The 96,677-nt window shown below is 70.5% G+C and carries 78 protein-coding genes, 7 tRNA genes and 2 pseudogenes; 23 read left to right on the top strand and 64 right to left on the bottom strand.

The genetic code is table 11. The annotated features are described in order from the left end of the window. Window positions 1–263: 263 nt before the first annotated feature. The 9 genes from AC07DI_RS34610 to AC07DI_RS34570 form a co-directional block, all read right to left on the bottom strand. Entirely contained in the window at window positions 264–1,094 is an 831-nt protein-coding gene (locus AC07DI_RS34610; protein ID WP_478908616.1) for a shikimate dehydrogenase, read from the bottom strand. Then, window positions 1,091–2,839: an endolytic transglycosylase MltG gene (gene mltG, locus AC07DI_RS34605; RefSeq protein WP_478908614.1), complete on the bottom strand. Its 1,749-nt coding sequence runs from the start codon at window positions 2,837–2,839 to the stop codon at window positions 1,091–1,093. The genes AC07DI_RS34610 and mltG overlap by 4 nt, the downstream gene beginning before the upstream one ends. 124 nt (window positions 2,840–2,963) lie before the next feature. After that, window positions 2,964–3,428: a Holliday junction resolvase RuvX gene (ruvX, locus tag AC07DI_RS34600; protein WP_384263691.1), complete on the bottom strand. Its 465-nt coding sequence runs from the start codon at window positions 3,426–3,428 to the stop codon at window positions 2,964–2,966. Between the two features lie 20 nt (window positions 3,429–3,448). Next, complete coding sequence (gene alaS, locus AC07DI_RS34595; RefSeq protein ID WP_478908612.1) at window positions 3,449–6,118, bottom strand: alanine--tRNA ligase; 2,670 nt, start codon at window positions 6,116–6,118, stop codon at window positions 3,449–3,451. Next, window positions 6,118–6,450, bottom strand: coding sequence for a DUF6167 family protein (locus tag AC07DI_RS34590; protein ID WP_384263682.1), 333 nt, complete (start codon window positions 6,448–6,450; stop codon window positions 6,118–6,120). The genes alaS and AC07DI_RS34590 overlap by 1 nt, the downstream gene beginning before the upstream one ends. Window positions 6,451–6,457: 7 nt before the next feature. Continuing rightward, on the bottom strand, window positions 6,458–6,916 hold the full coding sequence (locus AC07DI_RS34585; protein ID WP_384263685.1) for a DUF948 domain-containing protein: 459 nt from the start codon (window positions 6,914–6,916) through the stop codon (window positions 6,458–6,460). A gap of 413 nt (window positions 6,917–7,329) precedes the next feature. After that, window positions 7,330–7,944, bottom strand: a complete 615-nt coding sequence (gene rpsD, locus AC07DI_RS34580) for a 30S ribosomal protein S4 (protein ID WP_055563995.1) — start codon at window positions 7,942–7,944, stop codon at window positions 7,330–7,332. Between the two features lie 374 nt (window positions 7,945–8,318). After that, window positions 8,319–9,680, bottom strand: coding sequence for a replication-associated recombination protein A (locus AC07DI_RS34575; RefSeq protein ID WP_478908609.1), 1,362 nt, complete (start codon window positions 9,678–9,680; stop codon window positions 8,319–8,321). 47 nt (window positions 9,681–9,727) lie between these two features. Continuing rightward, window positions 9,728–10,357 (bottom strand): vitamin K epoxide reductase family protein, encoded by a 630-nt coding sequence (locus AC07DI_RS34570; RefSeq protein WP_478908607.1) that lies wholly within the window; start codon window positions 10,355–10,357, stop codon window positions 9,728–9,730. A 148-nt stretch (window positions 10,358–10,505) separates the two neighbouring features. Here AC07DI_RS34570 and AC07DI_RS34565 point away from each other — a divergent pair, with 148 nt between their 5' ends. After that, entirely contained in the window at window positions 10,506–11,714 is a 1,209-nt protein-coding gene (locus tag AC07DI_RS34565) for a sensor histidine kinase (protein ID WP_478908605.1), read from the top strand. Next, window positions 11,711–12,334 carry a response regulator gene (locus AC07DI_RS34560; RefSeq protein ID WP_478908603.1) on the top strand — a complete coding sequence of 208 codons (624 nt, stop codon included), beginning with the start codon at window positions 11,711–11,713 and terminating at the stop codon, window positions 12,332–12,334. Before AC07DI_RS34565 ends, AC07DI_RS34560 begins: the two co-directional genes overlap by 4 nt. Before the next feature lie 70 nt (window positions 12,335–12,404). Here AC07DI_RS34560 and hisS read toward each other — a convergent pair whose 3' ends face one another. Both hisS and AC07DI_RS34550 read right to left on the bottom strand, forming a co-directional pair. Next, on the bottom strand, window positions 12,405–13,670 hold the full coding sequence (gene hisS / locus AC07DI_RS34555; RefSeq protein ID WP_478908601.1) for a histidine--tRNA ligase: 1,266 nt from the start codon (window positions 13,668–13,670) through the stop codon (window positions 12,405–12,407). 11 nt (window positions 13,671–13,681) lie between these two features. After that, window positions 13,682–14,404 (bottom strand): MBL fold metallo-hydrolase, encoded by a 723-nt coding sequence (locus AC07DI_RS34550; protein ID WP_478908599.1) that lies wholly within the window; start codon window positions 14,402–14,404, stop codon window positions 13,682–13,684. A gap of 167 nt (window positions 14,405–14,571) precedes the next feature. Here AC07DI_RS34550 and AC07DI_RS34545 point away from each other — a divergent pair, with 167 nt between their 5' ends. Both AC07DI_RS34545 and AC07DI_RS34540 read left to right on the top strand, forming a co-directional pair. Next, window positions 14,572–15,396, top strand: a complete 825-nt coding sequence (locus tag AC07DI_RS34545; protein ID WP_478908597.1) for a peptidylprolyl isomerase — start codon at window positions 14,572–14,574, stop codon at window positions 15,394–15,396. Window positions 15,397–15,530: 134 nt separating this feature from the next. Then, window positions 15,531–16,763, top strand: coding sequence for a DUF349 domain-containing protein (locus AC07DI_RS34540; RefSeq protein WP_478908595.1), 1,233 nt, complete (start codon window positions 15,531–15,533; stop codon window positions 16,761–16,763). A gap of 76 nt (window positions 16,764–16,839) precedes the next feature. Here AC07DI_RS34540 and AC07DI_RS34535 read toward each other — a convergent pair whose 3' ends face one another. The 15 genes from AC07DI_RS34535 to pgsA form a co-directional block, all read right to left on the bottom strand. Continuing rightward, on the bottom strand, window positions 16,840–19,380 hold the full coding sequence (locus AC07DI_RS34535; RefSeq protein ID WP_384262149.1) for a RelA/SpoT family protein: 2,541 nt from the start codon (window positions 19,378–19,380) through the stop codon (window positions 16,840–16,842). Window positions 19,381–19,675: 295 nt separating this feature from the next. Continuing rightward, complete coding sequence (locus tag AC07DI_RS34530; RefSeq protein WP_478908592.1) at window positions 19,676–20,224, bottom strand: adenine phosphoribosyltransferase; 549 nt, start codon at window positions 20,222–20,224, stop codon at window positions 19,676–19,678. Then, complete coding sequence (gene secF / locus AC07DI_RS34525; RefSeq protein WP_384262155.1) at window positions 20,221–21,345, bottom strand: protein translocase subunit SecF; 1,125 nt, start codon at window positions 21,343–21,345, stop codon at window positions 20,221–20,223. The genes AC07DI_RS34530 and secF overlap by 4 nt, the downstream gene beginning before the upstream one ends. A gap of 1 nt (window position 21,346) precedes the next feature. Then, entirely contained in the window at window positions 21,347–23,128 is a 1,782-nt protein-coding gene (gene secD, locus AC07DI_RS34520; RefSeq protein ID WP_478908590.1) for a protein translocase subunit SecD, read from the bottom strand. A gap of 165 nt (window positions 23,129–23,293) precedes the next feature. Beyond that, a complete protein-coding gene (yajC, locus tag AC07DI_RS34515; protein WP_384262161.1) occupies window positions 23,294–23,755 on the bottom strand; it encodes a preprotein translocase subunit YajC in 462 nt (153 codons plus the stop codon). Between the two features lie 198 nt (window positions 23,756–23,953). Continuing rightward, window positions 23,954–25,051, bottom strand: a complete 1,098-nt coding sequence (gene ruvB, locus AC07DI_RS34510) for a Holliday junction branch migration DNA helicase RuvB (RefSeq protein ID WP_384262163.1) — start codon at window positions 25,049–25,051, stop codon at window positions 23,954–23,956. Window positions 25,052–25,113: 62 nt separating this feature from the next. Beyond that, complete coding sequence (gene ruvA, locus AC07DI_RS34505; RefSeq protein WP_384262165.1) at window positions 25,114–25,725, bottom strand: Holliday junction branch migration protein RuvA; 612 nt, start codon at window positions 25,723–25,725, stop codon at window positions 25,114–25,116. After that, window positions 25,722–26,297 carry a crossover junction endodeoxyribonuclease RuvC gene (gene ruvC, locus AC07DI_RS34500; RefSeq protein ID WP_478908589.1) on the bottom strand — a complete coding sequence of 192 codons (576 nt, stop codon included), beginning with the start codon at window positions 26,295–26,297 and terminating at the stop codon, window positions 25,722–25,724. Before ruvC ends, ruvA begins: the two co-directional genes overlap by 4 nt. A 123-nt stretch (window positions 26,298–26,420) precedes the next feature. Then, window positions 26,421–27,173, bottom strand: coding sequence for a YebC/PmpR family DNA-binding transcriptional regulator (locus AC07DI_RS34495; RefSeq protein WP_478908587.1), 753 nt, complete (start codon window positions 27,171–27,173; stop codon window positions 26,421–26,423). A gap of 83 nt (window positions 27,174–27,256) precedes the next feature. Continuing rightward, entirely contained in the window at window positions 27,257–27,859 is a 603-nt protein-coding gene (pdxT, locus tag AC07DI_RS34490; protein ID WP_478908585.1) for a pyridoxal 5'-phosphate synthase glutaminase subunit PdxT, read from the bottom strand. Beyond that, window positions 27,859–28,773: a pyridoxal 5'-phosphate synthase lyase subunit PdxS gene (pdxS, locus tag AC07DI_RS34485; protein WP_384262175.1), complete on the bottom strand. Its 915-nt coding sequence runs from the start codon at window positions 28,771–28,773 to the stop codon at window positions 27,859–27,861. The genes pdxT and pdxS overlap by 1 nt, the downstream gene beginning before the upstream one ends. Before the next feature lie 145 nt (window positions 28,774–28,918). Continuing rightward, window positions 28,919–29,464: a LemA family protein gene (locus AC07DI_RS34480; protein WP_384262176.1), complete on the bottom strand. Its 546-nt coding sequence runs from the start codon at window positions 29,462–29,464 to the stop codon at window positions 28,919–28,921. Between the two features lie 463 nt (window positions 29,465–29,927). Then, window positions 29,928–31,091, bottom strand: coding sequence for a glycosyltransferase family 4 protein (locus AC07DI_RS34475; RefSeq protein WP_478908582.1), 1,164 nt, complete (start codon window positions 31,089–31,091; stop codon window positions 29,928–29,930). After that, on the bottom strand, window positions 31,088–32,008 hold the full coding sequence (locus AC07DI_RS34470; protein WP_478908580.1) for a phosphatidylinositol mannoside acyltransferase: 921 nt from the start codon (window positions 32,006–32,008) through the stop codon (window positions 31,088–31,090). Before AC07DI_RS34470 ends, AC07DI_RS34475 begins: the two co-directional genes overlap by 4 nt. Continuing rightward, window positions 32,005–32,676, bottom strand: a complete 672-nt coding sequence (pgsA, locus tag AC07DI_RS34465; protein WP_478908579.1) for a phosphatidylinositol phosphate synthase — start codon at window positions 32,674–32,676, stop codon at window positions 32,005–32,007. The genes AC07DI_RS34470 and pgsA overlap by 4 nt, the downstream gene beginning before the upstream one ends. A gap of 261 nt (window positions 32,677–32,937) precedes the next feature. Here pgsA and AC07DI_RS34460 point away from each other — a divergent pair, with 261 nt between their 5' ends. Both AC07DI_RS34460 and AC07DI_RS34455 read left to right on the top strand, forming a co-directional pair. After that, entirely contained in the window at window positions 32,938–35,136 is a 2,199-nt protein-coding gene (locus tag AC07DI_RS34460) for an elongation factor G-like protein EF-G2 (protein WP_384262185.1), read from the top strand. Window positions 35,137–35,319: 183 nt separating this feature from the next. Then, complete coding sequence (locus tag AC07DI_RS34455; RefSeq protein ID WP_478908577.1) at window positions 35,320–36,987, top strand: hypothetical protein; 1,668 nt, start codon at window positions 35,320–35,322, stop codon at window positions 36,985–36,987. A gap of 87 nt (window positions 36,988–37,074) precedes the next feature. Here the strand turns inward: AC07DI_RS34455 and AC07DI_RS34450 are convergent, their stop codons facing one another. The 6 genes from AC07DI_RS34450 to AC07DI_RS34425 form a co-directional block, all read right to left on the bottom strand. Next, a complete protein-coding gene (locus tag AC07DI_RS34450; RefSeq protein ID WP_478908575.1) occupies window positions 37,075–40,263 on the bottom strand; it encodes a M20/M25/M40 family metallo-hydrolase in 3,189 nt (1,062 codons plus the stop codon). A gap of 231 nt (window positions 40,264–40,494) precedes the next feature. Next, on the bottom strand, window positions 40,495–41,907 hold the full coding sequence (locus AC07DI_RS34445) for a helix-turn-helix domain-containing protein (RefSeq protein ID WP_478908573.1): 1,413 nt from the start codon (window positions 41,905–41,907) through the stop codon (window positions 40,495–40,497). Window positions 41,908–42,020: 113 nt separating this feature from the next. Further along, complete coding sequence (locus tag AC07DI_RS34440) at window positions 42,021–42,584, bottom strand: HIT family protein (protein WP_384262196.1); 564 nt, start codon at window positions 42,582–42,584, stop codon at window positions 42,021–42,023. A 139-nt stretch (window positions 42,585–42,723) separates the two neighbouring features. After that, entirely contained in the window at window positions 42,724–44,703 is a 1,980-nt protein-coding gene (thrS, locus tag AC07DI_RS34435; RefSeq protein ID WP_478908571.1) for a threonine--tRNA ligase, read from the bottom strand. A 146-nt stretch (window positions 44,704–44,849) separates the two neighbouring features. After that, the gene (locus AC07DI_RS34430; RefSeq protein WP_478908619.1) at window positions 44,850–46,106 is read right to left on the bottom strand and encodes a hypothetical protein; all 1,257 of its coding nucleotides are present in this window, start codon (window positions 46,104–46,106) and stop codon (window positions 44,850–44,852) included. Then, window positions 46,103–46,669: a DUF4365 domain-containing protein gene (locus AC07DI_RS34425; protein WP_384262202.1), complete on the bottom strand. Its 567-nt coding sequence runs from the start codon at window positions 46,667–46,669 to the stop codon at window positions 46,103–46,105. Before AC07DI_RS34425 ends, AC07DI_RS34430 begins: the two co-directional genes overlap by 4 nt. 168 nt (window positions 46,670–46,837) lie before the next feature. Between AC07DI_RS34425 and AC07DI_RS34420 the strand changes: the two genes are divergently transcribed. Beyond that, window positions 46,838–47,563, top strand: coding sequence for an exonuclease domain-containing protein (locus AC07DI_RS34420; protein WP_478908568.1), 726 nt, complete (start codon window positions 46,838–46,840; stop codon window positions 47,561–47,563). A gap of 127 nt (window positions 47,564–47,690) precedes the next feature. Here AC07DI_RS34420 and AC07DI_RS34415 read toward each other — a convergent pair. The 4 genes from AC07DI_RS34415 to AC07DI_RS34400 all read right to left on the bottom strand — a co-directional run bounded on the left by AC07DI_RS34415 (window position 47,691) and on the right by AC07DI_RS34400 (window position 49,074). Beyond that, a tRNA-Val gene (locus tag AC07DI_RS34415) sits at window positions 47,691–47,762 on the bottom strand. A 62-nt stretch (window positions 47,763–47,824) separates the two neighbouring features. After that, on the bottom strand, window positions 47,825–48,271 hold the full coding sequence (locus AC07DI_RS34410) for an SRPBCC family protein (RefSeq protein ID WP_384262206.1): 447 nt from the start codon (window positions 48,269–48,271) through the stop codon (window positions 47,825–47,827). 230 nt (window positions 48,272–48,501) lie between these two features. Continuing rightward, window positions 48,502–48,573, bottom strand: a tRNA-Val gene (locus AC07DI_RS34405). 66 nt (window positions 48,574–48,639) lie between these two features. Further along, entirely contained in the window at window positions 48,640–49,074 is a 435-nt protein-coding gene (locus AC07DI_RS34400) for a TIGR02611 family protein (protein ID WP_478908566.1), read from the bottom strand. Between the two features lie 191 nt (window positions 49,075–49,265). Here AC07DI_RS34400 and AC07DI_RS34395 point away from each other — a divergent pair, with 191 nt between their 5' ends. After that, window positions 49,266–49,679 carry an SsgA family sporulation/cell division regulator gene (locus AC07DI_RS34395; protein ID WP_003959770.1) on the top strand — a complete coding sequence of 138 codons (414 nt, stop codon included), beginning with the start codon at window positions 49,266–49,268 and terminating at the stop codon, window positions 49,677–49,679. A gap of 247 nt (window positions 49,680–49,926) precedes the next feature. Beyond that, window positions 49,927–50,520: a CGNR zinc finger domain-containing protein gene (locus AC07DI_RS34390; protein WP_478908564.1), complete on the top strand. Its 594-nt coding sequence runs from the start codon at window positions 49,927–49,929 to the stop codon at window positions 50,518–50,520. Here AC07DI_RS34390 and AC07DI_RS34385 read toward each other — a convergent pair. Together AC07DI_RS34385 and AC07DI_RS34380 are read right to left on the bottom strand one after the other, a co-directional pair. Beyond that, window positions 50,517–50,810 (bottom strand): hypothetical protein, encoded by a 294-nt coding sequence (locus AC07DI_RS34385; protein WP_478908620.1) that lies wholly within the window; start codon window positions 50,808–50,810, stop codon window positions 50,517–50,519. The two genes, AC07DI_RS34390 and AC07DI_RS34385, sit on opposite strands and share 4 nt — an antisense overlap. Window positions 50,811–51,066: 256 nt before the next feature. After that, window positions 51,067–51,513, bottom strand: a complete 447-nt coding sequence (locus AC07DI_RS34380) for a hypothetical protein (RefSeq protein WP_478908562.1) — start codon at window positions 51,511–51,513, stop codon at window positions 51,067–51,069. Window positions 51,514–51,722: 209 nt separating this feature from the next. Here AC07DI_RS34380 and AC07DI_RS34375 point away from each other — a divergent pair, with 209 nt between their 5' ends. After that, a complete protein-coding gene (locus AC07DI_RS34375; protein WP_384262649.1) occupies window positions 51,723–52,250 on the top strand; it encodes a DsbA family protein in 528 nt (175 codons plus the stop codon). A gap of 21 nt (window positions 52,251–52,271) precedes the next feature. On the opposite strand, the gene AC07DI_RS34370 is transcribed toward AC07DI_RS34375, so the two are convergent. The 3 genes from AC07DI_RS34370 to AC07DI_RS34360 form a co-directional block, all read right to left on the bottom strand. Further along, complete coding sequence (locus AC07DI_RS34370) at window positions 52,272–53,096, bottom strand: GNAT family N-acetyltransferase (protein WP_478908560.1); 825 nt, start codon at window positions 53,094–53,096, stop codon at window positions 52,272–52,274. Window positions 53,097–53,172: 76 nt separating this feature from the next. After that, window positions 53,173–53,994, bottom strand: coding sequence for an aminotransferase class IV (locus AC07DI_RS34365; protein WP_478908558.1), 822 nt, complete (start codon window positions 53,992–53,994; stop codon window positions 53,173–53,175). After that, window positions 53,991–55,016, bottom strand: a complete 1,026-nt coding sequence (locus tag AC07DI_RS34360) for a chorismate-binding protein (protein WP_478908617.1) — start codon at window positions 55,014–55,016, stop codon at window positions 53,991–53,993. Before AC07DI_RS34360 ends, AC07DI_RS34365 begins: the two co-directional genes overlap by 4 nt. 186 nt (window positions 55,017–55,202) lie before the next feature. Between AC07DI_RS34360 and AC07DI_RS34355 the strand changes: the two genes are divergently transcribed. From AC07DI_RS34355 to AC07DI_RS34335, 5 genes are all read left to right on the top strand, one after another. Continuing rightward, window positions 55,203–55,275 (top strand) — tRNA-Gly (locus AC07DI_RS34355). Window positions 55,276–55,315: 40 nt separating this feature from the next. Continuing rightward, window positions 55,316–55,389: transfer RNA gene (locus AC07DI_RS34350), tRNA-Cys, on the top strand. A gap of 1 nt (window position 55,390) precedes the next feature. Further along, a tRNA-Val gene (locus tag AC07DI_RS34345) sits at window positions 55,391–55,462 on the top strand. A gap of 49 nt (window positions 55,463–55,511) precedes the next feature. Beyond that, a tRNA-Val gene (locus tag AC07DI_RS34340) sits at window positions 55,512–55,583 on the top strand. Between the two features lie 29 nt (window positions 55,584–55,612). After that, window positions 55,613–55,684, top strand: a tRNA-Val gene (locus AC07DI_RS34335). Window positions 55,685–55,745: 61 nt separating this feature from the next. On the opposite strand, the gene AC07DI_RS34330 is transcribed toward AC07DI_RS34335, so the two are convergent. The 4 genes from AC07DI_RS34330 to AC07DI_RS34315 all read right to left on the bottom strand — a co-directional run bounded on the left by AC07DI_RS34330 (window position 55,746) and on the right by AC07DI_RS34315 (window position 57,857). Continuing rightward, complete coding sequence (locus tag AC07DI_RS34330) at window positions 55,746–56,084, bottom strand: TFIIB-type zinc ribbon-containing protein (protein WP_478908556.1); 339 nt, start codon at window positions 56,082–56,084, stop codon at window positions 55,746–55,748. Between the two features lie 69 nt (window positions 56,085–56,153). Next, window positions 56,154–57,110, bottom strand: a complete 957-nt coding sequence (locus AC07DI_RS34325; protein ID WP_478908554.1) for a phosphotransferase family protein — start codon at window positions 57,108–57,110, stop codon at window positions 56,154–56,156. A gap of 81 nt (window positions 57,111–57,191) precedes the next feature. After that, the gene (locus AC07DI_RS34320) at window positions 57,192–57,461 is read right to left on the bottom strand and encodes a hypothetical protein (protein WP_478908552.1); all 270 of its coding nucleotides are present in this window, start codon (window positions 57,459–57,461) and stop codon (window positions 57,192–57,194) included. A gap of 192 nt (window positions 57,462–57,653) precedes the next feature. Further along, a complete protein-coding gene (locus AC07DI_RS34315) occupies window positions 57,654–57,857 on the bottom strand; it encodes a hypothetical protein (RefSeq protein WP_055697491.1) in 204 nt (67 codons plus the stop codon). A 601-nt stretch (window positions 57,858–58,458) separates the two neighbouring features. Between AC07DI_RS34315 and AC07DI_RS34310 the strand changes: the two genes are divergently transcribed. Continuing rightward, entirely contained in the window at window positions 58,459–59,784 is a 1,326-nt protein-coding gene (locus AC07DI_RS34310; RefSeq protein WP_384262661.1) for a serine/threonine-protein kinase, read from the top strand. Between the two features lie 38 nt (window positions 59,785–59,822). Here the strand turns inward: AC07DI_RS34310 and AC07DI_RS34305 are convergent, their stop codons facing one another. The 9 genes from AC07DI_RS34305 to AC07DI_RS34265 all read right to left on the bottom strand — a co-directional run bounded on the left by AC07DI_RS34305 (window position 59,823) and on the right by AC07DI_RS34265 (window position 72,727). Then, window positions 59,823–60,641, bottom strand: coding sequence for a TrmH family RNA methyltransferase (locus AC07DI_RS34305; protein ID WP_478908550.1), 819 nt, complete (start codon window positions 60,639–60,641; stop codon window positions 59,823–59,825). Window positions 60,642–60,728: 87 nt separating this feature from the next. Further along, window positions 60,729–61,961 carry a uroporphyrinogen-III C-methyltransferase gene (gene cobA / locus AC07DI_RS34300; protein WP_478908548.1) on the bottom strand — a complete coding sequence of 411 codons (1,233 nt, stop codon included), beginning with the start codon at window positions 61,959–61,961 and terminating at the stop codon, window positions 60,729–60,731. Between the two features lie 161 nt (window positions 61,962–62,122). Continuing rightward, window positions 62,123–66,322, bottom strand: a complete 4,200-nt coding sequence (gene cobT, locus AC07DI_RS34295) for a nicotinate-nucleotide--dimethylbenzimidazole phosphoribosyltransferase (RefSeq protein WP_478908546.1) — start codon at window positions 66,320–66,322, stop codon at window positions 62,123–62,125. 355 nt (window positions 66,323–66,677) lie between these two features. Further along, window positions 66,678–67,889, bottom strand: a complete 1,212-nt coding sequence (gene cbiE / locus AC07DI_RS34290) for a precorrin-6y C5,15-methyltransferase (decarboxylating) subunit CbiE (RefSeq protein ID WP_478908544.1) — start codon at window positions 67,887–67,889, stop codon at window positions 66,678–66,680. A 174-nt stretch (window positions 67,890–68,063) separates the two neighbouring features. Further along, window positions 68,064–68,747, bottom strand: coding sequence for a GNAT family N-acetyltransferase (locus AC07DI_RS34285; RefSeq protein WP_384262659.1), 684 nt, complete (start codon window positions 68,745–68,747; stop codon window positions 68,064–68,066). Between the two features lie 180 nt (window positions 68,748–68,927). Further along, window positions 68,928–69,767 carry a MetQ/NlpA family ABC transporter substrate-binding protein gene (locus AC07DI_RS34280; protein ID WP_478908543.1) on the bottom strand — a complete coding sequence of 280 codons (840 nt, stop codon included), beginning with the start codon at window positions 69,765–69,767 and terminating at the stop codon, window positions 68,928–68,930. Window positions 69,768–69,869: 102 nt separating this feature from the next. Beyond that, window positions 69,870–70,616, bottom strand: coding sequence for a methionine ABC transporter permease (locus AC07DI_RS34275; RefSeq protein ID WP_384262625.1), 747 nt, complete (start codon window positions 70,614–70,616; stop codon window positions 69,870–69,872). Beyond that, the gene (locus tag AC07DI_RS34270) at window positions 70,613–71,671 is read right to left on the bottom strand and encodes a methionine ABC transporter ATP-binding protein (RefSeq protein WP_384262623.1); all 1,059 of its coding nucleotides are present in this window, start codon (window positions 71,669–71,671) and stop codon (window positions 70,613–70,615) included. The genes AC07DI_RS34275 and AC07DI_RS34270 overlap by 4 nt, the downstream gene beginning before the upstream one ends. Window positions 71,672–72,079: 408 nt before the next feature. Further along, window positions 72,080–72,727, bottom strand: a complete 648-nt coding sequence (locus AC07DI_RS34265) for an HAD family hydrolase (protein ID WP_478908541.1) — start codon at window positions 72,725–72,727, stop codon at window positions 72,080–72,082. Between the two features lie 235 nt (window positions 72,728–72,962). Here AC07DI_RS34265 and AC07DI_RS34260 point away from each other — a divergent pair, with 235 nt between their 5' ends. Next, window positions 72,963–73,322, top strand: a complete 360-nt coding sequence (locus AC07DI_RS34260; RefSeq protein WP_384262618.1) for a hypothetical protein — start codon at window positions 72,963–72,965, stop codon at window positions 73,320–73,322. Window position 73,323: 1 nt separating this feature from the next. Continuing rightward, entirely contained in the window at window positions 73,324–73,776 is a 453-nt protein-coding gene (locus tag AC07DI_RS34255; protein ID WP_384262616.1) for a hypothetical protein, read from the top strand. 255 nt (window positions 73,777–74,031) lie between these two features. Here the strand turns inward: AC07DI_RS34255 and AC07DI_RS34250 are convergent, their stop codons facing one another. The 3 genes from AC07DI_RS34250 to AC07DI_RS34240 form a co-directional block, all read right to left on the bottom strand. Beyond that, complete coding sequence (locus tag AC07DI_RS34250; protein ID WP_478908538.1) at window positions 74,032–74,286, bottom strand: hypothetical protein; 255 nt, start codon at window positions 74,284–74,286, stop codon at window positions 74,032–74,034. 485 nt (window positions 74,287–74,771) lie between these two features. Then, the gene (locus tag AC07DI_RS34245; protein WP_478908536.1) at window positions 74,772–75,059 is read right to left on the bottom strand and encodes a DUF7848 domain-containing protein; all 288 of its coding nucleotides are present in this window, start codon (window positions 75,057–75,059) and stop codon (window positions 74,772–74,774) included. Further along, a complete protein-coding gene (locus tag AC07DI_RS34240) occupies window positions 75,052–75,363 on the bottom strand; it encodes a hypothetical protein (protein WP_478908535.1) in 312 nt (103 codons plus the stop codon). The genes AC07DI_RS34245 and AC07DI_RS34240 overlap by 8 nt, the downstream gene beginning before the upstream one ends. Window positions 75,364–75,507: 144 nt before the next feature. Between AC07DI_RS34240 and AC07DI_RS34235 the strand changes: the two genes are divergently transcribed. From AC07DI_RS34235 to AC07DI_RS34220, 4 genes and pseudogenes are all read left to right on the top strand, one after another. After that, window positions 75,508–76,710, top strand: a complete 1,203-nt coding sequence (locus AC07DI_RS34235; protein WP_478908534.1) for a helix-turn-helix domain-containing protein — start codon at window positions 75,508–75,510, stop codon at window positions 76,708–76,710. 134 nt (window positions 76,711–76,844) lie between these two features. Further along, window positions 76,845–77,228, top strand: a complete 384-nt coding sequence (locus AC07DI_RS34230; protein ID WP_478908533.1) for a hypothetical protein — start codon at window positions 76,845–76,847, stop codon at window positions 77,226–77,228. A gap of 150 nt (window positions 77,229–77,378) precedes the next feature. After that, a pseudogene (locus tag AC07DI_RS34225) lies at window positions 77,379–78,434 on the top strand (replication initiator); the annotation flags it as partial. Continuing rightward, window positions 78,435–79,409 (top strand): annotated as a pseudogene (locus AC07DI_RS34220) (tyrosine-type recombinase/integrase); the annotation flags it as partial. 116 nt (window positions 79,410–79,525) lie between these two features. Here AC07DI_RS34220 and AC07DI_RS34215 read toward each other — a convergent pair. The 7 genes from AC07DI_RS34215 to AC07DI_RS34185 all read right to left on the bottom strand — a co-directional run bounded on the left by AC07DI_RS34215 (window position 79,526) and on the right by AC07DI_RS34185 (window position 95,219). Beyond that, window positions 79,526–80,035, bottom strand: coding sequence for an SUKH-3 domain-containing protein (locus tag AC07DI_RS34215; RefSeq protein WP_478908531.1), 510 nt, complete (start codon window positions 80,033–80,035; stop codon window positions 79,526–79,528). After that, window positions 80,035–86,919 (bottom strand): polymorphic toxin-type HINT domain-containing protein, encoded by a 6,885-nt coding sequence (locus AC07DI_RS34210; protein ID WP_478908529.1) that lies wholly within the window; start codon window positions 86,917–86,919, stop codon window positions 80,035–80,037. The genes AC07DI_RS34215 and AC07DI_RS34210 overlap by 1 nt, the downstream gene beginning before the upstream one ends. Window positions 86,920–87,005: 86 nt before the next feature. Next, window positions 87,006–90,605, bottom strand: a complete 3,600-nt coding sequence (locus AC07DI_RS34205) for a LamG-like jellyroll fold domain-containing protein (protein ID WP_478908527.1) — start codon at window positions 90,603–90,605, stop codon at window positions 87,006–87,008. A 158-nt stretch (window positions 90,606–90,763) separates the two neighbouring features. Beyond that, window positions 90,764–92,323, bottom strand: a complete 1,560-nt coding sequence (locus AC07DI_RS34200) for a VCBS repeat-containing protein (protein ID WP_478908525.1) — start codon at window positions 92,321–92,323, stop codon at window positions 90,764–90,766. A gap of 501 nt (window positions 92,324–92,824) precedes the next feature. Continuing rightward, complete coding sequence (locus AC07DI_RS34195) at window positions 92,825–93,337, bottom strand: GNAT family N-acetyltransferase (protein ID WP_384262857.1); 513 nt, start codon at window positions 93,335–93,337, stop codon at window positions 92,825–92,827. Between the two features lie 37 nt (window positions 93,338–93,374). Continuing rightward, window positions 93,375–93,902, bottom strand: a complete 528-nt coding sequence (locus AC07DI_RS34190; RefSeq protein WP_384262854.1) for a sigma-70 family RNA polymerase sigma factor — start codon at window positions 93,900–93,902, stop codon at window positions 93,375–93,377. A 132-nt stretch (window positions 93,903–94,034) separates the two neighbouring features. Further along, window positions 94,035–95,219, bottom strand: a complete 1,185-nt coding sequence (locus AC07DI_RS34185) for a glycerophosphodiester phosphodiesterase (protein WP_478908522.1) — start codon at window positions 95,217–95,219, stop codon at window positions 94,035–94,037. Between the two features lie 449 nt (window positions 95,220–95,668). Here AC07DI_RS34185 and AC07DI_RS34180 point away from each other — a divergent pair, with 449 nt between their 5' ends. After that, window positions 95,669–96,289, top strand: coding sequence for a lysophospholipid acyltransferase family protein (locus tag AC07DI_RS34180; protein ID WP_384262849.1), 621 nt, complete (start codon window positions 95,669–95,671; stop codon window positions 96,287–96,289). The last annotated feature ends 388 nt before the right edge of the window (window positions 96,290–96,677 follow it).

Here is a 96,677-nt window from a genome sequence, read left to right as displayed (position 1 = left end):
CACGCCGGCGGGAAGCCCCTCCAACGTCGCGACAAGCGCGGGTCCGTGCGACTCCCCCGCGGTCAGCCAACGCAACCTGCTCAACGGATGCTCCTCATGCTCGCGCCTCGAACTGCGGTCTTCGACGGCGCGGCCGGGTGCGCGGCCCTGGCCCGCCACCCTGATCCTCCCATGTCCCGGGACGGGAACCCGCGTCCGGTCCATCTGGCGGACGGGCCTCGACCACGGCGCGACCGGGGCGCGGGCCGGGCACGACCACGGGCCTACCGTGCGGCGAGCGCGTGCTCCCCGGCCTTGCGCATCGCGGCAAGCGGCGCGGGAGCGCGTCCCGTCATCTGCTCGACCTGGAGCACCGCCTGGTGCACGAGCAGGTCGAGTCCGCTGACGACCGCTCCGCCGTACGCCGACCAGCGGGCCGCGAGAGCGGTGGGCCACGGGTCGTACAGCACGTCGAAGAGGGTGGCAGGGCGCTCGGGTACGAGGGGCGAAAGGACGTCCGTGGTGCCCGCCGGGGTCGTGGCGATCACCAGCGGCGAGCTCAGCGCCTCGCGCGCGTCCTCCCAGGGCTCGGTCCGCACGTCCACTTCGAGCCGTTCGCCCCACTGCCTCATCTCGGTGGCGCGGGCGTCACTGCGTACGTACGCGACGACCTCGCCCGTGCAGATCCGCGCCAGGGCGGCGAGCGCCGACGACGCGGTGGCGCCGGCGCCCAGGATCGCGGCGGACTCGACCTGCTCGATGCCGTGTTCGCGCAGGGCGGCGACCATGCCGGGGACATCGGTGTTGTCGCCGACCTTGCGGCCGTCCTCCGTGAACACCACCGTATTGACGGCCTCGACGGACGCGGCCGTCCCGCTGATCTCGTCGAGCAGCGGAATGATCGCCCGCTTCAACGGCATCGTCAGCGAAAGTCCGGCCCATTCCGGGCCGAGCTCACCGATAAATGCGGGCAGCGCCGCCTCATCGATCTCGAAACGGTCGTAGGACCAGTCACTCAGCCCCAGCTCCTCATATGCCGCGCGATGCAGCACCGGGGAGAGGGAATGGGCGATCGGGGAGCCGAGAACTGCGGCTCGTCGCTTCTGCGCGCTCATTGCCCCTTCAGGTATTTGTCGCGGTTCCGGTTCTGCTCTTCGTTGGTCTCGGCGAAGAGCGTCTTGTCCTCGCTGACGGAGACGAAGTAGTACCAATTGCCCTTGGCGGGATGCAGCGCCGACTTCAGCGCGACTTCACCCGGGTTTCCGATCGGCCCGGGCGGCAGGCCCTTGATCTTGTAGGTGTTGTACGGGTCGTCGATCCTGCGGAGCGCGTCGACCGTCCCGGTCCCGAGCTTCGACTCGCCACGGAGGTAGTTCACCGTCGAGTCGAAGTCCAACAGACCGTACGTTTCGGTGTTGTTGAGCTTCAGGCGGTTGTAGACGACGGTGGCGACCTTCTCGAAGTCGTGCTTGTACTTGCCTTCGGCCTGGACGAGGCTCGCCACGGTGAGGACCTGCAACGGGTCCTTCAGGTGCAGCTCCTTGGCCTTCGCCTGGAGGCCGAGTTCGTCGTACTTCTCGCCGGCCTGGGCGACCATCTTCTTGAGGACGTCCTCGGGCTTCTGGCCCTTGGCGACGGGATAGCTGGAGGGGTAGAGGAATCCCTCCAACGGGTCCTTGATGTCCTTGTTGGTATTCGCCCAGGAAGGAAGTCCGAGGCTCTGCCAGTCCTTCTTGGCGACCTTTTCGGTGGTGCCCTTCGCCAGTTTCAGGCGCGTGTCGATCTGTTGGTAGACCCACGCGTTCCGCCTGCCCTCGGGAATGATGAGGTTGTTGCGGCTCTTGGGGCTGAGCATCAATTCGACGGCGCTCACCGCGGACATGTGCTTCTTGAGGGCATAGACGCCCGGCTGAATGGACTGGCCCTTCGGATGCTTGCCCTGGGCGGAGACGAAGGCGTCGACGCTTCTGACGACACCGGCAGCCTTGAGCTTCTGCCCGATCACATAGCCGCCGGCGTCGTTGGGAATGTCGACGGTGACCGACCCGGAACCCTCGCCCGCGTAGTCCGGCGCCGTGCCGAAACGATCCTGATAGAACTGGTAGCCGAAGTAGCCGACCCCGCCGAGGCCACCGGCGAAGACCACCGTGACGACCAGGCAGGCGCAGCCGCTGCGGCGCTTCTTGCCCTTCTTGCCGCCCCGGCCGCCGCGCCGGTCACCGCGGCCACCGGGCCGCCCGGCATCCTCGTCGTGCTCGTCGTCGTCCCCGCCACCCGCGAAGAACGCGTGTTCGCCCTGGTCGGGTCCGGGATCCCAGTCGGTCTTCTCGGAACCGGGCTCGGGCACCGTGACACGGCGGGCCGGCGGCTCCGGCGGGGCGTAGGCATCGGGGGTCGAGTAGTAGTCGTGGCTCTCAGCGCCGTACCCGGCCTCCTGGCCGCCGTAGGGGTCCATCGGATCACCGCCGTAGGGGACCTGCCCCTGCTGGCCGGCGCCCCAGTCACCCTGATGGCCGTGGTCGGGCCCGCCGCCGTACCCCTGGCCGGGGCTCCCGGCGTACTCCTGGCCCGGGCCACCGTGGTACTGCTGCCCGGGGTTCCCGTTGTACGCCTGGCCGGGCTCACCGTTGTACTGCTGCTGGCCGCCGTAGGACTGCTGCTGACCGGTGCTCCAGTCTCCCCCGTACTGGGACTGGTGCGGCTGCTGATGCTGATGCGGCTGCTCCGGGTGGTACTGCCCCTGGCCGCCGTAGGTGGACGTGCCGCTCGCGGGCGCCTGTCCTCCCCATCCGCTGTCCCCGTACAACGGGTCCTCCGGATGCCACGGTTCGGAGCCTGGGCCCCGGCCATACTCAGTCATCGATCCCCTACATGCCGCGAGGCGGGGCCGCCGTCGGGATGGCCGGGCAACCGTTCCGCCTCTTGATGCTGTGCGGCAGCTGTTCGAACACCGCCGCATCGCGCGGAACGTTACCGTATCGCGATCAGATGACCACTTCGACGCCCTCGCCGGGAGCTTTGCCTGACGCCCGTTCGGACTCCAGAGCCTGTTGGAGAATGATGACCGCAGCAGCCTGATCGATAACAGATCTGCCCTTTTTGGACTTCACGCCCGAGGCGCGCAGGCCCTGACTGGCCGTCACTGTGGTCATCCTCTCGTCCACCAGCCTCACCGAAATGGGGGCGACCATGCGGGCGAGGTCCTGGGTGAACAGGCGGATCTTGGCAGCCGCCGGGCCCTCGCCCCCGTTGAGGGAGCGAGGGAGGCCGACGACGATCTCGATCGGCTCGTACTCCTCGACGAGCTGCTTGAGCCGACGCTGCGCGGCCGGGACGTCACGTCCGGGCACCGTCTCCACCGGCGTGGCGAGGATCCCGTCGGGGTCGCACGAGGCGACCCCGATCCGGGCGTCCCCGACGTCGATCGCGAGGCGTCGGCCCCGGCGCATGCCCTCAGCAGCCTCGGCCATCAGGCCGTCTCGGTGACGAGGCGCTCGACCGCGGCGATGGCGTCCGGCACGGCGGCCGCGTTCTGGCCGCCGCCCTGGGCGACGTCCGGCTTGCCGCCGCCACCGCCGCCGAGCGTCTTGGCGGCGGTGCGGACCAGGTCACCGGCCTTGAGGCCGCGCTCACGCGCCGCTTCGTTGGTGGCGATGACCGTCAGTGGACGGCCGTTGCCCACGGCGAAGAGGGCCACGACGGCCGGGCGGTCGCCCTGGATGCGGCCGCGCACGTCGAGGACCAGCTTGCGCAGGTCGTCGGCGCCGGTGCCGTCCGGCACCTGACCGGTGACGAGGGCTACACCGCGGACGTCCTTGGCGGACTCGACGAGACCGGCGGCGGCCTGGAGGACCTTCTCCGCGCGGAACTTCTCGATCTCCTTCTCGGCGTCCTTCAGCTTGGCGAGCATGCCGGAGATCTTCTCGGGCAGCTCCTCGGAGCGGCCCTTGACCAGCTCCTGGAGCTGGGCGACGACCGTGTGCTCCTTGGCGAGGAAGTTGTACGCGTCCACGCCGACCAGCGCCTCGATGCGGCGCACACCGGAGCCGATGGAGGACTCGCCGAGCAGCTTGACCAGACCGAGCTGGGCGGTGTTGTGGACGTGCGTACCGCCGCACAGCTCCTTGGAGAAGTCGCCGATGGTGACGACGCGCACGCGCTCGCCGTACTTCTCGCCGAACTCGGCGATGGCGCCCTGCTTCTTCGCCTCGTCGATCGACATGACCTCGGCCTGCACGTCCAGCTCGTGGGCGAGGACCTCGTTGATCTTCTGCTCCACGTCCGTCATCACGGCCGTGGGCACGGCGGACGGCGAACCGAAGTCGAAGCGGAAGCGGCCGGGCTGGTTCTCGGAACCGGCCTGTGCGGCCGTCGGGCCGAGCGCGTCGCGCAGCGCCTGGTGCGTGAGGTGCGTCGCGGAGTGGGCGCGGGCGATGGCGCGGCGGCGGTGGGCGTCGATCGAGGCCCACACCGGGGCGCCGACCGTGATCTCGCCGACCTGCACGACGCCCTTGTGGACGTGCACACCGGGGACCGGCTTCTGCACGTCGCGGATCTCGACGATCGCACCGCTGTCCAGGCGGATGCGTCCGGTGTCGCCGATCTGGCCGCCGCCCTCGGCGTAGAACGGGGTGCGGTCCAGGACGATCTCGACGTCGTCGCCCTCGGTGGCCGCGGGCGAGGGGACGCCGTTGACGAGGAGGCCGACGATCTGTGCCTCGTTCTCCGTGAGGGAGTAGCCGGTGAAGTCGGTGGCGCCGGAGGCGTCGGCGATCTCGCGGTAGGCGTGCAGGTCGGCGTGGCCGGTCTTCTTGGCCTTGGCGTCGGCCTTGGCGCGCTCCCGCTGCTCCTTCATCAGACGGCGGAAACCGTCCTCGTCCACGGTCAGGCCCTGCTCGGCGGCCATCTCCAGGGTGAGGTCGATGGGGAAGCCCCACGTGTCGTGCAGCAGGAACGCCTTGTCACCGGAGAGGACCTTGCCGCCTGCGGCCTTGGTCTCGGTGACGGCGGTGTCGAGGATGTTCGTGCCGCCCTTGAGTGCCTTGAGGAAGGCGGCCTCTTCGGCGAGCGCGACGGTCTCGATGCGCTTGCGGTCGGTGACGAGCTCCGGGTACTGCAGGCCCATCGTGTCGATCACGACGTCGACGAGGTCCTTGACGACCGGTCCGGTGGCGCCCATCAGACGCATGTTGCGGATGGCGCGGCGCATGATGCGGCGCAGGACGTACCCGCGGCCCTCGTTGCCGGGCGTGACGCCGTCGCCGATGAGCATCGTCGACGTACGGATGTGGTCGGCGACGACGCGCAGGGAGACGTCCGAGCCGTGCTCGGCGCCGTAGCGCACGCCGGTCAGCTCGGTGGCCTTGTCCATGACGACGCGCAGGGTGTCCGTCTCGTACATGTTCTGTACGCCCTGCAGGATCATGGCGAGACGTTCGAGGCCGAGACCCGTGTCGATGTTCTTCGACGGCAGCTCGCCGAGGATCGGGAAGTCCTCCTTGCCGTCGCCCGCGCCGCGCTCGTACTGCATGAAGACCAGGTTCCAGATCTCCACGTAGCGCTCGTCGTTGACGGCGGGGCCGCCCTCCTCGCCGAACTCGGGACCGCGGTCGTAGTTGATCTCGGAGCACGGGCCGCAGGGTCCCGGCACGCCCATGGACCAGAAGTTGTCCTTCTTGCCCAGCCGCTGGATGCGCTCGGCCGGGACGCCGACCTTCTCGCGCCAGATCTGCTCGGCCTCGTCGTCGTCGAGGTAGACCGTGATCCACAGCCGCTCGGGGTCGAGGCCGAAGCCGCCCTTGTCGACCGGGCTGGTCAGCAGCTCCCAGGAGAGCGTGATGGCGCCCTCCTTGAAGTAGTCGCCGAAGGAGAAGTTGCCGCACATCTGGAAGAACGTGCCGTGCCGCGTGGTCTTGCCGACCTCTTCGATGTCGGGCGTGCGCACGCACTTCTGCACGCTGGTGACGCGCGGGGCGGGCGGCTTGACCTCACCCAGGAAGTAGGGCTTGAACGGCACCATGCCGGCGGGAACGAGCAGCAGAGTCGGGTCGTCCGCGATGAGCGACGCCGAAGGGACGACGGTGTGCCCGCGCTCCTCGAAGAAGCTCAGCCAGCGGCGGCGGATTTCAGCCGACTCCATCAGTGGTCCTCATTCCGGTTGTACTGCGTCTTCATGTCGTTCTTGTAGCTGCTGTGGCTCTCGATGACCGCGAAGCGCCGCACCGGGGGCAGTTCGGCGTCGGGGTGGTTCCGCAGACCCAGCGCCTCGTCCAGCTCCGCCTCGCGCTCGGCCATGCCGTCGCGGATGTCGAGCGCGAAATCCTTGAGGCGGTGCCCCGTCTCGATCGCCTTGTTCGCGGCCTGCGCGGCGAGGCTCTCGGGGGTCAGCTGCTTGAGCTTGCGGTTGACCTTGGTGGTGGCCCATACGCCGGCGGCTGCGCCCGCGGTGAACCAGAACGTACGGCGGAACATCGCTGCGTCAGTCCCTCTTACTCCGGTTGGCCCGCTTCGCCCGCCGCGCGGACGGGACGGTGCGACCCACGATCACCGTACGACGGGAGGGCTTGGTGGGCATGTCGCCCGCTTCGGGGCCGGACTTGCGGCCGATCGCCCGGCGCACGCCGTAGCCGAACGCGGCCACCTTCACGAGGGGACCGCCGAAGGTCGAGGCGACCGTCGTGGACAGCGCCGACGCGTTCGACGTGACCTCCTGGACGTCGGAGGCGATGGCGTCGACCCGGTCGATCTGGGTCTGCGCGGAGCGCACCGCGGTGGAGGCGTCCGCCAGGAGGGGGACCGCCTGCTCGGTCACGTCCGCGACCAGCTTGGTGGTCGCCCTGAGCGTCTGGGCCAGCCTCGCCAGTGCCACCGCGAGGAAGGAGACCAGGATCGCCCAGAAGACGGCCACCAGGATCCCGGCAACCTCTCCACCGGACACTTGGCACCGCTCCCTGAATCTCGTCCGCAGGAATCTCGTCCCGGACTTCGGACTCGAACATCGAAAAAGTCGTCCTCCGACCCTATCGCGCCCAGGGCGCCACTCCGTACCGCATTCCCCTTCGCCGCCACAGGAGTTGTCCGAAGTGATTGCACGGAACGCATACGTCGGAGCACGCTCCGTACCCATGGGATCATTTCCGTCGGGCAATCTGCCCCTGGGCTGAACGCCTTCGTCGGGCGCGGCACCGAACTCGCCGAGCCGGCCGAGGTGTTGGAGTCCGGGCGTTCCACCCGGCGCAGACCCCTGGAGACCGCGCTGCGCGCGGGCCCCGGAAACGACCGAACCCGCCGCCTGCCCCGCCGGTAAGGGCGGGGAGGCGACGGGCTGAAGCAGGGTGAGCTACGTCCGGGTCAGCGGGCGTAGTACTCGACGACGAGCTGCTCGTCGCAGATCACGGGGATCTCCTTGCGGTTCGGGTCGCGGTCCAGACGGAAGGCCAGGGCCTTCAGGTTCACCTGGAGGTAGCGCGGGGTCTCGCCGTCGGGGGCGAAGCCACCCTCGCGTGCGACCTGGAACAGCGGCTTCTCACGGCTGCGCTCGCGGACCATCACGACGTCGTCGGGACGGACGCGGTACGACGGCTTGTCGACCTTGCCGCCGTTGACCTCGATGTGGCCGTGCACGACCATCTGGCGGGCCTGGTAGATCGTGCGGGCGATGCCCGAACGCAGAACCAGGGCGTCGAGACGACGCTCCAGCTCGATGACCAGGGCCTCACCGGTCTTGAGCTGCGTCTTGGACGCACGCTCGTAGGCACGGACGAGCTGACGCTCGGAGAGGTCGTACTGCGCGCGCAGCCGCTGCTTCTCGAGCAGACGGACCTTGTAGTCCGAGTTCTGCTTGCGCCCACGGCCGTGCTCGCCCGGCGGGTAGGGGCGGGCCTCGAAGTACTTGACGGCCTTCGGGGTCAGCGCGATGCCGAGGGCACGCGACTTCTTGACCTTGGGGCGGGACTGGTTCGGCATGAACCAACCTCTCTGTTCATTGTGAATTCGGCTTCACCAGTGGTTAGGGGAGGTCGCATCCGCAGCCTGGGAAACCTCGTGAGCACGGCCCGTGAGCCGTGGTCCGCAAGGCAGCCGCTCCCTGGTCTGGGCACAATGTGCAGCACGCGAGTGGCCCACCGACCGATTCCCGGAGTACGAGATGGTGGTGGGCTGCCCGCGACACCTTCGACGGTGCGCGACGCTCCTGGATCCCCGGTGCCTCGCGGCGGTGGGGTTCCGGCTGGATGTCCCGTTCTGGTGGCGCCGGTACGAGACCGGTCACGGGACGCAGCACTGCGGACAAGTGTACCGGGTATGGCGGGGTGCCTCGCCCTGGGCCGCTCAGGGGCCGCTCAGCTCTCGGGCTGCTCGCCCTTGAGGCGGGCGCGGACCCGCTCGACCACGTCGGCGTACCGCGCCTCGGCGCCGTACCTCGTGGGCTGGTAGTACCGCTTGCCCTCGATGGTGTCCGGGGCGTACTGCTGGGCGGCGATGCCACCCGGGACGTCGTGCGGATACACATACCCCTGGGCGTGGCCGAGCTTGGCCGCGCCCTTGTAGTGGCCGTCGCGCAGGTGGGGCGGGACGGGTCCGGCGAGGCCGCCGCGGACGTCGGCCTGGGCCTGCTGGATGGCGATCGTCGCCGCGTTCGACTTCGGGGCCAGGGCGAGGGCGATCGTGGCGTGGCTGAGGGTGAGCGCGGCCTCGGGGAAGCCGATCATGGCGACGGCCTGGGCCGCGGCGACCGCGGTGGGCAGGGCGGTCGGGTCGGCGAGGCCGATGTCCTCGCTGGCGGAGATCATCAGGCGCCGGGCGATGAAGCGCGGGTCCTCACCGGCCTCGATCATGCGGGCCAGGTAGTGCAGGGCCGCGTCGACGTCCGAGCCGCGGATGGACTTGATGAGGGCACTGGCCACGTCGTAGTGCTGATCGCCGTCGCGGTCGTACTTCACCGCGGCGCGGTCGACCGACTCCTCCAGGGTCTGGAGGGTGATCTCCTTCTCACCCTTGGCGAGCGCCGATCCCGCGCCCGCCTCAAGGGCGGTGAGCGCGCGCCGGGCGTCGCCGCCCGCGATGCGCAGCAGGTGCTCCTCGCCCTCCGCGGGCAGCTCAACCGCGCCGCCGAGGCCCCGCTCGTCGGTGAGCGCCCGGCGCAGCAGCGCGCTCAGGTCGTCGTCGGTGAGCGGTTCGAGGGTGAGCAGCAGGGAGCGGGAGAGCAGCGGGGAGATGATCGAGAAGTACGGGTTCTCGGTGGTCGCCGCGATCAACGTCACCCAGCGGTTCTCGACCGCGGGCAGCAGGGAGTCCTGCTGGGCCTTGCTGAAGCGGTGGATCTCGTCGAGGAAGAGGACGGTCTCCTTGCCGTGGCCGCCCATGGCCCTGCGGGCCCCGTCGATGACGGCGCGCACTTCCTTCACTCCCGCGGTGATCGCGGAGAGCTCGACGAAGCGCTTGTTCGTGGCTTTGGAGACGACATACGCGAGGGTGGTCTTGCCGATGCCGGGCGGGCCCCACAGGAACACCGACGAAGGCCCCGCGGGGCCTCCCTCGCCCTCGCCGACCAGCCGGCGCAGGGGCGAGCCCGGCTTCAGCAGATGCTGCTGGCCGACGACTTCGTCGAGGGTGCGCGGGCGCATCCGGACGGCCAGGGGGCTGCTGGACGGGTCCTTCTCCTGGCGGTCTTCGGCTGCGGCGGTGAACAGGTCGGGCTCCACGTGAAGAACCCTATGTCACGCCACTGACAATCCCATCGGCCCCGTGGTCAGGCCCAGAGGTCGGCGCCCCAGCGCGTGAGGATCAGCATGGCGATGACGCCGATGTGCATGACGGGAAGGGCCCAGGTGAAGTCGGCGAGGAAGCTCCTGGTCCAGCCCGGCGCGGGCAGGAAACCGTGGCGGATGTTGAAGGACGTGACGTACCAGAAGATCAGGAGCGTGGCGACCCAGGCCAGGCAGCACCAGAGGCAGAGCGCGTTGATGTGGTAGAGCGACTGGATCATCAGCCAGGTGCAGAACCCGACGCCGAAGAGCGCGCCCGCGTTGAACGTGAGCCAGTACCAGCGCGGGAAGCGGGCACCGCCGAGCAGGCTCATGCCGACGCAGATCACGATGCCGTAGGCGACCAGGCCGATCATGGGGTTCGGGAAGCCGAACGCCTCCGCCTGCTCGCTCTTCATGATGCTGCCGCAGGCGACGACGGGGTTGATGCTGCAGCCCGGCTGGAAGTTCGGGTCCTTCAGGAGCTCGAACTTGTCGAGCGTGATGATCCAGGAGGCGAGCAGACCGGCCGCGCCGGTGACCACCAGAAGCAGGGCGAGCGCGCGGCTGCCACCGACGCCACGCGGAGCGTCCGCGCGGTCCAGGTCGTTCAGGGCGTCGTCCTTCGCTGACATCGTTTTGCTCATCACGCCGTTCCGTCGCTTGTGGTGGCCGCGGGCAGGGACATTGTGCCGCACCCACGCGGGTGTCCACCGTTCGATGGACGTAAGGAGGCACATATGGGGGTCCCGAAGCCTTCAGTCCGGCGGCAGTCTCTACGGCATGACAGCGCACGCGTACGAGCCGTCCGACGTGGGCGACTCCCACGTATGGAACCGGACCTTCCGGCTCTGGGATGCGTATTTCACCGTGGTGTGGCTGGCCACGCTGGTGTTCGTTCTCGGCACCGCCTCCCCGGGATGGCCCGTCCGTCTCGCCGCCGCCGTGCCGCTTCTGCTGCTCGTCCCCTGGTACGTCGTCTTCGGCCGGCCGGTCCTGATCAGCGAGGGCGCCGACGAACGACGGGCCCGGAGGTACGTCACCGGCACGATCCTGCTCTTCCTGCCGCCGGGAGTGCTGGTCGGGGAGACCCGTCTGATGACCTTCGCGCTCATCCCGATGTGCTTCATCGCGCTGCGCACGCGCCCCGCGCTGGTCGCGGTCGTCGTTCTGAACATCGTGCCGGTGGCGGGCTGGGCGGTGCTGTGGCGACCGACGGCGCAGGACGTCTTCTACAACTCGGTGTTCGCGACGGTCACCCTCGTCTTCTCGGTGGCCGTCGGTGTCTGGACCCTGCGGGTCATCGAGCAGAGCACCGAACGGGCCCGGCTCATCGCCCAGTTGGAGGCCAGCCGCGAGGAGGTCGTCCGGCTCTCTGCCGAGCGCGGCGCGCTGGCCGAGCGAGAGCGGATGTCACGGGAGATCCACGACACCCTCGCGCAGGGCTTCACCAGCGTCCTGATGCTCGTACAGGCCGTCGACGCGGAACTGGCGCGGGACGTGCCCGCGGCCCGCCGCCACCTCGGACTGATGGAGGCCACCGCACGGCAGAGCCTCGACGAGGCGCGGGCCCTGGTCGCCGGTGGCGGCCCGGCCGATCTGGACAGCGGCCCGCTGCCGGACGCCCTGCGCCGCCTCGCCGCCCGCCACGAGGCGTACGTCACCGTCGACGGCGACGTACGGCCGCTGCCGCCCGGCCTGGAGGTGGTCGCCCTGCGCTCCTGCCAGGAAGCCCTCGCCAACGTACGCAAGCATGCGGGCCCCGATGCCTCGGCCGCTGTCACCCTGACGTACGACGACCGCTCGCTCCGGCTTTCGGTGCGTGACGACGGGCGCGGGTTCGATCCCCGCGCACCCTGCCACGGGTACGGCCTGCGCGGGCTGCGGGCGCGGGCCGCCGAGGTCGGCGGCACCGCCGACGTGGTGAGCGGCCCCGGCGAGGGCGCCACCGTCACCGTCCTGCTCCCCTCTCCCGAGAGGAACTCCGCGTGATCCGCATCGTGATCGCCGACGACCATCCCGTCGTACGCGAGGGGTTGTGCGCCATGCTGAGCGCCGAGGCGGACCTCGTTGTCGTCGCGGAGGCGTCGAGCGGCCCGCACGCGGAGGCCCTGGCGGCCGAACTGCGGCCCGACATCGTCCTGATGGACCTGCGCATGCCCGGTGGGGCCGGCGTCGAATCGGTCGAGCGGATGGCGGCCGCGGAGCTGTCGTGCCGGGTCATCGTGCTCACGACGTACGAGACCGACCGCGACATCCTGCGCGCCGTCGAGGCGGGCGCGGCCGGCTATCTGCTCAAGGACCTGGCCCGCGGTGAACTGGCCGACGCGGTACGGGCCGCCGCGCGGGGCGAGACGGTCCTCGCGCCGTCCGTGGCCACCCGGCTCATGGACCAGCTGCGGACCCGTCCCGAGCGGCCCCGGTTGACGGCGCGCGAGACGGCGGTGCTCCGGCACGTCGCCGAGGGCCGTACGAACGCGGAGATCGGGCGGCGTCTGTTCGTCGCCGAGTCGACGGTGAAGACGCACCTGCTGCGGATCTTCCGGAAGTTGGGGGTCGACGACAGGACCGCGGCGGTGACGAGCGCTCTGCGCCTCGGCCTGCTGGACTGAGGGACCTCTGCTGAGGGGCGAGGGCCCGGGGCTCTGCCCCGGACCCCGCTCCTCAAGCGCCGGAGAGGCTTCAGCCGCCGAGCTTCGCCTTCAGGGCCGGCACGATCTCGTCCACCGCGACCGCCTCCTGCTCCCCGGACTCCATGTCCTTGAGCTGGACGACGCCCTCGGCGAGGTCACGCTCACCGGCGACCACGGTGAAGCGCGCGCCGCTGCGGTTCGCGTTCTTCATCGCGCCCTTGAGCCCCTTCCCGCCGTACGAGAAGTCGGCGGCGACCCCGGCCTTGCGCAGCTCCGTCACCTTGGCGAAGAGGATCCGGCGCGCCTCGTCGCCGAGCGGTACCGCGAACACGCTGGTGGCCGCGGGCAGTTCGAGCTCGACGCCCTCCGCCTCCAGGGCCAGCACCGTACGGTCGACGCCGAGCGCCCAGCCGACCGAGGGCAGCGAGGGGCCGCCGATCATCTCGGACAGGCCGTCGTAGCGGCCGCCACCGCCCACCGCGGACTGCGAGCCGAGGCCGTCGTGGACGAACTCGAAGGTCGTGCGGGTGTAGTAGTCCAGGCCGCGGACCAGCTTCTCGTCGTCCTCGAAGGCGACGCCCGCCGCCGTGATCAGCTCACGGACCTGCTCGTGGTACGTCTTGCACGCGTCGCACAGGTAGTCGCGCAGCGAGGGGGCGCCCACCAGCTGCTTCTGGACGTCGGCCCGCTTGTCGTCGAGGACGCGCAGCGGGTTGATGTCGATACGCCGACGTGTCTCCTCGTCCAGGTCGAGCCCGCGCAGGAAGTCCTGCAGCGCGGCCCGGTAGACGGGACGGCACTCCTTGTCGCCGAGCGAGTTGAGCAGGATGCGGAAGTTCCGCAGGCCGAGGGCGCGGTACGCCTGGTCGGCCAGGATGATCAGCTCGGCGTCGAGCGCCGGGTCCTCGGCGCCGATCGCCTCGGCGCCGACCTGGGAGAAGTGCCTGTAGCGGCCCTTCTGGGGGCGCTCGTAGCGGTAGTACGAGCCCGAGTACCAGAGCTTGACGGGGAGGTTGCCTGCCTTGTGGAGGTTGCCCTCGAGGGCGGCGCGCAGCACGGAGGCGGTGCCTTCGGGGCGCAGCGCGAGCTGGTCGCCGCCCTTGGTGGTGAAGGCGTACATCTCCTTGGTGACGATGTCGGTGGACTCACCGACACCGCGCGCGAACAGCTCGACGCTTTCAAAACCTGGCGTCTCGATGTAGCCGTATCCGGAGTCGCGCAGCGGCGCGGCGATCGCCTCGCGCACCGCGAGGAACTTCGCGGAGTCCGGCGGAAGCAGGTCGTACGTGCCCTTGGGGGCCTTGAAGGTGCTCACGGGTTTTCTCGTCACATTCCTCGTCGCGGCGCGGACGTCTGGTCCGCGCTGTGGCCCTGGGAGGCCGCGGCCACCTGCCGCAGATACGGGTTGGTGGCGCGCTCCTGGCCGATGGTCGTCTGGGGGCCGTGGCCGGACAGCACCACGGTCGAGTCGTCGAGCGGCAGGCACACGCGGCCCAGCGAATCGAGGATCTCGGGGTGGCTGCCGCCGGGCAGGTCGGTGCGTCCGATGGAGCCGGCGAAGAGCAGATCGCCCGAGAAGAAGACTGAGGGGATCTCGGCCGTCTCGGGCATCCGGAAGGTCACCGACCCCTTCGTATGGCCCGGCGCGTGCGCGACGGAGAAGTCGAGGCCCGCCAGCTTCAGGGCGGCCCCGTCGGACAGCTCCCGCAGGTCGTCAGGTTCCCCTACCGTCAGCTCGCCCATCAGCGGCATCCCGATGGAGCGGCCGAGGGCCTTCTCGGGGTCGCTCATCATGTACCGGTCGCAGGGGTGGATCCACGCGGGCACGTCGTGCGCTCCGCAGACCGGGACGACCGAGGCGACATGGTCGATGTGGCCGTGGGTGAGGATGACCGCGACGGGCTTGAGCCGATGCTTCGCGAGTGCGTCCTCGACTCCCTGGACGGCCTGGTGGCCCGGGTCGATGATCACGCACTCCTCGCCTGCGGCGGGGGCGACCACATAGCAGTTGGTGCCCCAGGCCCCGGCGGGGAACCCGGCAATGAGCACGATCGTCCTTCATTCGTCGTCCGACGGCGGATGGCCGCGGTTTCCGGCGGGACAACGCGGCAGATCAGAGCCTACCGGCGCTGCCGATTCCACAGCTAACCCATATACGGTACGGGGCACATTCAAGCGGCCCGGAATGGGTCCCAGGGGAAAAGGGGAGAGACCCGGTGGTCAGCAACGAGCAGCGGCGGCGGCAGCTCGCCCGGGAGAAGTTCGCGCGCCAGCAGGAGCGGCGCGAGGCCACGCGGCGCAGGGCCCGGATGCGTAACGCGGTGCTCGCGGGGGCGCTCGCGGTGGTCGTGGCGGCTGGCGCGGTGTCGTACGCGGCGGGCGCCTTCGACGGCGGCGGATCGACGAAGGACGACGCGGCCGCGCGGCCCAGCAGCACGCCGAAGGACCCGTGCGCGAAGGCGGCGCCCGGCAAGGTCAAGCCCCTGAGCTTCAAGAAGGAGCCGGCGCTCACCATCGACAGGTCCGCCGACTACGCGATGCACCTGAAGACGACGTGCGGCGACATCGACCTCGACCTCGACGCGGCGAAGGCCCCGCACACCGTCAACTCCTTCGACTTCCTGGTGAAGAAGGGCTACCTCGACCACACCAAGTGCCACCGCCTCACCTCCGGCGGCCTCTACGTCCTGCAGTGCGGCGACCCGAAGGGCACCGGCGAGGGCGGCCCCGGCTACTCGATCCCCGACGAGAACCTCAAGGACGAGCGGCTGAAGGGGAACGTGTATCCGGCGGGCACGGTCGCCATGGCGAACAAGTACAACGCGCAGAAGAAGCAGGGCCGCGACAGCGGTGGCAGCCAGTTCTTCCTCGTCTACCAGGACAGTCAGCTGCCGCCCGACTACACACCGTTCGGGACCATTTCCGATTCCGGGATGAAGGTTCTCAAGAAGATCGCCGCCGCCGGCGAGAGCAGCGGTCGGGGCAACGGCGCTCCGAACGCGACGGTCGTCATCGACAAGGCCACCATCACGAAATCCTGAGCCCCGGTGGGCAAACTTCGGACGCGCGGGGTGCGGACAGCCGCCCCGCCGGTCGCCTATGTTGGCGGTGACGAAACTGTGGACGATGCCGGGGGCTCCGAGGCCCTGCGCAGGCATCATGTGGAGGAGGCGCTGTGAGCAGCGACCCGTGGGGCCGCGTCGACGAGACGGGGACCGTGTACGTGCGTACGGCCGACGGCGGCGAGCGAGTGGTCGGTTCGTGGCAGGCAGGATCTCCTGATGAGGCCCTCGCCTACTTCGAGCGCAAGTACGACGGTCTGGTCGTCGAGATCGGACTTCTCGAGCGCCGGGTGAAGACGACCGACCTGTCCGCCAAGGACGCCATGACCGCCGTCGAGCACCTGCGTCAGCAGGTGGACGAGGCGCATGCCGTCGGCGATCTGGAGGCCCTGGGCAAGCGGCTCGACAAGCTCGTGGAGAGCGTCGAGTCGCGCCGCGAGGAGCGCAAGGTCCAGAAGGCCAAGCAGTCCGACGAGGCGCGGCACGCCAAGGAGGCCCTGGTCACCGAGGCCGAGGAGCTGGCCCAGAGCGAGCAGTGGCGGGCCGCCGGTGAGCGGCTGCGGGCCCTGGTGGACACCTGGAAGGGGCTGCCGCGCCTGGACCGCAAGTCGGACGACGAGCTGTGGCACCGCTTCTCGCACGCCCGCTCGGCGTTCTCCAAGCGGCGCAAGGCGCACTTCGCGTCGCTCGACGCCCAGCGCGAGGAGGCCCGCAAGACCAAGGAGAAGCTGGTCGCCGAGGCCGAGGCGCTGTCGAGCTCGACGGACTGGGGCCCGACCGCCGCGCGCTACCGCGACCTGATGGCCGACTGGAAGGCGGCGGGCCGCGCCCAGCGTGAGCACGAGGACGACCTGTGGAACCGCTTCCGCGGCGCCCAGGACGTCTTCTTCGCCGCGCGCAGCTCGGTCTTCGCCGAGCGCGACGCCGAGCAGGGCGAGAACCTCAAGCTGAAGGAGGAGCTGGCCGACGAGGCCGAGAAGCTCGTCCCGGTGACGGACCTGAAGGCGGCCCGTGCCGCGTTCCGCTCCATCAACGAGCGCTGGGAGGCCATCGGCCACGTCCCGCGTGACGCCCGCCCGAAGGTCGAGGGCCGGATGCACGCCGTGGAGCGGGCGCTGCAGGAGTCCGAGGAGGCCGAGTGGCGCCGGACGAACCCGGAGGCACGGGCTCGGGCCGAAGGCCTGACCGGTCAGTTGCAGGCCGCCGTCGACAAGCTGGTCGGCCAGATCGAGAAGGCGCGTGCGGCGGGCAACCACGCCAAGGCCGACAAGCTCCAGAAGGAGCTCGACGGCCGCCAGGCGCTGCTGGACCAGGCGCTGAAGGGTCTGCACGAGTTCGGCGGCTGAGCCACGTACCGATCGCGCGAAGGGGCTCCCGTACGTTGGCGTACGGGAGCCCCTTCGCATGGTGCCGGCGTCTCTCCTACGGCCGCCGCGTCGACGTCACGCGGTACACGTCGTACACGCCCTCCACTCCCCTGACCGCCTTGAGCACGTGCCCCAGGTGCTTGGGGTCGCCCATCTCGAAGGTGAAGCGGGAGGTGGCGACGCGGTCGCGCGAGGTCTGCACGGCCGCCGACAGGATGTTCACGTGCTGGTCCGAGAGGATGCGCGTGACGTCGGAGAGGAGACGCGAGCGGTCCAGGGCCTCGACCTGGATGGCGACGAGGAAGACCGAGGACTGGGTGGGAGCCCACTCGACCTCCAGGATGCGCTCCGGTTCGCGCGAGAGCGAGTCCACGTTCACGCAGTCACTGCGGTGAACCGATACGCCGCTGCCCCGCGTGACGAACCCGATGATGGGGTCGCCGGGAACGGGCGTGCAGCAGCGGGCCAGCTTGACCCACACGTCCTCGACGCCCTTGACGACGACGCCCGGGTCCGCGTTGGACCGCCGCTTGCTGCGTCCGCGCGAGGGCGGCGCGCTCTCGGCGATGTCCTCGTTGGCCGCCTCCTCGCCGCCGAGCGCCTGAACGAGCTTCTGCACGACGGACTGTGCGGTGACGTGGCCCTCGCCGATCGCCGCGTAGAGCGAGGAGATGTCGGGGTAGCGCATCTCGTGGGCGAGCGTGACGAGGGAGTCGCCGGTCAGGATGCGCTGGATCGGCAGGTTCTGCTTGCGCATGGCGCGCGCGATGGCGTCCTTGCCCTGCTCGATGGCTTCGTCGCGGCGCTCCTTGGAGAACCAGGCGCGGATCTTGTTGCGCGCCCGCGGCGACTTGACGAAGCCGAGCCAGTCACGGGACGGGCCCGCGCCCGCGGCCTTGGAGGTGAAGACCTCCACCAGGTCGCCGTTGTCCAGGGTCGATTCGAGCGGTACGAGACGGCCGTTGACCCGCGCCCCTATGGTGCGGTGGCCGACCTCGGTGTGCACCGCGTACGAGAAGTCGACGGGGGTGGCGCCCGCCGGAAGCGCTATGACGTCGCCCTTCGGCGTGAACACGAAGACCTCGTTGCGCGAGAGGTCGAAGCGCAGCGATTCGAGGAACTCGCTGGGGTCCTCGGTCTCCTTCTGCCAGTCGAGCAACTGGCGCAGCCACGCCATGTCGTTGAGGTGGTCGTCCTTGCCGCCGGTCTTCTTCGGTACGTCGCTGCGCACCTTGGAGGCGCCGGCCACGGCCTCCTGCTTGTACTTCCAGTGCGCGGCGATGCCGTACTCGGCGCGGCGGTGCATGTCGAAGGTGCGGATCTGGAGCTCGACGGGCTTGCCGTTGGGCCCGATGACCGTCGTGTGCAGCGACTGGTACATGTTGAACTTGGGCATCGCGATGTAGTCCTTGAACCGGCCGGGGACCGGGTTCCATCGCGCGTGGACGGTGCCGAGGGCGGCGTAGCAGTCGCGGACCGTGTCGACAAGTACACGAATCCCCACCAGGTCGTAGATCTCCGCGAAGTCACGGCCCCGGACGATCATCTTCTGGTAGACGCTGTAGTAGTGCTTCGGGCGTCCGGTGACGGTGGCCTTGATGCGGGCGGCCCGCAGGTCGGCCTGGACCTCGTCGGTCACTATGGCGAGGTACTCGTCGCGCTTGGGGGCGCGCTCGGCGACCAGGCGCACGATCTCGTCGTACATCTTGGGATAGAGGATCGCGAAGGCGAGGTCCTCCAGCTCCCACTTGATGGTGTTCATGCCCAGGCGGTGGGCGAGCGGCGCGTAGATCTCCAGGGTCTCGCGCGCCTTCTTCTCCTGCTTCTCGCGCTTGAGGTACCGCATGGTGCGCATGTTGTGCAGGCGGTCGGCGAGCTTGATGACCAGGACGCGGGGGTCCTTGGCCATGGCGACGACCATCTTGCGCACGGTCTCGGCCTGCGCGGCCTCGCCGAACTTGACCTTGTCCAGCTTGGTGACGCCGTCGACGAGCAGCGCGACCTGGTCGCCGAAGTCGCGCTTGAGGGTGTCCAGGCCGTACTCGGTGTCCTCGACGGTGTCGTGCAGGAGCCCCGCCATCAGGGTGGCCGGGTCCATGCCCAGCTCGGCGAGGATCGTCGTCACGGCGAGCGGGTGCGTGATGTACGGGTCGCCACTCTTGCGCTTCTGCCCGCGGTGCCAGCGCTCGGCGACCTGGTAGGCCCGCTCGATCTGGCGCAGCGTCGCCGTCTCGATCTTGGGGTCGTTGCTGCGCACTATCCGCAGCAGGGGCTCCAGGACCGGGTTGTACGGGTTCGAGCGCTGCACGCCGAGGCGGGCGAGGCGGGCCCGTACGCGGTTGGAGGAGCCGGAACGCGAGGGCTGGCCCGTGGCGGGCCGGATCGCGGGAGCCGTCGGGTGGTGGTCCGCGGGCGGCTTCGGGCGGGGCTGCTCGGCCGGTTTGTCGCCCCGGGAGGCCCCTCCCTGGGCGCGCTGCGCGGACGTGCCGCCCTGCGCGCCTTCTGCCTTCTTCACGGGCGCGGCGGAGCCCGCCGAGGCCTGCTGGGCCTTCTGGGCGGCCTTGGCGGCGGTGAGTGGCTGGGACTCGTCTGGCAAGAGCGCTCCCTGTGCGCGATCGGGGTCCCCCGGACAGGCCCCGAAGAACCCATGGTATCGATCCTGGGCCGTCGGTTCGCCTTCGACCGGTGAGACTCCTCCGTACTGGAGAAACGCGAGGGGCGGTCCGGGGATTCCCTCGCGAGTGCCCCCGCTGTCCCCCGGCCGTCCCGCCGCGGCTCTCGGACCTGCGGAGGTGTCCGGCCCCGGACGCGTCCAGAGCGGGAACCGGCCGAACGACGACGGGCGCTCCGGTGGATACCGGAGCGCCCGTCGTGTCGTACCGCGAGCCGCCTCAGACGGTGATCAGCGCCTCGAGCGGCGCCCCGGCGAGGGCGTGCTCCAGCTTCTGCCGACCGTCGAGGAAGCCGAGCTCCATGAGGACCGCGACACCCGCCACCTCGGCGCCCGAGCGGCGGATCAGGTCCAGCGAGGCCGCCGCGGTGCCACCGGTGGCGAGGACGTCGTCGATGACCATGACGCGGTCGCCCGCGGCCAGGTCCTCGGCGTGCACCTCGATCTCGGCGCTGCCGTACTCCAGGTCGTAGCTCTGCCTGAGCGTCGCCCCGGGGAGCTTGCCCGCCTTGCGTACGGGCACGAAGCCGAGCCCCGCACGGACCGCGACCGGGGCGCCCAGGATGAAGCCGCGGGCCTCCAGGCCGACGATCTTCGTGGCGCCGTACCGGACGCTGAGGTCCGCCAGCGTCTCCGTGAGCGCCGCGAACGCGGCGGGGTCGGCCAGCAGCGGGGTGATGTCCTTGAACATCACGCCCGGCTTCGGATAGTCCGGGACGTCGCGGATGCGGCTGCGCAGCAGCTCCGTGACGCCTGCGAGCTCGGTCATCGGCGCTTGCCCGAGGGACGGCCCTTGCCGCGGCTGCGCGACGCGGGCTGCGAGCGGGGGCCGACGACGGCCGGCGCGGCGTCACCGGCCACGTCGTCCCGCGGCTCCTCGTCGTCCGCGGTGGCGGGCGCCTCCGCCGACTCCCCCTTCGCCGCGGCCGCCGCGCGCTTGGCGAGCACCCGCTTCTTGAGGGCCTTCATCTGCGGCTCGCGCTCCTTGAAGTCGGCGACGAGCGGCGTGGCGATGAAGATCGAGGAGTACGCACCGGCCGCGAGGCCGACGAACAGCGACAGCGAGATGTCGTTGAGCATGCCCGCGCCCAGGACACCGCCGCCGATGAACAGCAGGCCCGCCACCGGGAGCAGCGCGACGACCGTGGTGTTGATGGAGCGCACCAGGGTGCCGTTGATGCTGCGGTTGGCGACCTCGCTGTAGGTGTCCCTGGTCTGCTTGGTGATGCCCTTCGACTGCTCCTTCAAGCTGTCGAAGACCACCACCGTGTCGTAGAGCGAGTATCCGAGAATGGTCAGCAGACCGATCACCGTGCCCGGGGTGACCTCGAAGCCGACCAGTGCGTACACGCCCACGGTGATCGTGATGTCGTGGATCAGCGCGATCAGTGCCGCCAGTGCCATGCGCCACTCGAAGGCGATGGCCAGGTAGATCACCACGAGCACCATGAAGATCGCCAGGCCCTGCCAGGCCTTCTTGGCGATCTGCTCGCCCCAGCTGGGGCCCACCAGGTCGGCGCCGATGTTACCGGCCTCGACGTCCAGGTCCTCGGCCAGCGACTTCTTGATCTGGTCGGACTTCTTGATGTCCACGCCCGCGATCTGGATGCGGAGCTTGTCGTCGCCGAGCTTCTGGACGATCGCGTCGTGGCCGGAGGCCTTCTCCGCGGACTCCTCGGCCTTCGAGACCGAGGCGCTGGTCTTCGGGGTGTTGAAGACGGCGCCGCCCTCGAACTCGATGCCCATGTTCAGGCCGCGCACCGCAAGGCCGACGATGGCCGTGATGGTGATCAGTATCGAGATGCCGTACCAGATCTTGCGCTTGCCGACGAAGTCGTAGCCGACCTCACCGCGGTAGAGCCTGGCGCCGAGGCTGCCGAGCTTCGACATCTCACGCCTCCTTCGGGTCGACAGGGCCGGCGGGGGGAGCGGCAGCTCGGCGTGACCGGCGCAGCGGGGGCTTGGCGCCGAGCCGCTCCGGGTCGAGGCCGGACCACTTGTGGCCGTTCGCGAAGAACTTCTTGCGGGCCATGAGCGTCATCAGCGGCTTGGTGAAGAAGAAGACCACGACGACGTCGAGCAGCGTGGTCAGGCCGAGCGTGAACGCGAAGCCCTGCACCTTGCCGACCGTGACGACGAAGAGCACGGCGGCGGCCAGGAACGACACGAAGTCGGAGACCAGGATGGTGCGCCGGGCGCGCGGCCAGCCCCGCTCGACGGCGGGACGCAGCGTGCGGCCCTCGCGGATCTCGTCACGTACGCGTTCGAAGAACACGATGAACGAGTCCGCCGTGATGCCGATCGCGACGATCGCACCACACACCGCGGGCAGGTTGAGCGCGAACTTAATGGTCGGACCGAGCAGCGTCATGATCGTGTACGTCAGCGCCGCGGAGACCAGGAGGCTCGCGATGGCGATGAGCGAGAGGCCGCGGTAGTAGGCCACCAGGTAGATGATGACGAGCGCGAGGCCGATGGCACCGGCGATCAGGCCCGCCTTGAGCTGCTCGCCGCCGAGGGCCGGGCTGACCGTGGTGACGCTCTGCTCGTGGAAGGTGAGCGGCAGGGCGCCGTACGACAGGATGTTGGCGAGGTCCTTGGCGGACGCCTGGGTGAAGCTGCCGGAGATCTCGGCGTTGGTGCTCAGGACCATACTGACGCTGGGCGCCGAAGCGACCTCACCGTCGAGGACGATCCCGAACTGGTTCTGCGGCGACTGCTGCTTCATCAGCTTGCTCGTCACATCGGAGAACTTCTTCGCGCCACCCTTGGTGAACTCCATGTTGACGACCCAGGCACCAGTCTCCTGCTTGATGACCGCCTTGGCGTCATCCACGTCCTTGCCGTTGAGCTCGGCCGGGGCCAGGATGAACTTGTCCCACGTCTTGCCGTCGGGGCTCTTGCCGCAGGCGATGGTGGGCTCGGAGGGCTTGATGCCCCGGCCGGCCGCGGCGCGCGCCTTCTTGTCTGTGCAGTCCAGCTTGGTGAACTGCTCCTGGAGCTTGGCGGTGGCCGGGTCCGGGGTCGGCTTCTTGTCCTGCTTCTTGCCGTCCTCGCCGTCCTTGGCCTTGTCCGAAGGCGTCGGGTCGTCCTTTAGCGCCTCGCTGACGGCACGGCCCTGGGGGGACTGCTTGTCGGTCGGAGAGGTCGCCTTGTCGGTGGCCTTGTCCGTCGCCTTGTCCGTCGCCTTGCCGGTGGGCTTGCCCTTGTCCTTCTCCTTGTCCGTGCCGGACGAGGGGCTGGCGGACGGGTCGGGCGTGGGCTGGCCGGGGGCCTGCGTGATCACCGGACGGAAGTAGAGCTGAGCGGTCGTACCGACCTGCTCCCGCGCCTGCTTCTCGTTCGAACCCTTGGGGATGTTGACGATGATGTTCTTGTCGCCCTGGGTCTGAACCTCGGCCTCGGAGACACCCAGACCATTGACGCGGTTGTTGATGATGTCAACCGCGGTGTTCATGTTGGTCGGGTTGATCGCGTCCTTCTGGCCCGGCTCGTTCTTGGCCTCGAGCGTGATGCTCGTGCCACCGGCGAGGTCGATGCCCAGACGCGGCGTGGTGTGCCCGGAAAGGAACATTCCCCCCGTGAGCGCCACGAGGGCGATCAGGATGAAGACCAGAGAGCGTCCCGGTTTGCCCGGGGCACTCTGCCTTCGGCCCTTCTTCGGTGCTGCCACCTTCTCGTTCTCCCTGTCCAACCGCCCGGCATCCGGTCATCCCCCTTGCGGTACGGGGACGACGTGGGCGGGCGGCCATGAAGTGGTGTCGAGATTCGGCGCGAAATGCACGTGGTCCGGGGCCCGTGGTGCGCGAGCGGTGCACCCCACGGATCCCGGTCGTGACTACTTCGCGTCGGACTCGCCGTCGGTCTTCTTCGGCTCCGCGTCGTCGGCCCCGGCGGGCTCGTCCTTCTTGCCGAGGTCGATGCGCGAGTCGTCGGAAGCGTCGGCGGGCTCGTCGGTCTCGGTCAGGGAGGAGGCGTCGTCGGGCACGACGGGGGCGTCCTCTTTCAGGTCGTCCTCGGTGCCGTGCACGATGCGGTTGTACTCGTCGTCGTCGAGGACGGCGCCGATCGAGTTCTTCGCGTAAACCGCGTGGACACCGGGGGCCACCTCAAGGAGGACGGCTTCGTCGTGAACCTCCTTGACGGTGGCGTACATGCCCCCGATCGTGCGGACGCCGGTGCCGGGCTGCATCTCGTTGCGCATGGACGCGGCAGCCTGCTGCTTCTTCTTCGCAGACCGGGTCATCAGGAACATGGCCCCGATGAGCACGATGAACGGGAGGAGGGTCACGATATTCACGGGACGGAGTTTCCTTCGCACGACCGCGCGGATGGAGCGGCCATTGGGATGGGGGTGGGCACGCCACCCACAAGGGCGGCATCGGCGGAGTCTAAGCGAGTCCGCACCTAACGAACAACGCTCAGCATGGCACCGCAGTTCCTGAGCGGGCGACTATCCGCGCCGTTCCGCTTCGGCCGCGGTCCTGTCTCGTCAATATCACGTCCCGAACAGGTCCTGTTGTCCCTTTCCACCCGTCTGACGCGGGGGAACCAGGCCGAGGTGCGCCCATGCCGCCGGCGTCGCGACCCGGCCGCGCGGGGTGCGGGCGAGCAGTCCCTCCCGTACGAGGAAGGGCTCCGCCACCTCCTCGACCGTCTCGCGCTCCTCCCCCACCGCTACCGCGAGCGTCGACAGGCCGACGGGCCCGCCGCCGAAGAGCTTGAGCAGGGCTTGAAGGACGGCGCGGTCGAGGCGGTCCAGGCCGCGCTCGTCCACCTCGTAGACCGCGAGGGCCGCGTTCGCGATGTCCTTGGAGACCGAGCCGTCGGCCTTGACCTGGGCGTAGTCCCTGACGCGGCGCAGCAGGCGGTTGGCGATACGGGGGGTGCCGCGCGAGCGGCCCGCGATCTCGGCGGCGCCCGCGGTGTCGATCCGCACATCGAGGAGCTGTGCGGAGCGGTGGACCACCCGTTCCAGTTCCACCGGTTCGTAGAACTCCATGTGGGCGGTGAAACCGAAGCGGTCGCGCAGCGGCGGGGGGAGCAGGCCCGCGCGCGTGGTGGCGCCGACGAGGGTGAAGGGCGGCAGTTCGAGGGGGATGGCGGTGGCGCCGGGACCCTTGCCGACGATGACGTCGACGCGGAAGTCCTCCATGGCCATGTAGAGCATCTCCTCGGCGGGCCGCGACATCCGGTGGATCTCGTCGAGGAAGAGGACCTCGCCCTCCTGCAGGGAGGAGAGGATCGCGGCGAGGTCGCCCGCGTGCTGGATGGCGGGGCCGCTGGTGATGCGGATCGGGGCGCCCATCTCGGCGGCGATGATCATCGAGAGGGTGGTCTTGCCGAGGCCGGGGGCGCCGGAGAGCAGCACGTGGTCGGCGGTGGCGCCACGCGCGCGTGCCGCCCGCAGGACGAGGTCGAGCTGCTCACGGACCTTCTCCTGGCCGATGAACTCGCCCAGGTCCTTGGGGCGCAGGGCGGCCTCGACCGCCTGGTCCTCGCCGCCTGCGGCCGAGTCCACCAGCCGCTCCGCGGCGGGCCCCACGAGCCGCTCGGCCGCGTCGGCCGCTTCGTCGGTCGTGTCGTCCCAGTTCATGCGGTGTGCCTCGCGATGCGGTTCAAGGGTTGGTGGCCGGCGGGTGCGTACGGGGGGGGTGGCTAGCGGGTGCGGTTCAGGGTCTGGAGTGCGGCCTTGAGGAGGTGGCCGACCTGCGGGGTGCCCCCGGCCGCCTCGGCCTGCGGGGTGACGGCGGTGACGGCCTCGTCCGCCTCTCTGGTGGCGTACCCGAGGCCGATCAGGGCGGCGTGCAGCTGGTCGCGCCAGCCGGAGGTGACGGCGGTGCCGATGGCGGGTCCGCCGGTGCCGAGCGGCTCGCCGAGGCGGTCCTTGTACTCGAGGAGGAGCTTCTGGGCGCCCTTCTTGCCGATGCCGGGGACGGCGGTGAGCGCCTTCTCGTCGCCGGTGGAGACCGCACGGCGCAGGGCGTCCGGGCTGTGCACGGCGAGCATGGCCAGGGCGAGCCGCGGGCCCACCCCGCTCGCGGTCTGCAGCAGCTCGAAGGTCTGGCGCTCGTCGTCGTCCGCGAAGCCGTACAGGGTGAGGGAGTCCTCCCGGACGACCAGGGAGGTGGCGAGCTTGGCCTGCTGGCCGACGCGGAGCGTGGAGAGCGTGTTCGGCGTGCACTGGACGGCCATGCCGATGCCGCCCACCTCGACCACCGCGGCATCGGGGGCGAGGGCGGCGACGGGGCCGCTGACGAAGGCGATCATGCGGTACGGCCTTTCTGAGCTGCGGAGGTCTTGGCGGCGTGCAGGGCCGCGGCCTGCTGGAGCCGGTTCTGGGCGACGGCCTGCTGGAGGCGGTTCTGCGCGGGGGCGCGCCAGATGTGGCAGATGGCGAGGGCCAGGGCGTCCGCCGCGTCGGCGGGCCTGGGTGGCGCGTCGAGCCGCAGGAGGCGGGTGACCATCGCGCCGACCTGGGCCTTGTCGGCGCGGCCGCTGCCGGTCACGGCGGCCTTGACCTCACTCGGGGTGTGCAGGGCGACGGGGATGCCGCGCCGCGAGGCACACAGCATGGCGACGGCGCTGGCCTGGGCGGTGCCCATCACCGTGCGCACATTGTGCTGGCTGAACACCCGCTCCACGGCGAGGACTTCGGGGCTGTGCTCGTCGAGCCACCGCTCGATGCCCTGCTCGATGGCGACCAGGCGATGGCCCAACTCCGCGTCGGCGGGCGTGCGGACGACACCGACACCGCGCATGGCGAGCGGCCGTCCCGCCACTCCCTCGACGACGCCGACACCACACCGGGTGAGTCCCGGATCGACCCCCAACACGCGCACGTCAGCCCCTCCCATCGCCTTTCCGTGCAGGCTATCGGGTCCCTCTGACAACGCGACGGGCCGACGGGGTGTGTCCCGTCGGCCCGTCCGCAACCGTCGTATCCCGAGAGCCGGGCGCGACGCTTACGCGTCGACCTTGGCCATGACCTCGTCGGAGACGTCGAAGTTGGCGAAGACGTTCTGCACGTCGTCGCTGTCCTCGAGGGCGTCGATCAGCTTGAAGATCTTCCGTGCGCCGTCCTCGTCCAGCTCGACCTGCATGGTCGGGACGAAGTTGGCGTCGGCCGAGTCGTACTCGATGCCGGCGTCCTGGAGCGCGGTGCGGACCGCGACCATGTCGGTGGCCTCGCTGAGCACCTCGAAGGTGTCACCGAGGTCGTTGACCTCCTCGGCGCCCGCGTCGAGGACCGCGCCGAGCACGTCGTCCTCGGACAGCTCGCCCTTGGGGACGATCACGACGCCCTTGCGGTTGAAGAGGTACGAGACGGAGCCCGGGTCGGCCATCGAGCCGCCGTTGCGCGTCATGGCGACACGCACGTCGGAGGCGGCGCGGTTGCGGTTGTCGGTGAGGCACTCGATGAGCACCGCGACACCGTTCGGGCCGTAACCCTCGTACATGATCGTCTCGTAGTCGGCGCCACCGGCCTCGAGACCGGCGCCGCGCTTGACCGCGGAGTCGATGTTCTTGTTCGGGACCGAGCTCTTCTTGGCCTTCTGGATGGCGTCGAAGAGGGTCGGGTTACCGGACACGTCGGCGCCGCCCGTGCGGGCCGCGACCTCGATGTTCTTGATCATCTTCGCGAAGAGCTTGCCGCGCTTGGCGTCGATCACGGCCTTCTTGTGCTTCGTCGTAGCCCATTTAGAGTGGCCGGACATCTGCCTGTCTCCTTCGCGTTACCCAACAACCAGTGAGAACTCTCCCAGACCTTAATGCCCTGGGGTGATCCTCGGAGATCCTACTAGGATCCCGCGCGCGGGTTGCCCCTTGCCATCTCCACGAACAGCGCGTGGACGCGATGGTCCCCGGTCAGTTCGGGGTGGAACGACGTGGCGAGCGCGTTGCCCTGGCGCACGGCGACGATGTGCCCCTCGTGCTCGGCGAGCACCTCGACCTCGGCGCCGACCGACTCGACCCAGGGCGCCCGGATGAAGACGCCCTCCACGGGGGCTCCCTCGACGCCCTTGACGTCCACGGCCGCCTCGAACGACTCGTTCTGCCGGCCGAAGGCGTTACGCCGCACGATCATGTCGATGCCGCCCACCGTCTCCTGGCCCGAGCGCGGGTCGAGGATCTTGTCGGCGAGCATGATCATGCCCGCGCAGCTGCCGTAGACGGGCAGGCCGTCACGCACGCGCGCGCGAAGGGGCTCCATCAGGCCGAAGAGAGTGGCCAGTTTGGAGATGGTGGTGGACTCGCCGCCGGGGATGACCAGGCCGTCGACCTCGGCGAGCTCCTCGGGGCGCCGGACCGGCCTGGCCACGGCGTCCGCCGAGGCCAGGGCGATCAGATGCTCCCGTACGTCCCCCTGAAGGGCGAGGACGCCCACTACGGGAGTGGTCATCACCAGCCTCGGTTCGCGTAGCGCTCGGTCTCCGGCAGGGTGTCGCAGTTGATGCCGACCATGGCCTCGCCGAGGTTGCGGGAGGCGTCCGCGATGATCTTCGGGTCGTCGAAGAAGGTGGTGGCCTTCACGATGGCGGCGGCGCGCGCGGCCGGGTCGCCGGACTTGAAGATGCCGGAGCCGACGAAGACGCCCTCGGCGCCGAGCTGGCGCATCAGGGCGGCGTCGGCCGGGGTGGCGACGCCACCGGCGGAGAAGAGCACGACCGGCAGCTTGCCGAGCTCGGCGGTCTCCTTGACCAGCTCGTACGGGGCGCGGAGCTCCTTGGCCGCGGCGTACAGCTCGTTGTTGTCGAAGCCGCGCAGCTTGGCGATCTCGTTCTTGATCTGGCGCAGGTGGCGGACGGCCTCGACGACGTTGCCGGTCCCGGCCTCGCCCTTGGAGCGGATCATGGCCGCGCCCTCGGCGATGCGGCGCAGGGCCTCGCCGAGGTTGGTGGCGCCACAGACGAACGGGGTCGTGAACGCGAACTTGTCGCTGTGGTTGACCTCGTCGGCCGGGGTCAGGACCTCGGACTCGTCGATGTAGTCGACGCCGAGCGACTGCAGTACCTGGGCCTCGACGAAGTGGCCGATGCGGGACTTGGCCATGACGGGGATGGAGACGGCCTCGATGATCTCTTCGATCATGTTCGGGTCGGACATCCGGGCCACGCCGCCGTCCTTGCGGATGTCGGCGGGCACCCGCTCCAGCGCCATGACGGCGACCGCGCCCGCGTCCTCGGCTATCTTCGCCTGCTCGGCGTTGACGACGTCCATGATCACGCCGCCCTTGAGCTGCTCGGCCATGCCGCGCTTCACGCGGGCGGTGCCGATCTCGGGCGTCTGGGTGCTGCTGGCAGGGGTGCTGGACACGGGGTTGACCTCACTCGAGGGAGACGGCTTCTGCGTCTACGAGGAAACGCCCGGGCACCAGGCCACAGCAAGGGCCAATGGGTGACCGGTGGCTCATTTTCCCGGGACGTGCCTGGTCAGGCCGTGTCACCCGGGCATACGCGCGCTACCCGGTGGCCCGGTCCGCCAGGGCCACCGGCGGCTCGTCGTCCATCTCGAACGCCAACGGGAAGGGCGCGTGCCCGGCCAGCCGGAACCAGCGGACCGTGCGGTGGCGGCGCAGGGCGCGGGCGGCGCGCACGGCGTCGTTGTGGAAGCGCCGGGCCATCGGCACGCGGCGTACGGCGGCGGCCAGCTCGGTGGCCGCCTCGTCGCCGCCGGGGGCCTCGCGCACCGCCTCCACCTGCTGGACCTCACCGAAGATCGCGCGCAGCGCCTGGCTGAGCTCACTCTCGGCGACCTCGCGCTGCTCCTCCTCCGCCTGGCGGGCCGCGTGGGCCGCCTCGTAGAGCACGATCGAGGCGGCGGGATCGAGGACGCCGGAGGTGGCCAGCTCCTGGGCGACCGAGGCGCGGCGCAGCAGTTGTGCGTCCAGGGCGGCGCGGGCCGCGTCGATGCGGGCGTGCAGGCGGTCGAGGCGGCCGGCGGTCCAGCTCAGGTAGAGGCCGATCGCCAGGAGGGCGACGGCGATCCAGATCAGGGTGGAGGTCACGGTGCGCAACGCTACTTGTTTCTGGCGGGGCGCCTTGGGCGGGGGCTGGGCTCGGTTGTGGTTCCGCCGGCGTCCCAGGGGCTCTGCCCCCGGACCCCCTTGTCGCGCTCCGCGCTCGTCCTCAAACGCCGGACGGGCTGGAACCTCACCTCACCCCACCGCGCTCCGCGCTCGTCCTCAAACGCCGGACGGGCTGGAACCCCGCGCTCGTCCGTAAGAGCCTGTGTCATATCCCCGGTCGGATCAGTGGGCGTCGTCTGGTGCGTGCGATCGCAAGGCGCCGGGAAGTCCTCGGTGGGGGTCCCCCCGGGCCGTTCAGGCCTGGGGGAGGAGCTACTAGGGCTTTTCGGCAACGCGGCGAGCGTGCGTGCCAGGCGGCGACCACCCGGCCGGGGATATGACACAGGCTCTAAGCGCCGGGCCGGTTGCGGGCCGCGCGCGCCTGCCGGGCCAGGGGCCGGGCTCAGCCCTTCTGCGCCAGTCCGAACCTCGCCCGCAGCCCCACCCGTTCGTCCTCCGCCACCGATGCCGCGCCGTCCGTCACCGTTTCGTATACCGCGAGGATGTCTGCGCCCACCGTTGACCAGTCGAAGCGGCGTACGTGGGCGCTGCCGCGGTCGCGCAGGCCCTCGCGGCGTTCGGGGTCGGCGAGGAGGCGCACCGCCGACTTGGCGAGGGATTCGGCGTCCTCGTTGGTGAAGAGGTCGCCGGCCGCGCCCTGGTCGAGGACCTGGGTGAAGGCGTCCAGGTCGCTGGCGAGTACGGGGGCGCCCGCGGACATCGCCTCGACGAGGATGATGCCGAAGCTCTCGCCGCCGGTGTTCGGTGCGACGTACAGGTCGACGCTGCGCAGCAGCCGCGCCTTCTCCTCGTCGCTGACCATGCCGAGGAACTCCACCCGGGAGCGCAGATCGGCCGGGAGCGAGGCGACCGCCTCCTCCTCGTCGCCGCGGCCCGCGACGAGCAGGCGGGCGCCGGGGCGCTCGGCGAAGATCTGCGGGAGCGCCTTCATGAGTACCGGCAGGCCCTTGCGGGGCTCGTCGATGCGTCCGATGAAGCCGATCGTCTCCCCCTGCCACTCCGGCTTGGGCTCGGCCTTGGCGAAGAAGTCGACGTCGACGCCGTTCGGGATGACGACCGCGTCGCCGCCGAGGTGTTCGACGAGCGTGCGGCGCGCGTACTCGCTGACCGCGATGCGCGCGCTGATCTTCTCCAGGGCGGGCTGCAGGATCGGGTAGGCGGCGATCATCGCCCGGGAGCGGGGGTTGGAGGTGTGGAACGTCGCGACGATCGGGCCCTGCGCGGCCCAGCAGCTGAGCAGGCCGAGGGAGGGCGAGGCCGGCTCGTGGATGTGGATGACGTCGAAGGTGCCCTCGTGCAGCCAGCGGCGGACCCGCGCGGCCGAGAGGAAGCCGAAGTTGAGCCGGGCCACCGAGCCGTTGTACGGGACGGGGACGGCCCGGCCCGCCGACACGACGTACGGCGGGAGGGGGGTCTCGTCGTCGGCCGGGGCGAGGACGGAGACCTCGTGCCCGAGGCGGATGAGGTGCTCCGCCAGATCGCGGATGTGGAACTGGACGCCGCCCGGCACGTCCCAGGAGTAGGGGCAGACGATGCCGATTTTCACGAACGCTCCCCCGCCGGGTCCTCGGCGGTGCGGGGCTCCAGGTCGTCGATCCACAGTCGCTGCAGCATGTGCCAGTCCTCCGGGTGGTCGGCGATGCCGGTGGCGAAGGCGTCGGCCAGCGCCTGCGTCATGACGGACGTCTTCTCGGCCCGGGTACCTGTCTCGGGGACCTCGACTGGCGGGTGGACCCGGCCCTTCATGACGGGTGTTCCGTCATACCAGAGGGTGACGGGCAGCAGGAGCGCCCCGGTCTGCTGGGCGAGCATCGCCGGGCCCGCGGGCATGCGGGCGGTGTCTCCGAAGAACTTCACCTCGACCCCGGAGGCCGACAGGTCGCGGTCCGCGACGAGGCAGACGAGGCCGCCTGCGCGCAGCCGCCTGGCCAGCGTGCCGAAGGCGGAGCCGCCCGTGTGCGGCAGGACCTCCATGCCGAGGCTCTCGCGGTAGGCGACGAAGCGGTCGTACAGCGTCTCGGGCTTCAGACGCTCGGCGACGGTGGTGAAGGGCGTGTCCAGTTCGGTGGTGACCCAGGCGCCCGCGAGGTCCCAGTTGCCCAGGTGCGGCAGTGCGAGGACGACACCCTTGCCCGCGGCGAGGCCGTCGGTGAGGTGGTGGACGTCCCTGACGTCGAAGCCCTTCGCGATGCGGTCCCTGCTCCAGGACGGGAGGCGGAAGGACTCCATCCAGTAGCGCAGGTAGGAGCGCATGCCCGCCCTGGAGAGCTCGGCGAGCCGCCCCGGGCCCGCGTCGGGCACCACGCGCGCGAGGTTGGACTCCAGACGCAGCACGCCCTTGCCGCGGCGCTTCCAGACCGTGTCGGCGATGGTCCTGCCGAGCCGTTCGGCGACCGGCTCGGGGAGCTTCTTGACGGTGCTCCAGCCGAGCCCGTACAACGCGTCGGTGAGTCGGTCCTTCACTGCGCGGCCTCACTCTCCTGCGCCCCGGGGCCCGCGGCGGCGTCCGCCTCCGCGGACTCGCGGCGCACGGTCACGACACGCTGGACGAGGGTCACCATGCTGCCGGCCGCGACGATCCACAGGGCGATGGGCAGCAGGATCTGAATGCCGGGGACACCGAACTTGTGCAGGCCCGCGAGGCCCGCGGCGACCAGGGAGATCACCAGGCGTTCGGCGCGCTCCACCAGGCCGTTGACGGCGACGGGCAGGCCGATGGCCTCACCGCGTGCCTTCGTGTACGAGACCACCTGGCCGCTCGCCAGACAGAAGATGGAGACGGCGCAGAGGATGTTGTCGTCGCCGGATCCGGCGTACCAGAGGGCGAGGCCCCCGAAGATCGCGCTGTCGGCCACCCGGTCGAGCGTCGAGTCGAGGAAGGCGCCCCAGCGGCTGGAGCGGCCCAGCTGGCGGGCCATGTTGCCGTCGACCAGGTCCGAGAAGACGAACAGCGTGATGACGATCGTTCCCCAGAAGAACTCTCCCCGGGGGAAGAAGACCAGCGCTCCCGCCACCACACCGGCGGTGCCGATGAAGGTGACCGCGTCGGGGCTGACCCCGCGGCGGATGAGAAACGCGGCGAACGGCGTGAGGACACGCGTGAAGAATGCACGCGCGTACTTGTTCAGCATGGCCTTCCCGAGGGTTCGGTGCGCCGCGCGGCCCCGTTGACCACCGGCTGGCCCATCGTAGTCACGCGGTTGACGGACCGGCTCGCCCCCTCACGATCGCGTACGACGTATGGACGCAGAGTGACCCGGGTGGAAAGCTCAAAAAGCATGACGGGCGCCGCCGGAGCCGCCCCGCACCGGGCCCCCGCGCGTCCGCGAGCAGCCAGCATCCCCGAGGAGGTCTCAGGCTCCTCACCGTGCACGTAACCGGGAGGCCAAGGCATGGGCGACAAGGCGAACGCACACCCCGGAGCCGCCGGAAGGGCAGCATCGGCCGACCACCCCGCGTCCGTACGGAATGTGGTGCTGGTCGGCCACAGCGGCTCGGGCAAGACGACTCTCGTGGAGGCCCTCGCGCTGACCGCGGGGGCGGTGAACCGGGCGGGCCGGGTGGAGGACGGCACCGCCGTCTCGGACTACGACGAGATCGAGCACCGGCAGCAGCGCTCGGTGCAGCTCTCCCTGATTCCCGTCGAATGGGACGGGTTCAAGATCAATCTGTTGGATACCCCCGGCTACGCCGACTTCGTCGGGGAGCTGAGGGCCGGTCTGCGCGCCGCGGACGCGGCCCTCTTCGTCGTCTCGGCGTCGGACGGCGTGGACGGCGCGACCCGCATGGTGTGGGAGGAGTGCGCGGCGGTCGGCATGCCGCGGGCCATCGTGATCACCCACCTGGAGTCGGCCCGCGCCGACTTCACCGAGATGACCCGCACCTGCGCACAGGCCTTCGGCGGCGACGACCCCGATGCCGTCCTGCCGCTGTACCTGCCGCTCCACGGCGAGCAGGGCCCGGACGGCCACGCTCCGGTGACCGGGCTTGTCGGGCTGCTCTCGCAGCGGGTCTTCGACTACGCCTCCGGTGAGCGCAAGGAGTCCGAGCCGGGCGAGGAGCAGCTGCCGCTGATCGCGGAGGCCCGCGCCAAGCTGATCGAGGGGATCATCGCCGAGAGCGAGGACGAGTCACTCATGGACCGCTATCTCGACGGCGAGGACATCGACTTCAAGACGCTCGTGGACGACCTGGAGCGGGCCGTCGCGCGCGGCATCTTCCATCCGGTGCTCGCCGCCGCGCCCGCCGCCGAGGGCGCCCGTCAGGGCATCGGCACGGTCGAGCTCCTGGAGCTGATCACCGGCGGCTTCCCCACCCCGCTGGAACACCCGGCGCCGGCCGTGACCACGCCGGGCGGCGCGGCGCGGCCCGCGCTCACCTGCGACCCGGCGGGGCCGCTCGCCGCCGAGGTGGTGAAGACGGCCTCCGACCCGTACGTGGGCCGGATCTCGCTCGTCCGCGTCTTCTCCGGCACCCTGCGGCCCGACGAGACCGTCCACGTCTCCGGGCACGGCCTGGCCGATCGCGGCCACGAGGACCACGACGTCGACGAACGCGTCGGCGCGCTCTCCTCGCCCTTCGGCAAGCAGCAGCGCACGCTCACCCGGTGCGTCGCGGGCGATCTGGCGTGCGTGGCCAAGCTGAACCGCGCGGAGACCGGCGACACCCTGTCCGCCAAGGACGACCCGCTCCTGATGGCGCCGTGGGACATGCCCGACCCGCTGCTTCCGCTCGCCATCCAGGCCCACAGCAAGGCCGACGAGGACAAGCTCTCCCAGGGGCTCTCGCGGCTCGTCGCCGAGGACCCGACGATGCGGCTCGAACAGAACCAGGACACCCACCAGGTGGTCCTGTGGTGCCTGGGCGAGGCGCACGCCGACGTCGCCCTGGAGCGGCTGCGCAGCCGGTACGGCGTCCAGGTCGACGTGGTCGCGCACAAGGTCTCCCTCCGGGAGACGTTCGCGGGCAGGTCCAGCGGCCGGGGCCGTCATGTGAAGCAGTCCGGGGGCCACGGCCAGTACGCGATCTGCGAGATCGAGGTCGAGCCGCTGCCCGGCGGCAACGGCATCGAGTTCGTCGACAAGGTCGTCGGCGGCGCGGTGCCCCGGCAGTTCATCCCGTCCGTCGAGAAGGGGGTACGCGCGCAGGCCGCCAAGGGCGTCGCCGCCGGGTACGCGCTGATCGATGTGCGCGTCACGCTGACCGACGGCAAGGCGCACTCGGTGGACTCCTCCGACGCCGCGTTCCAGATGGCGGGCGCGCTCGCGCTGCGCGAGGCCGCGTCCGATGCCCGCATCCATCTGCTCGAACCGGTCGCCGAGGTACGCGTGCTGGTCGGCGACGACCACGTCGGCGCGGTGATGAGCGATCTGTCGGGGCGCCGCGGCCGGGTCGTCGGCACCGAGCAGGCGTCCGGCGGACGGACCTTGGTGAGGGCCGAGGTCCCCGAGATCGAGATCGGCAGGTACGCGGTGGATCTGCGCTCCCTCTCGCAGGGCACCGCGCGGTTCAGCCGTACGTACGCACGTCACGAGCCGATGCCCCCGCAGCTCTCCGAGAAGATCCGCGAACAGGCGCAGGACACCGCGTAGTTGACCGCGCCCCGCACGATCCGCCCGCCCACGGCCTCCCGGGCGGGCGGCATTCGGACACTCCCTCCCGGATGTCGGTGCGCCCGGATACGCTGATGACCTGATCAGCAGATGTGCCGGTCGGCAACAGGTGTGCCGGGCAGGGAAGTCGGGAAGAGCCGCAGCAGCGAAGGCGTCGCGGCGATGGGGGCGGCAGTGGCGGACGATGTATTCGACTTCAGGCCCGGGGCCCAGGTCCCGCTCTCGGGCACCGCTGGACAGACGGCGGCGACACAGGCCCTGGCCTCGGCGGCGTACCGCGACGGCGACGTCGACGGCATCCTCGCGGCCAACACCGAGTGGCACCAGTCGGAGGTGAAGCCCGGCCTCTTCTCGCTCTTCAAGCCGAATCTCGGCGAGGCCTTCGCGCGCACCGTGCAGGTGCGGATGCTGGGCGGCGGCCGCAGCCCGCTCATCCAGTCCTTCGGAATCGAGCCGCAGTCCGTCGTCGAGCACTGCCTCGCGGCGAGCCGCATCCGCAAGGAGCGCGACAGCTGGCTGACCGCAGTGACGGTCCTGTGCGGGGTGCTCTTCCTGCCGGGCATGCTCTTCTGGCTGCTCGTCTTCACCATCAGGCGGCAGGTCGCCAAGAGCGAGGACAAGCGCGCGGGCGCGCTCGCCACGGCCGTCCTGGTCGCGATGGGCGTGCTGGCCGCCCTCGCCCTGCTCAAGCTGCCCTTCGGCGGCTTCTGGGCCTGGTATCTGCGCGCGGCGATCGTGCTGCCCGTGGTGGGCTGGTTCTGGGCCAAGCAGATCGCCGAGCGCACCGCCAGGGACATGCGCGAGCGCTGGTCGAGCCTGCTCGCGGGCGGCGGCATCGGCGCCAAGATCCCCGAGGCGGTGCCGGGCAGTCCCGGCGAGACGGCCGCCGAGCGGCTCCGCCAGAGCCTGGCCAGGCTCTCCGCCGAGCAGCAGAGCAACTCCGTGTTCTACGCCGGGCCCAAGGGCATATTGGGCATGGGCACGCGCTGGGGCAGCTGGCAGCTGGCCGAGGAGCTGGTCCCCGCCGAAGAGGGCAAGGAGATCCACCCCTTCCGCAGCTGGGATGTCATACGTGCGGTGCATGACCAGCTGCGCATGCTGGAGCGTGGTCCGCTGCACACCGGCGGCTTCCCCACCCCGGACATAAAGCACTGGATCGTCTCCCCCATCGGGGAGAACGCCAAGGCGGTGGCGCGCCCCACCGGCACGGACGTCGAGGCCTTCCAGGTCCGCGGCCACGAGATACAGCGCATCTGCAACGAGCAGCAGTTCGGCAGCGGCAACCGCCACTACCTGGGCGTGCAGTTCACGCTCTGGGACGGCCAGCTGGTCATCACGATGCTGATCACGGTGACCGTGCTGCACGAGACGCTGCGCATCGAGGTCACGGGCCACGCCCTGGGTCCGGTGCACCCGCTGTTCACCACGAAGCCCTCGCCCAGGACGAAGACGGTCGCCAAGCCGATCAAGTTCTGGGAGACCACCACCCGCAACCTGCCGCTGATCGACGCCGACGAGGTGGTGCGCCTCGCGGTCCGGGCCCCCTTCACCTGGTATCCGCCGCTCCTGGACCACCTCGGCGGCCGGCTGGTGCTGCCGGAGCCCTTCGGCCTGCGGCACGCCTGGGCGGACAAGCCGTGGCGGCACCGCTTCATGGCCGACGACGCGCTGCGCGCCGCCACCCCCGTGCTGCGCGTGGTGCACTCGGCCGCGATCAAGGTGCTCGACGAGAACGGCGTGAACACGGAGAAGTTCGGCGCCCGTTCCGGCTTCCTCAGCGGGGCCATCCAGGACCCGATGCCGAGGAAGGCGGACGTGTACGACGCGTGAGGAAGGGGATGGCGGGCCGCACTCGGCCCACCATCCCCCGGTACCTCACCGGTGGCCCCTGCCGGTGCTACCGGCGCGGGCCGACGGTCAGATCGCCTGCCACAGGGCGGGGACGTTCGGCGGCTCCCAGCCCGGGTAGGCGGTGTGGCCCTGGATGCAGCGGTAGCGGACGCCGTCGTAGGTCACCACGTCACCCGTCTTGTAGGTGGCACCGAGCTGCCAGGTGGTCTCGCCGCCGCCCGGCACGGTGAGGGTGTAGGTGGTGGTGTGGACGGCCTGCCCGTTGCCCGTGAAGGACAGCGTGTAGGTGCCGGCCGCGGTGCCCGCCGCGACCTCTACGGTGGCCGTCGCGGACTCGCCGGAGAGCACCGAGTCCGGGCTGATGGAGACGCTCACTCCGGCCGGGGCCCCCGAGGCCGAGAGCGCCACCTTCTGCGCCGAGCCACTGGTCGTGGTGGTGGCGAGGGTGACCTTCGCGGAGGAGCCGGGCTGGACGGTGCCCGAGGCCGGGTCGGCGGAGAGGGAGAAGTCGTCCGTCGGGGCGGGCTTGTCACCGGCGGACGTCTTCCAGATCGCGTACGCGACCCCGTCCGAGCTGCGGTCCAGCGAGGTGGCGCTGACGTTGGCTGTGGTGTCGCAGGCGGAGTGGTAGCACGAGTCGTAGGAACGGCCCGCTGTGCCGCCCCACTTCGCCGCCTCGGCCGCGGACTTCGTCGCCGACGCGCCGGTGGCGTAGCCGGAGGTGGGGACGCCGACGCGCTGGAAGGAGGCGTCGTCCGAGCGGCCCTGCCCCTCGACGTTCTCCTGGGGTGCGAGGTTGAGGGAGGTCCAGTAGTCCCGCAACGGGACGGAGGCCGAGGAGTTCAGGTTGTTGATGAAGTACCCGGCGTTGCTGGAGCCCACCATGTCGAAGTTGTAGTACGCCTTGATCTTGGCGCGTTCCGTGGCCGAGAGCGAGCCGGCGTAGTAGTCGGAGCCGTTCAGGCCCTGCTCCTCGTCGGTCCACCAGGCGAACCGGACCCGGTTCTTCATGGCGGGGTTGTTCTGCGCCAGGGCCAGTGCGGCCTCCAGGATCGCGGCGGATCCGGAGCCGTTGTCGTTGATTCCGGGCCCTGCCGACACTCCGTCGAGGTGCGCGCCGAACATGTAGACGTTGTTGGCGTCGCCCTGCGGCCACTCGGCGATCAGGTTGTTGCCCGCGCCCGCGGTGCAGCCGGAGGCGCAGCTCTGCTCGGTGACCTTGTATCCGGCGCTCTCCAGCTTGCCCTTGACGTACGCGAGGGAGTCCCGGTAACCACCGCCGGTCGACCGGCGGTTGCCGCCGTTCTGCGAGGCGATGGTGTTGAACTGCGTCAGGTGCGCCCGCACCTTCTCCACGTCGATGTCCGGCGGTTGCGTCGGGTTCCCGCCGCCGCCCACGGTCAGCGTGTACTGGGCGGTGTGCGTCTTGGTGCCCGCGGTGCCCGTGACGGTGATCGGATACGTGCCGGGTGTGGTGGACGCCGACGTGGTGATCTTCATGGTGGCGTTGGAGCCGGACGTGACGGTCCCCGGGGTGAACGTGACGCCCACGCCGGTCGGCGCGCCAGCGGCGGTCAGCGAGATCTGCTGGGCGCTGCCGGTGACGGTCGTGGTGTTGACCGTGGCGGTGGTCGAGGCGCCCGCGTCGACCTGCCCCGCGGCCGGGCTGAGCCCGAGGGAGAAGTCGCTCTGCTGCCCTGAGCAGGTCGGGTCCCCGCTCTGGGCCGGGATGCTGATGGCGTCCCAGGCGGCCTTGGTGGCGTTGAACAGGTCGCAGCCCGCGTCCAGGTTCTTCGCCGCGGTGAGCGTCGCGGTGCGGTAGCGCTTGTACGTCATGCCGCTGGTCTTGAGCAGCATGGCGCCGTAGAAGATCTTCCCGGCGTTCTTGTTGCCCACGCCGGTCACCTGCTGGTTGTTGCAGGTGGGGCTGGAGGGCTTGCCGCCACCGGGGTTGGACCCCTCGGCGAGGAGATAGAACCAGTGGTTCAGGGGTCCGGCCGCCTTGTGCTCCTCCGTGTTGGGGATCGAGGCGGAGTAGCAGTTGGGGTCGTTGTTGACCCGGCTCGGGTCGTACATGTTGCGTATCGGGCCGCGCCCCTGGAGGTTGATCATTTCCCCGACGGTGTAGTCGGGGGTGTCGTAGGGGGCGGGTTCGTTGATGTACGCCTCGGTCAGGGCGCCCATGATGTCGCCGGTCGCCTCGCCCAGGCCGCTCTCGTGGTTCGCGCCGCCGGGGGTGTTGGAGTCCAGGCCGTGGCCGAACTCGTGGGCGACGACGTCGACTCCGGCGATCCACTCGTTGGCGCTGTTGTGGCCGATGGTGACGGAGGAGCCGTCCCAGTAGGCGTTGAGCTCGCCCAGCCCCACGCTCACCGGCCAGCTGCCGCCGTTGCCGTTGTGTCCGTTGCGGCCGAACCACTCCTTGAGCATGTTCCACTGCTTCTGCGCGGCGAACATCACGTCGACGCAGCCGGTCTCCCGGCTGGTGGGGTTGCCGGTACCCCAGTCGTCGGTCGCCTTGGTGAACACCCCGCCCTGGTAGCTCGAACACTGCAGGCCGGGACGGGTGGTGTCGCGCAGCACGTAGTTGCTGCCGGACCGTGAGGTGTCGATGGTCAGCGGGTCGGGGCCGTTCCACTTGCTGTGGCCGCTTCCCGCGCGTACGTCGTCGTAGGTGTCGATGACCTTGCCGGTGAGCGCGTTGACGAAGACGTGCAGCCTGCTGGGGTCGCCCGCCCTGCTCCGGCCGGTCAGCTCGGTCTCCCAGGCGAGCGCGGGCGCGTCCTTCCTGACCCGGATCACCAGGCGCTTGGAGTCGACCTTCTTGACCGAGGCCAGCTTCGTACGGCTGGTTTTGACCGCCTCGGCGGCCGTCACCTCGGCCTTGGTGGTGACCGAGATCCTCGCGTCGGTCGCGGACTGGACGGAGCGGACCCTGCCCTTGCCGTCGGCGAGGACCACCGCGTCACCGCCCACGACCGGCAGCCCGCGGTAGGTGCGTTCGTACGCGACCGAGTAGAGGTTCTTGGTCCAGGGGGTGACCTGGTGCCGGTCGTACTGCTCCTCGGGCCCCTTGGCGAGGGAGTCGAGGCCGCTGCGCACCGCCTTGTCGGCGGCGGCGACGGCGTTCGCGAGGGGGTCCGGTTTCCTGGCGGAGGGTGCGGTCTGCGCCGCCGAGGCGAGCGACACCGGGACCGTCACCCCCGCGAGTGCCAGGGCCAGGGTTATCCCGGCCGCTGCGGATCTTCTGAGCATCACGGCTCCTTGTGAGAGGTGTTGAGGCTCGGCTGGGCCAGGGGGAGCACGCGTGCGTCAGGCGGTGCGGTCGTGCCTGTCGTTCCACTTCCGGTCTGGCGGTGACATGACATCCTCATGGCTGGCGGAACCCTCACACCGGCCCGGCCCCCGGTCAATGGATTCCGGGCCTCCGGTACGCCCCGGCAAGAACTGGCAAGCGCGGCGGGACCGGTGGCACCGCACTCCGGCTCACTCCGACACCGCCCGCAGCCGCTCCCGGTACTCCCGGACCTCCGGCAGATCGCCCCAGTGCCCGGCGAGCCGGCCGTGCAGTCCGCGCAACTCGGCGGTGATCATCAGCTCCCGCGCGCAGACCGCCTCCTCCAGGACGGGCCGCGCCAGGGCGACCGCCGCGAGGGGATCACCGGCGCACGCCCAGCTGTCCGCGAGGCGCAGAGTGAGCAGCAGGCGCGTGGAACGCATGACGGGCGGCAGCAGTGCGTAGGACCTCGCGGTGGCCTCGATCGCGCGCCGGGCCACCGCCCGGTCCCCCGTCGCCACCGCGAGGTCGCGCAGCGCCCCGCCGATCGCCGACTCGATGCGCAGTACGCCCTCCGCGCCGCAGAGCCAGGGCGCTTCGAGGCGGTCGCGGTCGTCGAGGCGCGCGAACCTGCGCCGCGCCATCGAGATGTGCCGCCGGCACGCCGCTGCGTCGTGGCTCAGCGCGTACGCGCGCGCCTGGTACAGGTCGGCCAGGGTCGTCATCCAGCGCCGCTTGGGGTCCACCGCCCCGATGGCCTCCGCGTACACGAGCATCGACGCGGCGTCCCCGTCGAGCCGGACCAGGGTGGACATGTCGCTGAGGAGGGTCGCCCGGGCCTCGGCGTCCTGGGCGGCGTCCGCCCACCGCAGGCCGTGCCCGAACCAGGCCATGGCGACGCCGCTCTGCCCGCGCTCCATCCGCAGCTGCCCTGCGACCTGGGCGTACTGGGCGGCGAGCCGCAGCTGGCCGTACGGCAGCCGGCCCGTGGAGTTGACCGCTTCGGCCCAGCGGGCCACGCCGCGCAGCAGCCGTTCCACGGTGTGGGCGCACGCGCCGGTTGCGTGGACGAACGTCTCACGGATCAGCGAGGCGAGCACGGCGGTCAAGCAGTGCAGCAGCTCCGCCTCCGCGCCGACCGTCTCGCCGGGGCGGTCGTACGGCCTGCTCAGCCCGCTCAGCAGGTCCGTCACCGAACTCCGGTCGGGCGTCGCGCACCCAATCCTGCCGTGCAGCGGGCAGGCCAGGCCCTCGGCGGGCAGCCGCGCCGGCCACGGCTGCGCGGTCAGCGGGGCCTCTTCACCGGGGGTGTCCGCCCCGGGGATCGGGGAGAACAGCGTGGGCGCCGTCAGACGTGGGCCGGGCCCGCACGGCGACGGAGACCGCGCGGCGACGGCGGCGGCGAGCGATCCGCCGGCCCCCAGGACGGCGTCGAGCCGGTTCACCAGGTCGAAGGGCGGTTCCCGCAGCCCGCCCTCAAGCCTGCTGATGAAGCTGTGGTGGTAGCCCACCCTCCTGCCGAGCTGCAGCTGGGTGAGTCCGGCCCGCCGACGGAGCAGGCGCAACTGCCGCCCGAACTCCGCCCACCCCGGGTCGGCTGCCTGTGACATGCCGACGGACATGGCCCCTCCCTGACCGGGCACTCCGTGAAGCGAGTGTGGCAGGTGGGGCTACTGCTTCCAACTCTCCTTCTGCATAGGGGGGTTGGTGTTATGCAACGGTGTCGCCGCGCCGGTCAGCCGCCCGCGGGCCAGACGTCGGCGAGCATCTTCCGGGTGTCGCCGAGCAGCTGCGGCAGCACCTTGGTGTGCCCCACCACCGGCATGAAGTTCGTGTCGCCGCCCCAGCGCGGGACGATGTGCTGGTGCAGGTGGGCCGCGATGCCCGCGCCGGCCACGGCTCCCTGGTTCATGCCGATGTTGAAGCCGTGCGCGCCGGACGCGGTGCGCAGCGCCGTCATCGCCTGCTTGGTGAGCTCGCCCAGCTCGGCGGTCTCGGCCGCGGTCAGGTCGGTGTAGTCGGCAACGTGCCGGTAGGGCACGACCATCAGGTGGCCGCCGTTGTACGGGTAGAGGTTGAGCACCGCGTACACCTGCTCGCCGCGCGCGATCACCAGGCCGTCCTCGTCGGACTTGGCCGGGATGGAGCAGAACGGGCAGCCGTCGTCGGCCCCTGGGCCCGTGGGCTTGTTCTCGCCCTGGATGTACGCCATCCGGTGGGGCGTCCACAGGCGCTGGAAGGCGTCCTGCGTGCCGACTCCGATCTGCTGCTCCGGCTCACTCGTCATGAGATGCAGCATATGACTTCGCCCGTTCGTACCGTGTCGCCGGGGCGGACACCGGCGCCCACCGCGCCGAGGCCCGGCCGATGATCGACTACCGCCGAGAGGCCCCCGGGGAACACCCCGGGGGCCTCTCGCGCGGCGGTGCGGGAGCCGGTCAGACCTGCGACCGCTCCTCGACGACCTTCGCGATCTTCGCGATGGCCTCGTCGACGGGGATGCCGTTCTCCTGCGAGCCGTCGCGGTAGCGGAAGGACACCGAACCGTTGCTCATGTCCTCGTCGCCCGCGATGACCATGAAGGGCACCTTGGCCTTCTGCTGGTTGCGGATCTTCTTCTGCATCCGGTCGGACGACGCGTCGACCTCGACCCGCAGCCCCTGGGCACGCGCCTTCTCGGCGAACTCCTGCAGGTAGGTGACGTGCCCGTCACCGATCGGGATGCCGACGGCCTGCACGGGCGCGAGCCACGCCGGGAAGGCACCGGCGTAGTGCTCCAGGAGCACGCCGAAGAACCGCTCGATGGAGCCGAACAGGGCGCGGTGGATCATGACGGGCTGCTGGCGCGAGCCGTCCGCCGCCGTGTACTCCAGGTTGAACCGCTTGGGCTGGTTGAAGTCGACCTGGATGGTCGACATCTGCCAGGACCGGCCGATGGCGTCCTTGGCCTGGACGGAGATCTTCGGCCCGTAGTAGGCGGCCCCGCCCGGGTCGGGCACCAGCGGCAGGTTCTGCTTCTCGGCGGCGAGCCGCAGCGCCTCGGTGGCCTCCGCCCAGTCGGCGTCCTCACCGATGAACTTGTCGGAGTCGTCGCGGGTGGACAGCTCCAGCTCGAACTCGGTCAGGCCGTAGTCGCGCAGCAGGTCGAGGACGAAGGTCAGGAGCGTGTCGAGCTCCTGCGGCATCTGGTCCTTGGTGCAGTAGATGTGCGAGTCGTCCTGCGTGAAGCCGCGCGAGCGGGTCAGGCCGTGCACGACGCCGGACTTCTCGTACCGGTACACGGTGCCGAACTCGAAGAGGCGCAGCGGCAGTTCGCGGTAGGAGCGGCCGCGCGACTTGAAGATCAGGTTGTGCATCGGGCAGTTCATCGCCTTGAGGCGGTAGTTCTGCTCGTCGAACTCGATGGGCGGGAACATGCCCTCCGCGTAGTGCGGCAGGTGCCCCGAGATCTCGAAGAGCTTCTCCTTCGAGATGTGCGGGGTGTTCACGAACTCGTAGCCGGAGACCTCGTGACGGCGCCGCGAGTAGTCCTCCATGACCTTGCGGATCACGCCGCCCTTGGGGTGGAAGACCGCGAGACCCGGGCCGAGCTCCTCGGGGAAGGAGAAGAGGTCCAGCTCGGAGCCGAGCTTCCTGTGGTCGCGCTTCTCGGCCTCGGCGAGGAACTCCAGGTGCGCCTTCAGCTCGTCCTTCGAGGGCCACGCGGTGCCGTAGATGCGCTGGAGCTGCGGGTTCTTCTCGCTGCCGCGCCAGTACGCGGCGGCGGAGCGCATCAGCTTGAACGCGGGGATGACGCGGGTGGAGGGCAGGTGCGGGCCTCGGCAGAGGTCCTTCCAGCACAGGTCGCCGGTCTTCGGGTCGAGGTTGTCGTAGATGGTGAGCTCCCCCGCGCCCACCTCCGCGTCGGCGCCGTCGGCGGCCTGCGCGGCGTTGCCCTTGAGGCCGATGAGCTCCAGCTTGTACGGCTCGTCGGCGAGCTCGACGCGGGCGTCCTCGTCGGTGGTGACGCGGCGCGAGAACTTCTGCCCCCGCTTCTGGATCTCCTGCATCTTCTTCTCGACGCGCTTGAGGTCCTCCGGGGTGAAGGGCTCCTTGACGTCGAAGTCGTAGTAGAAGCCGTCCCGGATGGGCGGGCCGATGCCCAGCTTGGCCTCGGGGAACAGCTCCTGCACGGCCTGCGCCATGACGTGCGCGGTCGAGTGGCGCAGGATGTTCAGGCCGTCCTCGGAGGAGATCTCGACGGGCTCGACCTCGTCGCCGTCGGCCACGGCGTACGCCAGGTCCTTCAGCTCGCCGGCCACGCGGGCGGCGACGACGGTGCGCTCACCGGGGAAGAGCTCGGCGGCCGTAGTGCCCGGCGTCACCACGCGCTCTTCCCGCTCGGAATCGCGTTGGATGATCACACGGACGTCTGACACCGGTCTCTCCTACCTGAAAGGGGATGCGGCGCTGTTCCGTCGCGCACGCAAGAGCGATCGTACCGAGCCGGGGGCCCTCGCCGCGAAACGATTGTCCCGGGCCCTCGTACGCGACCCCCGCGACCCGGCGCTCCCCGTGAGCCGGCTCACTCCGCGTCGCACGCCCCCTCGAAGAAGTCGAGGTTCTCCTGGAGCGACTTCATCAGCCGGTCGCGCTCCGCGTCGTCCACCTGCACCGGCACCACGCCGCTCGCCCCGGTGAGCCTGCGGAAGCCGCCCCGGCTCTCCAGTCTGCCGTGCACCCGGATCGGCAGCCCGACCAGGTGCGCGTGGCCCGCGATGCGGTACGCCTCCTCGTCCAGGGTCATCCGCACGTGCGGCACGTCGGCGCCCGCGATCACCCGGATCCGTACGGCACCGTCCCCGCGCGCCGCCGAGCGCCGCATCCGCACCACGGCGCCGGTGATCCGCACCGGCACCGACGGCTCGTCACGCAGGTACCGGGCGCCCGCCTCACGCAGTACGGCCAGGTCGCCCGGTGAGAACTCGACGGGCTCGGCGCGCACCGCGCACCCCTCGGGCACCCCGGCGCCCGGCGCCCACTCCACCGCGACGCGCGCCCCCTCGGTGCCGCGCACCAGCGCGACGAGCGCCTCGGTCAGCTCATGGCTGACGCCCGCCTCGACCGCGCCGTCGAAGGCGTCCATGCCGCCGGTGGCACGCTGGTAGTCGACGGCCTCCCGGGCGGCGTACAGCGCCTGGTGCAGCCGGACCGCGAGCGGGCGGCCGGGCACGACGGGCACGAAGGCGGTGAGGCGCCGGCCACCCGTGGCGGGCCCCACCAGGACGTTCTCCAGCGAGGTGGCGGCGGGGCGGCGGTGCCGTGCGCCGTAGTACCCGGCCCGGCCGCGCGCCGCGAGTGCCCCGGCGAGCAGCATCTGCCGTGCGGCGGAGCGCAGTTGCTCCTCCGCCGGCCAGGTCGCGGTGTCCGCCGGCCCCACCGGTACGTCGCGCCACCAGTGGATCTCGTCGCTGGGCACGGCGAGTCCGACGAGCACGTCGCGTGCGGCGGGCGACACGCTGCGGGAGAGCGCTTCGAGGGCCTCGCTGATCAGGTCCTCGCAGTCGGGGAAGGCCCTGCTCTCGGGCACGAGCAGGCTGGTGCCCGCGCCGCCGGGGCCCGGCGGTGTCCACCGGGCGTACCGTCCGGGGGCGCCGCCGCGGCGTTGCCAGCCGTGCCGGGCCAGCAGGGCGCCGAGCACCACGGGGTCGACGAGGGCGGGGTCGACGAGGGCGGGCTCGGGCGTCCGCGGCCACTGGCCGTCGGCCGGGGCAGGGGGCGGGACGGGATGCGGGCGGGGAGCAGGCCGGGGCTCGTCGTGCTCGAAGGAGCGGTGCATCAGGGTCTTCCTCCCGTCCCGACGCGCGTCATGATCTCGCAGAGCGCGCGGTCGTCGAAGATCCGTGAGGTCGGGACGCGCACGGTGGTCCTGCGCCGGCCGGTCACGGGGTGCCCGGCGAGGTTGGTCCAGTAGCAGCAGTGCCGCAGGTCGAGCCGGTCGTGCCCGGCGCGCAGCCAGTCGTCCCGGGAGCGCGGCACGACCATCACGACCAGGATCTTGTGGACCGAGACGGGTGTGCGGGCGAGCTTCACCAGGTGCGCGTTGTCGAGCGTGAAGGAGAAGGCGGGCCCGGCCGGGTTCGGCGGTATCTGGTACGTGCACTTGAGCTGGACCTTGATGGTGACCTCGTCGTCGACCGTGTGCCCGGGGGCACTGTGGCTGACGTGCCAGTCGATGCCGTTGTCCGGGAAGGGCTGGGAGAGCGAGCATCCCGCGGCCGCCGCGACGGCGTGCAGGTAGCCCACCTGAAGGGTCTCCATACAGGCGGTGGTGGCGAGTGTGCCGCGCGGCGGTGCGATCCGCTCGGGCAGCAGCCCACCCTGTTCGGGCTGCGCGAGCGCCATGTCCAACTTGCCTTCCGAACCGGGTAGTTCTGTGCTCGGGGCGTCGGTTACGAGGTCCCGTACCTCTGTTGTCTCCGGGCTGCGTACAGCGCAAACGGCCCGGGTATCACCAGCGTGGGCAGGGGACCGAACGTCATCTGCCGGAACTGATCGAGGAGTTGCGTCACCATGACGTGCTGGTACGAGGGCCCCTTGGCCGCATTCGACACGGAGACCACGGGCGTCGACGTCGAGACCGACCGCATCGTGTCGGCCGCCGTCGTCGTCCAGCAAGGCGCGGGCACCCGGCCGCGCATCACCCGCTGGCTGGTGAATCCGGGCGTTCCGGTGCCCGGGGCCGCCACCGCGATACACGGACTGACGGAGGATCATCTGCAGCGCACCGGCCGCTGGCCGTCGCCGGTGATGGAGGAGATAGCGCGCGATCTGGCCGAGCAGAGCGCGGCGGGCCGGCCGATCGTGGTGATGAACGCGCCGTTCGACCTGACCATCCTGGACCGGGAGTTGCGCAGGCATCGCAACTCTTCGCTGAGCCGCTACATGGAGGGCTCGCCGCTCTGCGTGATCGACCCCCGCGTCCTGGACAAACATCTGGACCGCTACCGCAAGGGCCGCCGCACCCTCACCGATCTGTGCGCGCAGTACGAGGTGGAGCTCGCGGACGCGCACGACGCGGCGGCGGACGCACAGGCCGCCCTCGACGTGGTCCGCGCGGTGGGAAGGCGTTTCGCGACGCGTCTGGAGCGTCTCTCGCCGGCCGAGCTGCACACGCTGCAGGCGGTCTGGCACGCGGCTCAGGCGCGCGGCCTGCAGGCGTGGTTCGCGAAGAGCGGTGAACCGGAGACGGTGGATCCCGCGTGGCCGCTGCGGCCCGAACTCTCGGCGGCCGCCTGAGCGTCGACGGCACGCGCGCCGGGGCGCGCCAGGGCAGGATGGCGCGGACCGGGGCGGCGAGCCCGCCGCGAGACGATCACGGCATGAAAAAACCGGTCCGTCTGGTGACGGACCGGCATTCTCCGGGTGGGCGATACTGGGTTCGAACCAGTGACCTCTTCGGTGTGAACGAAGCGCTCTCCCACTGAGCTAATCGCCCGGGAACGCATCGAACAATACAGGTCCGGGCGCCCTTCCTTCAAACCGCTTCGGGACGGCCCTTCAAGCCGCCGCGAGACGGCCGGCGAGACCCCGCCGTCCGGCGCGCATCATCAGTGCGTGGTTGAGCAGGAAGAGCGGGCGCCCGGGGACGGCGAGGCGGCGCATCAACCGCCTGCGCACGACGACCTCCTGGTCGTAGCGGGCCCGCGCCCCGCCGGGTGCGGCCCGCACGGTCCAGCGCGCCCACCCCTCCAGATCCCCGCTCATGTCGATCTCGAGGATCCCGGCGGCGGGGTCGCGGCGCCGTTCCCGGGCGGTGACGACGAGGTCGTACGGGAGGAAGGACCGGAAGCGGGCGACGCCGCTGACGTCGTCGACCGGTGTCACCTCGCGCACCTGCGGCCACCACAGCGGATAGTCCTCCACGCGCTCCAGGGCGGCGTACACGTCGGCGGGCGCGCCGGGCAGATCCCAGACGCTGCGGAAGCGGTAGTGGCACCAGTCCATGGGGGCAGTCTGCCGGAAGTACGGGATTCGGCCGGGCGCCGCCGGGCGGGGTTCAAGGACCGCGCCCCTCACGCCGGTTGCGGAATGCGCTCAACCGAATGCACTGATTCCGGGGCCGGTCGGCCGGACCCGCCATGGGCCCGACATGTGGACCCGTCAATTCCCTAATAGGGCGCGGGAATACGAGAACGGCCCGGAGGCTAAAAAAGCCTCCGGGTCGTAATCCGGGGTGGGCGATACTGGGTTCGAACCAGTGACCTCTTCGGTGTGAACGAAGCGCTCTCCCACTGAGCTAATCGCCCCGGGCGCACGGAGAACATTACCGCATGTCAGCGGGTGCTCCCGACCGCCTGCGAACCACCCGTCGGTCACTCCTTGATCTTCCACGGCATGGTGATGCCGAACTTCCACACGTAGACCGCGACGAGCACCGCGACGATCACGAGGCCGATGGTCGTCAGGATGATGTTCCGGCGCCGCACCTTGGGGTCGAGCGCGCGCTGCGCGGCCTCGGTGACCTTGCGCTTCGTCCAGCGGAGCACCAGCTGGGCCCAGACGAACTCGGTCGCCCATATCGCCATGCCACCGAAGATCACCAGCCAGCCCGGGCCTGGCAGGGGCAGCATGATGATGCCCGCGACGACGACCGCGAGGCCCACGACGAAGACGCCCACCTGCCAGCTCAGGTGCAGCGCCCGGCGGGCCTGGATGAACTCCGGCGCCCGCGAGCCGAGCGGCTGTTCGGGCTTGACTACGGCGGTCGGATCCGTGACCCCCGCCGGGTCGTTACTCTCCGTATTCATGCGGCCAAACCCTACCGGACGGAAACCCGTCACCGGAATGGGCGCACGGATGGGTGGGACAAGCCGCCATACAGGGCGTCTAAAGACACGCAAAACGCTCAGAGGGGTTTACAACGGCACCGTAGGTGGCATGTCGATTTCGCCGACGTGCGAATCCCCGAGCGCACACTGAGCGAAAGGCCCTGGCGCTTATGAACACCACGGTCAGCTGCGAGCTGCACCTGCGCCTCGTTGTGTCGAGCGAGTCCTCACTGCCTGTACCCGCAGGACTGCGGTATGACACGGCCGATCCCTATGCCGTGCACGCCACCTTCCACACCGGAGCCGAGGAAACCGTCGAGTGGGTGTTCGCCCGCGACCTCCTCGCCGAGGGCCTGCACCGGCCCACCGGTACCGGCGACGTCCGAGTCTGGCCGTCCCGGAGCCACGGTCAGGGCGTTGTCTGCATCGCCCTGAGCTCACCTGAGGGCGAGGCTCTGCTCGAGGCCCCGGCGCGGGCCCTGGAATCATTCCTGAAGCGAACGGACGCAGCCGTGCCACCCGGCACGGAACACCGCCATTTCGATCTCGACACGGAGCTCTCTCACATCCTGGCCGAGAGCTAGCCGCCACAGGACGCGTCGAGAACCGCACCACGCCGTCCGACTCGGGGCGACGGCGCAGGCAGTCACGACACAACGACACAAGGCGAACAGATGCAGCACCGGCGCCGTCGCCGCGGGCTTTCCGCGGCGACGGCGCCGGTGCGTCCCGTGGGTAAGCCGCTAGCATCGGCCAGCATCGGCGGGCACCGTTCCCCAAGCTCTCCCTGAGCGGGGAAGGCCCCACTACCTCCAGGCCAGGGAGCGAATCGTGCTGATCACCCACGACACCCGGTGTTCTCTCGACTCCGCGGTCGATCTGGTGAACACCGCACCGGAGACGAACGGCACGGACGGGCTCGCGAACGTGGCGGCACTCGGCGAATTCGTGCGGAACCACGACGTGAGCGATGTCGGGACGCTCACGGACCAGGATCTCGCGGACGTCCACCGCATCCGCGGCCGCTTCGGGGAGGTCTTCGCCCATCCCGAGCCGCGCACCGCCTCCGCGATCCTCAACGAGCTGATCGCGTCGGCGGGCACCACGCCCCGGCTCACCGACCACGACGGCTACGACTGGCACATCCACTACTTCGCGCCCGGCGCGTCCGTCGCGGACCACCTCGCGGCGGACTGCGGGATGGCCCTGGCCTTCTTCGTGGTCGCCGGTGAGCAGGAACGGCTGCGGCGCTGCGAGGCCCCGGACTGCCGACACGCCTTCGTCGACCTCTCGCGCAACCGCTCCCGCCGTTACTGCGACAGCCGCACCTGCGGCAACCGCCTGCACGTCGCCGCCTACCGCGCCCGCCGCCGGGAGGCCGCGGGCCAGGGCAGCCCCCAGGGCGCTCCCCAGGGTGCCCCCTAGAGCAGCAGCAGGTCGTGCAGAGAGGCCAGCAGGATCAGAGTGCCGATCACCGCCAGGAAGATCATCAGGGGTGGCTGGGAAAGGGCGAAGAGACAGCCCTGCCGTTCCTCGTGGCCGGTAGGCCCTCCCGCTTCGCCGGTGGGCCGCTTCGCTTCGCCGTCGGGGCCGTGCCGCTCGGCGTCGGCAGGTCGCCGCTCATGGGCCGGTGCCGCTTGCCTGCCGTCGTCCGGCGGGGCGGCATCGCCCTCTGTGGTGGTGTCCAGCATCTCGCGGTGATGATGACGCAGCATCGCGACCCGTGCGTACCAACACGCCCGGTCAAGGCGGCAGTTCGCCGGATCCCGTGAACAGGCGAAAGCCCAGCGCCCGGGGCGTTCCGCCCATGAGTCACGGGCGTGTCCCCGCAGGACTCGACGGCACCGTCCGCACTCGAACGAGGGAGCCGCTCATGACCATGGAACGCAGCCCCTGTTGACGACGGCGCTCGGCGCCGCCTCTCTCGCGGCGGTCCCGTCGGATGCCGTGCTCTTCAGATGCCGTGCTTCTTCAGATGCCGTGCTTCTTCAATATCGCCTCGATGTCGCTGAAGTCCTCCGCGGGGGCGGCCTTCCGCGGTTGCGCCGCGGGGCGGCCTGCGGCCTGCCGGGTGCTCGCGCCGAGTGAGGGCGCCGACGCCGCGGGGGCCACCGCCTCGCGCTGCGCGGCCTTGGCGGCCCTGCGCTCCTTGCGGGTGCCGCCCGTACGGCGCTCGATCGCGCGCGTGCCCAGGAACATGAGCCAGGCCACGCCGAGCACGCCGAAGCCGACCCACGCCTTGAGGCTGAACGCCGTATCGGCGGCCCAGCCGACCACGCCCGTCATCACCAGGCCCACCGGCACCAGGGAGTACGCGGCGAGGCGGGCCGCGGCGAGGAAGCGCTTGCGGTAGGCCGTGACCGCGGCGATGCCCAGCCCGGCCGCGGATACGGCGGAACAGACGGTCTCGGCAATCATCCGGTCCTCCAGGCATGCAGGCGTACGTCGGGAAATGACGCTGTCGTCCCTTCCATCCTGCACCGGGTGGGCACCGCGGAGCCATGTCCCGGCGGGACCTCAGGGACATTTCCGGGTCTTCTCGGGGTCGGGCCTCCTCCCCAGGTGCCGGTCGCGCCGGCGGCCCGTCCCGGTTGGGATGCGGGTCAGGGGGCTGAAAGACTGTGCCCATGACCGACTCCTCCGCCGACCGCCCCGCCCGCCCCGTCGTCCTCGACGTCTGGTGCGAGCTGCAGTGCCCCGACTGCCGTACCGCCCTCGACGACGTGCGCGCCCTGCGCGCCCGCTACGGCGACCGCGTCGAGCTGCGCCTGCGGCACTTCCCCCTCGAGAAGCACAAGCACTCCTTCGCCGCCGCCCAGGCCGCCGAGGAGGCCTTCGAGCAGGGCGAGGGGTGGCCCTACGTCGAGGCGGTGCTCGCCAGGGTCGAGGAGCTCGACCGCGCGGGTGAGCCCCATCTGGTGGACACCGCCCGCGAACTCGGCCTCGACGCCGAGGAGTTCGACACCGCCCTGATCGACGGGCGGCACATCCTGATCGTCGACGCCGACCAGGCCGAGGGCAAGGCGATCGGCGTCACCGGCACCCCGACGTACGTCGTCGACGGCGAGCGGCTGGACGGCGGCAAGAGCCAGGACGGGCTGCGCGAGCGCGTCGAGGAGATCATCGACCGGCTGCTGGCGGCGGACGCGGGCTAGCCCGACCCACCCAGACCCGCCCTAGTGCAGCGGCTTGCAGAGGAAGTGCGTCGCCGGTTCGTACCCCAGTGACTCGTACAGGCGCAGGGCCGGGGCGTTGTCCGCGAAGACGTTGAGGGCCATGCGGTCCCGGCCGGCCGCGCGGGCCTGCTCCTGCGCGACGAGCATCAGGGAACGGCCGTGCCCGTGTCCGCGGTGCTCCGCGCCGACCTCGACGTCGTAGACGTACGCCTCGCCGTCGGCCACGGAGAGCCACAGCGTGCCCACCTCGTCGCCGTGGTGGGTGAGGACGCTGAGCCGGACGTCGGGCGTGGCGGGGCCGCGCGGGAGTTTGCGGGCGTGGTCGGCATCGGACTCGGCGTACGCCTCGGCCTCGGGGACCCCACGGTCCATCCAGGCGCGCGCGTGCCGCTCCTTGGTGCGCGTCAACCACCTCGCGTACTCGGCGTCGGTCATCGGCCGCCGGCCGGTGCCCTCGGGCAGCGCGGGAGCCTCGTCGCCGAGCGGCTTCGACATCTGCCGGCTGCGCTCGACGTATCCGAGGGCCGCGGCGAGCCGCAGGGCCGCGGTGGCGGTGGCGGGGACGGCCGCCTCGATGCGCGTGCAGCCCCAGCCGCGCGCCACCTCCTCGGCGGCCAGCGCCGCGACGACGCCACGGCCGCGCCGCCGGTCGGGCTCCGCGATCCGCAGGTCACGGACGCAGCAGACGCGGGGGCCGAAGGTCTCGTGCGTGGCCAGGCTGATCGACCCCACAGGCCGGCTGTTCACGCAGACGTCGTACGTGCGCGCCTTGGCGCCGTCGGCGCCCTGCTGGAGCGGCCCGGTCGGCCGCAGGGTCGTGGTCATCCCTGACGTTCTACCCGCCCCGCGCCCGCACCGTCACCGGGGTTTTCACCGGGGTTTCAAGGAGGGCCCCACCGGTTCACGGATCGAGGTCGTCCGCGGCACGCTCCTCGAAGATCCGCATCGCCTTGGCGGTCACCGGGCCGGGGGTGGCGGCGAGTTGGCGCCCGTCGACGCGGTGCACCGCCTGGACGTCGCGCAGCGTCGACGTCAGGAAGACCTCGTCGGCCCGCTCCAGGACGTCCAGGGGCAGATCGCTCTCGCGCGCGCCCGTCCACTCGACGGTCAGCGCGCGCGTGATGCCCGCGAGGCACCCGGAGGCGACCGGCGGCGTGTGGATCTCGCCGTCGAGGACGACGAAGACGTTGGACCCGGTCCCCTCGCAGAGCTGTCCGACGGTGTTCGCGAAGAGCGCCTCCGAGGCGCCCGCTTCTCTGGCGCGGGCCAGGGCCACCACGTTCTCGGCGTACGAGGTGGTCTTCAGGCCGGTCAGCGCGCCGCGTTCGTTGCGGGTCCAGGGGACCGTGATCACCGCGGTGGTGTCGGGGCGCCGCGGGGCCTCGCCGAGCGCGACGACGAGCGTGGTGCTCTGGTCGCCGCGGTCCGAGCCGAGCGGTGAGAGCCCACCGGTGTAGGTGATCCGCAGCCGTCCGAGCGGGAGCGGATTGGCGGCCAGGACGGCTTCGCAGGCGTGGCGGACCTCGTCGAGGTCCGGCTCGGGCAGCCCGAGACCGCGCGCCGAGCGCGCGAGGCGGGCCAGGTGGCGGGTGAGCGCGAAGGGCGCGCCCTCGACCGACTTCACCGTCTCGAAGATGCCGTCGCCCACCGTGAGGCCGTGGTCGAGCACGGAGACACGGGCGGAATCGAGGTCCTGCAGCCCGCCATTGAGCCATATCTTCACGTTGGGGTTCCTCCACTCGCTGCGTAGGTCCCCGACGCTACCGCCAGCAGCCGCGCGGCCTTCAGCTCGGTCTCCCGCCACTCCCCCTCGGGGTCCGAGCCCCAGGTGATGCCCGCTCCGGTCCCGAAACGCAGCATGCCCGCGGCCCGGTCGATCCAGAAGGTGCGGATGCCGACGGCGAGCTCACCGGTGCCCCGGTCGGCGTCCACCCAGCCGATGCCGCCGCAGTACGGGCCGCGGGGCGCCCTCTCCAGTTCGCCGATGATCCGCAGGGCGCTGGACTTCGGGGCGCCGGTGACCGAGCCGGGCGGGAAGGCCGCGCCGAACAGCTCGGACCAGCCCGCTCCGGGGCGCAGCTCGCCTGCGACGGTGGAGACGAGGTGGACGAGGCCGGGGTGCTTCTCGACGACGCAGAGGTCGGGCACGGTCACCGAGCCGGTGGCGCAGACGCGTCCGAGGTCGTTGCGGACGAGGTCCACGATCATGACGTTCTCGGCGTAGTCCTTCTGCAGGAGGTCAGCCTCGGTCCGTCCCGTGCCCTTGATGGGACCCGACTCCACCGTGCGTCCCGCGCGGCGCAGGAAGAGCTCGGGCGACGCGGTGGCCACCTCGACGCCGTGGCCGGGCAGCCGGATCGTCCCGGCATACGGAGCGGGGTTCCCGCGCGCGAGCAGTGCGGTCAGGGCGTCCACGTCGGCAACGGCGGGGACGGGTGCGGAGAGCACGCGGCAGAGGTTGGCCTGGTAGACCTCGCCCGCGGCTATGTACGCCCGCACCCGGCGTACGCCTTCCAGGTACGCGGCCCGGTCGAGGGACGACGTCCAGGCGTCGATGCCGGGGCCGCGCCACCCGCCGGGGACGGGGGCGGGCACGGCCTCCTCGCGCACGTCGTCGAAGCGGGCGCAGACCAGGCCCCCCTCGAAGTCCGCGGAGACCGCCCAGAAGCCGGTGGAGTCCAGGGCCGCGGGATCGCTGGTCACGTCGCGGAGCCCGGTGGCCACGCGGCCGCCGAAGCGCGCCATGGGAGGGAGCGCGGAAGGTGGGGTCTGAGGGGGGTTGTGCACGGCTTTGAGTCTATGACCGGTGTCCCGGCACCGCCCTGGCCAGCGACAGCGCAGCACGCTGCGCAAACGCGTTTTTGTACTGGCCCAGGAATCCGCTAGAGTTCAACACGTCGCCGGGACGCGCAAGCGGACCGGGAAAGACAAGCGGACGTAGCTCAGTTGGTAGAGCGCAACCTTGCCAAGGTTGAGGTCGCCAGTTCGAACCTGGTCGTCCGCTCGCAGGAAAGTGGGGGATCTTCCCGACTCCCCGCACTCCTGGTGGAGTGGCCGAGAGGCGAGGCAACGGCCTGCAAAGCCGTCTACACGGGTTCAAATCCCGTCTCCACCTCCAAGGACGATTAGCTCAGCGGGAGAGCGCTTCCCTGACACGGAAGAGGTCACTGGTTCAATCCCAGTATCGTCCACTGGATCTTGATGAGGGCCGGTGAAGGTCGGCTTCATGGAGATCGTCCCGCGCGATTAGCTCAGCGGGAGAGCGCTTCCCTGACACGGAAGAGGTCACTGGTTCAATCCCAGTATCGCGCACGCAGTACGCAGTACCACGCAGGTCACCCGCGCGATTAGCTCAGCGGGAGAGCGCTTCCCTGACACGGAAGAGGTCACTGGTTCAATCCCAGTATCGCGCACCGCATAACGAAGCCCCCGGCCGTCTTCACGGCCGGGGGCTTCGTCGTTCCCTGAAGTCACTCAGGAGGAGAAGAGCATGTGCCCGAAGCTCTTGTGACGGTTGTGGCCGTAGTGACCGCCATGGCCCCCGTGACCGCCGTGGCCGCCGTGCGGGGCGCCCCAGGCCGGAGCGGGCGCCGCCGGATAGGCCTGGGGGGCGGGCGCCGCCGGGTAGGCCTGGGGGGCGGGCGGCGCGGGCGGCGGCGGGACCTGCTGGCCGCCCCACTGCGCCTCCAGGCGGGTCAGGGACTCCAGCTCGCCGTAGTCCAGGAATATCCCGCGGCAGTTGTCGCACTGCTCGATCTGGACGCCATTGCGGTTGTACGTGTGCATCGGTGCGTGACACTTGGGGCACTGCATGGACGGCTCAACTCCTCGCCGGTGATGAATGCTTCGCCGGGACACTGCCCGGCTTCGGTGCGTTGCACCCTACTTCGTGGCGCCCGGGGCCAACTCCGGCGGTGGAGCAGGCACGGTGGCCATCCGGTCGCAGGCGTCGACGAGCGCCTGCTCGACCTCGTCCAGGGGGCGGCCCGCGGCGACGGACTTGGCGATCGCCAGGGCCGCGGTCTGCACGGTGAGGGCGCGGGCGGGGACGTCGAGGGCCTGCCAGGGGTCTGCGCCGTCCGCGGGCACCGCCGGGCCGCCGGCCCCGCGGTAGGCGTCGAGGAAGCGGGTCCACTCCTCGGGCGCGAGGAGGCCGCACGCGTACCAGGCCGCGGGCCGCGCCAGGTCCCACGCGGGGTCGCCCGCGCCCAGGTCGTCCACGTCGATCAGCAGCCAGTTCCCCTCGGGGGCGCGTACGAGCTGGCCCAGGTGGAGGTCCCCGTGGCAGAGGCGTGGAGGCCCCGGCGTGCGGGCCTCGGCGCGGGCCCAGGGCGGCAGCCGCGCCCAGGCGCGCAGGACCGGGGACGCGGCGGGGTGCGGTCCTGCCGCGCGCATGCGGTTGACGGCGCGGGCCGCCTTCACCGGGCCGCGCATGGGCGGGAGCGGGCGCGGGAGCGTGGCCGGGGGTGTGGCGTGCAGCCGGGCGAGGAGGGTGGCGACGGCCTCCCAGGGAGCGGCGTCGGGGTCGTCGCGGTCGACCGGGGCACCGTGGGGCCAGAGGGTGACGAGGCGGCCGTGGAGCTCCGTGGCGGCGTCGCGCAGTGGCGGCAGGAGGATGCCCGGGAGGCGGGCGGCCACGTCGAGGCGGGCCGTGAGCTGTGCGGCGTCCGTGTCGGGGGCGTGGGCCTTGGCGACGGCGCCGCCGTGGCGGACGACCGTCACGTCGGCCCGGTCCGCCAGCACGGCGTCACCGGTTCCGCAGGCGCAGGCCGCGTCGGGCGACGGGTGGGCCGCGGCGCGAGCCCTCGCGGTAAGGGCGGGGAGAAGCGCGGGGGTCACGGTGCTGGTACGTCCATACGTCGAGGGCGTCTGTCGGCGAAGCGTACGACCGAGGGCTGAGCCCCGGGGCGACGGGGTCCGTCACCCGTCCCGCTCCTGTCGCTCACCGAACGCCTCCCCGGGAGGCCCGCCGGGCGCGGCCGTGCCGTGGGACCCCGCCCGGTACCTCTCGCCACCGAGCGGCCGCCCGCTCTCCGGGGCCCGGGCTCTTCGGCGTCCGCGCAGCGGGGCCGTCGCCCACACCACCAGTCCGACGAGGGACAGGACCAGTGCCCCTCCGATGAGGGTGGGGATCGCCGCCATGAGCGCGAAGATGAACAGCAGCTCCCACCATGTCGGCTCCTCTCCCATCGTGCTTCCGCCTTGCACCATGTGGGTGACGACGCGGGCGGAGAGTGAACGGTTGCGCGAGTACGGACATGGCAGTGCCCGCGCAGCTCCCCAGCTGCGCGGGCATTCTGCCGTCCGCCGCACCCCCGTCCCCACGGGGTTTCATGGCCGGATGTCCCCGCCCGGACCGCTCTTCCGGGCCTGGGGCGCCGCTCAGCGCCCCAGCATCACGCCCACGGACGACGCTTGTGTGACCACTGCGTCCCAGCCGCCGAAGACGACCACGAGCAGGGCTGCCAGCGGAAGAACCATGGCCGTCGCCACCAAGGGATGGCGTGTGCCGGACGGGCGGACGCCGAACGCGGAGAACCTGCGCCCTTGCGTGCGGAACATGGTCCGCGGTGCCGTGTCCGCCATGATTCCTCTCCTGACCGCTTCGATGTGGATTTGGAGCGGCGGGTGTCTGACCTCGGGGGACGAGTGCTCCACCCGCCGCTTGACCTCAAATCTAGGTGTGCGGCGGGATGCGGGCGTCATGCCTTCGTACCGATTGCCTGGCCTCCCGGAGGATGACCGCCCGGGGCCCACGTACTCCCAGGGGTGGAGAAGAGGTCCTAGGACTCGGGGTCTTCCCGGAGGGGACGGGGCCGCTACCCCCTGGCCGTCCAGCCTCGACACCGGCTACAGGGTGACTTCGCTCACTTCCACCACTCCCCTGCGCACCACTGTCCCCACCCGACGGCCGACCCCGGTCGCCACCACCCCACACGTCCGGAGCGTGTCGCGGACGTCCACGAGCCCCTCCCCGTGATCGCCCTTCACGGGATCAATCCCCCGCCTGTGGTGGAGGGTTGGGAATCGGGCCGACCGCAACGCCCGCGCCCGCCCCGCCCCCTGACCACCCTTCAAGTTTCCCACCCGGCACTGACAATCGGTCGCCCCGCGAGGGCGCGGCCTCTGCACGTGCCCGGCCGCGGAAACGTAAGCTGTGGCTCGTCAGACGGACCGGGTAGCGGGGATGGACATGGCGATGATGCGGCTCCGGCGCGAGGACCCGCGTGTCGTCGGCTCGTTCAGGCTGCACAGGCGCCTGGGCGCCGGCGGCATGGGGGTCGTCTATCTGGGGTCGGACCGGCGGGGGCAGCGCGTCGCCCTGAAGGTGATCCGGCCCGACCTGGCGGAGGATCAGGAGTTCCGTTCGCGGTTCGCCCGCGAGGTCTCGGCCGCCCGGCGGATCAGGGGCGGCTGCACGGCGCGGCTCGTCGCCGCCGACCTCGAAGCGGACCGGCCGTGGTTCGCCACGCAGTACGTCCCCGGTCCTTCGCTGCACGACAAGGTCGCCGCCGAGGGCCCGCTCTCCGCGGCCGACGTCGCGGTGGTCGGTTCGGCGCTCGCCGAGGGCCTGGTGGCCGTGCACGAGGCCGGTGTCGTCCACCGTGACCTCAAGCCGTCGAACATCCTGCTGTCCCCCAAGGGCCCGCGGATCATCGACTTCGGCATCGCCTGGGCCACCGGGGCCTCGACCCTGACGCACGTCGGGACGGCCGTGGGGTCGCCCGGCTTCCTCGCTCCCGAACAGGTGCGCGGCGCCACGGTCACCCCCGCGACCGACGTCTTCGCGCTCGGCGCCACCCTCGCGTACGCGGGCATGGCGGACTCACCCTTCGGCCACGGCAGTTCCGAGGTCATGCTCTACCGGGTGGTGCACGAGGAGGCGCAGCTGCACGGCGTGCCCGACGCGCTCGCGCCGCTGATCAGGGCCTGTCTCGCCAAGGACCCGGAGGACCGGCCCAGCACGCTGCAGCTCTCGCTGCGGCTGAAGGAGATCGCCGCCCGCGAGGCCCAGGGGCTCGGCGACGTTCGGCCGCCCGCGCCCCGCAACACCCTCGACCAGCCGACGGGCCGGCACGTCGAGACCTACGCGGACGAACGCACCCAGCGGCGCACCGCTCCGGGCGCCGCTCCCCCGCCCCGGACCGGCCCCGCCAGGCCCGGTCCTTCCCGCACCGGCTCGTCCAGGCCGGGCGCCCCCCGTTCCGGCTCGCGGCCCTCCGCGCCCCGCAACACCGCGCGCTCGGGCGGCAGGCCCGCACCGCGCAGCGGTGCCGGACGCCAGGGACCGCGCACCACGGGGACGGGTCGTCGCGTCCCCGCCAACCCGCGGCTGCTGCGGCAGCGGCTCACCGTGTTCGTGGTCGTGACCCTGCTGGTGGCGCTCGGCATCGCCGCGGCGCAGGGGTGCCAGGGGCCCGCGCGGAGCCTCGGCGACACGGACGTACACGACGTGCACCAGGAGCAGACGCAGAGCGGGCAGGACGGTCAGGGGCACACGGCACGCGCTTGAGCGCACGCGTTCGCCGAGGAGTCGGAGCCGCCCAGGAGTCAGAGCTGCGGGCGGCCCGTCGCCACCGCGTAGAAGGCGACCGCCGCCGCCGCGCCCACGTTGAGCGAGTCCACGCCGTGGGCCATCGGGATGCGGACCCATTCGTCGGCGGCGACCAGGGCCTGGGTGGAGAGTCCCTCGCCCTCCGCGCCGAGCATCAAGGCGACACGGTCCATGCGGTGCGGTGCCGCCTCGTCCAGGGACTTGGCCTTCTCGTCGGGGGTGAGGGCGAGGAGGTTGAAGCCCGCCTCGCGCACCCCTTTGAGGCCCTTGGGCCAGGATTCCAGGCGGGCGTACGGGACCGAGAAGACGGCGCCCATCGAGACCTTCACCGAGCGGCGGTAGAGCGGGTCGGCGCAGTCCGGGGAGAGCAGGACCGCGTCCATGCCGAGGGCTGCGGCGGAGCGGAAGATGGCACCGATGTTGGTGTGGTCGTTCACCGCCTCCATGACGACCACGCGGCGGGTCGTGGCGAGGAGTTCGCCGGCGGCGGGCAGGGGCTTGCGCTGCATGGAGGCGAGGGCGCCGCGGTGCACGTGGTAGCCGGTGACCCGTTCGGCGAGGTCGGGGCTGACCGCGTACACCGGGGCAGGGAGCTCGTCGATGACGTCGCGCATGACGTCGACCCACTTGGCGGAGAGCAGCATCGAGCGCATCTCGTAACCGGCGTCCTTGGCCCGTCTGATGACCTTCTCGCCCTCCGCGATGAACAGGCCCTCGGCCGGTTCGCGCCTGCGGCGCAGCTCGACGTCGGTCAGGCCGGTGTAGTCGCGCAGGCGGGGGTCGTCGGGGTCGTCGACGGTGATGAGATCAGCCACAGGATGATACTGCCTTGTCCTGGGTGTGGTGCCAACGGCTGCGGACGGGTTCCGTTACCGCCGGTTACGTGGGATGTGCGGGGTGCGTTACGCGAGGGGCTCGGGGCCGACCTTGACGACGTCGCCGATGACGATGACCGCCGGGGGCTTCACCTCGTGGGTGCGCACCGCCTCGGTGACCGTGCCGAGCGTCGCGTCGACGCGGCGCTGGGCGGCCGTGGTGCCCTCCTGGATCAGGGCGAGCGGCGTGTCCGCGCTCTTTCCGTGGGCAATCAGCGCTTCGGCGATCCTGCCGATCTTGTCGACGCCCATCAGGATCACGAGGGTGCCGCGCAGCTTGGCCAGGGACTCCCAGTCGACCAGGGAGCGCTCGTCGTCCGGCGCCACGTGGCCGCTGACCACCGTGAACTCGTGGGCGACGCCGCGGTGGGTGACCGGGATGCCGGCGGCCGAGGGGACGGAGATCGAGCTGGAGATGCCGGGGACGACCGTGCAGGCGATGCCCGCGTCGGCGAGCGCCTGGAGTTCTTCCATGCCCCGGCCGTAGACGTAGGGGTCGCCGCCCTTGAGGCGGACGACGGCCTTGCCCTGCTTGGCGTGCTCGATCAGGGCGTTGTTGATCGCTTCCTGGGCCATGTAGCGGCCGTAGGGGATCTTCGCCGCGTCGATGACCTCGACGTGGGCCGGGAGTTCGTCCAGAAGGTCGCGGGGGCCGAGGCGGTCGGCGATGACGACGTCCGCGGCGGCGAGCAGCCGGCGGCCGCGGACCGTGATCAGGTCGGGGTCGCCGGGGCCACCGCCGACGAGGGCGACGCCCGGAGTGCGCGTACGCAGGTGGGGCGCGACGAGACTGCCGTCGCGCAGGCCCTCGACGACCGCGTCGCGGATGGCGGCGGTGCGGCGGGGGTCGCGGTCGTGGACGTCGCTGGAGAGGACCGCGACGGTGACGCCCTCGGAGCGGCCGGTGGCCGGGGTCCAGGCGGTGGCCGCCTCGGCGTCGTCGGAGCGCACGCACCACACGCGGTGGGCCTCCGCCTCGGCCGACGCGCGGGTGTTCGCCTCGCCGTCGCTGGTGGCGATCAGCGCGTACCAGGCGCCCTGGAGGTCGCCGTCCTCATAGCGGCGCCTGGCCCAGGTGATCTCGCCCGCGTCCGCCATGGCCTCCACGGAGGGGGTCGCCGAGGGCGAGACGAGGAGGACGTCGGCGCCTGCCTTGATCAGCGCCGGGAGGCGGCGCTGGGCCACCTGTCCGCCGCCGAGGACGACGACGCGGCGTCCCGCGAGGCGGAGGCCTACGGGGTAGGCGGGGTTTTCGGCCATGGCTTGGGGGCTCCTCGTGCGGGCGGAGTCTTCATCGTGCGCTACCGCTGCTGCGCTGGAGCGGCTGCTTGACGTGCGGGTTCAGTATGGCGGGGGCGGGGCCGGAGGTCTCCCCCAGCCCCGCCCCGATGCCGAAAACGGCGGCTTCGCCCCTTCGGCGGCTACTTCTCGGTGACGCCTGCCGAGTCGAACGTGGCCACCTCGTGCATCGCGCGGGCGGCGCTCTGGACGATCGGCAGCGCGAGGAGCGCGCCGGTGCCCTCGCCGAGGCGGAGGTCCAGGTCGACCAGGGGGCGCAGGCCCAGCTTGTTCAGGGCCGCGACGTGGCCGGGCTCCGCGCTGCGGTGGCCCGCGATACAGGCCGCGAGGACCTCGGGGGCGATGGCGCGGGCGACCAGGGCGGCGGCACCGGCGCTGACGCCGTCCAGGATCACCGGCGTACGCAGGGACGCGCCGCCGAGGAGGAGGCCGACCATGGCCGCGTGCTCCAGGCCGCCGACCGCCGCGAGGACGCCGACCGGGTCCGCCGGGTCGGGCCGGTGGAGGTCCAGGGCACGGCGGACGACCTCGACCTTGCGGGCGTGCATCTCGTCGTTGATGCCCGTGCCGCGGCCGGTGACCTCGGCGGGGTCGACCTCCGTGTAGACGGAGATCAGGGCGGCGGACGCGGTGGTGTTCGCGATGCCCATCTCGCCGGTGAGCAGGGCCTTGTTGCCCGCGGCCACCAGATCGCGGGCCGTCTCGATGCCGACCTCGATGGCCGCCTTGACCTCTTCGCGGGTCAGGGCGGGCCCGGTCGTCATGTCGGCCGTGCCCGCGCGCACCTTGCGGGGCAGCAGGCCCGGCGTGGCCGGGAGTTCGCCGGCCACACCCACGTCGATGACGCAGACCTCGGCGCCCACCTGGTTGGCGAAGGCGTTGCAGACCGCGCCGCCGCCGAGGAAGTTGGCGACCATCTGCGCGGTCACCTCCTGGGGCCAGGCGGTGACGCCCTGGGCGTGCACGCCGTGGTCGCCCGCGAAGATCGCCACGGCGGCGGGCTCCGGGATCGGCGGCGGGCACATCCGGGACAGGCCCGAGAGCTGCGCGGAGATGATCTCCAGCATGCCGAGGGCGCCCGGCGGCTTGGTCATCCGCTTCTGGCGTTCCCACGCCTCGCCGAGCGCCTTGGCGTCCAGCGGGCGGATGTTGGACACGGTCTCGGCGAGCAGGTCGTGCGGGTCCTCACCGGGCAGCGCGCGGCGGCCGTACGTCTCCTCGTGGACGACCCAGGAGAGCGGGCGGCGCTTGGACCAGCCGGCCTGCATCAGCTCGGGCTCGTCCGGGAACTCGTCGACGTATCCCACACAGAGGTAGGCGACGACTTCGAGGTGCTCGGGCAGGCCGAGGGCGCGGACCATCTCGCGCTCGTCGAAGAAGCTGACCCAGCCGACGCCGAGGCCCTCGGCGCGGGCGGCCAGCCAGAGGTTCTCGACAGCGAGCGCCGAGGAGTACGGGGCCATCTGCGGCTGGGTGTGCCGGCCGAGGGTGTGGCGGCCGCCGCGGGTGGGGTCGGCGGTGACGACGATGTTCACCGGGGTGTCGAGGATGGCCTCGATCTTCAGTTCCTTGAACTGCTTCGCCCGGCCCTTGGGCAGCGACTTGGCGTACGCGTCGCGCTGACGGGCGGCCAGTTCGTGCATGGTGCGGCGGGTTTCCGCCGACTTGATGACGACGAAGTCCCAGGGCTGGGAGTGGCCGACCGACGGGGCGGTGTGCGCGGCCTCCAGGACGCGGAGCAGCACCTCGTGCGGGATCGGGTCGGAGCGGAAGCCGTTGCGGATGTCGCGGCGCTCGCGCATGACGCGCAGCACGGCCTCGCGCTCGGCGTCGGCGTAGCCCGGCGCGGCGGTCCCCGGGGACATGACGGGCTCGGGGAGTTCGGTGCCCGCCTCGGGCTCCGGCAGGAACTGCGCGCCCGCGGAGGTCTGGGACACGAGGAGTTCGGGGGCTTCGGAGGCGTCCTGCGCCTCGCTCGCCACGGGGGTTTCCGGCGCGGCGACGGGCGCGGGGGCCTCGAAGGCCCCGGTCGTCCCGGTCGCGGGCTGGGGGGCTTCAGGCGCTTCGGCCATCTCGGGTGCTTCGGCCACTTCGGTCACTTCGTTCGCTTCGATCGGTTCGAACGAGATGACTTCGTCGGCCTCGTCCAACTCGTCGGCCGGGTCGGCCGTCTCCGGGGCGGCCGGGAACTCGGTCGGAGCCGCCGCAGAGGAGACAATACGGGGCACAGCGGAGACGGGCGGCCCCTGGGGGGTCTCACCGGCCCCGGCCATCGGCTCAGCCGTCGTCCCGGCCGTCGCCGCATCCGTCATCGGGTCCGTCGCGCCGGCCGTCATCGCGCCCGTCGCGTCGGCCGTCGCCTCGTCCGCCGTCGGGCCCGGCTCCACGCCGTCGGTCGGCAGGCCCGCACCGCTCTCCTGAACAGGAACCGCCGTTTCCGGTGCGGGAGTCGGCTCGGCGGCGGGCGCCGCCGTGGGCTCGGCGCCGTCGCGCGGGTTGGGCACGGTTACGAGGGGCTGCTGCGCCGCCTCAGGCACGTCCTCGGTGGCCGCAGGAGCGTCGGCGGTCGCGGCCTCGGGGGCCACGGGTTCCGTCGCTTCCATGGGCGGTACGTGTACGGGGGCGGCGTCGGCCGGGTCCGCGGGCGGCACGTCGGCCTCCGGGGCGGCAGCGGCCTGGGCACCGGCGGTCTCGGGGGCGTCCTCGGCGGCCGGGTCCTCCTGCGGGACGGTCACCGGGTGCGGCGGTGTCGGGGCCAGGTGCGGCGTGGTCGGGACCGAGCCGTCGACCGGCACGAACCGGCCGATGGGCGCGCCGCCCTGGGCTCCTGCGGGGTCGCCGTGGAACGGGGCGTCCGCGGGCGCCGCGTCATGCGGATTGTGCGGCTCCGGCTGGTGCGGGTCCGGCGCGGCGTGCCGGGCCTCGGCGGGGTGGCCGCCGTCCATCGGGTGGGGCTGCTGGGGGTGGAGGCCGCCGGGGGGCGCGGCGTGCGCGCCCTGGGCCGCGTCGGGGGCGAAGCCCGGCTGCGCCATCTCCTCGGGGTACGGGTGCTGCGCTGTCTGCCACGGCTGGGCGGAGGCGACGGCGAACGCGGGCTGCCCCGCGGCGACGGGCACGGCCTGGGCGAACGCCGGCTGCTCGGCGGCCGGAACGTGCTGCTCCCCCTGCGCGAACTGCTGCTCCCCCGTCGGGAACTGCTGGTCCTCGGCCGGGAACTGCTGCTGCTCGACCGGGGCCTGGCCGGACTCGGCGGCGTTCGGGAAGGCGGTGGCCTCGGGGGCGTACGGGGCCGGGGCGCCCGCCTCCGGTGCGTACTCCGGCGTGTGTTCCGGCGCCTGCGCCCGCGCTTGCTCCTGCTCCCACTCCTGCTCCTGTGCCTCCGCGGGCAGCTCGGCGGAGTGGGCGGTGACTTCGGCATCCGGTGCCTGGGGTGCTTTCGGTGCCTGCGGTGCCCGGGCGACGGCTGAGGCGTCGGGGGCAGTCGGAACGTCCGCGGCATCTGGGGCGCCTGTGACGTCCGGGGCGCCTGTGCCCTCTGGGACGACCGTTTCTGCCGGTGCGGCATAAGCCGCCTCATCCACGCGCCCTGCCTCCGCCGCCTCCTGCTCCTGCGGCGCTCCCCACGGCTCGGCTCCCCGCGGCGGGATCTCACCGAGCTGCGGGCCGGGCAGCCCCGAGGCGTCGCGCGGGATGTCGAGGTACTCGGGGCCGACAGACGGCGGTCCCGCCTGGCGCGCGGGCGCGGCGTGCTGCTGCGCCGGGGCCGCGTCGGCGGGCCCCCGGTCGGCGAGCGAGCGCACGGGGCTGCCCGAGCCGTCGGGCACGGCGGGGCCGGAAGGGCCGCGGTGGAGCGGACGGCGGGCGGGCCCCGGGTGGGACGGTGCGGACGCGCCGCCGGGCAGGCGGACGCCGGTCAGGTCGACCGAGCCGCTGTCGCGCCCGGAGGTCTCGTGCGGCCCAGGCTGATGGACGGGGTGACCGGAAGGACCGCCCTGACCGGCCGCCGGGCGCCCCTCCGCGGCACGGCCCGGCAGGTGACCGCCGGAAACCTGCCCGTGGCCCGGGGCCTGGCCCTGCTGGGCCGAGGCCGCCGCGGCCTGCGCCTGCGCCTCGCTCCAGGCACCCTGGGCGCCCGGCATCAGCAGCAGGTCGTCGTCATCGGCGGGGTTCTCACAGGGGTCGGCGGGGTCGACGAAGGTGTACGCACCCGGTGCGGGAACGCCCGGCTGCTGCGCCCCCATGCCCTGCACGGGCCCGGAAGGTGCACCGTTGCCTGCGCCCTCCGGCAGCCCCTCACCCGGGACCTGGCCGGTGTCGGTCATGCGTAACCCCTCGCCCATCGGTTAGTGCTTCTTCGACCGCCCCCCGGCCTTCGCCGGGGCGGCCCCATCGCCCGGAGCGGCGCACCGACCGCCCGTCATCCTCAACGAGCGTGCGCGCCCCGCGGCACGAACCGCGCGCCGGACAACAGGCATTGTCCCTGTCCGTCCGCCACCGCGGCAGCTTGATCGGCCACGGCCCGCTGTGGACTGCGCCACGTTGCGCGTCCGCCGGTCATGCCGTACCACACACCCCATCGAAATGGGCGGGCTTTGTGGACATCGGCCCGCGAACTTCTGGGCGCCCGGGTGCAGTACAACGATCGGCCAGCCTACCTCGCGCTCCGCACCGGCAGGGTCACGGGGAGCGGTCGGGCAGCCGCCCGGAGAGCAGGAATACCACCGTCCGCTTCTCTTCGCGCCAGGCGCGTGTATCGAGCTCCACGGACTGCAGGAGGGCGCATTCGACGGCGTATCCGTGCTCGCTCAGGTCCCGGCCGACGAGTTCGGCGGCGTCGCGTGTCGCGGCATGCGTCACGATGCGTTCCGGCCGTCGGTCGGCGACCGCGGAGACCACCGCCGCTCCCCCGCCCCCGACCCGTACGACATCGGGTTCGGGAAGGTCTTCGAGGACGTGCGGGGCGACGCCGTGCACGGTCTGTGCCTGGACCCCGAAACGGCGGACGGCCGCCGTGGTGCGGCCGAGCGCGTCGGCGTCCCGGTCGACGGCGATCACGGCGGCGCCGAAGCGGGCCGCCTCCGCGGTGAAGGCGCCGCTGCCGCAGCCGATGTCCCAGACGAGATCGCCCGGACGCGGTCCGAGGCGGGCGAGTTGGGCGGCGCGGAGCCGGTCGGTCTCCCCCTCGCCGAGCCAGATGTCCCCGCCGTACTCGGCGGCGGGCAGCGCCCAGCCGCGCGGTCCCGCACCCGGCTCGCGGCCCATGATCCAGCCGGTCTCGGCGGAGGCGGAGCCGCCGATGACGATGACGACGTTCGGGTCGCGCCAGGCGTGGTCGGCCGCCTTGTCGGAGGTGACGACGGAGACCTGCTCGCGCTCGGTGCCGAGTTCCTCGCAGATCACGAAGGTGCGGTGGACGTCCTGGAGCAGCAGGCCGAGTTCGGCGGGGCCCGCGCCCGGGGAGGTGAGGACGGCGACCTTGGGGTGGGCGCGGCAGACGTTCACGGCGCGGCGCAGAGTGCGCTGGTGGGCGACCACGACCTCGGCGTCGTCCCAGGGCATGCCCGCGCGGGCGAAGGCCTGGGCGACGGAGGAGACGGCGGGCACCACTTCGACCTCCAGGCCGAATTCGGGGGCGCGCAGGGTGCGTACGACGCCGAAGAAGCCCGGGTCGCCGTCGGCGAGGACGACGGCGGTGCCGCGGTGGGCGGCGATGCGGCGGGCGGCGAGGCCCACGCTGCCGAGGCGGATCCGTTCGGCGCGGGCGGGGACCTCGTCGAGTGCGAGGTGGTGGGCGGCGCCCGCCACGAGCGTCGCGGCGCTGAGCGCGGAGCGCGCCGCGGCGGTCAGCGGCGTACCGTCCCAGCCGATCACCGTGACCCGGTCGGCCATCGTCGTCTGTCTCCTGTGGTTCTCGCGGGTCGTCAGTGCGGGGGCGGTGGCTGTGCGGGAGCAGCCGTGCACGCGGCCAGGGCGAGCGTACCCGCTGGCACCCGAAGTGGCCGGGTGCCGGGGCCGGGTGCCGCCGGAGGGCGGCGCGGGGCCGGCCGCCGTCGGGGTGCGGAGTCAGTTCCAGTCGGAGTAGGCCGAGAACCCGCTGTCGGCCAGGCTCTCGGAGACGCCTTCGAGGTCCTCGGGGAGCAGGCTCCACACGATGAGGTCGGTGCGCACGTCCAGCCAGCCGCCGAACGGGTCGCCGCCGTTTCTCGTGCGCGCTATCCAGGCGCCGCGCAGCACGCCCTCGCTGATGGAGCCGATCTTCTGCGCCACCTGCTGGGCGGCGGTGTTGTCGGCAGCGGTGCGCAGCTCGATGCGTTCGAACTTCTGGTCGTGGAACAGCCATTGGGCGGTGGCGAGCGCCGCCTCCGAGGCGTAGCCCTCGCCGCGGGCCCAGGGCGCGACGACGTAGTTGAGCTCGGTGGAGCGCACCCGCCAGTCGGTGTCGCTGAGTCGGATGATGCCGACGAGGCGCTGGGTGAGGAACTCGGTGACGGCGAGGACGATGCCGCGGCCCTGCGAGCGCTCGGCGGGGGCCAGGCGGGTGATCCAGTCGCGGGCGTCCGCCTCGGTGTAGGGCTGCGGCACGGAGGTCCAGGCCGTGACGTTCTCGTCGTTCATCATCTCCGCGTACGCGGGGACGTCCGCCTCTTCGAGAGGGCGCAGCATCAACCGCTCCGTGCTGATGGAGATGTCGGGGAACCCCGACGTGCCCGATGTGCCCGAGGAGGCTGTAGTCATGCGCCGCTCCATAACCTTCATAGACCTGAAGGACCTTCACCTTTCGGTCTTCTGAAGTGCCCAGCATGCAGCATGTACGGGCGCAGACGCACCACGGGGTCCTCTCCCGATGAGGGAGAGAACCCCGTTGGATGTCCCGCGTGCGAGAGGCAGTTCAGCCTGCCTCGACGGGCCGGACGGACGTACGCGTGCTCAGAACGCGGCGACGACGGCGCCGTCGTACTTCTCGTCGATGAACTTCTTGACCTCGGGCGAGGTGAGCAGCTTGGCGAGCTTCTGCACGCGCGGGTCCTTCTCGTCGCCCTTCTTCACGGCGAGGAAGTTTCCGTACGGGTTGCCCTTGGCGGGCTCGGCGACGATGGCGTCCTTGGCGGGGCTGAGCGCGGGCTTGGCCTCCAGGGCGTAGTTGCCGTTGATCACCGCGGCGTCGACGTCGTCCAGGGTGCGGGGCACCGCGGGGGCCTCGAGCTCCTTGAACTTGAAGTTCTTCGGGTTCTTCGAGACGTCCTTGGGGGTGGCCTCGTAGCCGACGCCCTTCTTGAGCTCGATGACGCCGTTGTCCGCGAGGAGCTTGAGCGCGCGGGCCTCGTTCGTGGTGTCGTTCGGGATGGCGATGGTGGCGCCGTCCTTCAGCTCACCGAGCTTCTTGACGCTCTTGGAGTACACGCCGAGCGGCTCCAGGTGAACCGTGGCCCCGGGGACGGGCACGATGTCGGTGCCCCGCTTCTTGTTGAAGTCGTCCAGGTACGGCTTGTGCTGGAAGTAGTTGGCGAAGACCTCGCCCTGCTGGAGGGCGGTGTTCGGCGTGATGTAGTCGGTGAATTCCTTCACCTGGAGGTCGAGTCCGGCCTTCTTGGCGAGGTGCTTCTGGACGTAGTCCAGGATCTCGCCCTGCGGCGTCGGGGTCGCGGCGACGATGAGCGGGCCGTTCTTGTCGCCCGCGGAGCCCTTGTCGGAGCCGCAGGCGGAGAGCCCGAGGGTGAGGGCGCCGGCGGCGAGGACGGCGGTGGTGATCTTGGCGGTGTTACGCACGAAAAGTGCCTTTCTCCATGGGTGGTGCAGCCCCGCGGGGTGGTACGCGGGGAAGTCTGCGGGCGGGACGCCGCGGTCCCGCCGGGGACCGGCCGGTGCCGGTCAGCCGGTCTTGCCGACCGACTCCGCGGCGGCGGTGCCGGGCAGCACGCCGCGCAGCGGCCGGAAGAGCAGCAGCGGGGCGGAGCCGCCGCCGCGCTTGTGCAGGCGGCGGGCCGCGTAGTCACCGGCGAACTGGATGACCGAGATGACCACGGCGAGGATCGCCACGGTGATCCACATCAGCTCGGTCTCGAAGCGCTGGTAGCCGTAGCGCAGGGCGAGGTCGCCCAGGCCGCCGCCGCCGACCGTGCCGGCCATCGCGGAGTAGCCGATCAGCGCGACGATCGTGGTGGTGGCACCCGAGATCAGCGAGGGCAGCGACTCCGGGACGAGGACCTTGCGTACGACGGTCCAGGTGGAGCCGCCCATCGACTGCACGGCCTCGACGAGTCCGCCGTCGACCTCGCGGATCGAGGTCTCCACCAGGCGCGCGAAGAACGGGATGGCACCGACGGCCAGCGGCACGAGGGCGGCCTCGCGGCCGATCGTGGTGCCGGTGATCCAGCGCGTGAAGCCCATCAGGGCGACCATCAGGATGATGAAGGGCATCGAGCGCGCGATGTTCACGATCTGCCCGATGACCTTGTTCAGGAAGGCGTTCTGCAGGAGTCCGCCGCGCTCGGTGAGCACGAGCAGGACGCCGAGCGGCAGCCCGGCGACGACGGCTATCAGCGTCGACCAGCCCACCATGTAGAGGGTGTCCCAACAGGCCTGCTCCAGCAGGGGCTGCATCTCCGACCAGGTCACTTGGCACCTTCCTTGACCAGCAGCGTCGCGTCCTTCGGCGTGGGTGCGGCGTCTTCGCCCGCGATGTCGACCTGCAGCCCCTGCTCACGCAGGAAGCCGATGGGGACGACGTTCTCCTCGAAGCGGCCGGGCAGCTCGATGCGCATGCGGCCGACCTGCTTGCCCGCGACGGTGTCCATCGCGGCGCCGAGGATCGAGATGTCGATGTTGTACGTGCGCGACAGCTGGGAGATGACCGGCTGGGTCGCGGCCTCGCCGTGGAAGGTCACGTCGACGACGGTGCGGTCCTCGCCGGTGGCCTCGCCGCTGACCGGGAAGAGCGCGGCGGCGAGCTCCGAGCCGGGCGTCGCGAGCAGCTCGGTGACGGTGCCGGACTCGATGATCTGTCCGCGCTCCATCAGGGCGGCGGAGTCGCAGACGCTCTTGACGACGTCCATCTCGTGCGTGATGAGCAGGACGGTCAGGCCGAGCTGCCGGTTGAGGTCGCGCAGGAGCTTCAGGATGGAGCGGGTGGTCTCGGGGTCGAGGGCGCTGGTGGCCTCGTCGGAGAGCAGCACCTTGGGGTCGCCGGCCAGGGCGCGGGCGATGCCGACGCGCTGCTTCTGGCCGCCGGAGAGCTGAGCCGGGTAGGCCCTGGCCTTGTCGGCGAGGCCGACGAGGTCGAGCAGTTCGAGGGCCTTGCGGGAGCGCTCGTTGCCGCTGAGGCCGAGGATCTCCAGGGGCAGTTCGACGTTGTCCTGCACGGTGCGCGAGGACAACAGGTTGAAGTGCTGGAAGACCATGCCGATGCGGCTGCGGGCCCGGCGCAGTTCCCGGCCCGCGCGCGGGCCGCGTCCCGCGAGGGCGGTGAGGTCCTGCCCGGCCACGGTCACGGTGCCGGAGGTGGGGCGCTCCAGGAGGTTGACGCAGCGGATCAGGGAGGACTTGCCGGCGCCGGACTGGCCGATGACGCCGTACACCTCGCCCTCGCGGACGTGCAGGTCGACTCCGTCGAGGGCGGTTACTTCACGACCGCGTGAGCGGTAGACCTTGGTGAGGCCGGAAGTGGTGATCACAGGGGATTCCGTCACTGTCGAGTGCGCGGCGCGGGTGTCGCCGGGCACGGGGCATTCGTTCGGAACGCGGCACGGTTCTCGCGGTGGTGTGGCGGTGGAACCGGAGGACGTGTGCGCGGGGCGGGCTCGCTTCCTGCGTCGGTACGGATCGCATCGCGTACGTCGTGCGGGGCGCGGCACAGCGGCTTCGCTTCGGGGCGCGAGGCTCAGGGTGGTGCGGGGGCCCTCAGAAGGCGCACATTCGACACATACAACGAGCACCGGGCGTCGTGATCGCCTCGGTCGCAAGGGTGCGGTTGCTCGTCGTGGTCATGGGCCCAAGTAAAACATGTGCGCGGGCGCCGTCCACCACTGCTGTCCGTATAGCGGACAGCGGTGGGACGGCGCCGGACGTCGGGGTTTCGCTCGTCAGCCGGCGAGCTCGATCTCCACGCCACCCGCCGTGGCCTGCGCGGACACGGCGGAGAGGTCCGTGACGACCACATGGGCGGAGAGTTCCGACGCCTGGTGGGTTGTGGTCAACGCCACGGTGGTCATGCCCGCGGCCCGGCCCGCCTGGAGGCCCGCGGGCGCGTCCTCGAAGACGACGCAGCGCGCCGGGTCTGCGCCGAGCTTGGCGGCCGCGAGCAGGAAGGGCTCGGGGTCGGGCTTGCCGCGGGTGATGTCGTCGGCGGCGACGACGAGGCCGGGGCGGATGCCGACCTCGGCGAGGCGGGCCTCGGCGAGGACGCGTGTCGCGGAAGTCACCACGGCCCAGCGGTCCATCGGCAGGGACTCCAGAAGCTCGCGGGTGCCGGGCAGCAGGACGACACCGCCCGCCACGTCGGAGACCTCCAGCTCCTCGATGCGGGCGACGGCCTCGGCGACCTTCTCCGGGGGCAGCAGGTCGGCGGCGATCTCGGCGGCGGGGCGGCCGTGCAGTTCGACCCGGGCGAACTCCTCGGCGGTGATCCCGTACTCCCGCGCCCACCGCGACCAGCAGCGGTACACCGACTCCAGGGAGGAGACGAGGGTGCCGTCGTTGTCGAACAGGAGCGCGTCAGCCTGGATCTTCATGGTGACCGAGGGTACGGGCCGCTCCGGGAGCCGCGCACCGGGGCCATCGGCGGCGGACGCGGACCGGGCGACCCTCCCCTCGGGGGCCGAAAGGGCCCTTCTGACGGATCTCCGCGGGAGAAGGAGCGCCGTGTGGTGAGGGTGCGTGCCGGGCGTCGCGACGCCACGGAGATCCGTCAGAAGGGCCCTGGGGCCGCGCGCGGCGGGACGAAGGACCCGTAATAAAGTCACGGGCATGGTTGATGCCCTGACGATCGCGGTCTCCGTGGCCGCGCTCGCCCTCGCCGCCTGGTGCGGTTTCGCCGCGTACCGCGACCAGCCGACCAAGGACTGGCACTTCATCGGCATGGCCGTGGTGACCCTGCTTGCCACCGTCCAGCTGATCGTCGGCATCGTCCAGCTCGCACGCGGCGAGAAGGCGGACCAGGGCACGACGATCTTCGTGTCCTATCTGATCGGCGCCTTCGCCTGCGTGCCCGCGACGGGTTTCATGTCCCTCGCCGAACGCAGCCGGTGGGGCTCGACGACGGTCGCCGCGGGCGGCGTGGTCCTCGCCGTGCTCGAAGTGCGGCTCTACGACATCTGGGGAGGCTGAGGTGACGGTGACCGATCCCGGCAGGAACGACGAGGCCGCCCGGGGCGAATCCCCCGCGCGCCAGAAGCTGATCACGGGCCCCGGCATCCTGCTGGTGTGGCTGTACGGCGTGATGGTCGTCGCCGCCGTCTCGCGTTCGGCCGTGCAGATCTCCACGGACTTCGACAAGGCCCCGCTCGCGTACACACTGTCCGCGCTCGCCGGTCTCGTCTACGGCTTCATCACGTACTCACTGGTACGCGGCGGATCCGCGGCCCGCTCGGCGGCGCTGGTGTGCTGCGCCGCCGAACTGGTGGGCGTACTCGCGGTCGGCACCTGGACCCTGGCGGACCCGTCCGCCTTCCCGGACGCCACGGTGTGGTCGGACTTCGGGATGGGCTATCTCTTCATTCCGGTGATCCTGCCGGTTACGGCGATCTTCTGGCTGAGGAGGGCGCGGCGGGGCACGCAGTAGCGGGGCGGGCAGGTTCGCCCCGGGCAGCGCCTCGCGCCCCCGCCCCGCCCTTCCGCGGCGTCCGCGCCAACGGCAACGGCAACGGGACGAATGCGTCAACTCCCTGAAGATCCACCAGGAACACTCCGCGCCCAACGCCAGGCCATCCACACCCTCAGCCCGACCGACGCCCCCGATGCCCCACCCAACACAGTCGTCGTCCGCTGACGTTGCCGTCAAACGGCATGAGGCCCTCCCGAAATTCTCGGGAGGGCCTCATTTCGATGACCACTGGATTTCAGTCAGCCATTCCCAGTTGCCGGGCCTGGCACGCAGCCGTACGAACCCTTGCTCCAGGCATTCATTGAGGCTGGAAGATTCGGCACGGATAAATCCCTGCTCACCTAGCCCCGACCTCGACATTACCAACGTCCAAGGCGCCGCACCTTCCGCCAACCTCTCATCATCCATCTTTAGGATGACAGTGACGCCAGAGCGGCCCAACTTGTCCATGAGCTGCTCGATATCCATCACTTTTGCTCCCATCAATAGCCTCTCAAGGCTGCCGAGATGTCACTGACGTCATGCAGCCGACCTTTGCCTACCGGAAACAAGCGAACTGCTCAGGCTACCGTTGAGCAGTTGATGCAACAGAACGGCGTCACGAGCGGTCCCGCTTCCACTGATCTCCGAAGTGTCATCGACAGGGTTGCTGGTGAACCACTCAACAACGTCTCCCCACCGAAACCGCGGTTAATATCGGCGATCTCGTCCGGGCTGACACCCGCCTTGAACCCGTCAGTCAGCGGGCAGTTGGAATTGCGAACCAGAACCGGCGTCTGCCCCGCCAGCACATAGTACGTGTGCTACGCGGCCCCTCTCTATCTGCGTTTTCGCAGATCAGCGACGGTTTCGGGGTCCGCTGGTGTCCGTGGTTGTGCGGGGTAAATCCGTGGGTGTTGCCGTCGCTACTGCCGTCAGACGGTACTGGCCACGCGGTGCTGGCGCAGGGGGCTTTACTGCCATGCTCCGGGCTCAGCGCGAAGGAGGGTGCGGGTGGTCTGTTCGTACAGCTCGTGGCCGGTGGCGGCGCAGTGTCCGGCGATCCAGCGGGTCAGTTCGTCCGGGGTATGCAGGGGGCCGGAGGTGGCTCCGCAGTTGTGGTCTTCGCCGGTGACGCACTCCGCCGTGAAGGTCGGCAGGGCCAAGGTGTCGGGGACGGTGATCACGTGGTACTCGCGGAATCGGAAGCGGCCACGGGCAGGATTGCGGGCCGGTGCGTCGGTGTTCGTGGAGTCAGACATCTTCGCCCGCTTCCTCTTCCTCCTCCGGGCCCGGGAGGCGTTGCCCGCGTGAGTCGGCGACCCGGAGTGCGTCGGAGAGGGCTTCGGTCAACCGGCAGGCCAGCCAGCGGTATTCGGTGGCCGAAAGGATCTTCGCGCCGGGGGCCGTGGTGCCTCGGGCGTACTCCAGCAGCTCCGCACCCATGCCGAGTTGTACTGACTCGATGTTGTCGGCGAGGGCGGCGAGGTAGCCGCGGCCGTCGGTGCTGAGGTAGCAGGGTTTCCCCTCGGCGGTGGCCCACGGCAGCAGGCGCGGCCCCTGCATAGCGCGACGCTCTGGCCACGGTGTCGCGTGCTCAGCCATCTTGTTGCCCTCTCCTCGACTCGATCCGGGGTTGCTGATCAGCGTCCCGCTGGCGTGGACCTTGCGGAGGAGCCAGCGTGTCTGCCTTGCTGCCAAGCTGGTGGGGTGCGGGAGACGGTCGGAGAACTGGTCAGGCGGCTGCGCGTGGCGCGTGGTTGGAGTCAGCGGCGGCTCGCCGAGGCTTTGGCTGAGGCTGCTCCTGGGCGCGTTCCGCTGACGCGAAATGACGTGTCTCGTTGGGAGATCGGGACGCGGTCTCCGCGTGAGTGGCTGCCTTTCCTCGCGCAGGTGTTGGATGTGCCGCGCGAGATGCTGGAGATGGCGAAGGCCGTTCAGCCGGTCGAGTCCGCGCCGCGTGTGCGGTCGGTGGCCGACTTCCTGCCCGAGGGGGACCCGCTGGCCCCGCTGGGTGCTCGTACGGGCCGCCGGATCGGGGCCGGGCAGGTGGTCGACCTGGCCCAGCGGGTCCACGGCCTGCGGCTGGCTGACGATGTGGTCTACGGCAAAGACCTGATCGGGCCCGCGCTGCGCGAGCTGCAAGCGGCGGTGAAGCTCTACCGGGAGGGCACACACACCGAAGAAGTGGGGCGCGAACTTCTGCGGGCTATCGGTGAGTTGGCGCAGATCGCCGGGTGGGTTGCCTCTGATGCAGGGGAGCATGCCGAGGCGGAGCGCATCTACCGGCTCGGCATGAGCGCCGCGCAGGCCGCCGGGGACGGCGTACTGTCCGGGAACGTGGCGGGCTCGCTGGCCTATCAGTGGAGTAACACCGGCCGGACGACGGACGCAGTGGGACTGGCCCGCGCCGCGCTCAAGGACGCGGGTCCGGACGCCCCGGCGAAGGCTCGCGCGCTATACCTGGACCGGGTGGCCTGGGCGCATACCCGTGCCGGGCAGGACCGCCCGGCGATGACCGCCCTCGGGGAAGCGGCCGAGGCTCTGTCCGAGGACTCGGCCGGCACCGAATCGCCGTCGTACCTGTACTGGATGGACGCCGGGGAATTGCAGGTCATGGAGGCTCGTGTCTACACCGAGCTGCGGCGCCCGCTGCGTGCCGTGCCGCTGCTGACGGACGTGCTCGGACGCTACGACGCCAGCCACGCCCGGGAGTTGGCGCTGTACCTTTCCTGGCTGGCGGTGGCCTATGCCGACGCCAACGAACCCGAGGCCGCAGCGGGAACAGCGGGTCGGATGCTCGCCCTCGGGCAAAGCGGCAGCGAACGCACGGCGGAACGCACGAGGATCGTGCTCGATCGGCTGCGGGCCTATCGCGACGTGCCCGAAGTCGCCGAATTGCTGGCGTCCTGAGCGCCCTCACAGTTGGCCGTCCGCCGGCCAGAGTCAGCCTCCGGCAGATTCCGGGCCTGAGTGGGAGGGGGTCCCTCGTCGGTCGGGCAGCTTCGCCGTACCAGGGTTCTCCGGGGGCCGCCAAGGCTCACTTCGTGACGCATGCGCTCGGCCTTGGCGGCCCCCGGGGGGCCCAGTTCCACACCCTCACCCGCCCCACCCTTCACCTGGAGGCCGCCGCCCCCGTCTCCGAGCCGGTGCTCGACGAAGCACCCGCCCCCGAATCGACACCTGTGACGACCATCCCGGTCGTCGTCGCCTCCCCAGCCGAAGCACCGCACCCCGCCCCGGCCCCCACCGTCGCCACAACGGCCCGGTCAGCCTCCGACCCGGCCCTGCCTATCGCCCTGCTGGACGCGGCCCGGCGCATCGCGGACACCCACCGCGCCGAGCACGGAACTCCGATCAGCGCCGCCCACCTGGGCACGCGCATGGGCGTCGCCCTGCCGGTGGCCACCGCCGCACTCGCTCAGCTCTGAGCCCCGGCCCTCACCGGCCGCACACCCCTCGCTGAACCCACGCCCGCCCCTGGGCCCGGTTCGTCATGCCCCGAGCAGCACCAACACGCCCACAGATCCGGCTGGTTGCTGCTCGGGGCCACCCACCCGAACAGAAGGGACACGCCCCGAATGGTCACCCTGGACCTGCGCCACGTGGCAAGCCCCGCCGTACGGGACCTGCTCCACCTCGTCAACCACCCCGACTTCGACCGCGCACAGCAGCAGATCGAACACCTCGGCGGCTACACCGAACCCGTCCGCCTGACCGGCCGCACTACCACCGTCGACACCACGACCGGCGAGGTGCTGCGTACCTACGCCTCCTCCGACGAGCCCACGGGCAGCCTGCTCACCGCGTGCGGCAACCGCCGCTCCTCCCGCTGCCCGGCCTGCTCCCGCCTCTACGCCGCCGACACCTACCACCTCATCCGCGCGGGCCTCTCCGGCGGCAAGACCGTTCCCGACACCGTCCGCACCCACCCCCGGGTCTTCGTCACTCTCACTCCGCCGTCCTTCGGCCCCGTTCACAACCGCCTCACCACCCCCGGCGGTGACATCCGGCCGTGCCGCTGCCGCAAGCTCCACGAACCTGACGACGCTCTGATCGGGACGCCGCTGAACCCCGCGACGTACGACTACGCGGGCGCGGTCCTGTTCAACGCCCACGCCTCCGCGCTGTGGGCCCGCTTCACCACCTACCTGCGCCGCGAGATCGCCGCCGGGCTCGGCATGACCCAGAAGGCCGCCCACGCGGTCCTGCGGGTGTCCTTCGCGAAGGTCGCCAAGTACCAGCAGCGCGGCCTGGTCCACTTCCACGCCGTCATCCGGCTCGACGGCCCGGACGGCAACACCACGCCCCCGCCGTCGTACGCCACCGTCGCCGTCCTCACTAGGGCCGTACGCGCCGCCGCAGCGCGGGTCCGTGTCACGGTCGCCTCGGATGCGGTCCAGAGACGCGAACTTGGCTGGGGCGAACAGCTCGACGTATCCGAGATCACGGCCTTCGGCACCGACGCCGAATTCACCGACCAGGCCGTGGCCGCCTACGTGGCCAAGTACGCCACCAAGTCCGCCGACGCCTCCGGCGCCCTCGACCGCGCCCTGTACTGCCGCCGCTGCCAGGGACGCGGCGCCACCCTCCTGCCCCACGGAACCCCGCTCCCGTGCACCGCCTGCGGCGGCACCGCCGTCCACCAGCTCCGCGAGAACACCCACACCCGCTACACCGCCGTCACCCGGCTCTACCTGATCCCCGGCATCGGACGGAAGAAGCTCGCCAAGCTCACCGCCAAAGACGTCCGCACCTGGCTCAACCAGCCCCGCACCACCTGCCAGTGCTGCACCCGCGCCCTCGACGCCGCCCGTGAACACCCCCGCTGCTGCGCCGCCGGAAAGTGCTGCTCCAAGCAGCTCTCGCCCCTGACCCTTGCCTACGTACACTCCGTGCTCAAGTCCGCCCTGGAGCACGCCGTGCGTGAGGAGGAGATCCCGCGCAACGTCGCCCGCAACGTCCGCACCGGTACCCCACGACCCCGGCGCTTCGAACCACTCACCGCCGACGAAGCCCGCCAGTTCCTCTCGACCACGCGCGGACACCGGCTGCACGCACTGTTCGAACTCGCCCTCCACACCGGACTCCGAAAGGGCGAACTCCTCGGCCTGCACTGGGAGGACCTCGACCTCGACGCGGGCACCGCCGCCATCCGCCACACACTCCAGCGCACCAGCACCGGCGGGCTCACCACGCTACCCACCAAAACGCGCGCTTCCGAGCGCCGCATCGCTCTCCCTACCCGCTGCGTCCAGTCGCTGAAGCTCCACCGCGAGCAGCAGGAGCGCGAGCGTGAGGCCGCGGGCACCACGTGGCAGCACGACGCGCACGTGTTCACCACAGTGCAGGGCAGAGCGATCGACCCGACCAACCTCACCCGCACCTTCATCACGATCCTCCGCAGGGCCGGCTTTCGCCGCATCCGCTTCCACGACCTCCGCCACTCCACCGCCACCCTGCTCCTGGAGCAAGGCGTCGAACTCGTGGTGATCAAGGAACTACTCGGCCACGCCCACATCGGCGTCACCGCCACCATCTACGCCCACGTCCGACTCCGCCTCCAGCGAGACGCCATCGACTCCCTCGGACGCGCCCTCGACCACCCCTGACATACGTACGGCAACGGCGGCGGACACCTGGGTGTCCGCCGCCGTTGCCGTCAACTACTGCCGTCAACCCGGCCCGAAGCCCCGTTGCATGAAGCTCTACGCGGCCGAGATATTCACTAACGAGAATCAGGTCTCGGCCAAGGATCGAGTCCCGGATCAGAGTGCAAACAGTTCAGTGGGCGATTCGCGCAGACTGCCAACTCTAGGGAGTCTTCAAAGGTGGAACCAAGCTCCCAAATCCAACCCATGCCAGCAGCAACCACCCTCCCCCCAGCTTCTACGAACACGCTTGAATAACTGAGCCACTCACCGATGGGGAAATAGTCCCCCCCGAGAACGCTCTCCACCTCTGTTGCTAGATCACGCTGCCCTGATCCAGCGGCGATGGGATCGAAATTGTAAGGCTCGTCATTACTGAAGTTCGGGCCGACTGGATTGACCGGCTCGATTGAGAGCCCACCCACCGCCGCGAGGATTTCCTCTGCCAATGGATGGGACCGGTACCCTTCACCCTCCAGCGGCACGACCCATTGACCTGGATCAACCTTCCTTCCTGCGCTCCATCCGGACGCAACAAGCGCCCCAAGTAGATCCTCGCTGAGCGAGTCGAAGCGAATCAGGGACATCAGTTGATCTCCAGGTCTTCCAGCAGTCGGCCACAACGACCGCAGGGGTGAGCCGGTTCACCATGCCCATCCGTATTCGATGTTGGCATGGAGTTGTTCCGCGTCCTTACTGTTCGCATGGTTCCGCCCCTAATGGCCTCGGGCCCCTCTGCCGCCTGCGCCTGAATTAGACAGTGAACCTCTGCGCATCCTCCATGATGCCCTGTCCGTTCGAGCGCATCCGCCAACGGCCCTTCCGCCTGCTGGCCATGCTTATTGCGGCCGTAGTACTTCGCTCCTGAAGGAGACGTGTACTCGGAGGCAAACTTCACCCCAGGTTCGTTGCGAACACTGTCGGCATAGTCGCCCAAGTTGCAGTTGTGAACGAGTACCGGCGTGGCCCCCGCCAGCACATAGTACGTATGCAGATCCGCAACCGTCAGGTTGTACACAGCCGCCGTCTGCGTCCAGCGTGCTACCGACGTGATCTGCACATACGTGCCTGCACCCGTTCGCAGCCGCTGGCCCTGCCGCAGGTCCGTCGCGTCGATCCATTCGTCCAGCTCCGGCACCCAGAAGGGGTGACCGTCCGTCGCCGTGACGGAGGCCTTCCCGTCACCTCGCTCGCCGTCCGTGTCGATCGTGACCTTGACCAGGTTCTTGGCGCCCTTGCCCTTGATCTCCGCCGTGACCGTGCGGACCTTCGTCTTTCCGGTCTTCGGATCCGTGGCAAGGACCTTGTCACCTATGTCGACGTCCCTGATCGACTTTGTACTTCCGTCCGCCATCAGGACCCTGGTACTCGGGGTGAAGCTGTTCGCCGAGCACTTGGCGGCGTCCTCCAGCTTGTCGGCCTTCTTGTCCAAGCTGCGCCACTTGCCGTAACTGTCCTTGAGTTTGTCGAGCAGTCCCCAGACCCGTTTGGCGAGGGCGGCACCCTTCTTCCAGTTCCACAAGTACTTCTTGGCCAGTTGGCCGATCTTCGCGCCGATCGCGCTCACGACGACGTTCAGAATCGTCGCGCCGCAAGAACCGAGGCTGCCCGTGCTGAAACAGTCCAGGGCGTCCGTGATGCCCAGCTCATCCGAGACGATCTTGCCGAGCTCCTTGGCGGCCATGACCGCGAAGCTCTGCTCGACGTTGGCTCTGGACCGCGCGGCCACGGCCCTCCGCTGCGCGGGGGTCTTGTCCAGCTGGTAGTACCTGTAATAGGTCTTGGAGGGCTTGGTTTCCCAGCCGCCGTTGCTCTTCATCCAGCACTGCATGCCCATGAGCCTGCAGTCATCCGGCATCTTTCCCGACGGATCGGCCAACGTCACCGGACTGTTGTTGGCGTACGCGTACCCGTTGATCTGCTGGGGATCAGTGAAATCGATCAGTGGGTCCGCGGAGATGAAACGGCCGTTCGCCGGGTCGTACTCCCTGGCTCCCAGATGAGTCAGACCGGTCGACGCGTCCACCGGCTTGCCGAGGAAGCCCTTGTCGTCGACCCAGGGGTCGGTCACGGTGGAACCACGCTCGTTGCCGAACGGGTCCATGCGGCGCCTGGTGACCGCGCCCGACTTCGCATCCACCGCCGCCAGTGACGTCCCGTGGTGGTCGCCCGCCAGGTACTGCACGCCCTTGGGCGTACGCATCGCGACCGTCTGGCCGGCGAAGCTGTAGTAGCGGGTCGCCTCCACCGCGCGCGTGTCGGTGTTCAGGGCGAGTTCCATGCCCGGCAGATACAGCGTCTGCTTGCCGGGTTCCTTGCGCAGCAGACGCTCGCCGGCTGTGTCGTACAGGAAGGACGTGGCCTCCGAGTCCGGCTTGGACGAACTCGTCAGCCTGCCCTCGGCGTTCCAGGCCAGGTCCTGTGTGGTTCCGTTCAGCACCCGCTGCTTCGTGTTGCCCGCGGCGTCGTAGGCGAAGGTGTCCTGGGACTTGACGGCCGGGCCGCTGCTGCTGGCCGGCGTGTCCGTGACGACCTTGTTGAGGGTGTGCGGGCCACCGTTGCCCTCGGCGTCCATGCCGTACGTGAACGTCCGCGTCACATCGGGCTTGCCGCCCGCCCCGTGCAGGACCTGACTGCTCCGGTTGCCCGACGCGTCGAAGTCGAAGTCCTGCCAGTACGCGCCCGGGCCACCGATGGTCGAAGCGCTCGGGCCGCTCGTGCACGCCTTGTTCTGCTTACCGGTGCCCCTGGCCTCGTCGGAGGCGTTGGCCGTGGCCCAGGCCGACTTCAGTCGCCGCTGCCAGTCGTAGCGGAAGCACTGGACGTCTGCCTGACCACCCGTCGGAGTGTCGGCGACCGAGGTGACATTGCCGGAGGCGTCGTAGGTGTAGTCGGCGTCGTACGTCACCGGGTCGACGCCCGAGACATCCACCGTGGAGTTCGTCAGACGGTCGGTACCGCGCTCGTGCTCGTAGGTGAGCCAGGTCTTCTTGCCGTCCGAGCCACCGACCGTGCCGAGTTCCAGCTGCTGGAGCTGGGATGTCGAAGCGTAGGACGCCAGCCCCACGTACGCTCCCTGCTGCTTTCCGTCGAGGTTCGACAGCAGTTGGGTCGGGCGCTGCAAGTCGTCATAGGTGTAGGTGAGGGTCTCGGGACCGAGACCACCGCCCGCTGGGAGTTGCTGCGACTGCACGGTGCCGTCCGAGTTGTACTCGGTGCTGTACTCATAGGTGCCCTTGAGCTCTTCAGCCACGTCACCGCCCAGCACGATCTTGGTGAGTTCCGGCTGGTAGAACTCGTCCAGGTGGACGTTGAGCGTCGCGGTCTGCACCTTGCCGCCGTCGTACCGATACGTTCCGTACAGCTGCCCCTTGGCCACGTGGTCATAGGTCGTCGCGGTCAGCTGTGTGCCCGTGTCCGGCTCGCCCTCCCACGTGGAGGCCACTCGGCCGAGCACGTCGTACTTCGTGGCCACCGTCTTGTTCCGCGAGTCCGTCGTGGAAAGGAGACGGTCCAAGGTGTCGTACGTGAACGTCGACTTGCCCGTGTCGGGATCCGTGGACGAGGTTTTGCGGCCCCGCTGGTCATAGTCGTAGGACCAGGTGTTGCCGGCCGCGTCCTCGACCGTCTTGAGCTGCCCCGCCGGGGTGTAGCCGTACGACGTGCTCTCGTAATCCGCCGACGTGCCGTAGGGCAGCGGCTTGTCGCCCTTGTAGCGGCGGATCTCCGTCGTCCTGTCCCGGCCATCTGTGATCGTCGTCGTGGGCGGCGTGCCGGCCGGCGGGTCGACGTGGACGCGATCGCCGCCGTAGGAGTAGGTGGTGCGCCACTTCTCCTCGTCGGCGACCTGAACGATCTCGGCCGTCTTGCGCCCGGCACCGTCGTACCGCGTGACGGTCTGGCCGTCCACCTCGCCGGTCGGTTTGAAGATGTCGTCGCCGGGAGGCTTGGTGGCGTAGTAGTCCGAGGCGGTCTCCACGACATTGCCGAGGCCGTCGTAATGCGTGTCGGCGACGATACGGCCGCCGTTGGGGCCCTCCGACTGCTGCTGTCGTGGCCGCAACAGACCGTCGTAGAGCGTGTATTCGACTCCGTAAGTGCCATGTCTCTGGCTCTTCTCGGTCTTGACCACGGTCGGCGCGCTCTTGCGGACCAGGTAGGTGTACTTGATCGATGCGGGCCCGTCCTTCGACCGGTCGGACAGCCAGACATCGGTGACGCGGCCGAGCGCGTCGTGGGCGGTCTCGCTGCGCTTGCCGTTCATATCGACCTGCGCGGCCGGGCTGCCCCAGGACCGGACGTACTCGGTGGAGACCTGCCAGCCGAGCGGATTGGTCTCCGTCTGCTTGGTGGTCAGTCCGTCGGTCTCGGTGTACGCGAACTTCGTCTCGGTGCCCTTGGCGTCCTTCACCTTCAGCGGGCGCCCGAACCGGTCGAAGTCCGTCGTCGCCGACTCCGTGACCGTCTGGTACGTGGCCTTGGTGCCGTCGTGCTTCGACAGCCGCTGCACCTTGGTCACGTCGCCCTTGACCGGGGCCTCGCCCAGGTCCTTGCCGTCGTAGAACGTCAGGTCGTCGGAGATGACCTGCGTCTTGCGGTCCGGCTTGGTCTCGCAGGTGACGGCGACCTTCTCCACCCGGGCGACCAGTTCGTAGAGGTGCTTGGTCTTGTTGTCCGCGAACTCGTTGCGAACGCACTGGTTGTCGGAGGCGTCCCCGATCTTGCCGTAGTCGTCGGTCTCCAGGGCGCGGCCGGTCGCGGAGTCGTAGCGGGTGGTGGCGGCGACCTCCTGCCACTTGCCGCCCTCCAGAGCCGTGTACGTCCTCGTTGTCTGAGGTCTCACGTAGTACGCCTTGCGCGTACCCCAGTCCTTGGTGCGGGTCGCTGTGGCTCGCGACCAGGTGGTGCTGACGTTCTTCGACACGATCTTGTCGGCGGAGTAGCCACCGTTGTAGGTGATCGTCTCCAGCTCCTGGCCGGAGAGCTCCTCGTCGTCGGCGTGCTTGGTGCCGGTCGAGTCCTCGACCTCGCCGCCGAGGCCACGCAGGAAGACATGCTCCGTCCGCTGGTCGGCGGCGCTCACGGTGCCGCCGGACTTGGTGACGCGGACCTTGCCGTAACCACGCCAGTCGCTGTACGTGCGGTACTCGTCCTTGGTGATGCCGTCGGGCTTGGCCTTCTTCCAGCCCGCGCCTCCCAGGTAGTCGTAGTCGCTGACGCTGTTGGGCGCGTCCGTGGTCACGTCGTCCTCGACCACGCGGGCGACCAGGTGCTTGTGGAACCAGTCAGTGATCGGGTCCTCGGCCCCCGGTGGGTTCCACTTGACCGGATAGCACGCTGTCTTCGGTGAGTCGGCCGGCGGCAGATCGTTCGCCTTGCATTCGGCGTCGCGATACAGGACATCCAGCCGTCCGCCGGTGCCGTTGTCGACGCCGGCGAGGCGGAAGCGGTTCATGGCCTGGATCTGGTCGCCGGGTTTGTCGACCCGATTGGGCAGTTGCTGGCCGAGCAGTTCGACGGCGGGCGTGCTCACCGTGCCGGAGCCCGCATGTCCTGTCTGCTTGATGGTGTTGAGCCACAGCGACTTGGAGCTGTCACCGTTGTCCGTGAAGACGTGTCCCAGGGACCAGGAGTCGACATCCGCGTAGCCGTCGCCGTAACGGATCTGCGTCGTGATCTTGCTCAGCTTCTTGCGGGTCCAGAACGTGGGACTGTTCTGCCCCTTGCACTTGGTGCCGGACTTGCAGTTGAGATCCCAGGGGACATCGGGCCAGCGTCCCGCGGTCGAGTCCGTGAGGTCGCCGGGCTCACAGTCCGCCGCCGCGGCCAGGCACCGCTCGTCGGTGTCGAAGATCATGCGGGCGGCAGCCGGAGTGCTGTAGACCTTGCCGTCCTGCTGGCCGTAGTCGATCCGCTTGAGGTATCCGCCGCGGGTGTACGACTTGCCGTTCTCGTCGGTCTTCAGGCCCTGGGTGTAGTAGTTGGTCTCCTTGCCGTAGTAGTACGCCATGGCGTTGTCATGCGGATCCACGACGTAGTCGAGGTTCCAGCGCCAGGCCTGCTTGCAGTGGGCGTCGGCCAGTGTGGCGTTGTAGCAAGGCTCGCCGGCGTCGTCGCCGTAGACGGGAACCGTCCAGGTGGAGCCGGTCTGCTCCTTGCCCGAGGTGTATCCGGGCAGGTTGTCCAGGCCGAAGTAGTACTGAGTGCCGTCGGTCGTGGTGACGCGCCAGTGCTCTCCGTTGTCGTCACTGTTGCTCGCACCGGTCAGCTTCTCGACCTTGCTGTTGTCGTCCCCGCTGATCCGCCACTCACCGGTGTCGTCGTCCTTGATCAACTCACCGGAGCTGCCACCGCCCAGCTGGATGGTGGCGTTGTCGTACGCCCAGCACTGGTCACCGTTGGTCTTGGCATGACCGTCATCGGCACACGGCTTGTACCGCCGCTCGATGAAGCCGGGCTCGTACCCGAAGCCCTGCCCTATCCAGGAACCCTGGTTGTTCGTGGCAGCGGTCTGGCCGTCCACGGACTGGGAGTTGTAGGAGAGCGTGGCTGACGGCACGAGTCCGCCCGGGGCGGGTGGTGTGCGCAGCGGATACGACCAGTTGAACGCACCGGAAGAGTTGGAGACGCTCCACTCGGCGGAGGGCGCGAGCGGGGTGGCGCCGAAGCTGCCCTGGTCCCCGGAGGCGCCGGCGGTCGCGGCGAGCACGGTGGCAGGGCCCGAGGACCGCTCACCGCGGGCCTTCACCGGGACATCGGCACTCAGCGTCGAGGCAGCGGCATCATTGGTGGCGGGCAGCTCACGCGCGGTCGTACAGCTCTTCTTCTCCGGAGAGCTCAGGGCGCACCGCGGGAGTTCCACGAGGCGCAGGCGGGAGCCGTAACCCGCGCCGTACGCATCGGCGAACTTCGAGTAGTCGAGCGTGAGACGCGTCGTGCCGGGCTCGGTCGACTCCTCCGTCTGTTGCGAGCCGCCTGCCCGTGTGCCCTTCCCCACGTCAGCGAGCGTGAGGAGCACTCCGTCGATTCCAGCCGCCTTCGTCTGGTCCCGGCCGGCGACGACGACCTTCACGGACTCGGGAGTCGCCGGTCTGTGTCGGGTGCGTTTCTCGGGCGGACCGACCTTGACGGGCAGGCCTTTCACTGCGACCGGCCGGGTGGGCTCACTGCCGAGGGAGACAGCACCGCTCGCGCCCCTGGGCCAGGAGACCTCGGCCGCCTCCTTCACCCGCGCCTTTTCGGCCGGGTTGGGCCGGCTCTTGCTGGCTTTCAGGTCAGTGCCGGGCACGGGGGCGCCGAGGTCCTCCTGAACGCCCGGGCGGGTACGCCCCTTGTCGTCGGCGGTCGCCTGCGGGACGTACTGGGGCAGGAGCCCCACGGCGAGTGAGACTCCGAGAGCCAGCACGACGTGGCGGCGCAGATGCGGGCGCGTGGACCAGGAGGGCAGGCGGAACCGCTGGGGCGTGGACATGTTTTCTCCGAGTGGCTCAGGAAGGGGTCAGAGGCGTGCGGGGCAGGGCGGGCGGCCTCCGTGGAGTTCCGCCCGCCTCTTGGCGGCTACACCGTGCCGTCCAGATTCGCGCCTGACTTCAGGTTCGCCGCGGCGGCCACCAGCGGTTCGTCCAGCGCGCCCTCGAAGACGCGCACCTCGTCGATCGCCCCGGAGAAGTACTGCGACCCCGAGGCCAGGCCCGCGCGGCCCACCTGCAGACCCGCCGTGGAGAAGTCCCAGTCGTTGGACCACCTCACGACCTGGCCCGTCCACTGACCGTTGACGTACAAGCGGACTTCTTCGAACAGCGCGTTGTAGGAGAGGGCCAGGTGATCGCCCCGTCCCTCGCTGCTGGGCGGGACGGCCGCTGCCTCTGCTTCCGTCACGATCGCGTCAGAGGCGTCCTTCTCGGTCAGCCTGAGCTTCCAGTACTTGCTGTCCTTGTCGAACCGGACCGAGGCCACTGAGCCCTTGGTGCCGGGCAACGAGAACACCGTCTGGGTGGCCGTGGCATCGGGGGAGGCGAGCCTGGCACGTGCCATCACCGTGAAACTCGCCTTGGCCTTCAGCAGTCCCGCCGGACGGCTCGCATAACCGTCCTTGCCGTCCAGGACCAGGTGGCCGTCTCCCCAGACGGGCTCTTCGGCCGACTTGCAGTTCGGATCGAGGACATCGCAGGTGTCGTCCGCCTGATACACGGAGGCACCACCATGCAGGGTCATGTCCGTGCCGTCCGTACGGTCCGGCACCGTCCCGTCGTCCGCCTCGTCCATGTCCCAGTAGGCGCGCTGCAGCGGCGGGATCCCACCGAGACTCTGCGTCTCGGCCGCGGCAAGGACACGGTCGAAGACCTGGACGTCCGCCACGGTCCCCTTGAGATTCGCCGTATAGCCGGCGGGCTCCAGGGCGCGCCCGATCTGCAGGGAACCCGTGGCGTTCCAGGTCGTCGGGCGCTCTTGCACGTCACCCTTCACGAGGGTGCCGTTGACGTACATGCGCATCGTGCCCGAGGAGCCGGCTCTTGCTTCGTCCTTGTCGTAGACGCCGGCCAGGTGCGTCCATTCGCCAGGGACCGCCTTCGGCCCCTGTACCTCCCAGGAGATCGTCGAGTCGATCTCACTGTCGGGCGCCAGGAAGGACCATCGGTGTGCGGCGGCGTCGTACCCGAGCGAGAAGCCCGACTGGGCTGATCCGTCCTGGCTGATCACGCTCATCGACTTCGTCGGCAGCTGGGGCAGCATCACCCAGCCCGCCACCGAGAAGGTCTTGTCCGTGTCGACCACATGCTGGCCCGTGTTGAGGTAGGCACCACTGCTGCCGTCCAGCGTCGCCGCCGTACGCACGGAGCCGTGCGGGCCGTCCTCGCCGAAGGTCACGCCGGGTCCAGCGGTCGCCGCCTGCGTGCCGTCGCCCCCCGCTGCCTGCCCGGAACCCTCGGGATCCGCCAGCGCCCACGAGGATTTCGGGGAGCGCCCCTTGGCCACCCGGAAGCGATAGGACTTGGTGATCTCCCGGTTGTTGCCCGCCCGGTCCTCTGCCTCGACGTACAGGGTCACCGGCCGTTCCCGCTGCGGCATCCAGCGCACGATGGCCGGCCTGCCGGGTGCGCCCGGCGTGATCGTCCGCTCCGCCTCCCCCGTGAACTGGTAGCGGTACTTGACCACGTCGGTTCCTTCGGAGTGCAGCTCGAAGCTGCCGTACTCACCGACGCCCGCATGCCACTTCTCGTCGTTGGGGTACTTCTCCGACTTCACCTCAGGCGCGTCGGGCTTGGTCGAATCGAGAATGAACTCGCAGCGGGTTCCGGATCCCTCGTGGCTCCAGGGCCCCCAGGACTCGCCCGACCCGCCGATGTCGTCGCCGCCGCGCACCCACCAGCCGATCACGGTGTTCTGAGGCAGCGCGAAGGAGCCCGTGCCGTCACCGCGGATGTCTTCGCCCACCTTGTAGGTGAACTCCTCGAATCCGCTGTCACGGCTCCGGTCGGTGTTCGTCTGCTGGTAGCCGGTGGTGACGACGTACTTCTTCTCGTTACCGTTCTTGTCCGTCCAGAAGATCTCGAACTGCGCCCTGACCTTCTCCGTGTTGCCCTTCACGTCGCCGTGGTCCGGGTCCCACACGATCGCGGAAAGCGTCGGCGCCTTCTTCGTGTAGTGCTTGGGCGCTTCCCCGTAGGCGCACTTGCCCCCGGGGTCCATGGACAGCTCGTCCATCTTCGGCTGGTAGGGCGGCCGGTTGTACGTCACCTCCAGTGCCGCGTTGTTGCAGAACCGCTTCCAGGAGACGTACGAATCCTCAGTCGCGGCCTGCAGTCCGAACGTGGTCGTGTCCCACCCGCTGGACGCTGCCTTCTGAACGGTGCCCTTGACGTCGAAGCGCACGTTCTGGTTGGTCGCCGAGCAGGACCCCGTCGGAGTGGTCGGCGACTCGGAAGTGATGTGGTCCTTGCTCGACGGACGGTTGGACCAATTGGTACGCGAGTTGATCGCACTGCCGCCGGAACTGTTCACACGATGCAGCTGCACCGATCGAGCCTCGCTGTTGTACGTGTGCACCAGCGTGATCGCGAACTCTGCCTTGAGGATCCTTTTGCCCTCGAAACTGCCTGTCGGCAGCGCGTAGTACTGACGCTGAACGTCGTTGCTTCCGGTGCAGCGCACGGAGTAGTTCGCCGGACAGCGGCCGACGCCCTTGCCGGACTCGACGCCGTCGTCCGAGTTGGGGAACTTCCAGCCCTCCAGGCCCGGCTTCGCGGACGACACCCACGTCCATGCGGTGCGGCTCTTCGTCCTGGCCACCGGATCGATGATCACCGGATAGCGGGTGCGCTCCCCCCTGAGCAGGCTCAGGTCGGGCTTCAGGGTCATGACGTCGTGCCGCAGGCCGAGGTCGACGTCCGAGATTCGGGCGCCGTCGGCGGGGGCGGCCTGCGCCGCGCCCGGTGCGTCCTTCCGCTGCACGGTGGTCCCGCTGTCACCGCTGGAGTCCCACATGACGGGCTGCGGCGCCTCGAAGACCGTGCCGCCGGTCGCCGGATCCTTGGCCACGAGTCCACCGCCGGACGCCTTGCGTACGGCGAGACCACGAGTGGCGACGGGGAGGTCGATGCCGGCCAGCTTCGGGTTGGCAGCCGCCTTCGCGGTCTTGACGACCAACAAATGCGCGAATCCCTCGGGCTCCGCACGCACGACCAGGTCGACGTCCGGCAGGACCGCGCGGTAGGTAGCCGTTGGGCCCTCTACCTCGGGTGCGGGCAGCCGACCTGGCCAGGACAGGGACAGCGTCCTGCCGTCGCGCACCATCGTGGCGAACGGGCCGTCACCACCGCCGGAGAGCGTCACAGCGGTGGGGGTGGCCCTGGGAGCGAGGGTTCCGTTCGGCCGTTCGATCAGCGTGGTGTCGATGCTCGTCCACTTGTCGCCCTTGAGCGTTCGGACCGGCTGCGCGTACTCCTTGGTGGTGAAGGTGCCGTCCGGATTCGCGAACGTCTGGCCGCGCTCCGTGCGCCGCCCGAGGACTTCGATCCGTTTCCCGGCCTCGTCCGCGCGCCGAACTGCCGCGTCATCGGTGAACTCGGCAGCCGACGCGGCCTTTTGAGGTTCAACCGACGGCTCGGGCGATGCCGCGCTCGCGGCGGGCAGTCCGCCGATTCCGGACGCCAGCACGGAAGCGATCAAGCCGACCGCGACAGCCGCTCTTCGCGCACGCCGTTCTGCCCTGCTCTTCACCATTCCCCCTGATCCCCCAGTGTCTGGACCCACGGTGACGCCGCGGGCCGGGAAGCCACCACGGGCGCCGCTGTGTGCACGGCGCCCGTGTCCGCCTACCTCACGTCCGAGCCGAAGGCCTTGCCCTCGTCCGGGATGCCGTCGGCGCCCGGCTTCAGCGTGCGCACCGAGCCGCTGCCGTCTTCGGTGTGCTTCCACGACATCGCGTACACCAGGCCCTTACGGTCGGCCGGCGTCTTGCTGTAGGGCACCCCGACGTACAGGTCCTTGTACGAGGCCCACAGCCCGAGACCCGCGAAGTCGCGGGCCTGCGCGGTGCCCGGGAGCCCCTTGCCCCGCGTGAGGGCCTTGCCGCCTCCGCCGGAGCGGTCGAGTGCGGACAGGATGTGCACGGCGCCGGCGTTCTCCGCGGTCCCCACCTCCTGGTTGGGAACGCTGACGGCCAGCTTGATCGTCTCGGCGGTACCGACCTCACCAGGAGCGGTGTTGGCGAGGGCGACCCGCTGGCCGAAGAAGTCGGCCGTCGCCGGCCGCTCGTCACCGCCGGACGCCAGACGGTCCATGAAGTTGACTTCGGTGACAGCGCCTGAGGGCTTGATCCGGATGACGGTCACGGCACCCGCGTCCGCGACCGTGCCGATGTTCTCGTTGGGCGTGCCCACCGCCAGCAGCGCGTCGGTCTCGGAAGACGCCCCCGACGGCCGGTACGGAACCATCGACAGCGCCGTGCCGAACCGGTCGTCCTTGGCGGACGCGCCGGACACCAGGGCCGGGTGGTTCTCGTCCACGCCGTCCAGGGCTGTCGGGCGTCCGCCTTCGAGGGCGTGGTCGAACAGCGTCAGGGCCCCCGCGAACGACTCGTCGCCGATGGCCTCTCCGGGCGCTCCGACAGCGACGTAGCGGCTCGTGGCCGCGAGTGAATGACCGAACCGGTCATTGGGCTCAGCCACACCCGGAACATCCGGGTCGTCCTGGTTGACCGTTGTCCTGGTGGAGCCCTGCACGTAGTGGATGCATCCCGCGTCCGAGCGGTCCCCGATGGCCTCACCCGGTACGCCGATGGCCAGGTACGGCTTACCGCCCGATGTGGCGCCGGCCGCCAGGGCGTAGCCGAAGAGGTCGCCCGCCTCAGTGGTGGTGTCACCGTCCAGGCCGGCCTGGGTGTAGCTCTCGACCGTGGACCCCGCGCCCAGGCCCGTCGGCCGGCCGTGGATGACGTAGACCGCTCCGGCGTCGGCTTGCGCCCCCTCGGTGGTGGTGACGTCCTCGTACGGTGCTCCCACCGCCAAGTCGTCGCAGCCGTCCTTGTCCGCGTCGTACACGGCGATCGACGCGCCGAACTTGTCGCCCGTCTCCGGATTGGCGGTCATGCCACTCAGCGCTTGGGAGACCTCGGTGACGCCCTTGTCCCCGCCGAGCACGATGCGGACCAGACCTGCGTTCGCCTTGCCCTGGACGGTGGCTTCGGGATCGGCCACGGCCATGTCGCGAATGCCGTCGCCGTTGAAGTCCGAGCCCACTCCGGCAGTACACGACGCGGCGGTCGCGGACGGCGCGTCCAAAGAGAAGGACGCCGTGGCGGCCACCACCAGGGCCGCCACGGCTCCCCACTTGGTCACCCGCGCACCTCCGCGCAGGTTCTTGTTCAACTCCACAGCCCCACCCCAGAGTCACGGAACATCCACCGGATGTTCACAGCGGGGCGAGTTAATGCTTCATCCCAATAGACCGTCAATATGACCCACGTCACACGCGTTTAACATACGGCTACGTAGGATTACTGAACGTAGCGCCCGAAGGCGCCTACCGGCCACACTTCAATTTCATGGCAACACGGGGGAGCCGGGCCCCTTTTGGGCGGATGTGAGGTTCACAGCGGACTCACAGGCTGCCCGGCAGCGCCGGCTCAACTCCGACGGGACGGCACGTCAGGATGGGTCTACGCGGCGAAAACCGGCCATGCCCCGAGGCGCCGCGCCGCTGGGCGTCACGGAACGCGAGGTGAAAGCCAGGCGAAATCCGTGCAGCCCCTTGGGCGATATGCCCCTCTGAGCATCGGCCACATCGAACACCTACCGACCGACAACGTCTGGCCCTGCGGCTTCACCTGGACCACCCGCGTGAACAACGCTGTGGCGCAATGCAGCACAACGCAGCTAGGCGCTGGCCACATACGAGCCCGCGGCCGCCTCCTTGGCGAACGTCAGGACCGTGAGGCGGTCGTTCACGCGCTCGGTGGCCACCTGCGCGTAGCCGTGCTTGCGGTAGAGCTGGAGGTTCTGTTCGCTGCGGTGGCCGGTGGAGAGCTGGAAGCACTTCGTGACGCCGCCCTCGGCGAGCCGCTGCTCTATCGCGTCGAGCAGTCGGCCGCCCAGGCCGTGGCGCTGCATCCTGGGGTGGACGATGAGCTTACCGACGCGGGCCGTGCCGCCGGCGTCGGCCGTGCCGCGTACGGAGGCCACCACCTCGTCGCGCAGGCGGGCCACCAGGACGGTGCCCGCCGCCATTTCGGCCCGGATGGAGTCGAGGGACTGGGTCAGCGGTTCGATCGAGTAGTCGCCGTAGATCTCGGCCTCGCTCTGGTAGCAGAGGTACTGCAGTTTGAGGATCTGCTCGGCGGTGTCCTGATCATCGGCCGCCGCCACCGAGATGGTCACGCTCATGCCCATGTGTGCATGCCTCCCGCTCACCTGCTCCACCGGTTGTCTACCGCTCCCTTCCCCACGGAGCGGTAGCCGCAACCTCTGTGGTCAGCATTCTGCGCAGGCATCCCAGGCAACGGGAACGTTCTGGCCCCAGACTGCCCTGTGACATTCCCAACTCTCCTGCGATTTCCCGGTAGGTGAGGTCCTCGGGGGACAACAGCGCGGCCATGATGCCGGGGCAGCGGCCGGGGAGCCTGCGCACCGCGGCGTGCAGGGTGCGGCGGCTGTCGGCGGTCAGGGCGCGCTGCTCGGGGCCGCGCTCGGCGTCGTCGGCGGGCTCGCTCGCGTACGCCGCCTCGCGTCGGCCGGCGCGCCGGGTGCGGCGCGCCTCGGACCGGACGGCGCCGCGCAGCCAGAGCGCCGGGTCGGCGGGTGGGCCCTCGGCCGCCAGACGTTCCAACAGGCGGAGCCAGACGGCCTGTTCGAGGTCGCCGGGGTCGGCGCCGGAGCCGAGGGCCTCCGCGGACGCCTCGGCGGCGAGCAGTGGGCGCAGCGCGGGGATGAGCGTGAGCTTGAGGTCGTACGTCATGCCCGGCGGGACGCGGCCGCCGCGGTCCGAGGTTTCCGGAGCGGCCGCTTCTCACCCCAACCGGGGCCGGACGGTCGGCCGTTGACGCGAGTCACCGGCCGGGGCGCCGACGCAACCGTCAGCCGTCAGCCGTCAGCCGTTCGTGAAGTCCGCGGCGGCGAGCAGCGCGGTGTCGCAGTTGTCGGAGAAGACGCCGTCGATGCCCGTCTCGAAGTAGGCCTTGAAGGCACCGAAGGCGTCTCCGTAGGCGTTCGGGTCGGTGCCCTTCCTGAAGTTCGCGGGCAGGAAGGTGTTCTCGTTGCGCATCGTGTACGGGTGCAGGATGAGGTCCGCCGCGTGCGCGTCCTCGACCAGGGTGGTCGGGGTGCCGAGGCTGCCGTCGGCCTTCCTCGGGATGACGAGGTCGAGGGCGGGGCCGATGCCCTGGGCGAAGGAGGCCAGCCAGCGCAGGCCCTTGGGCGTGATCAGGTCGGCGACGGTGCGCGGGTCGCCCGCCTCGACGCAGTCCCAGGGGCGGGAGTCCGCGGTGGAGAGCAGCACGACGCGGGGGCCCGCGACCAGCTCGGCCAGGCGCTGGATGCTGGACGGCTCGAAGGACTGCAGGAAGGTCGGCGAGTTCTTCTTGTGCCTGCCGTAGCGGCGGAGCAGCTTGGCGAGCGGCTCCTCGAGGCCGAGGCCCAGCTTGCGGAAGTACGTGGGGTGCTTGGTCTCGATGTGCAGCCAGACCGGCTTGCCGCGCTTGCGGCCCTCCTTCTCCGCCCACCGCAGCACCTCTTCGAGGGTGGGGACCTCCCAGCGGCCGTCGTAGAGGGTGTTGCGCTGGCGGGTGCCCGGGATGCGCTCCTTGGCGCGCAGCGTCTTCAGCTCGGCGAGCGTGAAGTCCTCGGTGAACCAGCCGGTGAGCTTGGCGCCGTCCACGGTCTTCGTGGTCTTGCGGGACGCGAACTCGGGGTGCGCCGACACGTTCGTCGTCGCGGTGATGTCGTTCTCGTGACGGCACACGAGGTGGCCGTCCTTGGTGGGCACGACGTCCTGCTCGATGACGTGCGCGCCCATGTCCAGGGCCAGTTGGTACGAGCCGAGCGTGTGCTCGGGACGGTAGCCGCTGGTGCCCCGGTGCGCGACGATCGTGGGCACGGGCAGGCTCCGGTATCCGCCGTGGCCGTGTCCGTGCCCGCCGCCGTGCCGCTCACCGGCTCTTGCCACGCCGGGCACTCCCGCCACGGCCGTGCCCGCGCCGAGGACCGCGGCCCCCAGCACCGCCCGCCGCCCCGGGCTCGTTCCCGGCTGCTGCTGACCCGACTCCTGCGTCGCCATTGGCGCTCCTCCCGATGTACCGCTGCCTTGCACCTGACAAAGTGGGACTGATCGTAGGTGGCCGCGAGTGACGTGTGGGAGACCTCCGACGGAACGGCGGGATGACGCGGCGTGGCGAGTGGGCGGACGGTGGGCGCACCATGGAGGTGGCGGCCCCGCGCCGGCGGCGGCCGTCACGCGGAGCGACGGCCGCGCGTGAGAAGAACCACTGGTTCGGGCCACAACGACACCGTGGGGATGCGGGCGTCGCAAAGGAGACGGCTCAGGGCAAGACACCGCAAAATCAGGTCAACACTGCGTATTGAGTGCATGTACCCGATGTGCAAACGGCGGTGGCCCACGAGTACCGTACTCACCTGCACTTACTCGCCGTCGACCCGTTGACACCGGAGGGCCTGTTGTCCCGTCTAGCGCTCATCAAGGCAGTGCTCGGACCGATCTTGCGCCTGATGTTCCGCCCCCGGGTAGAAGGCGCCGAGAACATTCCGGGCACCGGACCGGTGATCCTGGCCGGAAACCACCTCACCTTCATCGACTCGATGATCCTGCCGCTGGTGACCAAGCGTCCGGTGTTCTTCATCGGCAAGGACGAGTACGTCACCGGCAAGGGCCTCAAGGGCCGCCTCATGGCGTGGTTCTTCACCGGCGTCGGCATGATCCCGGTGGACCGTGACGGCGGGCGCGGCGGTGTGGCCGCGCTGATGACCGGTCGGCGCATTCTCGACGACGGCAATGTCTTCGGCATCTACCCCGAGGGCACGCGTTCGCCCGACGGGCGGCTGTACCGGGGCCGTACGGGGATCGCCCGGCTCACCCTGATGACCGGCGCGCCCGTCGTCCCCTTCGCGATGATCGGCACGGACAAGCTCCAGCCGGGCGGCAAGGGGCTCCCCCGTCCGGGGAAGGTGACGGTCCGCTTCGGCGAGGCGATGGAGTTCTCGCGGTACGACGGCATGGACCGTGACCGGTATGTGCTGCGGGCGGTGACGGACTCCGTGATGACGGAGGTCATGCTGTTGTCGGGGCAGGAGTACGTGGACATGTACGCCACCAAGGCGAAGGCGGCTTAGCCGTCAGGGGGGGCGGTTTTACGGTGCGTCCGTCCGCGCCGGGGCTGGGGTTCTTTTCCCGGCGTCGGGGCGGACGTTCTCGTTTCGCGTGCGGGTGCGGGGTGCGGGTGCGCTGTGGCTGGTCGCGCAGTTCCCCGCGCCCCTAGAAAGCACCTCCCGCGCCGCCGGACGTGAGGCCTGGTCAGACGGCGTACCCGCCACGGCCGGTTCTTCGCCTGCGGGCCGGATTCGGCTGGTCGCGCAGTTCCCCGCGCCCCCAGGAAGCACCTCCCGCGCCGCCGGACGTGAGGCCGGGTCAGACGGCGTACCCGCCACGGCCGGTTCTTCGCCTGCGGGCCGGATTCGGCTGGTCGCGCAGTTCCCCGCGCCCCCAGGAAGCACCTCCCGC

This window comes from Streptomyces sp. NPDC044106 (assembly GCF_056433985.1).
Note: the sequence above shows the minus strand (reverse complement) of the source record. Positions and strands in the feature narration are given on the sequence as shown.

What these genes read in the sequence shown, in the direction of transcription:
- AC07DI_RS34610 (WP_478908616.1), bottom strand. Translation starts at nt 1,094, where the DNA reads ATGAGCGCGCAGAAGCGACGAGCCGCAGTTCTCGGCTCCCCGATCGCC.
- mltG (WP_478908614.1), bottom strand. Translation starts at nt 2,839, where the DNA reads ATGACTGAGTATGGCCGGGGCCCAGGCTCCGAACCGTGGCATCCGGAG.
- ruvX (WP_384263691.1), bottom strand. Translation starts at nt 3,428, where the DNA reads ATGCGCCGGGGCCGACGCCTCGCGATCGACGTCGGGGACGCCCGGATC.
- alaS (WP_478908612.1), bottom strand. Translation starts at nt 6,118, where the DNA reads ATGGAGTCGGCTGAAATCCGCCGCCGCTGGCTGAGCTTCTTCGAGGAG.
- AC07DI_RS34590 (WP_384263682.1), bottom strand. Translation starts at nt 6,450, where the DNA reads ATGTTCCGCCGTACGTTCTGGTTCACCGCGGGCGCAGCCGCCGGCGTA.
- rpsD (WP_055563995.1), bottom strand. Translation starts at nt 7,944, where the DNA reads ATGCCGAACCAGTCCCGCCCCAAGGTCAAGAAGTCGCGTGCCCTCGGC.
- AC07DI_RS34570 (WP_478908607.1), bottom strand. Translation starts at nt 10,357, where the DNA reads ATGTCAGCGAAGGACGACGCCCTGAACGACCTGGACCGCGCGGACGCT.
- AC07DI_RS34565 (WP_478908605.1), top strand. Translation starts at nt 10,506, where the DNA reads ATGACAGCGCACGCGTACGAGCCGTCCGACGTGGGCGACTCCCACGTA.
- AC07DI_RS34530 (WP_478908592.1), bottom strand. Translation starts at nt 20,224, where the DNA reads ATGACCGAGCTCGCAGGCGTCACGGAGCTGCTGCGCAGCCGCATCCGC.
- secF (WP_384262155.1), bottom strand. Translation starts at nt 21,345, where the DNA reads ATGTCGAAGCTCGGCAGCCTCGGCGCCAGGCTCTACCGCGGTGAGGTC.
- ruvB (WP_384262163.1), bottom strand. Translation starts at nt 25,051, where the DNA reads ATGAACTGGGACGACACGACCGACGAAGCGGCCGACGCGGCCGAGCGG.
- ruvA (WP_384262165.1), bottom strand. Translation starts at nt 25,725, where the DNA reads ATGATCGCCTTCGTCAGCGGCCCCGTCGCCGCCCTCGCCCCCGATGCC.
- AC07DI_RS34495 (WP_478908587.1), bottom strand. Translation starts at nt 27,173, where the DNA reads ATGTCCGGCCACTCTAAATGGGCTACGACGAAGCACAAGAAGGCCGTG.
- pdxT (WP_478908585.1), bottom strand. Translation starts at nt 27,859, where the DNA reads ATGACCACTCCCGTAGTGGGCGTCCTCGCCCTTCAGGGGGACGTACGG.
- pgsA (WP_478908579.1), bottom strand. Translation starts at nt 32,676, where the DNA reads ATGCTGAACAAGTACGCGCGTGCATTCTTCACGCGTGTCCTCACGCCG.
- AC07DI_RS34460 (WP_384262185.1), top strand. Translation starts at nt 32,938, where the DNA reads ATGGGCGACAAGGCGAACGCACACCCCGGAGCCGCCGGAAGGGCAGCA.
- AC07DI_RS34455 (WP_478908577.1), top strand. Translation starts at nt 35,320, where the DNA reads ATGGGGGCGGCAGTGGCGGACGATGTATTCGACTTCAGGCCCGGGGCC.
- AC07DI_RS34450 (WP_478908575.1), bottom strand. Translation starts at nt 40,263, where the DNA reads ATGCTCAGAAGATCCGCAGCGGCCGGGATAACCCTGGCCCTGGCACTC.
- AC07DI_RS34445 (WP_478908573.1), bottom strand. Translation starts at nt 41,907, where the DNA reads ATGTCCGTCGGCATGTCACAGGCAGCCGACCCGGGGTGGGCGGAGTTC.
- AC07DI_RS34440 (WP_384262196.1), bottom strand. Translation starts at nt 42,584, where the DNA reads ATGCTGCATCTCATGACGAGTGAGCCGGAGCAGCAGATCGGAGTCGGC.
- AC07DI_RS34425 (WP_384262202.1), bottom strand. Translation starts at nt 46,669, where the DNA reads ATGGCGCTCGCGCAGCCCGAACAGGGTGGGCTGCTGCCCGAGCGGATC.
- AC07DI_RS34420 (WP_478908568.1), top strand. Translation starts at nt 46,838, where the DNA reads ATGACGTGCTGGTACGAGGGCCCCTTGGCCGCATTCGACACGGAGACC.
- AC07DI_RS34410 (WP_384262206.1), bottom strand. Translation starts at nt 48,271, where the DNA reads ATGGACTGGTGCCACTACCGCTTCCGCAGCGTCTGGGATCTGCCCGGC.
- AC07DI_RS34400 (WP_478908566.1), bottom strand. Translation starts at nt 49,074, where the DNA reads ATGAATACGGAGAGTAACGACCCGGCGGGGGTCACGGATCCGACCGCC.
- AC07DI_RS34395 (WP_003959770.1), top strand. Translation starts at nt 49,266, where the DNA reads ATGAACACCACGGTCAGCTGCGAGCTGCACCTGCGCCTCGTTGTGTCG.
- AC07DI_RS34385 (WP_478908620.1), bottom strand. Translation starts at nt 50,810, where the DNA reads ATGCTGCGTCATCATCACCGCGAGATGCTGGACACCACCACAGAGGGC.
- AC07DI_RS34380 (WP_478908562.1), bottom strand. Translation starts at nt 51,513, where the DNA reads ATGATTGCCGAGACCGTCTGTTCCGCCGTATCCGCGGCCGGGCTGGGC.
- AC07DI_RS34375 (WP_384262649.1), top strand. Translation starts at nt 51,723, where the DNA reads ATGACCGACTCCTCCGCCGACCGCCCCGCCCGCCCCGTCGTCCTCGAC.
- AC07DI_RS34370 (WP_478908560.1), bottom strand. Translation starts at nt 53,096, where the DNA reads ATGACCACGACCCTGCGGCCGACCGGGCCGCTCCAGCAGGGCGCCGAC.
- AC07DI_RS34360 (WP_478908617.1), bottom strand. Translation starts at nt 55,016, where the DNA reads ATGGCGCGCTTCGGCGGCCGCGTGGCCACCGGGCTCCGCGACGTGACC.
- AC07DI_RS34330 (WP_478908556.1), bottom strand. Translation starts at nt 56,084, where the DNA reads ATGCAGTGCCCCAAGTGTCACGCACCGATGCACACGTACAACCGCAAT.
- AC07DI_RS34320 (WP_478908552.1), bottom strand. Translation starts at nt 57,461, where the DNA reads ATGGGAGAGGAGCCGACATGGTGGGAGCTGCTGTTCATCTTCGCGCTC.
- AC07DI_RS34315 (WP_055697491.1), bottom strand. Translation starts at nt 57,857, where the DNA reads ATGGCGGACACGGCACCGCGGACCATGTTCCGCACGCAAGGGCGCAGG.
- AC07DI_RS34310 (WP_384262661.1), top strand. Translation starts at nt 58,459, where the DNA reads ATGGACATGGCGATGATGCGGCTCCGGCGCGAGGACCCGCGTGTCGTC.
- cobA (WP_478908548.1), bottom strand. Translation starts at nt 61,961, where the DNA reads ATGGCCGAAAACCCCGCCTACCCCGTAGGCCTCCGCCTCGCGGGACGC.
- cobT (WP_478908546.1), bottom strand. Translation starts at nt 66,322, where the DNA reads ATGACCGACACCGGCCAGGTCCCGGGTGAGGGGCTGCCGGAGGGCGCA.
- cbiE (WP_478908544.1), bottom strand. Translation starts at nt 67,889, where the DNA reads ATGGCCGACCGGGTCACGGTGATCGGCTGGGACGGTACGCCGCTGACC.
- AC07DI_RS34285 (WP_384262659.1), bottom strand. Translation starts at nt 68,747, where the DNA reads ATGGAGCGGCGCATGACTACAGCCTCCTCGGGCACATCGGGCACGTCG.
- AC07DI_RS34265 (WP_478908541.1), bottom strand. Translation starts at nt 72,727, where the DNA reads ATGAAGATCCAGGCTGACGCGCTCCTGTTCGACAACGACGGCACCCTC.
- AC07DI_RS34260 (WP_384262618.1), top strand. Translation starts at nt 72,963, where the DNA reads ATGGTTGATGCCCTGACGATCGCGGTCTCCGTGGCCGCGCTCGCCCTC.
- AC07DI_RS34250 (WP_478908538.1), bottom strand. Translation starts at nt 74,286, where the DNA reads ATGGATATCGAGCAGCTCATGGACAAGTTGGGCCGCTCTGGCGTCACT.
- AC07DI_RS34245 (WP_478908536.1), bottom strand. Translation starts at nt 75,059, where the DNA reads ATGTCTGACTCCACGAACACCGACGCACCGGCCCGCAATCCTGCCCGT.
- AC07DI_RS34240 (WP_478908535.1), bottom strand. Translation starts at nt 75,363, where the DNA reads ATGCAGGGGCCGCGCCTGCTGCCGTGGGCCACCGCCGAGGGGAAACCC.
- AC07DI_RS34215 (WP_478908531.1), bottom strand. Translation starts at nt 80,035, where the DNA reads ATGTCCCTGATTCGCTTCGACTCGCTCAGCGAGGATCTACTTGGGGCG.
- AC07DI_RS34210 (WP_478908529.1), bottom strand. Translation starts at nt 86,919, where the DNA reads ATGTCCACGCCCCAGCGGTTCCGCCTGCCCTCCTGGTCCACGCGCCCG.
- AC07DI_RS34195 (WP_384262857.1), bottom strand. Translation starts at nt 93,337, where the DNA reads ATGGGCATGAGCGTGACCATCTCGGTGGCGGCGGCCGATGATCAGGAC.
- AC07DI_RS34190 (WP_384262854.1), bottom strand. Translation starts at nt 93,902, where the DNA reads ATGACGTACGACCTCAAGCTCACGCTCATCCCCGCGCTGCGCCCACTG.
- AC07DI_RS34185 (WP_478908522.1), bottom strand. Translation starts at nt 95,219, where the DNA reads ATGGCGACGCAGGAGTCGGGTCAGCAGCAGCCGGGAACGAGCCCGGGG.
- AC07DI_RS34180 (WP_384262849.1), top strand. Translation starts at nt 95,669, where the DNA reads ATGTTCCGCCCCCGGGTAGAAGGCGCCGAGAACATTCCGGGCACCGGA.